The organism is Kribbella sp. NPDC050281 (assembly GCF_040655855.1).
In the GTDB taxonomy this organism is placed as follows: Bacteria; Actinomycetota; Actinomycetes; order Propionibacteriales; family Kribbellaceae; genus Kribbella.
The window spans coordinates 1-108,841 of sequence record NZ_JBFAKS010000034.1; the positions used below are offsets into that span (position 1 = coordinate 1).

At 68.7% G+C, this 108,841-nt stretch carries 112 protein-coding genes, 2 tRNA genes and 1 riboswitch; of the genes, 74 read left to right on the forward strand and 40 right to left on the reverse strand.

Annotated features, from left to right (window positions below; genetic code table 11):
- Positions 1–689: 689 nt before the first annotated feature.
- Genes cimA through AB0I34_RS30790 form a run of 5 tightly spaced genes read left to right on the forward strand, consistent with a single transcriptional unit; the run spans position 690 to position 5,000 of the window.
- Positions 690–2,279, forward strand: coding sequence for a citramalate synthase (gene cimA, locus AB0I34_RS30770; protein ID WP_360451869.1), 1,590 nt, complete (start codon positions 690–692; stop codon positions 2,277–2,279).
- Positions 2,276–2,512 (forward strand): hypothetical protein, encoded by a 237-nt coding sequence (locus AB0I34_RS30775; protein ID WP_360451871.1) that lies wholly within the window; start codon positions 2,276–2,278, stop codon positions 2,510–2,512. Before cimA ends, AB0I34_RS30775 begins: the two co-directional genes overlap by 4 nt.
- A 49-nt stretch (positions 2,513–2,561) precedes the next feature.
- Complete coding sequence (locus AB0I34_RS30780) at positions 2,562–3,032, forward strand: MarR family transcriptional regulator (RefSeq protein ID WP_360451873.1); 471 nt, start codon at positions 2,562–2,564, stop codon at positions 3,030–3,032.
- On the forward strand, positions 3,029–4,411 hold the full coding sequence (locus tag AB0I34_RS30785; RefSeq protein WP_360451875.1) for an MFS transporter: 1,383 nt from the start codon (positions 3,029–3,031) through the stop codon (positions 4,409–4,411). The genes AB0I34_RS30780 and AB0I34_RS30785 overlap by 4 nt, the downstream gene beginning before the upstream one ends.
- A 10-nt stretch (positions 4,412–4,421) precedes the next feature.
- Positions 4,422–5,000, forward strand: coding sequence for an isochorismatase family protein (locus AB0I34_RS30790; protein ID WP_360451877.1), 579 nt, complete (start codon positions 4,422–4,424; stop codon positions 4,998–5,000).
- 57 nt (positions 5,001–5,057) lie between these two features.
- Here AB0I34_RS30790 and AB0I34_RS30795 read toward each other — a convergent pair whose 3' ends face one another.
- The 4 genes from AB0I34_RS30795 to AB0I34_RS30810 form a co-directional block, all read right to left on the reverse strand.
- Positions 5,058–6,146: a ribonucleotide-diphosphate reductase subunit beta gene (locus AB0I34_RS30795; RefSeq protein ID WP_360451879.1), complete on the reverse strand. Its 1,089-nt coding sequence runs from the start codon at positions 6,144–6,146 to the stop codon at positions 5,058–5,060.
- Positions 6,107–8,920 (reverse strand): ribonucleoside-diphosphate reductase subunit alpha, encoded by a 2,814-nt coding sequence (locus AB0I34_RS30800; RefSeq protein WP_360451881.1) that lies wholly within the window; start codon positions 8,918–8,920, stop codon positions 6,107–6,109. The genes AB0I34_RS30795 and AB0I34_RS30800 overlap by 40 nt, the downstream gene beginning before the upstream one ends.
- Positions 8,921–9,053: 133 nt before the next feature.
- A riboswitch (cobalamin riboswitch) is annotated at positions 9,054–9,211 on the reverse strand.
- Between the two features lie 60 nt (positions 9,212–9,271).
- A complete protein-coding gene (locus tag AB0I34_RS30805) occupies positions 9,272–9,853 on the reverse strand; it encodes a DinB family protein (RefSeq protein WP_360451883.1) in 582 nt (193 codons plus the stop codon).
- A gap of 59 nt (positions 9,854–9,912) precedes the next feature.
- Positions 9,913–11,187, reverse strand: a complete 1,275-nt coding sequence (locus AB0I34_RS30810; RefSeq protein ID WP_360451885.1) for a Fic family protein — start codon at positions 11,185–11,187, stop codon at positions 9,913–9,915.
- Between the two features lie 142 nt (positions 11,188–11,329).
- Between AB0I34_RS30810 and AB0I34_RS30815 the strand changes: the two genes are divergently transcribed.
- Both AB0I34_RS30815 and AB0I34_RS30820 read left to right on the forward strand, forming a co-directional pair.
- Positions 11,330–11,566, forward strand: a complete 237-nt coding sequence (locus AB0I34_RS30815) for a hypothetical protein (RefSeq protein ID WP_360451887.1) — start codon at positions 11,330–11,332, stop codon at positions 11,564–11,566.
- Positions 11,567–11,574: 8 nt separating this feature from the next.
- Positions 11,575–12,402, forward strand: coding sequence for a class I SAM-dependent methyltransferase (locus AB0I34_RS30820; protein WP_360451889.1), 828 nt, complete (start codon positions 11,575–11,577; stop codon positions 12,400–12,402).
- Here the strand turns inward: AB0I34_RS30820 and AB0I34_RS30825 are convergent.
- Entirely contained in the window at positions 12,389–13,261 is an 873-nt protein-coding gene (locus tag AB0I34_RS30825; RefSeq protein WP_360452070.1) for an NAD(P)-dependent oxidoreductase, read from the reverse strand. The genes AB0I34_RS30820 and AB0I34_RS30825 overlap by 14 nt on opposite strands.
- Positions 13,262–13,359: 98 nt before the next feature.
- Between AB0I34_RS30825 and AB0I34_RS30830 the strand changes: the two genes are divergently transcribed.
- Positions 13,360–14,013, forward strand: a complete 654-nt coding sequence (locus AB0I34_RS30830) for a class I SAM-dependent methyltransferase (RefSeq protein WP_360451891.1) — start codon at positions 13,360–13,362, stop codon at positions 14,011–14,013.
- On the opposite strand, the gene AB0I34_RS30835 is transcribed toward AB0I34_RS30830, so the two are convergent.
- The 3 genes from AB0I34_RS30835 to AB0I34_RS30845 are packed head-to-tail and all read right to left on the reverse strand — an operon-like array spanning position 13,976 to position 15,511.
- Positions 13,976–14,170, reverse strand: a complete 195-nt coding sequence (locus tag AB0I34_RS30835; RefSeq protein WP_131355352.1) for a hypothetical protein — start codon at positions 14,168–14,170, stop codon at positions 13,976–13,978. The two genes, AB0I34_RS30830 and AB0I34_RS30835, sit on opposite strands and share 38 nt — an antisense overlap.
- Positions 14,171–14,180: 10 nt before the next feature.
- Positions 14,181–15,032, reverse strand: coding sequence for a 3-methyladenine DNA glycosylase (locus AB0I34_RS30840; protein ID WP_360451893.1), 852 nt, complete (start codon positions 15,030–15,032; stop codon positions 14,181–14,183).
- A complete protein-coding gene (locus tag AB0I34_RS30845; RefSeq protein ID WP_360451895.1) occupies positions 15,029–15,511 on the reverse strand; it encodes a GNAT family N-acetyltransferase in 483 nt (160 codons plus the stop codon). The genes AB0I34_RS30840 and AB0I34_RS30845 overlap by 4 nt, the downstream gene beginning before the upstream one ends.
- Positions 15,512–15,552: 41 nt before the next feature.
- Between AB0I34_RS30845 and AB0I34_RS30850 the strand changes: the two genes are divergently transcribed.
- The 5 genes from AB0I34_RS30850 (at position 15,553) to AB0I34_RS30870 (ending at position 19,155) form a co-directional block, all read left to right on the forward strand.
- Positions 15,553–16,341, forward strand: a complete 789-nt coding sequence (locus AB0I34_RS30850; protein ID WP_360451897.1) for a fumarylacetoacetate hydrolase family protein — start codon at positions 15,553–15,555, stop codon at positions 16,339–16,341.
- The gene (gene gltX, locus AB0I34_RS30855) at positions 16,334–17,869 is read left to right on the forward strand and encodes a glutamate--tRNA ligase (RefSeq protein WP_360451899.1); all 1,536 of its coding nucleotides are present in this window, start codon (positions 16,334–16,336) and stop codon (positions 17,867–17,869) included. The genes AB0I34_RS30850 and gltX overlap by 8 nt, the downstream gene beginning before the upstream one ends.
- The gene (locus tag AB0I34_RS30860) at positions 17,870–18,811 is read left to right on the forward strand and encodes a CPBP family intramembrane glutamic endopeptidase (protein WP_360451901.1); all 942 of its coding nucleotides are present in this window, start codon (positions 17,870–17,872) and stop codon (positions 18,809–18,811) included.
- Positions 18,812–18,929: 118 nt separating this feature from the next.
- Positions 18,930–19,001 (forward strand) — tRNA-Gln (locus AB0I34_RS30865).
- 78 nt (positions 19,002–19,079) lie between these two features.
- A tRNA-Glu gene (locus AB0I34_RS30870) sits at positions 19,080–19,155 on the forward strand.
- Positions 19,156–19,204: 49 nt separating this feature from the next.
- On the opposite strand, the gene AB0I34_RS30875 is transcribed toward AB0I34_RS30870, so the two are convergent.
- Complete coding sequence (locus AB0I34_RS30875; RefSeq protein ID WP_360451903.1) at positions 19,205–20,038, reverse strand: CPBP family glutamic-type intramembrane protease; 834 nt, start codon at positions 20,036–20,038, stop codon at positions 19,205–19,207.
- Positions 20,039–20,097: 59 nt separating this feature from the next.
- On the opposite strand from AB0I34_RS30875, the gene AB0I34_RS30880 reads away from it, so the two are divergent.
- Complete coding sequence (locus AB0I34_RS30880) at positions 20,098–20,691, forward strand: TetR/AcrR family transcriptional regulator (RefSeq protein ID WP_360451905.1); 594 nt, start codon at positions 20,098–20,100, stop codon at positions 20,689–20,691.
- 2 nt (positions 20,692–20,693) lie between these two features.
- On the opposite strand, the gene AB0I34_RS30885 is transcribed toward AB0I34_RS30880, so the two are convergent.
- The 4 genes from AB0I34_RS30885 to AB0I34_RS30900 form a co-directional block, all read right to left on the reverse strand.
- Positions 20,694–21,539 carry a helix-turn-helix domain-containing protein gene (locus AB0I34_RS30885; RefSeq protein WP_360451907.1) on the reverse strand — a complete coding sequence of 282 codons (846 nt, stop codon included), beginning with the start codon at positions 21,537–21,539 and terminating at the stop codon, positions 20,694–20,696.
- Between the two features lie 9 nt (positions 21,540–21,548).
- A complete protein-coding gene (locus AB0I34_RS30890; RefSeq protein WP_360451909.1) occupies positions 21,549–22,367 on the reverse strand; it encodes an alpha/beta hydrolase in 819 nt (272 codons plus the stop codon).
- Positions 22,368–22,421: 54 nt separating this feature from the next.
- Positions 22,422–22,988, reverse strand: a complete 567-nt coding sequence (locus AB0I34_RS30895) for an HdeD family acid-resistance protein (protein WP_360451911.1) — start codon at positions 22,986–22,988, stop codon at positions 22,422–22,424.
- 191 nt (positions 22,989–23,179) lie between these two features.
- Positions 23,180–23,899, reverse strand: a complete 720-nt coding sequence (locus AB0I34_RS30900; RefSeq protein WP_012922430.1) for an IclR family transcriptional regulator — start codon at positions 23,897–23,899, stop codon at positions 23,180–23,182.
- A gap of 142 nt (positions 23,900–24,041) precedes the next feature.
- Here AB0I34_RS30900 and leuC point away from each other — a divergent pair, with 142 nt between their 5' ends.
- The 4 genes from leuC (at position 24,042) to AB0I34_RS30920 (ending at position 28,280) form a co-directional block, all read left to right on the forward strand.
- Entirely contained in the window at positions 24,042–25,472 is a 1,431-nt protein-coding gene (gene leuC, locus AB0I34_RS30905) for a 3-isopropylmalate dehydratase large subunit (protein WP_360451914.1), read from the forward strand.
- A 13-nt stretch (positions 25,473–25,485) separates the two neighbouring features.
- Positions 25,486–26,085, forward strand: a complete 600-nt coding sequence (gene leuD / locus AB0I34_RS30910) for a 3-isopropylmalate dehydratase small subunit (protein WP_360451916.1) — start codon at positions 25,486–25,488, stop codon at positions 26,083–26,085.
- A gap of 255 nt (positions 26,086–26,340) precedes the next feature.
- Positions 26,341–27,495, forward strand: coding sequence for a magnesium/cobalt transporter CorA (gene corA, locus AB0I34_RS30915; RefSeq protein WP_360451918.1), 1,155 nt, complete (start codon positions 26,341–26,343; stop codon positions 27,493–27,495).
- 212 nt (positions 27,496–27,707) lie between these two features.
- Positions 27,708–28,280: an HU family DNA-binding protein gene (locus tag AB0I34_RS30920; RefSeq protein ID WP_360451920.1), complete on the forward strand. Its 573-nt coding sequence runs from the start codon at positions 27,708–27,710 to the stop codon at positions 28,278–28,280.
- 165 nt (positions 28,281–28,445) lie between these two features.
- Here AB0I34_RS30920 and AB0I34_RS30925 read toward each other — a convergent pair whose 3' ends face one another.
- Together AB0I34_RS30925 and cofC are read right to left on the reverse strand one after the other, a co-directional pair.
- Positions 28,446–28,652, reverse strand: a complete 207-nt coding sequence (locus AB0I34_RS30925; protein WP_131355325.1) for a hypothetical protein — start codon at positions 28,650–28,652, stop codon at positions 28,446–28,448.
- A gap of 1 nt (position 28,653) precedes the next feature.
- Complete coding sequence (gene cofC, locus AB0I34_RS30930) at positions 28,654–29,325, reverse strand: 2-phospho-L-lactate guanylyltransferase (RefSeq protein ID WP_360451922.1); 672 nt, start codon at positions 29,323–29,325, stop codon at positions 28,654–28,656.
- 16 nt (positions 29,326–29,341) lie between these two features.
- Between cofC and AB0I34_RS30935 the strand changes: the two genes are divergently transcribed.
- Genes AB0I34_RS30935 through AB0I34_RS30945 form a run of 3 tightly spaced genes read left to right on the forward strand, consistent with a single transcriptional unit; the run spans position 29,342 to position 32,051 of the window.
- Positions 29,342–30,139, forward strand: coding sequence for a lysophospholipid acyltransferase family protein (locus AB0I34_RS30935; protein WP_360451924.1), 798 nt, complete (start codon positions 29,342–29,344; stop codon positions 30,137–30,139).
- Entirely contained in the window at positions 30,136–31,140 is a 1,005-nt protein-coding gene (locus AB0I34_RS30940) for an NAD(P)H-dependent glycerol-3-phosphate dehydrogenase (protein WP_360451926.1), read from the forward strand. Before AB0I34_RS30935 ends, AB0I34_RS30940 begins: the two co-directional genes overlap by 4 nt.
- Complete coding sequence (locus AB0I34_RS30945) at positions 31,137–32,051, forward strand: aminoglycoside phosphotransferase family protein (protein ID WP_360451928.1); 915 nt, start codon at positions 31,137–31,139, stop codon at positions 32,049–32,051. Before AB0I34_RS30940 ends, AB0I34_RS30945 begins: the two co-directional genes overlap by 4 nt.
- Here the strand turns inward: AB0I34_RS30945 and AB0I34_RS30950 are convergent.
- Entirely contained in the window at positions 32,027–33,154 is a 1,128-nt protein-coding gene (locus AB0I34_RS30950) for an ROK family transcriptional regulator (RefSeq protein ID WP_360451930.1), read from the reverse strand. The genes AB0I34_RS30945 and AB0I34_RS30950 overlap by 25 nt on opposite strands.
- A gap of 74 nt (positions 33,155–33,228) precedes the next feature.
- On the opposite strand from AB0I34_RS30950, the gene AB0I34_RS30955 reads away from it, so the two are divergent.
- Together AB0I34_RS30955 and AB0I34_RS30960 are read left to right on the forward strand one after the other, a co-directional pair.
- On the forward strand, positions 33,229–34,323 hold the full coding sequence (locus AB0I34_RS30955; protein ID WP_360451932.1) for a Gfo/Idh/MocA family oxidoreductase: 1,095 nt from the start codon (positions 33,229–33,231) through the stop codon (positions 34,321–34,323).
- Positions 34,324–34,342: 19 nt separating this feature from the next.
- The gene (locus tag AB0I34_RS30960; protein ID WP_360451934.1) at positions 34,343–35,350 is read left to right on the forward strand and encodes a sugar phosphate isomerase/epimerase family protein; all 1,008 of its coding nucleotides are present in this window, start codon (positions 34,343–34,345) and stop codon (positions 35,348–35,350) included.
- Between the two features lie 74 nt (positions 35,351–35,424).
- Here AB0I34_RS30960 and AB0I34_RS30965 read toward each other — a convergent pair whose 3' ends face one another.
- Entirely contained in the window at positions 35,425–36,144 is a 720-nt protein-coding gene (locus AB0I34_RS30965; protein ID WP_360451936.1) for a MerR family transcriptional regulator, read from the reverse strand.
- 48 nt (positions 36,145–36,192) lie between these two features.
- On the opposite strand from AB0I34_RS30965, the gene AB0I34_RS30970 reads away from it, so the two are divergent.
- Positions 36,193–36,444 (forward strand): hypothetical protein, encoded by a 252-nt coding sequence (locus tag AB0I34_RS30970; RefSeq protein WP_360451938.1) that lies wholly within the window; start codon positions 36,193–36,195, stop codon positions 36,442–36,444.
- Here the strand turns inward: AB0I34_RS30970 and AB0I34_RS30975 are convergent.
- Positions 36,441–37,601, reverse strand: a complete 1,161-nt coding sequence (locus AB0I34_RS30975; protein ID WP_360451940.1) for an MFS transporter — start codon at positions 37,599–37,601, stop codon at positions 36,441–36,443. The genes AB0I34_RS30970 and AB0I34_RS30975 overlap by 4 nt on opposite strands.
- Before the next feature lie 76 nt (positions 37,602–37,677).
- On the opposite strand from AB0I34_RS30975, the gene AB0I34_RS30980 reads away from it, so the two are divergent.
- Complete coding sequence (locus AB0I34_RS30980) at positions 37,678–38,430, forward strand: DeoR/GlpR family DNA-binding transcription regulator (protein WP_360451942.1); 753 nt, start codon at positions 37,678–37,680, stop codon at positions 38,428–38,430.
- On the forward strand, positions 38,427–39,596 hold the full coding sequence (locus AB0I34_RS30985; RefSeq protein ID WP_360451944.1) for an MFS transporter: 1,170 nt from the start codon (positions 38,427–38,429) through the stop codon (positions 39,594–39,596). Before AB0I34_RS30980 ends, AB0I34_RS30985 begins: the two co-directional genes overlap by 4 nt.
- Here AB0I34_RS30985 and AB0I34_RS30990 read toward each other — a convergent pair.
- Together AB0I34_RS30990 and AB0I34_RS30995 are read right to left on the reverse strand one after the other, a co-directional pair.
- Positions 39,580–40,692 carry an aminotransferase class I/II-fold pyridoxal phosphate-dependent enzyme gene (locus AB0I34_RS30990; RefSeq protein WP_360451946.1) on the reverse strand — a complete coding sequence of 371 codons (1,113 nt, stop codon included), beginning with the start codon at positions 40,690–40,692 and terminating at the stop codon, positions 39,580–39,582. The two genes, AB0I34_RS30985 and AB0I34_RS30990, sit on opposite strands and share 17 nt — an antisense overlap.
- Positions 40,682–41,503, reverse strand: coding sequence for a TetR/AcrR family transcriptional regulator (locus AB0I34_RS30995; RefSeq protein ID WP_360451948.1), 822 nt, complete (start codon positions 41,501–41,503; stop codon positions 40,682–40,684). The genes AB0I34_RS30990 and AB0I34_RS30995 overlap by 11 nt, the downstream gene beginning before the upstream one ends.
- 37 nt (positions 41,504–41,540) lie before the next feature.
- On the opposite strand from AB0I34_RS30995, the gene AB0I34_RS31000 reads away from it, so the two are divergent.
- From AB0I34_RS31000 to AB0I34_RS31010, 3 genes are all read left to right on the forward strand, one after another.
- Positions 41,541–42,758: a cytochrome P450 gene (locus AB0I34_RS31000; RefSeq protein ID WP_360451950.1), complete on the forward strand. Its 1,218-nt coding sequence runs from the start codon at positions 41,541–41,543 to the stop codon at positions 42,756–42,758.
- 58 nt (positions 42,759–42,816) lie between these two features.
- A complete protein-coding gene (locus tag AB0I34_RS31005; RefSeq protein ID WP_360451952.1) occupies positions 42,817–43,947 on the forward strand; it encodes a D-alanine--D-alanine ligase family protein in 1,131 nt (376 codons plus the stop codon).
- Between the two features lie 108 nt (positions 43,948–44,055).
- Positions 44,056–44,643: a dihydrofolate reductase family protein gene (locus tag AB0I34_RS31010; RefSeq protein WP_360451954.1), complete on the forward strand. Its 588-nt coding sequence runs from the start codon at positions 44,056–44,058 to the stop codon at positions 44,641–44,643.
- A 24-nt stretch (positions 44,644–44,667) separates the two neighbouring features.
- Here the strand turns inward: AB0I34_RS31010 and AB0I34_RS31015 are convergent, their stop codons facing one another.
- The 4 genes from AB0I34_RS31015 to AB0I34_RS31030 all read right to left on the reverse strand — a co-directional run bounded on the left by AB0I34_RS31015 (position 44,668) and on the right by AB0I34_RS31030 (position 47,145).
- On the reverse strand, positions 44,668–45,870 hold the full coding sequence (locus tag AB0I34_RS31015) for a sigma-70 family RNA polymerase sigma factor (RefSeq protein WP_360451956.1): 1,203 nt from the start codon (positions 45,868–45,870) through the stop codon (positions 44,668–44,670).
- 5 nt (positions 45,871–45,875) lie between these two features.
- Complete coding sequence (locus AB0I34_RS31020; protein WP_360451958.1) at positions 45,876–46,292, reverse strand: YciI family protein; 417 nt, start codon at positions 46,290–46,292, stop codon at positions 45,876–45,878.
- 122 nt (positions 46,293–46,414) lie between these two features.
- A complete protein-coding gene (locus AB0I34_RS31025; protein ID WP_360451960.1) occupies positions 46,415–46,879 on the reverse strand; it encodes a DUF3515 domain-containing protein in 465 nt (154 codons plus the stop codon).
- 32 nt (positions 46,880–46,911) lie between these two features.
- On the reverse strand, positions 46,912–47,145 hold the full coding sequence (locus tag AB0I34_RS31030) for an Lrp/AsnC ligand binding domain-containing protein (RefSeq protein ID WP_198682133.1): 234 nt from the start codon (positions 47,143–47,145) through the stop codon (positions 46,912–46,914).
- A 130-nt stretch (positions 47,146–47,275) separates the two neighbouring features.
- Here AB0I34_RS31030 and AB0I34_RS31035 point away from each other — a divergent pair, with 130 nt between their 5' ends.
- The 3 genes from AB0I34_RS31035 to AB0I34_RS31045 are packed head-to-tail and all read left to right on the forward strand — an operon-like array spanning position 47,276 to position 49,654.
- Positions 47,276–48,238 carry a thiamine-phosphate kinase gene (locus AB0I34_RS31035; RefSeq protein WP_360451962.1) on the forward strand — a complete coding sequence of 321 codons (963 nt, stop codon included), beginning with the start codon at positions 47,276–47,278 and terminating at the stop codon, positions 48,236–48,238.
- A gap of 1 nt (position 48,239) precedes the next feature.
- Positions 48,240–49,049, forward strand: coding sequence for a bifunctional hydroxymethylpyrimidine kinase/phosphomethylpyrimidine kinase (gene thiD, locus AB0I34_RS31040; protein WP_360451964.1), 810 nt, complete (start codon positions 48,240–48,242; stop codon positions 49,047–49,049).
- Positions 49,046–49,654 carry a DinB family protein gene (locus AB0I34_RS31045; RefSeq protein WP_360451966.1) on the forward strand — a complete coding sequence of 203 codons (609 nt, stop codon included), beginning with the start codon at positions 49,046–49,048 and terminating at the stop codon, positions 49,652–49,654. The genes thiD and AB0I34_RS31045 overlap by 4 nt, the downstream gene beginning before the upstream one ends.
- On the opposite strand, the gene AB0I34_RS31050 is transcribed toward AB0I34_RS31045, so the two are convergent.
- A complete protein-coding gene (locus tag AB0I34_RS31050; protein ID WP_360451968.1) occupies positions 49,644–50,801 on the reverse strand; it encodes an ROK family transcriptional regulator in 1,158 nt (385 codons plus the stop codon). The two genes, AB0I34_RS31045 and AB0I34_RS31050, sit on opposite strands and share 11 nt — an antisense overlap.
- A gap of 48 nt (positions 50,802–50,849) precedes the next feature.
- On the opposite strand from AB0I34_RS31050, the gene AB0I34_RS31055 reads away from it, so the two are divergent.
- The 3 genes from AB0I34_RS31055 to AB0I34_RS31065 all read left to right on the forward strand — a co-directional run bounded on the left by AB0I34_RS31055 (position 50,850) and on the right by AB0I34_RS31065 (position 53,347).
- On the forward strand, positions 50,850–51,473 hold the full coding sequence (locus tag AB0I34_RS31055) for an HAD-IA family hydrolase (protein ID WP_360451970.1): 624 nt from the start codon (positions 50,850–50,852) through the stop codon (positions 51,471–51,473).
- Entirely contained in the window at positions 51,470–52,747 is a 1,278-nt protein-coding gene (locus tag AB0I34_RS31060) for an MFS transporter (RefSeq protein ID WP_360451972.1), read from the forward strand. Before AB0I34_RS31055 ends, AB0I34_RS31060 begins: the two co-directional genes overlap by 4 nt.
- A gap of 117 nt (positions 52,748–52,864) precedes the next feature.
- Positions 52,865–53,347, forward strand: coding sequence for a GNAT family N-acetyltransferase (locus AB0I34_RS31065; protein WP_360451974.1), 483 nt, complete (start codon positions 52,865–52,867; stop codon positions 53,345–53,347).
- A gap of 74 nt (positions 53,348–53,421) precedes the next feature.
- Here the strand turns inward: AB0I34_RS31065 and AB0I34_RS31070 are convergent, their stop codons facing one another.
- Together AB0I34_RS31070 and AB0I34_RS31075 are read right to left on the reverse strand one after the other, a co-directional pair.
- Positions 53,422–55,002 (reverse strand): GxGYxYP domain-containing protein, encoded by a 1,581-nt coding sequence (locus AB0I34_RS31070; protein WP_360451976.1) that lies wholly within the window; start codon positions 55,000–55,002, stop codon positions 53,422–53,424.
- Between the two features lie 89 nt (positions 55,003–55,091).
- Complete coding sequence (locus tag AB0I34_RS31075) at positions 55,092–55,712, reverse strand: HAD-IA family hydrolase (RefSeq protein WP_360451978.1); 621 nt, start codon at positions 55,710–55,712, stop codon at positions 55,092–55,094.
- A gap of 122 nt (positions 55,713–55,834) precedes the next feature.
- Here AB0I34_RS31075 and AB0I34_RS31080 point away from each other — a divergent pair, with 122 nt between their 5' ends.
- The 5 genes from AB0I34_RS31080 to rpmB all read left to right on the forward strand — a co-directional run bounded on the left by AB0I34_RS31080 (position 55,835) and on the right by rpmB (position 61,323).
- Entirely contained in the window at positions 55,835–57,118 is a 1,284-nt protein-coding gene (locus tag AB0I34_RS31080) for an ABC transporter substrate-binding protein (RefSeq protein WP_360451980.1), read from the forward strand.
- Between the two features lies 1 nt (position 57,119).
- Positions 57,120–58,187, forward strand: coding sequence for a sugar ABC transporter permease (locus AB0I34_RS31085; RefSeq protein ID WP_360451982.1), 1,068 nt, complete (start codon positions 57,120–57,122; stop codon positions 58,185–58,187).
- Positions 58,177–59,004 carry a carbohydrate ABC transporter permease gene (locus tag AB0I34_RS31090; protein WP_131517772.1) on the forward strand — a complete coding sequence of 276 codons (828 nt, stop codon included), beginning with the start codon at positions 58,177–58,179 and terminating at the stop codon, positions 59,002–59,004. The genes AB0I34_RS31085 and AB0I34_RS31090 overlap by 11 nt, the downstream gene beginning before the upstream one ends.
- Before the next feature lie 30 nt (positions 59,005–59,034).
- Positions 59,035–61,017, forward strand: a complete 1,983-nt coding sequence (locus AB0I34_RS31095) for an aldo/keto reductase (RefSeq protein ID WP_360451984.1) — start codon at positions 59,035–59,037, stop codon at positions 61,015–61,017.
- An 84-nt stretch (positions 61,018–61,101) separates the two neighbouring features.
- Entirely contained in the window at positions 61,102–61,323 is a 222-nt protein-coding gene (gene rpmB, locus AB0I34_RS31100; RefSeq protein ID WP_131355194.1) for a 50S ribosomal protein L28, read from the forward strand.
- 70 nt (positions 61,324–61,393) lie between these two features.
- Here the strand turns inward: rpmB and AB0I34_RS31105 are convergent, their stop codons facing one another.
- Positions 61,394–62,386, reverse strand: a complete 993-nt coding sequence (locus AB0I34_RS31105; protein ID WP_360451986.1) for an SAM-dependent methyltransferase — start codon at positions 62,384–62,386, stop codon at positions 61,394–61,396.
- Between the two features lie 158 nt (positions 62,387–62,544).
- On the opposite strand from AB0I34_RS31105, the gene AB0I34_RS31110 reads away from it, so the two are divergent.
- From AB0I34_RS31110 to mutM, 8 genes are all read left to right on the forward strand, one after another.
- Positions 62,545–64,164, forward strand: coding sequence for a DAK2 domain-containing protein (locus AB0I34_RS31110; RefSeq protein ID WP_360451988.1), 1,620 nt, complete (start codon positions 62,545–62,547; stop codon positions 64,162–64,164).
- 8 nt (positions 64,165–64,172) lie between these two features.
- The gene (gene recG, locus AB0I34_RS31115; protein WP_360451990.1) at positions 64,173–66,410 is read left to right on the forward strand and encodes an ATP-dependent DNA helicase RecG; all 2,238 of its coding nucleotides are present in this window, start codon (positions 64,173–64,175) and stop codon (positions 66,408–66,410) included.
- The gene (gene rsmD / locus AB0I34_RS31120; RefSeq protein WP_360451992.1) at positions 66,407–66,967 is read left to right on the forward strand and encodes a 16S rRNA (guanine(966)-N(2))-methyltransferase RsmD; all 561 of its coding nucleotides are present in this window, start codon (positions 66,407–66,409) and stop codon (positions 66,965–66,967) included. Before recG ends, rsmD begins: the two co-directional genes overlap by 4 nt.
- Positions 66,960–67,430, forward strand: coding sequence for a pantetheine-phosphate adenylyltransferase (gene coaD, locus AB0I34_RS31125; protein ID WP_360451994.1), 471 nt, complete (start codon positions 66,960–66,962; stop codon positions 67,428–67,430). Before rsmD ends, coaD begins: the two co-directional genes overlap by 8 nt.
- Positions 67,431–67,560: 130 nt before the next feature.
- Entirely contained in the window at positions 67,561–68,076 is a 516-nt protein-coding gene (locus AB0I34_RS31130; protein ID WP_360451996.1) for a DUF177 domain-containing protein, read from the forward strand.
- A 67-nt stretch (positions 68,077–68,143) separates the two neighbouring features.
- Entirely contained in the window at positions 68,144–68,335 is a 192-nt protein-coding gene (gene rpmF / locus AB0I34_RS31135; protein WP_131355175.1) for a 50S ribosomal protein L32, read from the forward strand.
- A gap of 15 nt (positions 68,336–68,350) precedes the next feature.
- Positions 68,351–69,082, forward strand: a complete 732-nt coding sequence (gene rnc / locus AB0I34_RS31140) for a ribonuclease III (protein ID WP_360451998.1) — start codon at positions 68,351–68,353, stop codon at positions 69,080–69,082.
- Positions 69,083–69,937, forward strand: a complete 855-nt coding sequence (gene mutM / locus AB0I34_RS31145) for a bifunctional DNA-formamidopyrimidine glycosylase/DNA-(apurinic or apyrimidinic site) lyase (protein ID WP_360452000.1) — start codon at positions 69,083–69,085, stop codon at positions 69,935–69,937. It begins immediately after the preceding gene.
- 155 nt (positions 69,938–70,092) lie between these two features.
- On the opposite strand, the gene AB0I34_RS31150 is transcribed toward mutM, so the two are convergent.
- Positions 70,093–70,308, reverse strand: a complete 216-nt coding sequence (locus AB0I34_RS31150; RefSeq protein WP_360452002.1) for a hypothetical protein — start codon at positions 70,306–70,308, stop codon at positions 70,093–70,095.
- Between the two features lie 245 nt (positions 70,309–70,553).
- On the opposite strand from AB0I34_RS31150, the gene smc reads away from it, so the two are divergent.
- Genes smc through AB0I34_RS31165 form a run of 3 tightly spaced genes read left to right on the forward strand, consistent with a single transcriptional unit; the run spans position 70,554 to position 74,835 of the window.
- Positions 70,554–74,114, forward strand: a complete 3,561-nt coding sequence (smc, locus tag AB0I34_RS31155) for a chromosome segregation protein SMC (protein ID WP_360452072.1) — start codon at positions 70,554–70,556, stop codon at positions 74,112–74,114.
- 45 nt (positions 74,115–74,159) lie between these two features.
- Positions 74,160–74,438: a type II toxin-antitoxin system Phd/YefM family antitoxin gene (locus AB0I34_RS31160; RefSeq protein WP_360452004.1), complete on the forward strand. Its 279-nt coding sequence runs from the start codon at positions 74,160–74,162 to the stop codon at positions 74,436–74,438.
- Positions 74,431–74,835: a type II toxin-antitoxin system VapC family toxin gene (locus AB0I34_RS31165; protein WP_360452006.1), complete on the forward strand. Its 405-nt coding sequence runs from the start codon at positions 74,431–74,433 to the stop codon at positions 74,833–74,835. The genes AB0I34_RS31160 and AB0I34_RS31165 overlap by 8 nt, the downstream gene beginning before the upstream one ends.
- An 11-nt stretch (positions 74,836–74,846) precedes the next feature.
- On the opposite strand, the gene AB0I34_RS31170 is transcribed toward AB0I34_RS31165, so the two are convergent.
- Both AB0I34_RS31170 and AB0I34_RS31175 read right to left on the reverse strand, forming a co-directional pair.
- Positions 74,847–74,984: a hypothetical protein gene (locus AB0I34_RS31170; protein WP_360452008.1), complete on the reverse strand. Its 138-nt coding sequence runs from the start codon at positions 74,982–74,984 to the stop codon at positions 74,847–74,849.
- A 78-nt stretch (positions 74,985–75,062) separates the two neighbouring features.
- Positions 75,063–75,383, reverse strand: a complete 321-nt coding sequence (locus AB0I34_RS31175; protein ID WP_360452010.1) for a nuclear transport factor 2 family protein — start codon at positions 75,381–75,383, stop codon at positions 75,063–75,065.
- 96 nt (positions 75,384–75,479) lie between these two features.
- Here AB0I34_RS31175 and AB0I34_RS31180 point away from each other — a divergent pair, with 96 nt between their 5' ends.
- The 5 genes from AB0I34_RS31180 (at position 75,480) to AB0I34_RS31200 (ending at position 79,118) form a co-directional block, all read left to right on the forward strand.
- Entirely contained in the window at positions 75,480–75,986 is a 507-nt protein-coding gene (locus tag AB0I34_RS31180; protein WP_360452012.1) for a hypothetical protein, read from the forward strand.
- A gap of 61 nt (positions 75,987–76,047) precedes the next feature.
- The gene (locus AB0I34_RS31185; protein WP_360452014.1) at positions 76,048–76,578 is read left to right on the forward strand and encodes a sigma-70 family RNA polymerase sigma factor; all 531 of its coding nucleotides are present in this window, start codon (positions 76,048–76,050) and stop codon (positions 76,576–76,578) included.
- Complete coding sequence (locus AB0I34_RS31190; protein WP_360452016.1) at positions 76,575–77,273, forward strand: zf-HC2 domain-containing protein; 699 nt, start codon at positions 76,575–76,577, stop codon at positions 77,271–77,273. The genes AB0I34_RS31185 and AB0I34_RS31190 overlap by 4 nt, the downstream gene beginning before the upstream one ends.
- A 36-nt stretch (positions 77,274–77,309) precedes the next feature.
- Positions 77,310–78,401, forward strand: a complete 1,092-nt coding sequence (locus AB0I34_RS31195; RefSeq protein ID WP_360452018.1) for a beta-eliminating lyase-related protein — start codon at positions 77,310–77,312, stop codon at positions 78,399–78,401.
- Between the two features lie 147 nt (positions 78,402–78,548).
- Complete coding sequence (locus AB0I34_RS31200; RefSeq protein WP_360452020.1) at positions 78,549–79,118, forward strand: dihydrofolate reductase family protein; 570 nt, start codon at positions 78,549–78,551, stop codon at positions 79,116–79,118.
- Here AB0I34_RS31200 and AB0I34_RS31205 read toward each other — a convergent pair.
- Entirely contained in the window at positions 79,102–80,007 is a 906-nt protein-coding gene (locus AB0I34_RS31205; protein WP_360452022.1) for a M56 family metallopeptidase, read from the reverse strand. The genes AB0I34_RS31200 and AB0I34_RS31205 overlap by 17 nt on opposite strands.
- The gene (locus AB0I34_RS31210) at positions 80,004–80,408 is read right to left on the reverse strand and encodes a BlaI/MecI/CopY family transcriptional regulator (protein WP_360452024.1); all 405 of its coding nucleotides are present in this window, start codon (positions 80,406–80,408) and stop codon (positions 80,004–80,006) included. The genes AB0I34_RS31205 and AB0I34_RS31210 overlap by 4 nt, the downstream gene beginning before the upstream one ends.
- 82 nt (positions 80,409–80,490) lie before the next feature.
- Here AB0I34_RS31210 and AB0I34_RS31215 point away from each other — a divergent pair, with 82 nt between their 5' ends.
- The 8 genes from AB0I34_RS31215 to AB0I34_RS31250 all read left to right on the forward strand — a co-directional run bounded on the left by AB0I34_RS31215 (position 80,491) and on the right by AB0I34_RS31250 (position 90,656).
- Complete coding sequence (locus AB0I34_RS31215) at positions 80,491–81,906, forward strand: cytochrome ubiquinol oxidase subunit I (RefSeq protein ID WP_360452026.1); 1,416 nt, start codon at positions 80,491–80,493, stop codon at positions 81,904–81,906.
- 10 nt (positions 81,907–81,916) lie between these two features.
- Positions 81,917–82,927, forward strand: coding sequence for a cytochrome d ubiquinol oxidase subunit II (gene cydB / locus AB0I34_RS31220; protein ID WP_360452027.1), 1,011 nt, complete (start codon positions 81,917–81,919; stop codon positions 82,925–82,927).
- Positions 82,924–84,669 carry a thiol reductant ABC exporter subunit CydD gene (gene cydD / locus AB0I34_RS31225; RefSeq protein ID WP_360452029.1) on the forward strand — a complete coding sequence of 582 codons (1,746 nt, stop codon included), beginning with the start codon at positions 82,924–82,926 and terminating at the stop codon, positions 84,667–84,669. The genes cydB and cydD overlap by 4 nt, the downstream gene beginning before the upstream one ends.
- A gap of 86 nt (positions 84,670–84,755) precedes the next feature.
- Entirely contained in the window at positions 84,756–86,420 is a 1,665-nt protein-coding gene (gene cydC / locus AB0I34_RS31230) for a thiol reductant ABC exporter subunit CydC (RefSeq protein ID WP_360452074.1), read from the forward strand.
- Between the two features lie 43 nt (positions 86,421–86,463).
- Positions 86,464–87,654 carry a signal recognition particle-docking protein FtsY gene (gene ftsY, locus AB0I34_RS31235; protein ID WP_360452031.1) on the forward strand — a complete coding sequence of 397 codons (1,191 nt, stop codon included), beginning with the start codon at positions 86,464–86,466 and terminating at the stop codon, positions 87,652–87,654.
- 89 nt (positions 87,655–87,743) lie between these two features.
- Positions 87,744–89,072 (forward strand): NAD(P)/FAD-dependent oxidoreductase, encoded by a 1,329-nt coding sequence (locus tag AB0I34_RS31240; protein ID WP_360452033.1) that lies wholly within the window; start codon positions 87,744–87,746, stop codon positions 89,070–89,072.
- Positions 89,069–89,473 (forward strand): YciI family protein, encoded by a 405-nt coding sequence (locus AB0I34_RS31245; RefSeq protein WP_360452035.1) that lies wholly within the window; start codon positions 89,069–89,071, stop codon positions 89,471–89,473. The genes AB0I34_RS31240 and AB0I34_RS31245 overlap by 4 nt, the downstream gene beginning before the upstream one ends.
- Positions 89,454–90,656: a sigma-70 family RNA polymerase sigma factor gene (locus AB0I34_RS31250; protein ID WP_360452037.1), complete on the forward strand. Its 1,203-nt coding sequence runs from the start codon at positions 89,454–89,456 to the stop codon at positions 90,654–90,656. Before AB0I34_RS31245 ends, AB0I34_RS31250 begins: the two co-directional genes overlap by 20 nt.
- On the opposite strand, the gene AB0I34_RS31255 is transcribed toward AB0I34_RS31250, so the two are convergent.
- The 5 genes from AB0I34_RS31255 to AB0I34_RS31275 form a co-directional block, all read right to left on the reverse strand.
- Positions 90,649–91,293 carry a DivIVA domain-containing protein gene (locus AB0I34_RS31255; RefSeq protein WP_360452039.1) on the reverse strand — a complete coding sequence of 215 codons (645 nt, stop codon included), beginning with the start codon at positions 91,291–91,293 and terminating at the stop codon, positions 90,649–90,651. The genes AB0I34_RS31250 and AB0I34_RS31255 overlap by 8 nt on opposite strands.
- The gene (locus AB0I34_RS31260) at positions 91,290–92,426 is read right to left on the reverse strand and encodes a globin domain-containing protein (RefSeq protein WP_360452041.1); all 1,137 of its coding nucleotides are present in this window, start codon (positions 92,424–92,426) and stop codon (positions 91,290–91,292) included. Before AB0I34_RS31260 ends, AB0I34_RS31255 begins: the two co-directional genes overlap by 4 nt.
- A 5-nt stretch (positions 92,427–92,431) precedes the next feature.
- Positions 92,432–92,821 (reverse strand): group 1 truncated hemoglobin, encoded by a 390-nt coding sequence (locus AB0I34_RS31265; RefSeq protein ID WP_360452043.1) that lies wholly within the window; start codon positions 92,819–92,821, stop codon positions 92,432–92,434.
- Positions 92,822–93,010: 189 nt separating this feature from the next.
- Complete coding sequence (locus tag AB0I34_RS31270) at positions 93,011–93,970, reverse strand: asparaginase (RefSeq protein ID WP_360452045.1); 960 nt, start codon at positions 93,968–93,970, stop codon at positions 93,011–93,013.
- A 55-nt stretch (positions 93,971–94,025) separates the two neighbouring features.
- The gene (locus tag AB0I34_RS31275; RefSeq protein ID WP_131355103.1) at positions 94,026–94,601 is read right to left on the reverse strand and encodes a helix-turn-helix transcriptional regulator; all 576 of its coding nucleotides are present in this window, start codon (positions 94,599–94,601) and stop codon (positions 94,026–94,028) included.
- Between the two features lie 76 nt (positions 94,602–94,677).
- On the opposite strand from AB0I34_RS31275, the gene AB0I34_RS31280 reads away from it, so the two are divergent.
- Genes AB0I34_RS31280 through AB0I34_RS31290 form a run of 3 tightly spaced genes read left to right on the forward strand, consistent with a single transcriptional unit; the run spans position 94,678 to position 97,378 of the window.
- Positions 94,678–95,622, forward strand: a complete 945-nt coding sequence (locus AB0I34_RS31280; protein WP_360452047.1) for an NAD(P)/FAD-dependent oxidoreductase — start codon at positions 94,678–94,680, stop codon at positions 95,620–95,622.
- A gap of 26 nt (positions 95,623–95,648) precedes the next feature.
- The gene (locus tag AB0I34_RS31285; protein ID WP_360452049.1) at positions 95,649–96,143 is read left to right on the forward strand and encodes a sigma factor-like helix-turn-helix DNA-binding protein; all 495 of its coding nucleotides are present in this window, start codon (positions 95,649–95,651) and stop codon (positions 96,141–96,143) included.
- Positions 96,140–97,378: a hypothetical protein gene (locus tag AB0I34_RS31290; RefSeq protein WP_360452051.1), complete on the forward strand. Its 1,239-nt coding sequence runs from the start codon at positions 96,140–96,142 to the stop codon at positions 97,376–97,378. The genes AB0I34_RS31285 and AB0I34_RS31290 overlap by 4 nt, the downstream gene beginning before the upstream one ends.
- Here the strand turns inward: AB0I34_RS31290 and AB0I34_RS31295 are convergent.
- Complete coding sequence (locus AB0I34_RS31295; RefSeq protein WP_360452053.1) at positions 97,307–97,978, reverse strand: TetR/AcrR family transcriptional regulator; 672 nt, start codon at positions 97,976–97,978, stop codon at positions 97,307–97,309. The two genes, AB0I34_RS31290 and AB0I34_RS31295, sit on opposite strands and share 72 nt — an antisense overlap.
- A gap of 254 nt (positions 97,979–98,232) precedes the next feature.
- On the opposite strand from AB0I34_RS31295, the gene AB0I34_RS31300 reads away from it, so the two are divergent.
- The 4 genes from AB0I34_RS31300 to AB0I34_RS31315 are packed head-to-tail and all read left to right on the forward strand — an operon-like array spanning position 98,233 to position 103,218.
- Positions 98,233–99,582: an ammonium transporter gene (locus AB0I34_RS31300; protein WP_360452055.1), complete on the forward strand. Its 1,350-nt coding sequence runs from the start codon at positions 98,233–98,235 to the stop codon at positions 99,580–99,582.
- Complete coding sequence (locus AB0I34_RS31305) at positions 99,579–99,917, forward strand: P-II family nitrogen regulator (RefSeq protein ID WP_329479584.1); 339 nt, start codon at positions 99,579–99,581, stop codon at positions 99,915–99,917. Before AB0I34_RS31300 ends, AB0I34_RS31305 begins: the two co-directional genes overlap by 4 nt.
- A complete protein-coding gene (locus tag AB0I34_RS31310; protein WP_360452058.1) occupies positions 99,918–102,182 on the forward strand; it encodes a [protein-PII] uridylyltransferase in 2,265 nt (754 codons plus the stop codon). It abuts the gene before it with no gap.
- 10 nt (positions 102,183–102,192) lie between these two features.
- Complete coding sequence (locus AB0I34_RS31315) at positions 102,193–103,218, forward strand: DUF2332 domain-containing protein (RefSeq protein ID WP_360452060.1); 1,026 nt, start codon at positions 102,193–102,195, stop codon at positions 103,216–103,218.
- Here the strand turns inward: AB0I34_RS31315 and AB0I34_RS31320 are convergent.
- A complete protein-coding gene (locus tag AB0I34_RS31320) occupies positions 103,207–104,091 on the reverse strand; it encodes an arginase family protein (RefSeq protein ID WP_360452062.1) in 885 nt (294 codons plus the stop codon). The two genes, AB0I34_RS31315 and AB0I34_RS31320, sit on opposite strands and share 12 nt — an antisense overlap.
- A 135-nt stretch (positions 104,092–104,226) precedes the next feature.
- Here AB0I34_RS31320 and ffh point away from each other — a divergent pair, with 135 nt between their 5' ends.
- The 3 genes from ffh (at position 104,227) to AB0I34_RS31335 (ending at position 108,665) form a co-directional block, all read left to right on the forward strand.
- Positions 104,227–105,798, forward strand: coding sequence for a signal recognition particle protein (ffh, locus tag AB0I34_RS31325; RefSeq protein WP_360452064.1), 1,572 nt, complete (start codon positions 104,227–104,229; stop codon positions 105,796–105,798).
- Positions 105,799–105,962: 164 nt separating this feature from the next.
- The gene (locus AB0I34_RS31330; RefSeq protein ID WP_360452066.1) at positions 105,963–107,300 is read left to right on the forward strand and encodes a lytic murein transglycosylase; all 1,338 of its coding nucleotides are present in this window, start codon (positions 105,963–105,965) and stop codon (positions 107,298–107,300) included.
- A gap of 222 nt (positions 107,301–107,522) precedes the next feature.
- Positions 107,523–108,665: a lytic transglycosylase domain-containing protein gene (locus AB0I34_RS31335; RefSeq protein ID WP_360452068.1), complete on the forward strand. Its 1,143-nt coding sequence runs from the start codon at positions 107,523–107,525 to the stop codon at positions 108,663–108,665.
- The last annotated feature ends 176 nt before the right edge of the window (positions 108,666–108,841 follow it).

Sequence of the window (108,841 nt, forward strand, 5' to 3'; positions counted from 1 at the left end):
GTGCAGTTCGACAGGACGTGTCGACGCGATCCGGCCGGTCTCAGGCGTAATTGCCCCAGCAGACGTGGTCCCTGGACCGACACCTCCTGTCGAGCTGTACGCCGAACCCCGCCCGGGGCTCGCTGCCTGTCGTGGCTTCTGCGCTGCCGTGGCGAGCGCGGTGTCGGGGATCGGTTCGTGGATCACGGTTCGCCACCGACGCTGAACCGCGCCCGCATCCACGACTCGACGACCACCTGCCGCTGAGTTGACCCCGACAAGACACAACCCACGCCAGCCCCGCGGCGCCGCACGCATCGCCCACACATCAGGCACGAGAGCCGGATATCCGGTCGTATGAGAACGGAGAACCCACACGGGGAGGGGATATCCGTTCGTTTGGGAGTGGTGGAGGAGCGGGCTCTGGCGGGTGGTGGTGGGCAGCGGGTTCCGGCGGGGTGGTGGAGAGCGGGCTTTGGCGGGGTGGACTGTGGCGCGCGCCGTAGTACTGGTCGGCGTACTGAATGTTCGTGATTCGAGACGGGCTCGCCACGGTGTGGACATTGTGTGGCAGACTGCGAAATGTCATGAAGAACTACCGGGTCATCATTATCTAGGCGCGCTCAGCCAGCAGTACCTGAGCGCGCAGACCTCTCGCACCTTGCGGGAGGTTTTTTGTTTGCCCGCCAGCCCCCACCGGAAGGCCGATCATGAGCATCTCGGACGAGTTCCACGTCTACGACACCACTCTGCGCGACGGTGCGCAGCAGGAGGGGCTGGCGCTGTCCGTGGCCGACAAGATCGCCATTGCGCGGCACCTGGACGACCTGGGCGTGGGATTCATCGAGGGCGGCTGGCCGGGCGCGGTGCCCAAGGACACCGAGTTCTTCGAGCAGGCCAGGACCGAGTTGCACCTGCGGAACGCGACGTTCGCGGCCTTCGGCGCGACCCGCAAGCCCGAGACGGCGGTGGCCGACGACCAGCAGGTGGCGGCCCTGCGCGACTCCGGCGCCGGCGTCGTCACACTCGTTGCCAAGAGCCACGATGCGCACGTCGAGCGGGCGCTGCGCACGACGCTGGACGAGAACCTCCGGATGGTCGCGGACACGGTCCGCCATCTGCGCGAGAACGGGCAGCGGGTCTTCCTCGACACCGAGCACTTCTTCGACGGCTACCGCGCGAACCGGGCCTACGCGCTGGAGGTCGTACGAGTAGCCGTCGAGGCCGGTGCCGACGTGGTGGCGCTGTGCGACACGAACGGCGGCACGCTGCCGCGGGAGTTGCAGGACATCGTCCGTGACGTCCTCGACTCCACCGGCGCGCGCCTCGGCATCCACTGTCACAACGACGCCGGCTGCGCGGTGGCGAACACGATCGCCGCCGTCGAGGCCGGCGTCACGCACGTCCAAGGCACCATCAACGGGTACGGCGAACGCACCGGCAACGCCGATCTGCTCGCGATCGTCGCCAACCTCGAGCTGAAGCGGGGCCTGGACCTCCTCCCGGCCGGCAAGCTGGCCGAGTCGTTCCGGATCGCCCACGCGATCGCCGAGGTGACGAACGTGCCGCCGTCGACCCGGCAGCCGTACGTCGGTGTGTCCGCCTTCGCCCACAAGGCGGGGCTGCACGCCAGTGCCATCAAGGTGGATCCCGATCTCTACCAGCACACGGATCCGGCCCGGGTGGGCAACGACATGCGGATGCTCGTGTCCGAGATGGCCGGGCGGGCGAGCGTCGAGCTGAAGGGCCGCGAGCTCGGGTTCGACCTCGGCAACGACCGCGAACTGGTCAGCCGCGTGACGGAGCGAGTGAAGGAGATGGAGGCCCGCGGGTACACGTTCGAGGCGGCGGACGCGTCGTTCGAACTGCTGCTGACCGAGGAGGTCACCGGGAAACGGGCGTCCTTCTTCGACGTCGAGTCCTGGCGGGTGATCACCGAGTCGCGCGCCGACGGCGAGGCGGTGTCGGAGTCGACCGTGAAGCTCGTCGCGGGCGGCGAGCGGGAGATCGTCACGGGGGAGGGGAACGGCCCGGTCAACGCCCTCGACCATGCGCTTCGTACTGCGATCGAACGCGCGTACCCGGTGGTGAACAAGTTCGAGCTGGTCGACTACAAGGTCCGCATCCTCGATCAGGGGCATGGGACGGACGCGGTCATCAGAGTCCTGATCGAGACCGCGGACGGCGAGGGCTCATGGGTGACGGTCGGGGTCGGCCACAACATCGTCGAGGCGTCCTGGGAGGCGCTCGTCGACGGTGTCACGTTCGGTCTGCTGCGCCACAAGGAGGTCGTGCGATGACCCTGCTCGCCGTCGAACGAACGGTCACCGTCTTCACCGCGCGCGTCGTCGAGACCGAAGGCATGCTGGCCCGGATCGCCGTCATGCTGAACCCGTACGACGTACGTGAACTCGCGCTGTCCCTCGACGAAGGCACGCTGAACATCACCGTCGAGGGCGACGGCTTCGACGCCGGCCGCGTCGCCGCCCGCCTGAACAAGGTGATCGGCGTCCTCGAGGTCACGTACTCCTGATTCGCCAGTCCCAACTGTTCAGTTTGGACTGATCAGTTATGCTGGCTTTGTGAGCCAGCGGATCTCCCCTTCGGCGGTGCAGGCGGCCAGTGACGTGCGCGTCATGTTCGGCCGGGTGAAGCGCAGGCTGAAGGAGCTGGCGGAGCAGGACGACCTGACGCCGTCGCAGAGCTCGGTGCTGAGCCGGCTCGACAAGGACGGGCCTGCGTCGGCCAGTGAGTTGGCGGCCGTGGAGCGGGTGCGCCCGCAGTCGATGGCTGCGATCCTGGCCGGATTGCGGGAGTCGGACCTGATCGAGCGTCACCCGGACCCTGAGGACGGTCGCCGGCAGGTCGTGTCGCTCACCACCGCCGGACGGCATCGGCTCCAGGGTGATCGCAAGGTCCGCCAGGAGTGGCTGGCCCGTGCCCTGCAGGACGGCTGCACCGAGACCGAGCGGCAGACCATCATCAAGGCACTCGCTCTGCTCGACCACGCCCTCGACACCACCGCGGCACCCCGGGCGGCGACCTCCCGGTGACCCCCGAGCCGGATCCGGCCGCCAGTCGCCCCCAGCGGTTCGATCGGCGGTTGATCGCGCCGATGGTGGTGGGGTCGATCCTCAACCCGATCAACTCGTCGATGCTCGCGGTGGCGCTGATCCCGATCGGGGCCGCCTTCGGAGTACCGCCCTCCGACACGGCCTGGCTGATCACCGGGCTGTACCTCGCGACGGCCGTCGGGCAGCCGGTCATCGGCCGGCTGGTCGACCTCTACGGCCCGCGTCCGCTCTATCTGATCGGTACGGCGGTCGTCGGCATCGCCGGTCTGCTCGGTGCGCTGGCGCCGACGCTCGGCGTACTGATCCTCTCCCGCGTCCTCCTCGGTTTCGGTACGTCGGCGGCGTACCCGGCCTCGATGTCGCTGATCCGGAGCGAAGCTGACCGTACCGGCATGGACACCCCGGCGGCCATCCTCAGCTCGCTGTCGATCGCCAACCAGGTGATCTCGGTGATCGGCCCGACGCTCGGCGGGCTGCTGATCGGGCTCGGTGGCTGGCACATGATCTTCACCATCAACGTGCCGTTGTCGATCCTCTGCCTGGTCCTCGGATCCCTCTGGCTGCCGCGGAGTCCGCGGTCCCGTGTCACGGTCAGGCTCGACTACGCGGGCATCGCGCTGTTCGCCGGCACGCTGGTGTCGTTGATGGTGTTCCTGATGGCGCCGAAGGCATCGAACTGGTATCTGCTGATGCTCGGTGCTCTGCTCGGCGTGGTGTTCGTCGTCGTGCAACTTCGCTCGGTGGAGCCGTTCATCGACCTGCGGGTCCTCGGCGGCAATCGTCCGCTGATCGCGACGTACCTGCGCCAGGTGCTCGCGTTCACGATCAGCTATTCGTTCCTCTACGGCTTCACCCAGTGGCTCGAGGAAGGTCGCGGGCTGGGTGCCTCGTCGGCCGGGCTGCTGTTGCTGCCGCTGTCCCTGTCGGCCGTGGCGATCACGGTGATCACCGGCCGGCGCGCCCAGGTCCGCGGCAAACTCGTTGCCGGGAGCATCCTCTTGGCCGTGGCCTGCGTCGTACCGCAGTTCGTCGGGGGAGAGACCGCGATCTGGCTGCTGGCCTTGGTCGGCGTCATCGCGGGGATCCCGCAGGGCCTGAACGGTCTGGCCAATCAGAACGCGCTCTACCACCAGGCGGATCGGGCCCGGATGGGTTCCTCTGCCGGTCTGCTGCGCACCTTCATGTACCTCGGTGCGCTGATCGCCGCCGCGGCCAATGCCCACTTCTTCCAGCACGGCGCGACCACCACAGGTCTGCACGAGCTGGCGTTGTTCCTGCTCGTCGTCGCCGGTCTGCTCGTGCTGGTGACCCTCCTCGACCGGTCCCTCGCCCGGATCGGCCGCCCACAACCCAACTGAGAGGTCCGTTGTGCCTGTCACCACTCTTGATCCGAACACAGCCCTCGTCGTCATCGACCTTCAGAACGGCATCACCGCCATCCCCGGTGCGCCGTACCCGACCGCCGACGTCATCACCCGGACCGCGGAGCTCGCCGACGCCTTCCGCAAGCGCGGCCTCCCGGTGTTCCTGGTCCGGGCCAGCTTCCGCGCGGACGGTGCGGACCGGATGCCAGGCCGGACCGAGCAACCGACCCGCGCGACCGGTACGCCGCCCGCCGACGCCGACCAGATCGTCCCGCAGCTTGCCGGTCACCCCGAGGACACCGTGGTGACCAAGCGGAACTGGGGTGCCTTCCACGGCACCGACCTCGACGTCCACCTCCGCCGCCGTGGCGTCACCCAGATCGTCCTCGCCGGTGTAGCCACAAGCTTCGGCGTCGAGTCGACCGCCCGCGCCGCCCACGAGCACGGCTACAACGTCACCCTCGCCACCGACGCCATGACGGACCTCAGCCCCGACTCCCACACCCACGCCACCACCTACATCTTCCCCCGCCTCGGCGAGACCGGCACCACCGCCGACATCCTGGCCAAGCTCCCTGCGTAGACCGCGGGCAGGACACGCGAGCCGGGCAGCCGCTGCGCTGCCCGGCTCGCGTCGCACTCAGTCCCAGCTCAGTCCGCTCGACGACTGGTACTCGATGACGCGGGTTTCGAAGAAGTTCTTTTCCTTCTTCAGGTCCATGACTTCTGACATCCAGCCGAACGGGTTGCGGGTCTCGCCGAAGATGGAGGCGAGGCCGATCTGCTCGGCGCGGCGGTCGGTGATGAAGTGCATGTACTGCTCGCAGAGCTCCGCGGTCAGGCCGAGCATGCCGTTCGGCATCGTCGCGCGGCCGTAGGCGACCTCCAGCTCACACGCTTCGGTGAGCATCTGCCGCACCTCGGCCTGGAAACGAGCCGTCCACAGGTGCGGGTTCTCCTGCTTGATCTGGTTGATGCAGTCGATGCCGAAGTTCAGGTGGATCGACTCGTCGCGCAGGATGTACTGGTACTGCTCGGCGATGCCGACCATCTTGTTCCGCCGGCCCAGCGACAGGATCTGCGCGAACCCCGTATAGAACCACATCCCCTCGAACACCACGTAGAACGCGATCAGATCGCGCAGGAACGCGGTGTCGCTCTCCGGCGTCCCGGTCCGGAAGTCCGGGTCCTCCAGGTGCTGGGTGTACTTCAGCGCCCAGGCGTCCTTGTCCGAGATCGACGGCACCTCGCGGTACATGTTGAACAGCTCGCCCTCGTCCAGGCCGAGCGACGTACAGATGTACTGGAAGGTGTGCGTGTGCACGGCCTCCTCGAACGCCTGGCGGAGCAGGTACTGCCGGCATTCGGGGTTGGTCAGCTGCCGGTAGACGGCCAGGACGATGTTGTTGGCGACCAGAGACTCCGCCGTGGCGAAGAAGCCGAGGTTGCGCTTCAGCATCATCCGCTCGTCCTCGGTCAGGCCGTCGCGCGACTTCCACAACGAGATGTCGGCCTGCATGGACACCTCGGTCGGCATCCAGTGGTTATTGCAGGCGGCAAGGTACTTCTCCCAGGCCCACCGGTACTTCAGCGGCAGCAGCTGGTTCACGTCCGCCCGTGCGTTGATCATCGCCTTGTCGGCGACCTCGACCCGGGACGCCCCGACGGCGATCTCTCCCAATCCGGTCGTCACTGGCAGGCCTCGCAGTCCGGGTCGTCGATGGCGCAAACGGCGCCGGTGGGCTCGGGAAGCGCAACTTGTACGGCGTTCAGCCGGCCGTCCGTCCCTTGGAGCGTGGACTTCTCCACATGGGTTGCTGACTGGGAACGCAGGTAATAGGTCGTCTTGAGTCCATACCGCCAAGTCGACCTGTAGAGCTCGTCCAGCGCCCGGCCGGACGGCGCGGCCATGTAGAGGTTCAGCGACTGCGCCTGGTCGATCCACTTCTGCCGCCGCGACGCCGCCTTGACCAGCCACATCGGGTCGATCTCGAAGGCCGTCGCGTACAGCTCGCGCAGGTCGGCCGGGATCCGCTCGATCCCCGCCAGGATGCCGTCGTGGTACTTGAGGTCGGACACCATCACCTGGTCCCACAGCCCGCGCGCCTTCAGGTCGGCCACGAGGTACGGGTTCGCCACGGTGAACTCACCCGACATGTTCGACTTCACGAACAGGTTGCTGTACGTCGGCTCGATCGACTGGCTCACCCCGCAGATGTTGGAGATCGTCGCGGTCGGCGCGATCGCCATCACGTTGGAGTTGCGCATGCCGTCGCGCAGGACCTTCTGCCGGAGCGCGTCCCAGTCGAGCTGCTTGCTCTGGTCAACGGTCAGGTCGCCGTCCCGTGCCGTCTTGAGCAGCTCGAGCGAGTCGATCGGCAGGATGCCCTGGCTCCACAGCGATCCGTCGTACGACGAGTAGCGGCCGCGCTCGGCGGCGAGATCACTGGAGGCCTCGATCGCGTGGTAGCTGATCTGCTCCATCGAGCTGTCGGCGAAGGCCACGGCGGCGTCGGAGGAGTAGGGGATCCGCAGCGCGAACAGTGCGTCGGCGAAGCCCATCAGACCGAGGCCGACCGGGCGGTGCCGCTGGTTGGCCCGCTCCGACTCCGTGGTGGTGTAGAAGTTCACGTCGATGACGTTGTCGAGCATCCGGACCGCGGTCTTCACCGTCTCGCGGAGCAGGTCGGCGTCCAGCCCGTCCTCGGTCAGGTGCGCGACCAGGTTGACCGAGCCGAGGTTGCAGACCGCGGTCTCGTCGACGGTCGTGTTCAGGGTGATCTCGGTGCACAGATTGGACGAGTGGACGACACCGTCGTGCTGCTGCGGCGAACGCAGGTTGCAGGCGTCCTTGAAGGTGATCCACGGATGCCCGGTCTCGAACAGCACGGTCAGCATGCGCCGCCACAGGTCGACCGCCTTGACCCGCTTGAAGACCTTGATCTCGCCTCGGTCGGCCGCCGCCTCGTACTGCGCGTACGCCGCGGCGAACTCGGGCCCGTACAGATCGTGCAGGTCGGGCACCTCGTTGGGAGAGAACAGCGTCCAGTCGCCGCCGGCCTCGACCCGCTGCAGGAACAGGTCCGGCACCCAGTTCGCCGTGTTCATGTCGTGCGTACGCCGGCGCTCGTCGCCGGTGTTCTTCCGCAGGTCGAGGAACTCCTCGATGTCGACGTGCCAGGTCTCGAGATACGCGCAGACCGCACCCTTTCTCTTTCCACCCTGATTCACAGCTACCGCGGTGTCGTTCGCGATCTTCAGGAACGGTACGACGCCCTGCGACTCACCGTTGGTCCCGCGGATCTTGGCACCGATACCGCGCACCGGGGTCCAGTCGTTGCCGAGGCCACCGGAGTACTTGGCCAGCATCGCGTTGTTGCGGATGCCGTGGAAGATGCCGGCCAGATCGTCCTCGACCGTGGTCAGGAAGCAGGACGACAGCTGCGGCCGGGTGGTGCCGGAGTTGAACAGCGTCGGTGTGGACGACATGAACCGGAACGAGCTGAGCAACTCGTAGAACTGCAGCGCCCGTGCCTCGCGGTCGTCCTCGCGCAGCGCCATCCCCATCGCGACCCGCAGGAAGAATGCCTGCGGCAGCTCGAACCGCACCTTGTCGATGTGCAGCAGGTAGCGGTCGTAGAGGGTCTGCAGGGCAAGGAAGGTGAAGTCCAGGTCGCGCTCGGGCCGGATCGCGGCGGCGAGCCGGTCCAGGTCGAAGGTGGCCAACTCCGGGTCGAGTTGCCCCGCCTCGATGCCGAGCCGGATGTAGCGCGGGAAGTAGTCCGCGTACGCGTCGGTCATGTCGGCCTGGCTGGCCTGCCGCGGCTCGCCGTGGACGCGGCCGAGCGCCTCGCGACGGATCTGGTCGAGCAGCAGCCGGGACGCGGCGAAGCTGTACTGCGGCTCGGTCTCGACGTACGACCGGGCCGCCATCACCAGCGCGAGCTCGACCTCGTGTTGTGCGATGCCGTCGTAGCAGGAGCCAAGGGTCTCGTCGAGGATCAGCTCGGGGTCGACCGCGTCCAGACCCGTGGCCGCCTCCGCGACGATCACGCGCAGCCGGTCGACATCGAGCGGCGCGGTGCTGCCGTCGGCCGCGCGGACGGTGAGCGTGGGCTTGTCGGTGATGCCGGAAGGGTCGGCCGGGGTGCGGGCCTTGGTGCGCTCCTCGCGGTAGAGGACGTACGCACGGGCGACCTGGTGCTCGCCGGCGCGCATCAGCGCCAGCTCGACCTGGTCCTGGATGTCCTCGACCTGCACACTGCGGCGGGCGTCACCGCGGCTCGTCAGGGCCTCGACGACCCGGCCGGTCAGGTCGGTCACCAGGTCACGGACCCGGTGGGTGGTGCCCGCCTCGGCACCCTCGACGGCGAGGAACGCCTTGGTCATGGCGACCGAGATCTTGGTCTGGTCGAAACCGGTGTGGCCACCGTCGCGGCGTACGACGGTCAGCTGGATCGACTGGTCGGCTGTCGCCGCCCGGGATGAGGAAGCAATCGTCACAGGTGTTGTCTCCAAGAGGGTTCGGAGGACCGGAGCCACGCGGAGGGGCGCACGACGGGGCCGGCAGCACCGGCCGGGAACACTGCCGCCACGCCCTGCGACCCACCCGCGAGGTCTCGGACCACGTGCACCGGGCGGTGCACGCGCCGGTGGCAGGTATCCGGACTCGCGGAAGGCTTCCGCTCACCGTTGCGGGGCAGCTCCGGACTCGCACCGGATTCCCCTGTTGCCTCGGCGTGGCCCCACATCTTGTGGTGCCGACCACTCCGAACCACCAGCAGTAGTGATGCTAAGCGGCTGCCCCTAGATCTTGTGGTAGCGCCACGCCGCGTGTCGCACATGTTGTGGTCCTCACGCCGCGACTGCGTAGAGGTCCTGCAGCGTCATGATCTCCGAGCCATGGTGGATCAGCTCACGATTCAGCCGCAGTACGACGTGACCGAACGGCTCGCCCGCATCCAGCTCGGTCGCCTGACTGAGGCCGATCGTCATGACCTGCTCCTCGTCGAGAGCGGCGATCGCGTCCTGCCAGGCCTCGACCCAGTGCGTCAGCCACGCCACCGCATCGCGCGCGTTGCCGTGCAGGGTGATGTCGGCACGTCCCTGTTGGCTGGCGCCGAAGGTCCACTCCCAGCGCTCGAAGAACGTCTCGGTCAGATGCGCGATCAGCCAGGCGATCGTGCGTGGTCCGCGATGGTCCGGCTCGTCGGGCCACTGCGCGACCCACTCGCCGGACCCGAGTGATCGGAACCGCCCGGTGTAGTGCCGGCGTACGACGGTCAGCGCCTCGCTGCTCGGTCGCCAGAAGTACTGGTCGTCGGTCAACTGCGCGAGCCGGCCGGACAGCACCATCCAGCTGAAGCCGAGCTGGCCCCGGACCATGGCCATCGCCGATGGCCGGTGCAGGATGTCCCAGTCGAACGGCTCTGGCATCATCTCTCCCTGTACGATCGAACATATGTTCGAATTCTTGCTCGCTCGGGAGAAGAAAGTCAATGTGCGTGGCGTGTTGGTGCTGGCCTCGATGGGACCGGTCTGCTAGGTGGCTCGATCCGGGTGTCCGCCGCCGGGCTGGCGAAGCGGCGTTCGAGCAGGGTGAACGCGTCGATCAGTTCGGGCGCCTCGTAGACGCGGTTGCGTCGGCCGTCGGTGATCTCACGCAGGATGCCGGCCTCGACGAGCCTCGCCAGACCCTGGTTGGTCGCCTGCTGGGAGCGGTCGACAAGTTGCGCGGCCGCCGCGAGCGTGAGCACCGGCGCGGCGGGCAGTGCGTCGATCAGCAGGTCGGCTGCCGAGCCGCCGCGGACAGGCGCGGCTCGCTCGCGCCATGTCGACTTCAGTTCGGCCGCCGTCTGCTCGAAGCGAGCGGCCTCCGCCGTCGCGTGGCTGCAGGCCATTGCGAACATCCGCAGCCATGGATTCGCCGCCGACCGAGCCTTCGCAGTGGTGGCGCGACCGACGTGCCGGAACGCCGTCAGTGCTTCGACGTACTGCATCGCGTGCGTGGCGAGCGACAGCGACACCGGCGGCACAGTCCGCGTGATCAGTCCATCGGCCCGCAGGATCAGGTGAATCAGCGCCCGGCCGGTCCGGCCGTTGCCATCGGCAAAGGGGTGGATGGTCTCGAACTGCGCGTGCGCGATCGCGGTCTTCGCCAGCACCGGCAGCCGGGACTCCCGGACGAAGGTCATCAGATCCGCCAGCAGGTCGGGCACGAGGTGCGCCGGCGGCGGGACGTAGTACGCCTCGGCGGGGGAGCGGCCGCCGATCCAGTTCTGCAGGAAGCGGACCTCACCGCCGAACTCGGGTGTCGGGGACTGGGCCATCAAGCGCCGGTGCGCCTCGAGCAGGTGGTCGACCTCGAGTTTGTCGCCGGCCTGGACGGATTCGGTCGCCCAGGTCATCGCGTCGACCGCGCCGAGCACCTCCTCGGCGGTGACGTCGTGCTGCCGGTCCCGCAGTACGTCGGCCTTGAGCAGGCGGCGTGCGCCGACCACCAGCCCTTCGATCTGCGACGACCCGACAGCCTCCGCCCTCAGCAGCAGACGGGCCAGGGCTTCGCTGTTCGTCAGGACGGCGGCCGTCGCGTCCAGGCGGGCCAGATCGCCGGCGGCGTCCTCCAATGCCGCGAGGACGTCGTCGCTCAGGTCGAACTCGCGCCCGACCAACGGGTCCGGGAAGTACAGCTCGTACGACCCGCCCAACCGCTCGGCCCGGGTGAACCCGTCCGGATGCCCAGGCCACAGATGCAACTCCACCCGTGCCATACCTCTTATTCAAGCTTATTTCACAACCTTGAACAAGGGGATGCTGCGATCAAGCAGGCGGTGTTCACCCGCTCGCCACCAGAACGCGTCACAATCAGTCCTCCGCCCGGCGTCGCAGGGCGACTACCGAAGGAGCCCGGCGATGACGGAGACCGAGCCGCAGGACGAGCATTCCGGTCTGCTGCACTCTCTCGGCAAACACCTGCCGCACCACCAGCACCATCCGAAGACCGACGACGTCATCGAGTCGGAGGAGGCGGTCGGCTTCGACCTTGACACCGACTCGGCGCTGCCGCACCCGCATCACCCGGACGGCAATACGTTCGACCGCGCCAAGGATCTGTCCTACGGTCGACTGCCAGACGACCCCGACGCCTGAGGACGCTTATGCGACTGGACGCGCAGACACTGCAGATGGTGGCCGCCAACGAGGCGGACTGGGATGCGCGGGCGCCGCTGCACGCGGCGAGCCGTTTCTACAGTCAGCCGGCGGAGTTCTGGTTCGCCGACTACGAGTGGGAGGACCTCGGTCCGCTCGAGGGTCGCGACGTACTGCATCTGCAGTGTCATCTGGGGACAGAGACGATTGCTTTCGCTCGGCGCGGGGCGAGGACGACCGGGTTGGACCTGTCGGCCAAGTCGCTCGAGGATGCGCGGCAACTCGCTGCCGACGCCGGGGTCGAGGTCGACTACGTCCACGCGAATGTGTACGACGCTGTGGAGGCGGTGCAAGGTCGCAGGTTCGATGTCGTCTACACGGGCAAGGGCGCGCTGTGCTACCTGCCCGATCTCGAGCACTGGGCGCGCGTGGTCCGTGACCTCCTCAAGCCTGGCGGCGCCTTGTACGTCGTGGAGTTCCACCCACTGCTGAACGCGATGCGGCCGGTGTCGCTGCCGGGCGACTCCGACGACCTGATCATCCGCGCCGACTACCTCGAAGGCCGCGGACCGATCGCCCACGACTCGACCGTGACCTACACCGGCGACGCGGTGCCCGGCCGTCAAACCAGCTACGAATGGATGCACGGCTTGGGTGAGGTCGTCACCACCCTCGCGTCCACCGGCTTCCACGTCACGAGCCTGCGTGAATCAGAGGTCCTGCAGTGGCCCCGCTGGCCGAGCATGAAACAGACCGCCGAGGGCTGGTGGCGCCTCCCCGACGACGCCCCACGCATCCCCCTCCTCTTCGCCGTGAAGGCAGTCACTCCACGCTGAAACCGGTGCGCCAACTGGGGTGAAGCGGCGTCCAACCGAGCGAGCGGGCCAGGGCGTTGTCGGCGCCGCGCTCCCACGGTCTTCGACCCGGCGCCAGAGCCGGAGCCGGGGCTCCCACGGACGCTGCGAAGACGGGGAGCCATTCGAGCGTCGGTGCCGGCTCGTCGTCGACCACGTTGACGGCGCCGCTCGGCCAGTTCAGGGCGTCGACGGCAGCCCGTGCCGCGTCGTCGACATGGAGGAGCGAGAAGACACCATCGCCCTCGGTGAGGCCGCCGAAGAACGGGGCACCGGGGTGATCGGCCGGCCGCTCGCTCCGCAGTACGTCGTCCGCCAACCCACCGCGGCGCAGCCACGTGCCCGGGCCGTAGAGCAGTCCGAACCGCAGGACGACGTACTCCGGGAGCTCGGCTGCGCCGTCCTCCAGCGAGCGGATCGCGGACACCGTCGTACCGCGCGGGTCCGGTGCCGACTCGTCCAGCGGGGTTGTCTCGACGGCCGGTCCGGCGCCGGCTTCGTAGGCCCAGGCGATCGACTGCGCGACCATCTTGGGTACGGCGGCCTGGCGGGCGGCGTCGACGAGGTTGCGGGTGCCGATGCGCCGGATCCGGCCGTTGCCACCCGGGGCGCCGCTGCTGAGGTCGGTCAGTTGGTGCATGATCACGTCGGGCGCAGCAGCCGCGACCGCAGCCTTCACCGCATCCGCGTCGTACACATCGAGTTGTACGCCGTGAGCCCCGGCCGCCCGCAGTTGTTCGAGGCCCGCATCGGACCGGGTCGTCCCGATCACCTGATGCCCGCCCTCGATCAGGCGCGGGACCAACCGTCGTCCGATCGCTCCGGTCGCGCCTGCAATCATCACCTTCACGACTGCCACGGTAGGGCCTGAAATGCCCAGCGGGTTGGGCCAATCATCGTTGGAGACCGTGGGCCAGTCGCTCGTTCTAGGATCGGAAGATGACGAACGACGGCCGCGCGCAGCGCGAGAGTGACTTGATTGCCTACTACACCAACGAGGTTGATGCTCGGGTCGGGCGTGAGCTGCCTGATGCCAGGGTTGATCGGCGCACGGCGTACCTCGAGCGGCTGGGCAGTGAGGGGCGGCGGTCCGTGCTCGAGATCGGCTGTGGTCCGGGGCGTGACGGGCAGGCGATTGCGGATGCCGGGTTCGACTATGTGGGCGTGGATCTCGCGCCCGCCAGCGTCGAGACCTGCCGCTCACTTGGTCTGGAAGCGCAGGTTGCCTCGGTGCTGGAGTTGCCGTTCGAGGACGGGACCTTCGATGCCGGCTGGACGATGAGCACGCTCCTGCACGTCGCCGACGAAGATGTCGACCAAGCGCTGAGCGAGATCGTGCGAGTGCTGCGTCCTGGCGCACCGCTGGCGATCGGGCTGTGGGGTAGTGCCACCGGCGGCGAGCAGATCTGGCAGGACGAGAGCGGCTTCGGTCCGGGGCGCTTCTTCAGCATCCGCACGGACGACGGCCTGCGGGAGACCTTGCAGCGCCACGGCACCGTCGACGAATGGGAGACCTGGGACGACGGCCAGTCGATGCACTACCAGTGGGCGGTGGTCACCGTTTTTGCGGACCGCGGAACGCAACGTAGATGAGCGAGACGCCGGCGGCCGCGACGATCGGACCGACGATCGCCCAGAAGGAGCTGCCGGTCATCGAGCTGCCCTTGAGGTAGCCGAGTCCCTGGAGCGTCCAGACCGCGCCGATGGCAAGCAGCAGTGCACCCAGCGCGATGGCGACGATCTTCCCCATGCCGCCGAGCCTAACCGAGCAACTCGTCGCAGAGGTCGACGAGTCGCTGGCGGAGTGGCCGGGCGCGTTCGGCGAAGGTGCGTTGGGCGGCGGCGTACTCGGCTTTGCCTGCTGTGGTTTCGATCGGCACAGGGGAGTAGCCGAGAGCCGAGAGGTCGTACGGCGAGGCGCGCATGTCGAGCGTGCGGATGTCGCGGGCGAGCTCGAAGCAGTCCAGCACCAAGGAACTCGGAGTGAACGGCATCAGCTTCGAAGCCCACTTGTAGAGGTCCATGTTGGCGTGCAGGCAGCCACCCTGCTCCAGCTGCGGTTGGGACTCCCGGGTCGGTTGGAGCACGTTGCGCGGCCGCGCGGAATCCGTGAAGAACCGGAAGGCGTCGAAGTGCGAGCACGCGATCTTGTGCGACTCGACCACCTGGTCCGTCCGCTCGGATCCGAGCCGCAACGGCCACGACTCATGCCGTACGTCGGACGTCCGGTAGACCATCGCCCACTCGTGCAGCCCGAAACAGCCGAACTGCGGTTGGCGATCCAGCGTCGCACCGAGCAGCCGACGGATCCATCGAATGCTGTCCGCCCGCCGCCCCACCTCCGCCGGATCCACACTCGCCGCGCCGTCGACGTACCTGTAGCCGCGGCGTCCGTCGTACTGCGTGGCTCCGAGCAACCGGACGCCCGGTCCTGGATGCCAGACGCGGAGCTGGTTCGGGCGAGTGGGGTAGTAGGTGAAGAGGAAGTCCTCGACCGGATGCGCCTCCCTGCGGCGTCGCCGCTCCAGATGCCCGGAGACCAGGGCGTCGACGCGGTTCCGATGGGCTGTCTCGTACGACGTCCATTCGGCGGGGCTGAGGGTGATGGTCACAGGTCCAAGGCGAAGGCCCACAGATCGACGCCGGCGATCGGGGACCAGTCACGGTCGGGAATGCGGACGAAGCCGAGGCGCTGGTAGATGCGGTGCGCGGTCGTCATGTACGTCGCACTGCACATTACGATCCGGCCGAGGCCGAGCTCTCGGGTGCGCTCGATGCAGCGCTCGGTCAGCGCGGTCCCAACGCCCAGTCCGCGCGCCCGGCCGACCACTCCGAGCATCCGGAACTCGCCTTCGTCGTCCAGCCCGATCTCTCGGTACACAGAACCTGCCGGACAGTAGGTGACGGAGCCGAGCAGTCCGCTCTCGTCCGCCGCGACCCACAGCTCCGCCTTGGCCGCCCGATCAGCCGCCGCCCGCAGCGTCCTCGCGTAGTCGCCCCGGACATAACCGTCGTGCGAGTACGCCGCCACGGTCAGCTCGCCGACAGCGTCGTACTCGGAAGGAAGGGCCGGCCGGATCTCGATCGTCACCACATAACTCTCTCATTCCGTCCCGACGGTAGGCTCGGGCCGTGCGTATCGCCAGATTCTCCGTGGACGACGAGCCGAGGTACGGCGTCGTCGAGACCGACGACCCCGAGGGGCTCACCGGCACCGTGTCCGTGCTCGACTCGGACCCGCTCTACCGGCCGGTCCAGTTCACCGGGGAGAAGCTGCAACTGGCCGACGTCCGGCTGCTCGCTCCGGTGATCCCGCGCAGCAAGGTGGTCTGCGTCGGCCGCAACTACGCGGCGCACGCCGAGGAGCTCGGCAACGACGTACCGGCCGAGCCGTTGATCTTCCTGAAGCCGAACACCTCGGTGATCGGGCCGCGGGACGGCATCGTCTACCCCGAGCAGACCAACAACCTGCACTTCGAGGGCGAACTGGCGATCGTGATCGGCCGGATCTGCCGCGACCTGCCCAAGGAGCGGGTGAACGAGGTGATCTTCGGGTACACGATCGCCAACGACGTCACCGCGCGCGACCTGCAGAAGAGCGACGGGCAGTGGGCCCGGGCCAAGGGCTACGACACGTTCTGCCCGCTCGGCCCGTGGATCAGCACCGAGCTCGACGCGTCCGACCTGCGGGTCAGCACGCAGGTGAACGGCGAGCCGAAGCAGGACGGGCGGACGTCGCAGTTCATCTTCGGCATCCCGGAGGTGCTGGCCTACATCACCTCCTTCACCACGCTGCTGCCCGGCGACGTGGTGCTGACCGGAACCCCCGCGGGTGTCGGCCCGATGCTGCCCGGCGACGAGGTCGCGATCAGCGTCGAAGGAATCGGAACTCTGACGAACAAGGTGATCGTGCGTGACTGACCGGCCTGCCCCCACCGACGACGACGTCCTGGGCGGCCTAGAACCGAACCAGGTGCGGCTGCGCTTCGCACCGTCCCCGACCGGCTACCTGCACGTCGGCAACATCCGGACGGCGCTGTTCGCCTGGGCCTTCGCCCGCCACTACGGCGGCAAGCTGGTCCTGCGGATCGAGGACACCGATATTGCCCGGAACACCCCGGACGGGTTGAGCTTCACCCTGGAGTCGCTGCGCTGGCTGGGCATCGACTGGGACGAGGGCCCGGAGAAGGGCGGCGACTTCGGTCCGTACCAGCAGACCGAGCGGATGGACATCTACTCCGATGTCGTCGCCAAGCTGCTGGCGGCCGGCCGGGCGTACCACTGCTACTGCTCGCAGGAGGAGCTCGAGCAGCGTCGTGAAGCCGCGCGCACCGCCGGCCAGCACAGCGGGTACGACGGCCACTGCCGCACGCTCACCGAGGAGCAGGTCAAGGCGTACGTCGACGAGGGCCGCCGACCGGTGGTCCGGCTGCGGATGCCGGACCGGCCGATCGTGTTCGACGACCTGGTCCGCGGCGAGATCACCTTCCTGCCCGAGAACCTGAGCGACTACGTCCTGGTCCGGGCGAACGGCTACCCGCTCTACCCGCTGGTGAACCCGGTCGACGACGCGCTGATGGAGATCACCCACGTGCTCCGCGGCGAGGACCTGCTGCCGTCCACACCGCGGCAGGTCGCGCTCTACGAGGCGCTCGCCGAGATCGGCGTCGGCAGCGGCCGGACGCCGCGGTTCGGGCACCTGCCGTTCGTGATGGGTGAGGGCAACAAGAAGCTGTCCAAGCGCGACCCGGGCTCCGGCCTCGGCGAGTACATGCAGCGCGGTTTCCTGCCCGAGGGCCTGCTGAACTACCTGGCCCTGCTCGGCTGGTCGATCGCCGACGACCGCGACGTGTTCACGACGGCGGAGATGATCGAGGCGTTCGACATCCGCAAGGTGAACTCGAACGCGGCCCGCTTCGACCCGAAGAAGTGCGAGGCGATCAACGCCGCGCACATGCGGATGCTGGCGCCGGAGGAGTTCGGGTCCCGGATGGTCCCGTTCCTGGCCAAGGCGGGCGTGCTGCCGGCCGAGCCGTCGGCGGACCAGCGTGCAGTCCTGCAGGCCGCCGTACCGCTGGTGCAGGAGCGCATGAACACGCTGTCGGAGTCGGTCGACATGCTCGGCTTCCTGTTCGTCGACGATGCGGCGTTCAGCGTCGACCCGGACGCCGCCGCGAAGGTGCTGACCGGTGACGCGGGCGCGGTCCTCGAGGCGGCGGTGAAGGCGCTGGCCGACGTGGACTGGACCACTGAGGCGATCGAGGCGTCGCTGCGGACCTCGCTGATCGAGGGGCTCGGGCTGAAGCCGAAGAACGCGTTCGGCCCGGTCCGGGTGGCGATCTCCGGACGCCGGATCTCGCCGCCGCTGTTCGAGTCGCTCGAGCTGCTCGGCCGGGAGAAGTCCCTGCACCGACTCGAGCAGGCGCGTGCTTCCCTCCTGGCGGGCTAGATGCCGCACGACGTGACGCCGGCGACGGACAGGTCCGATGCGGGGCCTCCGCCGTACCAGCGGCTGCTGGTGAACCCGGAGGCACCGCGCGGGTACGTCGTTCTCGGCGCCTTGGCGATCCTGGTCGGCTGGATGATCACGAGCGTGGTGGTGCTCGGGATCCAGCAGGGCATCCGCAAGGATCCCGAGGGCACGGTCTCGTGGCTCGGGCTGCTGGCGACGAACCTGTCGCTGATCGCGCTGATCCCGCTGAGCATGCTGGTCGCGCGGGCGCTCAACCGGCAGGCGCCGGGGCTGCTGTCCTCGGTCATCGGCCGGCTGCGGTGGCGGCCGCTGGCGTGGTTCGCGGTGGCTGCGGTTGTGACCGAGTTGGTCATGCTCGGAGTGATCCAGCTCGGCGGCGTCGAGCTCATCGGCGGTGAGGGCGGCAGCGGGATCGCGCCGGATGCGGCGGGCGTGATTGCGGTCACGCTGCTCACGTCGACGTTCCAGGCTGCGGGGGAGGAGTACTTCTTCCGCGGCTACCTGCTGCAGGCCGTCGGTGCCCTGGTGCGGAGTTCCGTGATCGCGGTCCTCGTCACGACCGTGCTGTTCACCATGGCGCACGGGGTGTGGCCGTGGGAGAGCCCGGCGCTGTTCCTGGATCGGTTCGCGTTCGGGTTGGTCGCGGGCTTCCTCGTCGTACGGACCGGTGGGCTGGAGGCGTCGATCGCGGCGCACGCGGCGAACAACGTGGTGACCTTCGTGTTCGCGGCGTTGACGAACAGCGTGGGTGCCAGCCTGGGCGCGAAGGACGCGCCCTGGTCGCTGGTGACGGTGGACGTGGTGAAGTTCGTGCTGTTCGGGGCGGTCGCGCTGTGGCTGGCCCGGAGGATGAAGCTGGCGACAGTGTGCGACCTGCCGCTGACGCCGGCTCCGCACCCGGGCACGAGGCTGGTGTGACGGGAGTGACAACCCGCGACCGGCACCCCCGTTTTGGTGTCCGAGCCCTTGCTCGGGTACTCTCTTCGAGCCAGGTTGTGAGGGCGGAGACGGTCTCACAACGGCAGTGAAATGCCTTTGGGGTATGGGGTAATTGGCAGCCCGTCTGATTCTGGTTCAGTTAGTCTAGGTTCGAGTCCTAGTACCCCAGCGGATTGGACCGCGCCGATGGAAATCGGTAAGGTTCAACCTCGTTGCCCGGCCCGTGAGGACCGGACGACAACCCTCTGGCCCCGTTGTGTAGCGGCCTAGCACGCCGCCCTCTCAAGGCGGTAGCGCGGGTTCGAATCCCGTCGGGGCTACCAGAGAAAGCCTCCCACCAACTGGTGGGAGGCTTTTCTGGTTCAGGACGGATCAGGTCACCGAACTGCGGGCCGGCCGTCGTGCGAAGTACACGACGATGGCGACAACGGTGTAGGCGGCGACGAGCAGGTACCCGAGCCTGGCCTTGTCCTCGCCGGTCACCATCAGGAAGAAGAAGCCGCTGCCGACGGCGTTGAGACTCGCGTGCCAGACCGCCGTCAGAGTCCAGCGTCCGCCGCTGGCGACGAAGACCCGCAGCATCACCATCGTGAAGGCCGCGTTGCCCACGATGCCGACCACCCACGGCAGCTCGCCGGTGATCATCAGCGGCAGATGCCAAAGGATCCGCATCCCAGCTGCGAGCGCCCAGGCGGCCAGGAAGCCGTGCCGGCGCAGCAGGATCGGCGCCGCGAACGCCATCCAGCCCGCTTCCTCGCCGATGCCGATCAGCACCACCAGCACCACCATCGACGCCAGTACCCCGGGCCAGGCCGCGAGCTGCTCCGAGGTGGGCAACGGCGCCCCGAGCAGATGGTTCACCAGCACGTTGATGGTGTGCAGCACCACTGGGGCCAGGATGGCGAGCAGGTACCACTTCGGGGCGGCTCTCCAGCTGCGCAGCCTCCGGCCCCAGGCGCGCAGCTCCTCACGGCCCTGGCAGGCGGTGACGACCAGTGCGGCCGCGAGTGGCCCGAGCGGAAGGTTCTCCGGATTCGATCCGAGCCCGAGGAAGGCCGTGATGTAGCGCAGCCAGCCGAAGAAGCAGGCCAGCACGACGAAGCTGATGATCGGGTAGCGCCGGATGACGCCGATCGGGCCGCGGGTCCTGTGCTGCTCGGCGATGCGTCGGGCTGCGGGCTCCACCTCGATGGTCTGTGCGTTCATGACATCCCCCTGTCCATACGCCTCCGTATGGAGGATTGACCATACGGTAGCGTATGGACATGGCCATTGGGAAGCGCGAATCATTGACGGCGAACGACTGGACGGCGGCAGCGCTAGACGCACTCGCCCGGGGCGGCCTCGGAGCGGTCGCGGTCGAGCCGCTGGCCAAGTCCCTCGGGACCACGAAGGGCAGCTTCTACTGGCACTTCACCGATCGGAACGCACTCATCGCGGCTGCGCTCGAGCGCTGGGAGCAGCGCGACACCGATCGGGTGATCGCGGCGGTCGATCAGACGCCGGACGTCGCGACGCGTCTTCGCAAACTCCTCCGCCTGGTGTTCACCGCGGTGGTGGGCGATCCCGGGGCGGGTGCCGGTTCCGTCGAGCTCGCCCTACAGGCCACCGCGACGCATCCGCTGGTCGCGCCCACGCTGGCGCGGGTGACCGAGCGCCGGCTGGCGTACCTCACTTCGCTGTTCACCGAACTCGGTCTCTCCCAGGCCCGGGCTCGCGACCGCGGCCTACTGGCGTACGCCGCCTTCCTCGGCCACGCACAACTGGCGCATTCGACTCCGCAGCTCGTGCCGGCCGGTCGAGCACTCTCCAGTCACATCGATCGGCTCATCGAAACGCTGACCGCTATCGAGGACTGAGGTCACCAGTGATGCGCGGGCCAGGCGACGTCGTCGATTGCGAGCCATGGCGCGGTGGCCACGGCGGACGGGGTGGTTCCGGTGATGGCTTTGACATCGCGGTGGAGGTGGGACTGGTCGACGTACCCGCTCTGGGCGGCAGCGATCGAGGGGGCATGGCCCGCCGCGAGAAGGTGAGCGGCGTGGTCGAAGCGCACCAGTTGTGCGGCGCGCTTGGGCGTAAGGCCGATCTGGGCGCGGAAGCGGGACCACAGGCGCTGCCGGCTCCAGCCGACCTCGTCTGCCAGCCCGTCGACCCGAATCCGCCCGCGGCCGGCGACCGTCCGCCGCCAGGTATGGACGACCTCCGGATCGATCGATGGCCGGCCGTCCAGGCGCCGGGTGAGGACGTCCGCCGCGATCGTGAACCGGTCGTCCCAGGAGCCCGTGGCGCGCAGTTTCTCCTCGAGCTGTCCGGCATCGCGACCCCACACATCTTCCAGGGATGCGACTGTCCCGGAGAGCTCGGTCGACGCGCCGAACATCGAGGCCGCGACAACCGGCGACAAGCGGATCTGGAGACACTCGCCGTTCCAGCCACCGGCCCGAAGCCGACCAGGGAGGAGCCCGGCGACGAAGCTGCCGCGCTGGTACTGGCCCCCATCGGCCCCGTAGACGATGCCTCCTGCCTGGCTCAGGTCGAACAGCAGGGTGACCGATGGGTGGGCAACCATGGCGATGTCCACGACCGCGGATGTACGGACGCCGAACCCGGCCATGCTGATCCCCGGCAGCCGAGCTGACGGACGCGGTACGGCGACGTCCACGTCCGACCATGTCCAGCTGGGTGATGTGCCAGTCGACAGCACGTGATCAGTCTACGGAGTGTTCGCGGCAGCAGCCGTGAAGCCCAGCAGGAGTTCGCTGGTCAGCTCGGGCGCCTCGAGCATGGGCACGTGCCCGACACCGGGCAGCATCTCGAGCCGCGTGTTCGGCACCGCGTCGTACTGGTGCGCTGTCGCCGGGTAGTACCGGGGGTCGGCGGCACCGAAGATCACGAGTACCGGTACGTCGAGGCCAGTGAGACGATCCGGGGTACTGCGCTCGGCGACGTACGCGCCGTTGCACCGCAGGACCTTCCGGAAGGTGCGGTACGTGATGTTCTTCAGGTCGGCGACCGCGTCGTCCGGAATGTCCACCGGGCGAGCCATCGTTGCCCCGATTCCCTTGCGGATCATCGCGTCCGACCGCCTGGGCCACAGCAACGGGCCGAACGGCGGGGCCAGCAGCGCACGCAGGATGAACGGTTGCGGCTGCAGCGCATCGAGGCTGGTAGCCGTGCTGATCAGCACGAGCGAACCCACCAGGTCGTGGCGCTGTTCGGCGAGCGAGATGGCGACCCAGCCACCGCTGGAGTGCCCGACCACGGGGACGTCCCGCAGTCCAAGGTCGTCGAGCAGCTCGGCAACGCGGCTCGCCTGACGAGGCACGTCGTACGTCGGAGCTGTCGGAGACTGGCCGCATCCGGGAAGGTCTACCCGGATGACGTGATGGCGCCCGGCGAGTGCCTCGACCACCGGGCCCCAGGATGCGCCCGAGGCGCCCGATCCATGAATGAGCACCAACGGCGACGCTGTCCGCGGGCCGTCGTGGACCACGTGCATCCCGTGCACGAGCTCAACGTCGCGATGAACCATGCACGGGACGGTACGTGGCTGCCGAGGCGTCGGTCTTGGACGAATGTCAGCCGATCACGCCGGGGACGGCGTGGTGGTCTGCGGTGGATGGCTCAGGTCGCGGCGGACGCTGAGGCCGACGGCGATCAGGACGACGCCCCAGACCAGGGCGGTCACCCCGAGGAGTACGGCGATGCCGACCGCGGACGCACCCGGGTTGGCGACGAACAGGACGCCGATCAGGATCGACAGGGCACCGCTCACGACGAGCAGCCAGCGCGGCATGAAGTGGTTGTTGGTGAAGGCACCGAACAGTTCGAAGAGACCGCGGACGATCAGCCAGATGCCGAGGATCCACGTCAGTGTCTTCGCGGCCATCCCCGGGTGGACGATCGCGAAGAACGCCGCGAGCAGCGCGATGACGCCGAGCACCACCAGCCAGATGCGGTTGCCCTTCGACTCCGGCTGGAAGGCCTGCACGATCGACCCGATGCCGTCCGCCAGGGCCCAGATACCCCACAGCACTGCGAGCGCGATGGCCGTTTCGATCGGCCAGACGATCGCGAGAATCCCGAAGACGATGCCGATCGCCCCGCGGACGAGCAGCATCTTCCAGCCGAGTGTGAGCCAGTCCCGATCCATGGCAGACCTCCTTGAGCTCCCAGGCCACTCAAGCTTCATGGTCACCCGACTCACCCGAATACACAACGGGTGCACGTCATCACTCGCAGCCGCGGGCAACCATCCGAGCGGAGTTCGGCCGGCTACGGGCCGTTCGCTGTGATGCAGCTCGGGAACGGCACGTCGCTGGACTTCGCGGACAGCCGCGGGCACTACTCCGAGGCGCGGCGGAGAGCCTCGGACAGACGCTCGGCGGCAGCCATCACGGCGGGGGCGTGCATCCGTCCGGGCTGGCGGGACAACCGCTCGATCGGGCCGGAGACGGACACCGCCGCGATCACCTTGCCGGACGGGGAACGCACCGGAGCGGAGACCGATGCGACACCCTGCTCGCGTTCGCCGACCGAGTGGGCCCAGCCGCGGCGCCGTACACCGGCCAGGGCGGCCGCGTTGAAGGTGGCGTTGTGCAGACCGCGGTGCATCCGCTCCGGGTCCTCCCAGGCGAGCAGGATCTGGGCCGCGGAGCCGGCCGCCATGGTCAGCTGGCTGCCGACCGGTACGGTGTCCCGCAGGCCGGACGGACGCTCGGCGGCCGCGACGCACACCCGGTACTCACCCTGGCGGCGGAACAACTGCGCCGACTCACCCGTGATGTCCCGCAGGCGCGCCAGCACCGGGCCGGCGGTCGCGAGCAGCCGGTCCTCACCGGCGGCCGAGGCCAACTCGCTGAGCCGCGGGCCGAGCACGAACCGGCCCTGCATGTCGCGCCCGACCAGCCGGTGGTGCTCCAGCGCCACCGCCAGCCGGTGTGCCGTCGGACGGGCCAGCCCCGTGGCCGCCACCAGGCCGGCCAGGGTCGCCGGCCCGGACTCGAGGGCGGACAGAACGAGGGCTGCTTTGTCGAGAACGCCGACTCCGCTAGAGTTGTCCATGAGACGATATTGCCGTCTCGAATCGTGGAACGCAAGTCGCTTCCGTGACCCAATCGAGAGCACTGTGAGCCAAGCAGCACCTCACCAGACACCTCGACCGGGGCGGTGGGGTTGGGAAAAGTATCCAAGGAGGAGAAGTCTGATGGGTAGGACGTTGTCGGAAAAGGTCTGGGATGCGCACGTCGTGCGCCATGCCGACGGGGAACCCGACCTCCTCTACATCGACCTCCACCTGGTGCACGAGGTGACCAGTCCGCAGGCGTTCGACGGCCTCCGGCTGGGTGGCCGTCAGGTCCGGCGCCCGGACCTGACCATCGCCACCGAGGACCACAACGTCCCGACGTTCGACGTGGACAAGCCGATCGCCGACCCGGTGTCGCGCACCCAGGTCGACACCCTGCGCAAGAACGCCGAGGAGTTCGGCATCCGGATCCACACCCTCGGCGACCCGGACCAGGGCGTCGTCCACGTGATCGGCCCGCAGCTCGGACTGACCCAGCCCGGCATGACCGTGGTCTGCGGTGACAGCCACACGAGCACGCACGGTGCGTTCGGGGCGATTGCCTTCGGCATCGGCACCAGCGAGGTCGAGCACGTGCTGGCCACCCAGACGCTGATGCAGGCGCGGCCGAAGACGATGGCCGTGACGGTCGACGGCGTACTGCCCGACGGCGTCTCGGCCAAGGACCTGGTGCTGGCGCTGATCGCGAAGGTCGGAACCGGCGGCGGCCAGGGCTACATCGTCGAGTACCGCGGCGAGGCGATCCGCGCGCTGAGCATGGAAGCCCGGATGACGATCTGCAACATGTCGATCGAGTGGGGCGCGAAGGCCGGCATGATCGCGCCGGACGAGACCACGTTCGCGTACCTGCAGGACAAGCCGCACGCGCCGCAGGGCGTCGACTGGGAAGCCGCGGTCGAGTACTGGAAGAGCCTGGCCACCGACGCGGACGCGACCTTCGACCGCGAGGTGGTCCTGCGCGCCGAGGACATCACGCCGTTCGTCACCTGGGGCACCAACCCCGGTCAGGGCATCCCGCTGTCGGAGTCCGTCCCGTCGCCGGACGACTTCGGCAACGAGAACGACAAGCGCGCCGCCGAGCGGGCGCTGGAGTACATGGGCCTGACCGCCGGTACGCCGATGCGCGAGATCCACGTGGACACAGTGTTCCTGGGCTCCTGCACCAACGGCCGGATCGAGGACCTGCGTGCCGCGGCCGGGGTGCTGGCCGGCCGGAAGGTTGCCGAGGGCACCCGGATGCTCGTGGTCCCGGGATCGGGCCGGGTCCGGCTGCAGGCCGAGGCCGAGGGCCTCGACGCGATCTTCACCGACGCCGGCGCCGAATGGCGTGGGGCCGGATGCTCGATGTGCCTGGGCATGAACCCGGACCAGTTGGCCCCGGGAGAGCGCAGCGCCTCCACCTCGAACCGGAACTTCGAAGGCCGTCAGGGCAAGGGCGGCCGGACGCACCTGGTGTCCCCGCTGGTTGCCGCCGCGACCGCTGTCACCGGGACCCTCGCGGCCCCGGTGGACCTGCCGCCGGTTGACGTCGCCGTACCCGAGAACGTCTGAGGAGCAGCAGAATATGGAAGCCTTCACCCAGCACATCGGTACGGCGGCCCCGCTGCGCCGCAGCAACGTCGACACCGATCAGATCATCCCGGCCGTCTACCTCAAGCGGGTCACCCGGACCGGCTTCGAGGACGGGCTGTTCGCGGCCTGGCGCAACGATCCCGAGTTCGTCCTGAACCAGCCCGAGTACGGCGGTGTCTCGGTGCTCGTGGCCGGACCGGACTTCGGCACCGGATCGTCGCGGGAGCACGCGGTCTGGGCCCTGCTCGACTACGGGTTCCGCGTCGTCGTGTCGTCGCGGTTCGGCGACATCTTCCGTGGCAACTCGGGCAAGGCCGGGCTGCTCGCGGCCCTGGTCGAGCAGGACGTCGTGGAGCGGCTGTGGACCACGATCGAATCCGACCCGGGCACCAAGGTGACCGTCGACCTGGAGCACAAGACGATCTCCGCCGGTGACGTCTCGGCGCCGTTCGAGATCGACGACTACACCCGCTACCGGTTGCTGAACGGTCTCGACGACGTCGGAATCACCTTGTCCCACGAGGCCGACATCGCCGCGTACGAGGCGACCCGGCCCGCCTTCAAGCCGGCCACGTTGCCGGCGAAGGCCTGACGTAGCGCAGAGTTCTCGCCGCCGTAACGTCCGGACGTCCGGCGGCGATAACTCTGGTGTTACCCTGGCGTGGTTGTCAGAACAAGGCTTGCGAGACCGAGGAGGTGAGGCGCTCATGAGTAGCGACCCCTCCAGACATACGGGTCTCGCTCGACCTTGAGAGGCGGAATCCTCTGGTAGTTGCGGCTTGAGTGCCGTGGGGGTCGGGCAGACGCGTGCCCATCACTCACTTGCCTCACCGCACCTGGAGGACTCATGTCCGACCTGCGCCTGCGCACGCTGCGCGCCTTCGGCCGCACCCCGTCACTTCGCACTACCGCCCGCAAGCATGCCGCTGCTCCTGTCGTCGAGCCGGCCGAGAGGCCGCGCGAGCTGCCGAAGCCCAAGGGACACAGCGTTGTCGACAGTGCGATCTACTGCGACGGCCGCCGGGTCGCGTCGCCGGGTTCGCTGGCTGAGACCTATCGCGTGCTGCACAAGGCGCCCAAGAGCCTGGCCTGGATCGGCCTGTACCGGCCGGACCGGCGCGAACTCGCGTCGCTGGCCCAGGAGTTCGACTTGCACGAGTTGGCCATCGAGGACGCCATCCAGGCCCATCAGCGGCCGAAGTTGGAGCGCTACGGCGACACGTTGTTCGTCGTCCTGAAGGCCGCCCGCTACCGGGACGCGACCGAGGAGGTCGAGTTCGGCGAGGTGCACGTGTTCGTCGGCCCGGACTTCGTGGTGACGGTCCGGCATGCCGAGGCGCCCAACCTGGCCGCGGTACGGCGCCGGGTCGAACGCGACCCCGAGTTGCTGGACCGCGGCACCGAAGCGGTGCTCTACGCGATCATGGACAAGGTCGTCGACGGGTACGCGCCGGTGGTCGCCGGCCTGGAGAACGACATCGACGAGATCGAGACCGAGGTGTTCCGCGGCGACCCGAAGGTGTCGCGGCGCATCTACGAACTGTCCCGTGAGGTGATCGAGTTCCAGCGCGCGACCCGGCCGTTGGTCGCGATTCTCGAGGCGTTGCGCGGCGGATTCGAGAAGTACGGCATCGACGAGGAACTGCAGCGTTCGCTGCGCGATGTGGCCGACCACGTGACCGAGGTGGTGGAGAAGGTCGACGGCTTCCGCGAACTGCTGCGCGACATCCTGACCGTGAACGCGACCCTGGTGGCCCAGCAGCAGAACGAGGAGATGAAGAGCCTCGCGATCGCCAGCAGCGAGCAGAACGAAGAGGTGAAGCGGATCTCCGCCTGGGCGGCGATCCTGTTCGCACCGACGCTGATCGGGACCGTCTACGGGATGAACTTCGACAGCATGCCCGAGCTGCACTGGCAGTTCGGATACCCGTTCGCGATCGGCCTGATGGCGTTGGTCTGTGGGGGTCTGCACCAGATCTTCAAGCGCCGCGGCTGGTTGTAGACCCGGCTTCCACCCGGTCACGCAGGGCATCGGATCGTTGCTCAGCAGGGATTCTGAGGGCCCTGAAGGGCCGGATCGGGCCAAATTGTGGCACGAATCGCCCAAAACAAGCCGAATTGCCGCGTTGGTGTTTGTGAACTGGCACTGGAGTCCATAACGTTCACGTGAGATCGAGCGCTGTGCTCGACGCCTAGTGTTCACGGAGGGAAGCAGTGAACAAGAGCCAGTTGGTCGAAGCGCTCGCAGTGCACTTCGACGGAAACCGCCGCCAAGCCCAGCACGCACTGGAATCGGTGATCGACACCGTGGAGCGCGAGCTGACCAAGAAGGGTGGCAAGGTCGCCATCACCGGGTTCGGTGCCTTCGAGGCCATCGAGCGTGGCGCGCGCATCGTGCGCAACCCGCGGACCGGCGAGACCAAGCGTGCCAAGAAGACCGTGGTTCCGAAGTTCCGCGCGGGTGCGGAGCTGAAGGCCGTTGTCTCCGGTGCGAAGAAGCTGCCGAAGCTCGTCGTGCCGAAGCCGGCCGCGACCGCCACCAAGGCGGCCGCCCCGGCGAAGAAGGCCGCTCCGGCCAAGGCCGCGGCGACCAAGACCGCCGCCAAGAGGGCGACGGCCACCAAGACGGTTGCCAAGAAGGCGCCGGCGAAGACCGTTGCCAAGAAGGCCCCGGCCAAGGCCGTCGCCAAGAAGGCTCCGGTGAAGAAGGCGACCGTTGCCAAGAAGGCGCCGGCCAAGAAGGCCCCCGCCAAGAAGGCTCCGGCGAAGCGCGCATCGTCTCGCTGACCTTCAGCACTGCAGCACCGCAGTACGCACTACAGCGAAGGCCGGTCACCCCACTCCAGGGGCGACCGGCCTTCGCCGTGTGCACAGTGCCGTGTGCCCTGTGCCCAGTGCCGTGGGCCCTGTGCCGTGTGCCCAGTGCCGTGGGCGGGTGCCTGCGGCAACCTTTTACAGCACGGTGCCGAAATCGACCCTGGTCACGCTGAGATCCGCCCCGGAGCCGGTGGTTTCGATCCGGACCCGCTGACCGACGCGGAGGTGGCGGACCGGAGTGTCCGCGACGGCGTGCACGGTGAAGGGCAGCTCGATCCCGGTGTCGGTCAGCACCGCGCCGGAGAACGTCTCGGTGTCATAGCGGCTCACTGTTGCTTGCATTTCAGCAGGCTAGACCCTCGGTCCCGGTGGCGGCGCCGAGCACGAGTGACATCACGTCCGCGGTCGCTTCACCGACGCCCAGTTGTACGGCGTGGGCCAGATCGGCTGCCGTGTCGACGTCGCGGCGTACCGACTCGATGCCGGTCAACTCGATCGGCATCGCCCCGGATGCTTGGTGGGCTAGTGCGGAACCCACGCCGAACCGCGGATCCAGCGCGACCCCGGGCTGTGCCGCGAGGAGCGTCGTACCGGTGCCGGGAAGGTCGATGACGAATGATCGCGGTGCCACACAGGCAGCCAGTACTGCGGTCAGCTCGGCGGGCCGCAACGCGGGCAGATCCGCGGAGAGGGCAACGACCCCGTGCCCTGGGAGCTCTGCGGCGGCGACAGTGGCGCCATGCAGCAACGCTTCGTTGAGGCCTGCGGCCGGGAGGTCCGGCACCACCCGCGCGCCCACGGCAGTGACGTCCCGGGACACCACCGGATCGTCGGTCACGACCAGGACGGCATGGACCAGGGGAGAGGCGAGGGCGGCCGCAGTAGTGTCGACGGCGAAGGCGCGCGCGAGCTCCGGACGGTGCTGCGGGTAGGCGGCAGCGAGCCGGCTCTTCGCGATCGCCGTACGCTTCACCGGGATCACCAGGGTCCAGGGAGCGACCTGTAGGTCTGCCATCAGGCAGGATTCTCCCATGACGGATGGCAGGCACGAGCACCAGGAGGCAGCAGTGGACGGGCAGCGGAAAGATCCCCGGCCACCCCGGGGCTTCTGGTTCGGCCTGATCGTCGTGATCGTGAAGCCGTTCATGCTGGTGTTCACCAAGTGCACGTTCACCGGGCGGGAGAACATGCCCCGCTCCGGCGGCGTGGTCTACGTGCCGAATCACATCTCGCATTTCGACCCGGTCGTGCTCGGGTACTTCATCTGGGAGTGCCGCCGGATCCCGCGGTTCCTGGGCAAGGCGTCGCTGTTCAAGCTGCCGGTTCTCGGCCGGATCATCACCAGTGCCGGGCAGATCCCGGTCTACCGGGACTCCACCCAGGCCGCGGACGCGTTCCGGGATGCGGTCGCCGCGGTCGAGCGGGGCGAGTGCGTCGGTGTCTACCCGGAGGGCACGATCACCCGCGACCCCGAGATGTGGCCGATGACCGGCAAGACCGGCGCCGCCCGGATCGCCTTGATGACCGGCTGTCCGGTGGTCCCGATCGCCAACTGGGGCGCCCAGGAGGTCATCAAGTCCTACACCGGCCGTACCGTGCGGATCCGGCTGCTGCCGCGCAAGAAGCTGCTGGTGCGGGCCGGCAAGCCGGTCGACCTGAGCGCGTTCCAGGGCAAGCCGATCACCAACTCGCTGTTGCACGAGGCAACCGAGGTGATCATGGCCGAGGTCGCTGCCACGCTGGGCGAGTTGCGCGGCGAGACCCCGCCGAAGGAGCTCTACGACCTGCGCAAGGCCCGTGCGGCCGACGATGGTGAGGAGACGGCATGACGAAGGTGGCGGTGTTCGGAGCCGGATCCTGGGGTACGGCGTTCGCCACGGTGCTGGCCAACGCGGGGAACCAGGTGTCCATCTGGGGCCGGCGTGAGTCCCTGTGCGACGTGATCAACACCCAGCACGAGAACACCGACTACCTGCCCGGGTTGCGACTCCCGGACACGATCACCGCGACCCACGATCCGGCCGCGGCTGCCGACGGTGCGGAGGCCGTCGTTCTGGCGGTCCCGAGTCAGTCGTTGCGTGAGAACCTGAAGGACTGGGCCGACGTCCTGCCGAACGCCGTACCCCTGGTCAGCCTGATGAAGGGCGTCGAGGTCGGCACGACCAAGCGGATGAGCGAGGTGATCGCGGAGGTCACCGGCGCCGGACCGGAGCGGATCGCTGTGGTGTCGGGGCCCAACCTGGCGCGGGAGATCGCCGAAGGACAACCGGCCGCGTCGGTGGTCGCGTGCGCTGACGAGGGAACTGCGACACGGCTGCAGAAGCTGTGCCATTCGCCGACGTTCCGCCCGTACACGAACAACGACGTGATCGGCTGCGAGCTCGGGGGCGCGACCAAGAACGTGATCGCCCTGGCCGTCGGGATGGCGGTCGGCCTCGGCTTCGGCGACAACGCCAGGGCCTCGGTCATCACCCGCGGTCTGGTCGAGACAGCCCGCCTGGGTACGGCGCTCGGCGCGCAGGAGCACACGTTCTCCGGACTGGCCGGCTTGGGTGACCTGGTCGCGACCTGCTCGTCACCGCTGTCGCGGAACCGGACCTTCGGAGAGAAGCTCGGCAAGGGCATGAGTGTGGCCGAGATCGCCGGCGCCACTCGCCAGGTCGCCGAGGGTGTGAAGTCCTGTTCGTCGATCAGCGACCTGGCTCACCACCACGATGTCGAGATGCCGATCGCCGAACACGTCACCAAGGTCGTCGCCGGCGAGATGACTCCCAAGGACATGCTGTTCAGCCTCGTGTCCCGCTCGGCCAAGTCGGAGCGGTGGGGATGATCCCTTCCGCCTTCGCCCAGGCCACGGTCGATCGCGAGGGTGAGGCGGGGGCAGCCTGGCTGGCCGAACTCCCCGCACTCGTCGACGACCTGATGGCGCGGTGGGACTGCGTTCGGGACGGCGAGGTGACGCACGGCCAGGTCGGGGTGATCGTTCCGGTCCTTCACGCGTCTGGACCGGCCGTGCTCAAAGTGTCGTTCCCGCACCCGGGCAACGTGCACGAACCGGACGCGTACGCGGCGTGGGGCGGCCGTGGCGCGGTCCTGTTGTACGAGCGCGACGACGCTTCCTTCGCGATGCTGCTCGAGCGTGCGAAGTCCTCGACCCTGGGCCAGCTCGCCGACGGCGACGAGATCGCGTCCGTGTCGGGACAGCTCAGTCGCCGCCTGTCCATCCCGGCGCCCTCCGGGCTACCGCGGCTTGCCGATCAGGCCGAGGGCTGGGCCGCCGAGCTGCGCCAGGATGCCGCGGATTGCCCTGGTGCGCTGCCCGTCGCGGTGGTGGACTCCGCGCTGGCGGTCATCGACGAACTGGGCCGGCACCAGCCGGAGCTCGTCGTGCACGGCGACTTCCACGGCCGCAACATCCTGCGTGGGAATCGCGAACCGTGGCTGGCCGTCGATCCCAAGGGGTACGTCGGGGATCCGGCGTACGACGGTGCGACCTTGCTCAAGCCTCGTGCCTTGGCCCTGATGGAGTCCGACGACCTGATGAAGGCGCTGTTGCACGAGCTCGACGTCTTCGCCGAAGCGGCAGAACTCGATCGCGAGCGCGTCCGGAGATGGGCGCACCTGCAGGTCGTGCAGGCCGCCTTCCACGGCAGGCGCCACGGGTTCGGGCGGGCGCGGGGCGGACCGCTCCTCGACCGGCTCCTCGCCGTGGTGGATCACTGGGCCGTCAGCTGGTGCTGAAGGACGAGGGTTGCGGCGCCGCGCAGCGCGGCATCCTGACCTGACTGGCTGGTGACCACGTGCAGGTCGGTGGTGGCCAGGGGCAACGATCTGGCGTAGATCGCTTCGCGGATGCCGGCCAGCAGGCTGTCGCCGGCCTGGGACAGTGAGCCGCCGATGACGATCACCGACGGGTTGAGCAGGCTGACGGCCGCGGCGAGGACGGAGCCGATCTCCCGTCCCGCCTGGCGGACCGCTGCGGTTGCGGCGGTGTTGCCGGCGCGGACGAGGTCGACGATGTCGTGACTGCCACCGACGTTCAGCTGGGCGGCGATGGCCGCGGCCGACGCGACCGCCTCCAGGCAGCCGGTATTGCCACAGCGGCACAGCTCGGAGCGACCTGGTGCCCGGATGTGGCCGATGTCGCCGGCCGCGCCCTGTGCGCCACGATGCAAGCGGCCGCCGCTGATCACGCCGGCGCCGATGCCGGTGGCGACCTTGACGAACAGGAGGTGCTCCACGTCGGCGTACTCGGTCGCGTGCTCGCCGAGGGCCATGATGTTCACGTCGTTGTCGACCAGAACCGGCGCTTTCAGCTCGTGTTCGAGTCGGCCGACCACGTCGTAGGAGTCCCAGCCCGGCATGATCGGCGGATGGTTCGGACGGCCGGTGCTGTGCTCGACCGGTCCGGGCAGTCCGACTCCCGTGCCGGCAAGGTCCTTGACCGAACGGCGCGCGGCCTTCAGCAGCGAACGTCCGGTCTGTCCGATCGCGGTCAGGACCACCTCGGGGCCTTCGGCGATGTTGAGCGGCGTGGTCGAGCGATCGAGGATCTCGCCGGTGAGGTCGGTCAGGGCGACGGACAGATGCGTGGCGCCGACGTCCGCGGCCAGGATCAGCCGCGCGGCCGGGTTGAACCGGAAGCGCGCCGGCGGCCGGCCACCGGTCGACGCTGCCTCACCGGACGGTACGACGAGTCCGGCCGCGAGCAACTCCTCGATCCGGCCGGTCACCGTGGACCGGGCCAGGCCGCTGAGGTCGATGAGTTCGGCGCGGGTCCGGGGCTGCCCGTCCAGGAGCAACCGCAGCACGGCACCGGTGCCCGCCGTACCCAGATCGCTCATCGCAGCACTTCCGTCGTTGGACCGATGGACTTTTGCTTGACAGGGTTCAAAAGTGTCACATAGCGTCCTTCGACGTGTCCACCAGTGCGCGCAAGCTCCGGGTCGGGATCGTCGGCGGCGGCTTCATGGGCCGCGTTCACGGCAGGTCGGCCCTGGTGGCCGGAGCCCAGGTGGTCGGTGCGATCGGTTCCAGCCCCGCTCGGGCGGAGGCGGCGGCCGAGGCGACCGGTGCCGAGCGCGGCTTCGCGACCCTGGACGAACTGCTTGCCGCCGACATCGATGTCGTCCACGTCTGTACGCCGAACAACACCCACCTCCCGGTGACGCTGCAGGCGCTCGAGGCCGGTAAGCACGTGATCTGCGAGAAGCCGCTGGCGACCTCGGCGCAGGACGCGGCCGGTCTGCATGCCGCCGCGATCGACGCCGAGCGCGTCGGGGCCGTGCCGTTCGTCTACCGGTACCACCCGATGGTCCGCGAGCTCCGGACCCGGATCGCTGCCGGCGAGGCCGGACTGATCACCAGCCTGCACGGGTCGTACCTGCAGGACTGGCTGGCCGGTGTGGACGACCAGAACTGGCGAGTGGACGACCAGACCGGCGGACCGTCGCGGACGTTCGCCGACATCGGGTCGCACTGGTGCGACCTGACCGAGTTCGTCACCGGTGACCGGATCGCGGCCATCAGCGCGCAGCTACGGACCGTCCGCGGCGAGCGTGGCGGCGTACAGGTGCGCACGGAGGATCTGGCGACCGCGCAGTTCCGCACCGAGGCCGGAGTGGTCGGCACCATCGTCGTCAGCCAGGTCGCCGCCGGCCGGAAGAACCGCCTGTACCTGGAGGTCTCGGGGACGGAGTCGAGCTTCGGCTTCGACCAGGAGGACCCGGATCGCCTCTGGGTCGGCCGTCGTGCCGCCTCGCAGCTGCTGACGCGGGACCCGGAGACGCTCAGCCCGCCCGCGGCGCGCGTGAACCGGCTGCCGGCCGGGCATGCGCAGGGGTACCAGGACGCGTTCGACTCGTTCGTTGCCGACAGCTATGCCGCCGTACTGGGTGATCGCCCGGACGGTCTGCCCGATTTCGCCGCCGGAGCGCGGTCCGCCCGGCTGGTCGACGCCGTACTGCGGTCGGCCGCGGACGACAGCGCCTGGACCACCGTCGAGAACTCTTAATCGCTGAGGAGTCAGTCAGATGCCACGTCCGATCACCTTGTTCACCGGTCAGTGGGCCGACCTGCCGTTCGAGGAGGTCTGTCAGTTCGCCTCCGAGGCCGGGTACGACGGCGTCGAGATCGCCTGCTCGGGTGATCACTTCGACGTCCAGCAGGCCGTCGACGACGACTCGTACGTCCAGGGCCGCAAGGACATCCTGGCCAAGTACAACCTGCAGGTGTTCGCGATCTCGAACCACCTGGTCGGCCAGGCCGTTTGCGACAACCCGATCGACTTCCGGCACCAGGCGATCGTGCCGTCGCGGATCTGGGGCGACGGCGATGCCGAAGGCGTCCGGCAGCGCGCCGCCGAGGACCTGAAGAACACCGCGCGGGCGGCGGCCAAGCTCGGCGTGAAGACGGTGATCGGCTTCACCGGGTCGTCGATCTGGCAGTACGTCGCGATGTTCCCGCCGGTGCCGGCCGAGCGGATCGAGGCCGGCTACAAGGACTTCGCCGACCGGTGGAACCCGATCCTCGACGTCTTCGACGAGGAGGGTGTGCGGTTCGCGCACGAGGTGCACCCGTCGGAGATCGCGTACGACTACTGGACCACCACGCTGACGCTCGAGGCGATCGGGCACCGTGAGGCGTTCGGCCTGAACTGGGATCCGTCACACATGGTGTGGCAGGACATCGACCCGGTCGCGTTCCTGTGGGACTTCAAGGACCGGATCTACCACGTCGACTGCAAGGACACCCGGATGCGGGTCGGCGGCGGCCGCAACGGCCGGCTCGGTTCGCACCTGCCGTGGGGCGACCCGCGCCGCGGCTGGGACTTCTACTCCACCGGCCACGGCGACGTGCAGTGGGAGGACTGCTTCCGGGTCCTGAACTCGATCGGCTACGACGGTCCGATCTCGGTCGAGTGGGAGGACGCCGGCATGGAGCGCAAGGTCGGCGCCGCCGAGGCGGTCAACGTCATCCGCAACCTCGCCTTCGACAAGCCCGAGGCGGCCTTCGACGCCGCTTTCGCCACCGACAAGTAGCCGCTCGGACAGATAGGGGTCAGGAGCTTGGTGACAGCCGGCTGATCGGCTGTACCAAGCTTCTGGCCGGCGCCTCAAGCCAGGCGGCGACGGATCAGCTGGTCGAGGCGTTGCCAGGCGGGCGACGAGGCGTTGACCGTGTTCTGGAGGAGCTGGGGCAGGTTGGGGTCGATCGCCTGGCCGGGCAGGTCCGTGCCGTAGCGCTCGATGCTGGCCGCCACGATCCGGTCGGCGAGCTCGACCAGGACCGGGTCGTCGGGTTGCAGCTCGCGAGCGCGGTCGTAGTCGAGGTAGAGCTCTCGCAGCGCCGGCTCGGCCAGAGCGCCGGCCTGGTCCCTGAAGAGCTCGTCCCCGGTGTCCGGGTAGGTGGCGAACACGATGATCCACAGATCGCGCTCCATCGCCACCCACTGCTCACTGAAGCCCAGCTCGGCCAGACCCCGCAGATGGACGTCGACCTCGGCCGGGAGCAGCTGTACGTCGCCCGAGGCAAGCTCGCGCAAGCGCTGCTGAGTGGCTTGCAGGCCACGAATCCGATCGGTCAGATCGTCGTCGATCTGCTGCAGGGCCGCGGCGAACTCCTGCCCCGAACCGAGGTTCCGGATTCTCGCCAGCGGAACACCAGCCTCGGCGAGGGTCCGGATCCGGATCAGGTCGACCACCGCCTCCGCGCCGTACCGCCGGTAGCCGGAGGCGTCGCGTTCGGGCTCGGGCAGCAGGCCCTTGGCGTGGTAGACGCGGACGGTCTTGGTCGACACCCCGACGTACTTGGCCAGCTGTCCGATCGTGAGCACAGGGCCATTGTTGACCTTGCCCCTGGGGCAAGGTCGCATCATCGATGCATGACTGACTGGGACACCCTGCGCGCGCTCGCCGACGAGGGGAACGAGAAGGCGATGGACCGGCTCGCCGATCTGGCCGACGAGCGGTCCGATCTGGACGCTCTGAACGGGTTGCTGGACGAGGGGAACGAGCGGGCGGGGGAGCACCTCACCCGGCGTGCGGCTGCCGCCAAGGATCTGCTGGAGCTGCAGCGGATCAGCGACGCCGGCTATGCGGAAGCGGGCGAGGTCCTCGACCGGTTGCTCAGCTAGGCGCGGACGCGGGGTTTGGTGCGGAGGACCGGGGCGAAGACGGCCAGGGCGACGGTCAGGACGGTGACGACCATGAAGGAGACGGTCAGGTTGCTGGCCTGGGCGATGCCGCCGATGATCGACGGCGCGACGAGCCCGGACGCGTACGTGATGGTGGCGACCCCGGCGATCGCCTGACTCGCGTTGGCGTCGGTCCTGCCGGCCGCGGCGAATGCGAGCGGTACGACGACCGCGATCCCGATCCCGATCAGCCCGAACCCCAGCATCGCGACGGCCGCGTGAGGTGCGACCACGACCAGTACGCCGCCCGCCGTCGCGATCACGCCACTCCAGCGAACGGTCCGTACGGCGCCGAAACGGTCGACCACCGCGTCACCGGTCAGCCGGGCGATCGCCATCGTCAAGGCGAAGCCCGTCGTCGCACCCGCGGCGACTCCGGCCGTGCTGTCGAGGATGTCGCGCAGGTAGACCGCCGACCAGTCCAGGCTCGCGCCCTCCGCGAACACCGCGCAGAACCCGACCGCACCGATCAGCAACGCCGAGCGCGGCGGCAGCGCGAACCGCGCCGGCGGCTCCTCGTCCTCGTCCGGATGAATGTTCAGCACGAACTGACACGCCACAGCCCCGACCACGGTCAGGAAGATGGCCGCAGCCACATGATGGACCTGGGCACTGAGCTCCGCATGCGCCGCGACGGTGCCGACCGCGGCCCCGAACAGCGCGCCGAGACTCCACATCCCGTGCAGGCCGGACATGATCGATTTGTTCAGCCGATGCTCCACCTCGACTCCGAGAGCGTTCATCGCCACATCGGCCATGCCCGACGTCCCGCCGTACACGAACAGGGCGGCGCACAGCATCAGCAGGTTCGGTGCGAACGACGGCAGCATCAGCGAGAGCGTCCACAACGCCAGCAGACCGCGCAGGGCGCTCCGTGTCCCGAAGCGGTGGGTGACCCGGGCGGCGAGCGGCATCATCAATGCCGCACCCAGTGCGGGAAACGCGAGCGCGATGCCGAGCTGTCCGGCAGACAAGCCGGAGTGTTCCTGGATCCAGGGCACGCGGGTCGCGAACGAGCCCGTCACCGAGCCGTGCACGCAGAAGACCGCGGCCACGGCATACCGCGACCGCCTGACCAGCGTGGTGTCGTCAGTCACAAGCGAACAGACAATCTGTTTGAACGATCAGGCGGATGGTAGATTTCCGCGCGTGAGGAGCGCAGAACGGCATCAAGTGATCGTAGAACGACTTCGGGGCGTTGACCGAGTGTCCGTCCAGGAACTGGTCGAGGCCACCGAGTCGTCGGACATGACGATCCGCCGCGACCTCGACTTCCTGGCCGCCCAGGGCGTTCTCAAGCGCGTCCACGGTGGTGCGGTCCCGGCCATGGGCTCGGGTGTCGAGCCGCCGTACTCGCTGCGGGCGCAGGCTGCCGTCGCCGCGAAGCGTGCGATCGCGCGCTTCGCGGTCGAGCACATCCACGACGGCGAGACGATCGTCCTCGACAGCGGTACGACGGCGCTCGAGGTGGCCAAGCTTCTGCACGATCGCGCGGTGACCGTCATGCCGCTCTCGCTCCACGTCGCGCACGAGCTGGCGGATGCGCCACGGATCAGGCTGCTGATGCCAGGGGGAGAGGCGCGTCGAGGCGAGCTTGCTCTGGTTGGTCCGCTGACGCTCGCGTCGCTGCGGGCGTTGCGTTTCGACCTGGCCGTGTTGAGCCCCTGCGCGTTCAGCCTCGACGCCGGACTGACTGCGTTCGACCTGGGCGACGCCGAGGTCAAGCAGGAGGCGATGGCCGTCGCCGCTCGGTCGATGGTGCTGGCCGACGGTGCGAAGTGGGATCGCGCCGCCTTGGCCTACGTCTGTCCGGCCGACTACCCAGACCTGATCATCACCGACCCGACCGCGCCCGAGGACCAGCGCACGCTGCTGGCCCAACGCGGCGTACTGGTCGAGGTTGCCGCTTTGGAGGACGCTTCTTGACCGCCACCGATCTGCGTTCGCAGACCGCACCGCCAAGAGCCGCCCGCGTCGCCACCTGGCTGTACTTCGGCCTGAACGGGTTCGCCGTCGGTATGTGGGTCGTGCACATCCCCAACATCGAGCACGCCACCGGCATCTCGCACAGCACGCTCGGGCTTCTGCTGCTGGTCCTCGGCGGCGCCGCCTTCACCGGCATGCAGGTGGCCGGCCCGCTGGTGGACCGCCTCGGCCAGCGACGGCTGGTGCCCGCGGCCGGCGTACTGCTCGGCATCGCCCTCGCCGGTCCTGGCCTCGCGACGAATTGGTGGACGCTGGGCCTGACGCTGATTCTCATCGGCTTCGGCAACGGCTCGATCGACGTCGGGATGAACGCCCAGGCGGTCGTGGTGGAACGTGGCTACCCGCGCCCGATCATGGCCGCCTTCCACGCGATGTGGTCGATCGGCGGCGCCATCGCAGCGCTGATCGGTGCCGCCACGCTGCGAGCCGGCGTACCGACCGAGGTCACCCTCGGCCTGGCCGGCGCGCTGTGCATCGTCATCGCCCTCGCCGCCAGCCGGTACTTGATCGAGGCAACCACTGACGAGGCCGACGAGCCGGCGCAGGAGCGGGCGAAACCGCCCGGCAAGCTGGTCTGGGCGCTCGGCGGGCTCGCGTTCGGCCTCATGCTCGCGGAGGGTGTGGCCAACGACTGGGCCGCGCTGCACTTCCGCGACATCCTCGGTACGTCGGTCAGTACGGCGGCCTACGCGTACGGCGCCTTCGCGGTGGCGATGACCGTCGGCCGGTTCCTCACCGACCGGGTCGCCGCGGTGGTCGGACCGGCGGCGATCGTGAGGTGGGGTGCCGCGATGGCCGCGGTCGGTCTGACGATCGTGATCGTCGTACCGTGGGTGCCCGTCGCGCTCGTCGGCTGGGCGTTGTTCGGCCTCGGCCTGGCCGGCGGCGTACCACAACTCTTCACCGCCGCCGGCAACCTCGACCCCCGCGCCGCCGGCGCCCTGATGGCACGCGTCGTCGGACTCGGGTACGTCGGTCTGCTCGCGGGCCCGGCGCTGATCGGTGGGCTCGCGCACTGGATGCCGCTGAACCTCGCGTTCATCCTCCCGCTGGTGCTCTGCGTGCTGACGTTCCTCGGCGGGCCGGTGCTCAAATCGCGGTCTTGAGCGCGTGTTCCAGGTCGGCCCAGAGGTCGGCGGGATGCTCGATCCCGACGGCCAGCCGGATCAGGTCCACCGGGATCGTCTCGACCTCCATCGCCCAGCGGCGACGGCGTTCCAGCATCGACTCGACACCGCCGAGACTGGTCGCGTGAACCCATAGTTCGGTGCTCTCACAGACCCGCTGGGCGTACTCACCATCGCCGCCGAGTTCGATGGAAAGGATCGCGCCGAAGCCGGACATCTGCGCGGCGGCACGGGCGTGGCCCGGGTCATCCGGTAGGCCCGGGTACCGCACGCGGCTCACGCGTGGGTGCTGCAGGAGACGCTCGGCCACGAACGCGGCATTGGACTGGGCACGCTCGAGCCGCAGTGCAAGGGTCCGCAGGCCGCGGAGGCCCAGCCAGGCCTCCATTGGCCCGGGGATCGCGCCGCTGCCGCGACGGCGGAGCTCGATCGCGTCCCACAGCTCCTCGTCGGCGGTGATGACGGCGCCGAGGATGACGTCGGAGTGGCCGGCGATGAACTTGGTTGCCGAGTGCATCACGACGTCAGCGCCGAGTTTGAGCGGCTGCTGCAGCAGCGGGGTCGCAAACGTGTTGTCGACGACAACGGTTGCGCCGGCGTCGCGACCAGCGGCTGAGAGCGCAGGAATGTCCGCGACCTCCATGGCGGGGTTGGTCGGTGACTCGATCCACAACATGTCGGCGCCTGCGACCGCTTCGATCACGGCGTCGGTGTCCGCGATGTTCACCTTGTCCACGCGCAGGCGGCCGGATGCCGCGTGCTGGTCGAGGAGAGCGAGGACACCGGAGTACGCGTGCTGTGGTGCGACGATCCGGCCACCGACGGGGACGAGATCACAGACCGCGGCGACCGCTGCCATCCCGGAGGCGAAGGTCAGTCCACGACCGCCTTCGAGCGCGCCGAGGGTCTCCTCGAGTGCGGTCCACGCGTCGTTGCCGAACCGTCCGTAGCCGCGGTCGCCGCCCGCGACGTACGTCGAGCTGAACACCGGCGAGTCGCCGACCGGCGCGTTCGGTACCCGCTCGGGGCGGCCCGCGTGGACGACGACGGTGGAGGGATCGAGATCAGAGGCCATACGGGGAATTGTTCCGCCCACCGTCCGCCTCGCTCCGGGCGGGGGAGGACGGGAGAGGGCCGGGCAGTCGCGGACCGGCCGCCGGCAGGGGGATGCCGCCGCCGCGGAGCAGGCTCATCGCGCGGCGGGCCAGCACCTTGACCTCGGTGTCGTCCGGGTTCTCGACCCAGATCCGTACCACCGTCTCGATGATGTTCATCGCGATCCCGGCCGACAGCGCGGCCGTGAACTCGACCTGCCGCTGGTTCGGAGCCTGCTGGCCGGACTCGACCCGTTGGCGGGCTGGACCGGGCTCGGCAGGTTTGCGGGCTGGACCGGAGAGCCGGCGGACCAGTTCGTCGGTGAGGTCGTTGCGGAACCGCCAGATCAACTCGTTCAGGTGGGCGCTCACCGACGCGGTCTGACCGGCCAGGTCGAAGACCGCACGCACCCGGTCCGGGTTGCTCTCCAGCCGCTCCAGCACCCGCTCGATCACCGACTGCAGGCCGTCGGGCACGGCGATGACCACCGGCTGCCCGCGGAACCAGCCGACGGCGTCCATCAGGCAGTCCTCGACGAACTCGAGGACGAGCGTCTCCTTGGTCGGGAAGTACCGGTACAGCGTGCTCGGACCAACCTCCGCGGCGGCGGCGATCTGTTCCACCGTGGTCCGGCCGAAGCCGTGGTCGGTGAACAGCTCGAACGCCTTGTCCGCGATCAGCCGGCGGGTCCGCTCCCGCTTGAGTTCGCGCAGTCCCATCTCCACCTCCGCGGGCAGAGTACCGGTTGGCCGACTCGCCAGTAATGGTTCGCGGTCGGCAGTCTCGGTCATATGGTAGTCACTACCAGAATCCGCCGAAAGGGTGCCGATGACCGACACGTTCCCCGTCAACCGCCCGTCCGGGTGCCCGTTCGACCCCGCGAGCGAGTACGCCGCGCTGCGCCGTACCGAGGGTCCGTCGAAGGTCTCCACCCCGGCCGGTGTCGACGCCTGGGTCTTCAGCCGGTACGACGATGTACGCACGGTGCTGCGGGACGACCGGCTGAGTTCTCGGTCCGCGCCGTCGGACCACGTCCGGGTGGACGCCGACCTGGAGCGGGAGGTCGACTCCGGCTCGGTCCTGCACAACGACGGCACGGCGCACCGGCGGCTGCGCCGGCTGCTGGCGACCGAGTTCGCGGTCAAGCGGATGGAGGCGCTGCGGCCGCGGATCGTGCAGATGATCGAGGACCGCGTGGACGCGATGCTCGCGGCCGGCGGGCCGATCGATCTGGTGCAGGCGTTCGCGCTGCCGATCCCGTCGCTGGTGATCTGCGAGCTGCTGGGCGTGCCGTACGCGGACCGGGACGAGTTCCAGCAGCGCAGCGCGGTCCTGGTGGCGATCGACCGGGATCCGGACGAGATGATGCGTGTCAGCGGCGAGCTGAACCAGTACATCGTCGGTCTCGTCCTCGCCAAGCAGGCCAAGCGGGACGACGACCTGCTGTCCCGGCTGATCACCCGCGCCGAGGAACAGGGCCAGCCGCTGACTGTGCCTGAGCTGGTGTCGATCGGCATCACGCTGCTGATCGCCGGTCATGAGACGACGGCGAACATGATTGCCCTCAGCACTCTCGCGTTGTTACGCAACCCGCTGCAACTCAAGGCTCTGCGGGAGGATCCGTCGCTGGCACCCGCCGCTGTCGAGGAGCTGCTGCGGTACCTGTCAGTGGTTCAGTTCGGCGTGTTCCGGCACGTGACGGACGACCTTCCGGCCGGCCCGCAGACGATCGAGGCGGGTGGGTTCCTGATCGCGGCGTTGTCGTCGGCCAACCGCGACGAGCGCGCCTTCCCGGACCCCGATCGGCTCGATCTGACCCGCAAGGCATCCGGTCACGTGGCGTTCGGTTTCGGTCCACACCAGTGCCTCGGACAACAGTTGGCCAGGGTGGAACTGCAGGAGGTCTTCACCCGTCTGTACCGGCGGATCCCGACGCTGCGACTCGCCGTACCGTTCGAGGAACTCGAGTTCAAGGACAACACCTTGGTGTACGGCGTGACCGCGCTCCCGGTCACCTGGGACACGCCGCTACCGTCCGAAATCTGAACAGCTCTTAACCGAACCCGGATCGGAACCTGATCGCCGGGCCGCTACAGTCGAGCCGGTGAGTGAGTACTCGAGGGAACAACGCAAGCCCCGCGTCGCCGTGGTCTTCGGCGGACGGTCGAGCGAGCACGCCATCTCCTGTGTGACCGCGGCCAACGTGCTGCAGGCGATCGACCGCGACGTCTACGACGTGGTCCCGGTCGGCATCAGTACCAGCGGTCACTGGGTGCTGGAAAGCGGTGATCCGGAGCGGCTGTCGATCACCGACGGCAAGCTCCCGGAGGTCGACGTCACCGCGATGCCGGTGCTGTTCGGCGCGAACCGCGAGCTCGTGGTGAGCGAACCGGGGACGGTACCGAGCACGCTCGGCGAGGTCGACGTGGTGTTCCCACTCCTGCACGGCCCGTGGGGCGAGGACGGCACCATCCAGGGCCTCCTCGAGATGTCCGACATCCGGTACGTCGGCTCCGGCGTCCTGTCCAGCGCGGTCGGCATGGACAAGCACTACATGAAGGTCGTCTTCCAGGCGGCCGGCCTCGAGGTCGGGCCGTACGTCGTGATTCGCGACCGTGACTGGATGCGCGACGCGGAGGCCTGCCGCAAGGCGGTGGACACGCTCGGCTACCCGGTGTTCGTGAAGCCGGCCCGCGGCGGGTCGAGCCTGGGCATCAGCAAGGTGAACAGCCGCGATGAGCTCGACGACGCGATCGTCGAGGCGCGGGCCCACGACCCGAAGGTGATCGTCGAGGCGTCGGCGAACGACCCGCGCGAGATCGAGGTCGGCGTCCTGGGCGGCCTGGACGGTGCGGCCGCCGAGGTCAGCGTGTGCGGCGAGGTCGCGGTCTCCGGCGGCGGCCACGACTTCTACGACTTCGAGACGAAGTACCTGCCGGAGGGGGAGGAGTACCTCGCGCTCTCGGTGCCGGCCGACCTCCCGGCCGACGTCGCCGCGGACATCCGCGCGAAGGCTCTGACGGCGTTCGACGCGATCGAGGCCGAGGGCCTGGCCCGTGTCGACTTCTTCCTCGATGCTGACGGCCGGGTGGTTATCAACGAGATCAACACGATGCCCGGCTTCACCCCCACGAGCATGTTCCCCCGCTTGTGGGCCGAATCCGGCATCGACTACCCGACCCTGGTCAACCGCCTCCTCACCCTGGCCCTGACCCGCCCCACCGGCCTCCGCTGACGGCCTTTCCCGCCTTTCAGACTCTGAAAGTGGTCTGAAAGGCGGCCGGCCTACGGTCGCGGAAATGGGTGGGTTGACCCCACGCCGGGCCAGGAGGGGAGCAGGTTCATGTCCAAGTCGGTGCTCGACATGTCGGTGTCCGTTGACGGCTACATCGCGGATCTCGACGACTACCTCGGTGGGGCCGACGGGCATCGGCTGCACAACTGGTTCGCCGAGGACGCCGAAGCGAAGCCGCCGGCTGGGCCTGAGTCGGAGTTCTTCGACGAGTGGAGCGGCTGTGGGGCGGTCCTCGCGGGGCGTCGTACGGCCGAGCTGATGGATCATTGGGGTGGCGATCACAACGGAAGGCCGATCTTCGTGCCCAGTCACCGGCCGCCCGGCCCCGCCGCGCGGTGGGGGTATCCGCTGGTGACGTACGTGCCGGACGGCATCGTGAGCGCGATGAAGCAGGCCAAGGCAGCCGCCGGCGACCGCGACGTCCAGGTCCGTGGTGGGTACGTAGGTCAGAGCGCGTTGGAAGCCGGCGTCCTGGACGAGGTCCAGCTCCACCAGGTCCCGGTCCTGCTCGGCCGGGGTCACCGCCTGTTCGACATCCTCCCAACCGAGATCGAGCTGCAGATCATCCGCGTAGTAGACACCCCACTAGCCACCCACATCCGCTATCAGGTGATCACTCCCACACCGCAGCCATAGGCGTTGGCGGTCAGGTCGTCGCAGTTAGAGGCGGTTGGCGCGGGTGTGGAGGTAGCGCTGTTGGGGGACGCTGGTGGTTTTGGTCGCTGCTTCCTCGTAGGCCGCTCGGGCTGCTGTGGTGTCGCCGGACATTTCCAGTAGGTGCGCGCGGACGGCTGCCAGGCGGTGGTCGTTGGCGATGCGGTCGTCATCTTCGATGGTGCTCAGTTGCTTGAGACCCTCGTCCGGTCCCCGCGCCATCGCGACCGCGACGACGTGGTTGAGCGCGACCATCGGGTTGTCGGTCAGCTGGAGCAAGACCTCGTACAGCGCAAGGATCTGCTGCCAGTCGGTCTCCTCCGCCGACGCGGCCTCGTCATGGACGGCGGCGATCGCCGCCTGCAGCTGATACGGACCCACAGGACCTTGCGGCAGCGCGGCAGTGATCAGCCCGACTCCTTCCTCGATCAACTCAGAGATCCACAGCAACCGATCCTGCTCGTCCATCGGGACCAACTCACCCAGCGGCCCGGTCCGCGCCGGCCGACGCGCATCCGTCAGCAGCATCAGCGCGAGCAGCCCCGTCACCTCGCTGTCGTCCGGCAGCAACCGGTGCAGCGTCCGTCCCAGCCGGATCCCCTCCGCCGACAACTCGACCCGCTGCAGACTCGGCCCCGTCGTACTGGCGTAGCCCTCGTTGAAGACCAGGTAGACGACCTTCAGCACCGCACCGAGCCGCTCGTCCCGATCCGCCGGCAGGGCGAACCGCGCACCGCTGTCGCTCACACTCGCCTTCGCCCGGCTGATCCGCCGCGTCATCGTTGCCTCCGGCACCAGGAACGCCCGGGCGATCTCCGCGGTGGTCAGACCGCCGACCGCCCGCAACGTCAACGCGATCTGCGACGCCGGCGACAGCGACGGGTGGCAGCACATGAACAACAGGATCAGCGTGTCGTCGGTGTCCGCGATCGGTTCGCTCGGACTGGCCGCCCACTGCGCCATCCGGTCCTCGCGCCGCTGCCGAGCCTGCTCCCGGCGGAGCAGATCCGTCAGCCGGCGCGAGGCCACCGTGATCAGCCAGCCGCGCGGACTGTCCGGTACGCCGTCCTCCGGCCACTGCTGCGCCGCCGCGAGCAGTGCCTCCTGCACCGCGTCCTCAGCGGTGTCGAAGTGCCCGTACCGCCGGACCAGCGCCCCGAGCACCTGCGGCGCCAGCTCGCGCAGCAGGTCCTCGAGAGCTGCGGACATGACGATCAGTCCAGCATTTCGTCTCGGCCCTCGACCACGGGCCGGATGTCGGCGTACGCGGTCGCGCGGACGAACTCGGGCGCCGGTGTGTCGGCGAGCCTGGAGGCGATCTCGGTCGCCCGGTCGAAGGACTCGCACTCGACGATCCAGTACCCGGCGAGGACCTCCTGGGTCTCGGCGTACGGACCGTCCGTCACCACCGAGGCTCCGTCCTTCGAGCCGAGCCGCCGGGTGAGCACCGGCGCGGCCAGCGCGCGGGTCTCGACCAGCTCACCGGACTCGGCCAGGTCCGCGTTGAACTTCTCCATGAACGCCCCCATCGCGGCGAAGTCCTCGCCCGTCCAGGCCGGCTTGCCCGTGTCCTTGCCGGACATCCCGTCGTAGTCCTCCTGCGACGCGTAGGTCAGGATCATGTACTTCATCGGAGTCTCCCGTCGTCCGGGCACCCACCGCGGGTGCCTCTCAGCCGATACGTCGCCCCCGCCGGACCGAACCGGACACCGAGTGCGGACGAATTTCCTTCTCGACAGGGAGTATGCCGTCGTCAGGTACAGGGAGTGATGACTTTGTCGAACCTGTGGACAGCGTCGGCGACGTCGGTCAGCGCGTTCGCCTCGGGGTCGTACTTCGCCGGGACCGCGACCTCGACATAGACCTCGCGGCCGATGGTCGTGAAGATGACCCCGTTGCCGGCCTCCTTGGCGAACCAGCCGACGCCGTTCACCTCGAAGCACTGCGACTGCGCCTCGGCCATCCCCGCCGGCGGTGCGACTCCGCAGGTGATCTCGATCGGCGGATCGCCGTACGCCGTGGTCAGCGGGCTGGGCGGCTCGGTCTTACGGCGGTCGGCGTCCAGCACCTGGTCGGGCAGCGCCGCCATCAGCGGCTCGCAGACCGCAGCGACTTCGGGCGCGGGAGACGGTACGGCGACAGGCACGGCCCCCGGACTGCACGCGGCCAGAACGACCAGACCGGCCAGACAGAGTGCGGCGAACAGGACTTTGGGCATGCTGAAGGACGGCGGGACCTCGGGCAACCAGCTCAGATGTGAACGACGGGACAGGTCAGGGTGCGGGTGATGCCAGGCACGTTCTGGACCCGGGCGACGACCAGCTTGCCCAGCTCGTCGACGTTGCGGGCTTCCGCGCGGACGATCACGTCGTACGGACCGGTGACGTCCTCGGCCAGGGTGACACCCTGGACCTCGGCGATCTGTGCGGCGACGTCGGCCGCCCGGCCGACCTCGGTCTGGATCAGGATGTAGGCCTGGACCACCACGTCGTTCTCCACTCAGTCGTCCTCAGCGGGCTCCGGCCGCGGTACTGGGCGGCGGCCGGGCGTACTCTTCGTTGCCCGGTCACGGTACCGCCTAGACTCCGGTTGGCGATATGGGAGGTCTGTTGACGTGACAGAGACGTTGGGGAGCACGGGTGAGTTCGGCCTGATCGAGGCCCTCACCAAGGGGCTGTCCACAAGTGAGGACGTCCTGGTCGGGCCTGGTGACGACGCGGCCGTGGTGGCGGTGCCGGACGGGCGGATGGTGATCACGACGGACCTGCTGGTGGAGGGCCGCCACTTCCGCCGGGACTGGTCGTCGGCGTACGACGTGGGCCGCAAGGCCGCCGCGCAGAACCTGGCCGATGTGGTGGCGATGGGCGCGCGGCCGACGTCCATGGTGGTCGGCTTCGGCGCACCGGCCGACCTGGCGACCGCTTGGGCGCTGGAGCTCAACCAGGGCCTGGCGGACGAGTGCGAACTGGTCGATGTGCACATCGTCGGCGGCGACACCGTGCAGTCGGACAAGATCGTCGTTTCGGTGACGGCCTTCGGGTCGCTCGACGGCCGCGCACCGGTGCTGCGCTCCGGTGCGCGCCCAGGTGACGAAGTCGCGTACATCGGCCGGCTGGGCTGGGCCGAGGCCGGCTACACGGTCCTGACCCGCGGCTTCCGTTCGCCCCGGTCCGTTGTGGAAGCGCACCGCCGCCCGCAGCCGCCGTACGTCGAAGGTCCGCGGGCCGCGCTGGCCGGTGCGTCGTCGCTGTGTGACGTGAGCGATGGACTGCTCGCAGATCTCGGCCACATCGCGACCCGGAGTCAGGTGGTCATCGACGTACACTCGCACGCGCTGGCTGTGCCGGAGCCGCTGCAGGCGGTGGCGGCCGCGACAGGTGTCGACGCGCTGAAGTTCGTGCTGACCGGTGGTGAGGACCACGCACTGGTCGGCACCTTCGAGCCCGCGGACGTGCCCGAGGGCTGGACCGTCATCGGTTCGGTTGCTGAGGGCAACGAGGAACGGCCGGCCGGAACGGTCACCGTGGACGGCGCGGCGTACGCCGAGGAGTCCGGTCACGCCCACTTCAGGAGCTGAGATGACTCGATTGCCCAGGGTGCTCACGATCGCCGGTTCGGACTCCGGCGGCGGAGCGGGAATCCAGGCCGACCTCAAGTCCATGCTGGCCAACGGTGTCCATGGCATGAGCGTGCTGACCGCGATCACGGCGCAGAACAGTCTCGGCGTGCAGGGTGCGTGGGAGCTGCCGGAGGAGCAGGTCCGCGCCCAGTTCCACAGTGTTGTGGACGACATCGGTGTGGATGCGGTGAAGACCGGCATGCTGGCCTCTGCCCGGATGGTCGGAGTGGTGGCGTCCCTGCTACGGACGCTGCCGCCGTCCGTGCCGGTGGTGGTCGATCCGGTGTCGGTGTCCAAGCACGGTGATGCGCTGCTGGCCGCCGACGCGATGGACGCCATACGGACCGAGATCGTGCCGCTGGCAACCGTCCTGACGCCGAACCTGACCGAGCTCGGACCAGTCGCCGGAATCGAGTTGGAGACCATCGAGGACCGTGAGCTCGCCGCGAAGCTGCTCATGGACGCCGGGGCCACGTGGGTCCTGGTGAAGGGCGGCCACGACGTCGGTACGGCGGCAGTGGACGTGCTGCACGGTCCAGGGGTACGACGGTCCTACAGCGCTGTCCGGGCGGACAACCGGCACACCCACGGCACCGGATGCACCTTGGCCAGCGCCATCGCGTCGTACCTGGCGCGTGGGTACGACGTACCGAGTGCGGTCGGCGCTGCGAAGGAGTACGTGACCGGGGCGATCGCGGCCGGGTTCGCACTCGGTGGTGGAATCGGTCCGGTCGATCACGCGTGGAGATTTCGAGGGAGTGGCAGTTGACGAAGCAGCAGCCCCCGGTGGACGGGTACTGCGAGCAGTGCGGCTTCAACTACGACACGGGTGACCTGCAGGGCACGGTGACCCTGCTCATCCGGCAGGCGGCGGACTGCAGCATGGCTCTGACCAAGGCTGCGGCCGGTCCGGATCCGAACGTCGTACGGCTGCGGCCGGAGCCTGACGTGTGGTCGGCGATCGAGTACGCGTGCCACGTGCGGGACGTACTCGAGACGCAGCGGCACCGGATCGCGCAGTGCCTGGCGGAGGACCGGCCGGTGTACGCGCCGATGGACCGGACCGGTCGGGTGAAGCAGCTCAAGTACGAGCACCAGGACCCGATGGAAGTGGCGGCCGCGCTGGTGCGGTTCGCCCGCGAGTTCGGTGCCGCCGCACGGGTGCTGACCCCGCCGCAGCTCGGCAAGCTCGGCCTCTACAACTACCCGGTCCGTGCGCCGCGCACGCTGGGCTGGATCATCCGCCACACCGCACACGAGATTCAGCACCACCGGCTCGACCTCATCACCATCCTCGCGGAGGTGGAGCCCCCGATCGTCTCCAAGGCAAAGCCCGAGCCGCCTCCGGCAGTGGAGGAGACCACTATTGACTAGCGGCCCAGGTCGCTATGGAGGGCTCGCTGGTGAGGTGATCGAGTGCCATTGCTGCCGCACCGCGGAGCGGGCCGTCTGGTTGGTGCGTGGCCGACAGGACCGGCGGGGGAGAATTGCGGTGGAAGGTCATCAGACCGGCTAGGTAGGCCTGCTCGAACGACGTCTCGGCGGCAGCGCGAAGTGGGATGGCCAGACCGCCCAGCGTGACCACGTCGGGGTCGTGTGCGTTGACCAGACCGGCGATGCCGGTGCCCAACGCTGTGACCACCTTGGCGACTGCCCGGGCCGCTGCACGGTCCGTGCGGTGGAGCACAGCCTCGGCATAGGCGTACGGATCGTCCGGTGCGGTCTCCTTGAGATGCCTGGCCAGTGCGCGCCCGTCGATGTCCAGGTCCCAGCAGCCGCGCGCACCGCATGGGCACGACCGAGTGCGATCCCCGAACGGGACATGTCCGTACTCACCGCCGGCGCCCGACGCTCCCTGCGCTGGTACGCCGTCGATGATCAGCGTGCCGCCGAGACCCACCTCGACGATGAGGTGCAACGCCGTACCGGCTCCCGCGGCAGCACCCGTGCGTGCTTCGGCCACACCGCTCAGCGTCGCGTCGTTGCCGGCGAGTAGAGGTATGCCGGTCCGAGCTGTGACGGTCTCGAGGTCGAGCTCGGCCCAGTCCAGCGTCGGCGCCTGCATCAAACGGTTGTCCCGGATGGTGCCCGGCGCCGCCAGGCTGACGACCCGCAACCGAGCGCCGTACTGCCGGTGTGCCCGCTCTACCTCTTTCTGCAGGTTGCTGAGCACGACCTGGGAACGTCGGCTTCGATGCCGCTTGGACTGCTGCTCCAGGAAGGACGCGTCGACCGAGACCACAGCACTGCGCCAACTGCCCTGCCTCAGGTCCAGCGCGAGCGCCACAGGCCCTTGCGGGTGCGCCCGCAGTACTGTCGTCGGCCGTCCGCGCCCCTGACTGGGCGCCGGCGCCTCGGTCAGCAGCCGTACGTCGCGTAGCCGAGCGGTCACCTCAGTCGCCGAACTCGTGCTCAGCCGCAGCTCCCGCGCCACGGCGGCACGCGTGATCCCCGGCTGACGGCTCACCCGCACCAGTACGTCGGAAGCCGTCTGCCACTGTCCCCGGCGCACTGGAGTCATAGCATCCTTCTACCTTATGCTCGTGGGACGAGTTTAATTGGAGGGGTGATGGGGCTTCCCGACATCCGCGCGGTGCTGTTCGACATGGACGGCACCCTGGTCGACTCCGACGGTGCCGTCGACCGGACCTGGACGCTCTGGGCGGAGGAGTACGGCGTACGGCCGGCCGACGCACTGGCGATCGCTCACGGCAGTCCGTCCGAGGCGACGATCGCGAGGCTGCGGCCCGATCTCGCGGCGGCGGAGGTGTCCGCGGCCGCGGGGCGGCTGCTGGATCTCGAGTGCGAGGACCTGGCCGACGTCGTGGCTGCACCTGGTGCCCATGAGTTGATCGAGGTGCTGGAACGGCTCGGTCTGCCGTGGGCCGTCTTCACGAGTGCGTCCACCCGGCTGGCGAAGGTCCGCCTCGGAGCTACCGGGATCTCTCCGTCGATCCTGGTCACCGTCGATGACGTCAGCCGCGGCAAGCCGGACCCGGAGGGGTATCTGCGGGCCGCCGAGCTGGTCGGCGTACCTGCTGAGGAGTGTCTGGTGGTCGAGGACACCGAGGTCGGGCTGGCCGCCGGCCGCGCGGCCGGTGCGGTCACGGCCGGCCTGAAGGGGACGACCGCCGACATCGAACTGCCCGACCTGCACCGCCTCGTCGCCTTGTTCTCCGCACACGTCGAATGAGCGCCGAGATCACCGAGATGTCCGGAGTGCGGATCCGCCGTGATGAGGTCCAGATCGGAATCGGGCTCTCGTCGATGGGGTTCGTGCTGGCCGGACTGGGAGCCTGCATCGCGATCCTGGCGCGCGATCTGGACGAACCGACCAGTCGGTTGGCTCTGCTGTCGTCGGGTTTCGCGATCGGCCTCCTGATCGTCGCGCTGGTCGGTCCACGACTGCTCCGCACCTGGCCGATCACCACCGTCCTCGCCCTCGGGTCGGTTGTCTGCTCCGCCGGGATAGTGCTCCTCGCACTGGCCCCGGTGTACGCCGTGGCGGTCGCCGGTGGACTGTGTATCGGGCTGGGCGGCGCACTGCTCGTCCTGGTCGCCCCACTGATGCTGAACGGTCCCACAGCGGCTGCCCGTCTCAGCCGGGTCAATGCGGTCGCCAGCGGCACCGGCATCCTCGCCCCGCTCGCCATCGGCGCCCTCGACTCGCTGGGCCCCACTGGCCGCCTCGCCATCCTGGCCGCTGTCCCACCCCTACTCCTCCTGGCCGTCCTCACCTGGCGCACCGCCTCACCGTCGCCTCCAGTCAGGGAGGCGCCTGTACCCGTACTCATCGACTCGGCTCCGGCAGTGGGTCTCGGCAAGCGGTGGTTCGGACGGCGGACCGGACGTGGTCTCAAGGGCTTCGTGCCTCGCAGGCTGGGGAGGGCGGTGGTTCTGGAGGTCGGTCGCGGCTGGCTGCGGATCGTGCTGGCCGTCGCGGTCGAGTTCTGCTTCGTGGTCTGGGCGGTGGCCCGCCTGGTCTCCACCGGGTTGCCGACGGCAACAGCTGCCCTGCTGGGGAGTGCCTTCCCCATCGGCATGGCAGTCGGTCGGACCATCGGTCCAATCCACTGGCGGGCATGGTCCCCCGTCGTACCCAGTGGACTTCTGGCGATCGCCGGCACGTTGCTCGTCAGTCTGTTCGACTCGCCCGCGGCAGTGGCGCTCGGACTGGGAGTGGCCGGCTTCGGCATAGCGCCGCTGTACCCGGTCACCCTCGCCGCGCTGGTCGCGACACCTGGCCTCAGCCCCGCCCGCCTCGCAGCCGTCGGAGCCCTCGCCTCCGGCGTCGCCATCCTGATCGCCCCGGCTCTCCTCGCCGTACTGGCTCGCGTCCTCGACCTTCGTACGGCGTACCTCGTCACCCTCCCGCTCCTCGCAACCCTCTTCGTTCTGAGCCGCGGGCCGAGACGCTCTCGGCACCAGCGTGCAGCGACGACGCTGCGATCGGGCCACGTAGCATGACGTGCATGGAGTGTTTCGCCGCGGGACGTACTCGCCGCTGAAGGTCGACCCGTCGCAGCGCGCGCTGCGAGGTGGGTCACACGCGCCCGATTCCCTTCAGTGCGAGAGGCACACTCCATGTTCATTCGTTCGTACGTTCACTCTGACCTGCCCCGGCTGATCGAGTTCACCATCGAGACGTTCGGCCCGTTCTACGAGGACTCGTTCCGTCCGCTGGTCGGCGAGACGATCTTCGGCATCCAGCACGGCAACTGGCGCGACGACTACCACAAGCAGGTCGCCGGGCTGCATGATCCGGACCAGCACAAGTACGTCGCGATCGCCGAGGAGAGCGGCGTACTCGCCGGCTACGTGGCCTGGGGCGTCGAGCCCGACCGGCGGCATGGCGAGGTGATCATCCTCGCCGTCGCAACTCAGCACCGCCGGGAGAACCTCGCCACCGCCCTGTGTGAGCACGCGTTCGACGGGATGCGAAGCCTGGGCGCGGACGTCGTCGAGATCGGCACCGGCGGAGACGACTTCCACGCCCCCGCCCGTGCCCTCTACGAAAGCCTCGGCTGCATCAAACTCCCCGTCGCGGTCTACTACCGCACCCTCTAGGGGCACCCGGGGCCGCGGACAGGACGTGGTGACCGCGGACATGGCATGACCTGTCCGCGGTCACCACAAGGTGTTCACGGTCGCGCGTACTGCCCGACCATCTTTACCAAGGTGTCCGGCGGGACGACCTTCACGTGGGGGTCGAGTCCGTCGACAACAGCCAGCACGTTGTCGACGGACTTGCTCCACGCGTGCCAGACGACCACCGAGTAGCCGGCCGTGGAGTGCGGGTTGCGCGTGGCTGCGTTGAGTTCGGCTGTCACTGAAGCCTCGTCGGCGCCGTCGAGTCCGTCCCAGAGCATCGTGCGGGCGGAGATGACCGGCTTGCCCTCGGACCAGACGACCTTGCCCTTCAGGCCGTCGTAGCGGGAGTACTCGAGGTAGATGAGTCCGTCGATCTCACGGCGCTTGAGGTACGACGACCACAGGCCGGTGTTCTCGAACGCGTCGAAGTCGATGATCTGTGCGACGGAGAGGTCTGCGCGGCCCATCGCCTTCGCCAGGGAAGCAGTGTGCTTGTCCAGTGCGGCGGCGGGGTAGCGGCTCGGGTACATGTAGCCGCCGCCAGACGGTCCGACGACCCAGCGGTCCTTGCGCGACTGGTCGTAGTACCAGCGCATCACCGAGGGAGCGAGATCGATCAGCGACGGCGAGATGCCCCAACCCAGGTCGACCTCCCCGCGCCGAGGACTCCCGAACCACCGCGGGTCGGTCGGGAAGTCCCCGAGCATCCACTGAATGTTGTCCCCGTCAGTAATCAGGAAGGTGACGTAGTGGGCATTCGGGTCCGGTTCGAGGGCCCTCCCCCCACCCCCTCCGCTCTGCGTCAAGCGGTCTTCCCGGATGCCCGACAGCACCGACAGGTTGCGGGCGTGGTCGGCGGGCAACGCCTTGACGCCGGCGGTGGAGTTCACGCCGATGAAGGCGTCCTCGCCGTTCGATGCGTCGCCCCAGCCGATCACGGTCGCGTCGTCGTCGAGCGCGTCGACCACCTCGGCGCGGAAGTCCGAGTTGCCGTCGAAGAAGGCGAGCGTCCCCGCCATCGTCACGTAGTCCCGCAGTCGCTCCGGCCAGTCTCCCTTCTGCTCGATCGCGACGTCGTGCCGCAACCGTGGCCAGTAGTTGTCCAGCACCCAGCGGTCGTCCTTGTCCCGCACGTCCAGCACCTTGTGCAGTCCGTGCTGGACGGCGAGCGCCTCCAGGCTCTCCTCGACGGCCACCGCACCGGTCAGTCCGGAGAGCGTGGTCGCGACGTTGACCGACGGGGTGCCCGTTCGGAAGAGAACATATCCGTCGATGCCGGACCGGGTGACGGTTGTCCACAGGTCGCCGGGACGCGTGCGAACGCCGTACCGGGAGACGAGGTCGTCCAGCCAGATCTGGTATCCGAGCGACGGGATGTTCAGGTAGAGCGACTCGCCACCGCGGCGGGCCAGCAGCCCTTGCAGCGTGGTCGCGAGCGTCCGCTCGGCGGGACTCAGCGAGTCCTCGGTCAGAACGTTCAGCAGCCGCGGTCGCTGGCCTTTGGGGTAGGCCGCAGCAGTGGAGGCGGAAGCGAAGGAAGGCACAGCGACTGACGGAGCAAGGGACGCCAGGCCCAGCCCCGCGGTCAGGCCGAGGGCGTGCCGGCGGGTGAGACGTCGTCGATCGGACATGCGGTGCCTCCAGGGAGCGGCTGGTGGACTGTCCTACGTTGTCATCTGCCCCGAGACCATGCCACAAGCCGTCACCGCCTCACAAGAGGTCAGCCCGGAATCGGCAACCCGTAACGGCGCAGCAGCCCCACCAACGTGTCCACCCCGGTCGACAGGTCGTACACCTCAGCGTGCAGCCCGACGCTCGCAGCGCCCGCCACATTGGCTTCGTTGTCGTCGATGAACAGCACCGACGACGCCGGTACGTCGATCGCGGCCAGGATCGCCCGGAAGTACGCCGGATCAGGCTTGGCCAGCCCCAGATCGCACGAGTAGAAGCTCTGGTCGAACCACTCGCCGTACCCGCGCTCGTCGTGCATGAGCGACCGCCGGTACGCCTGCTGGTTGGTCGCGAGGTGGCACCCGATCCCGGCGGCGCGCAGCTCCTGGATCAACGACACCACGGCCGGCTCCGCCTCGAACCAGTGCCACGGCTCGAGCGCCTCCTCCACCGTCGCGGTGGAGTTCCAGCGCTGCAGGACCTCGGCGAGTGCGTCCCGGAAGTCGACCTTGCCGACCAGGCTGGGCTTCTCCGCGGCCATCAGCTCGGCCAGAAAGGTCTCGCTGTCGGCGGGGACGAGGGAGTTCAGGCGGGCGAACCAATCCTGGCTGGGGCGCTGGAGCACGCCGTCGGCGTCGAACAGGACGGCGGTGACAGAGGTCGTCGGCATGAATCCATCCTGTCAGCCCGGGGCCTTGACCGGTTCAGTCGGTATGCGCTTACCTTGGTGGCTACGTAAACATATCTGGACACCTTCCGGCGAAAAACAACAGAAAGCGCCAGGTGAGGCGTATGAGTCTGAGCAGAAGGAAGTTCCTCGCGTTCGGTGCCGGCGCCGCGGCCGCGAGCACCGGTCTGAGCGGATGTGGCTCCCGAAGTTCGCTCGGCGGATCCGACGAGCTGAGCATGTGGACCTGGGTCGGATCGGTGAACGACGACCTGATCGGCCAGGCGGAGAAGGCGATCCCGGGGCACGACGGGCTGCGGCTGTCGATGACCCGGATCGGCAGCAACTACAAGACCAAGGTGCTGACCTCGCTGGCCGGCAAGTCGCTGGTCCCCGACATCGTCGCGATCAACGACGACGTGGCGACGTACTTCCCGAACGCCGACCAGTTCCACGACCTGTTCGAGCTCGGAGCCAAGGAGCGCGAGAGTGAGTTCCTGCCCTGGAAATGGAAGCTCGGGGTCACGCCGGACAACAAGATGATGGCCTACCCGATGGACACCGGTCCGACGGCGCTGTTCTACCGCACCGACGTCTTCAGCAAGGCCGGCATCGACATCGACCCCGCCGCGGTCGCCGAGCTCGCGCCGGACTGGGACACCTACATCGCGCTCGGCAAGAAGGTGAAGCAGGCCGTCCCCGGCGCGTCGATCACCGACAACATCAACAGCATCTTCGCCTACCGGATGGCGCAGCAGCCGAAGCGGTACATGACCGTGGACGGGCAGTACATCGGCGACCAGGACCACGTCCGGGAGGCGTTCGACCTGGCCATCCGCGTGGTCAAGGAAGGGTTGTCCGCCAACGCGCAGGACGGTTCGACCGACGCGGACGCGGTCGTGACGAACGGCAAGCTGGTCGCCTTCAACGCAGCGGTCTGGTGGGCCCAGCTCGGTCCGAAGAACGCAGCGCCCAAGACGAAGGGACTCTGGCGGGTGACGGCGGCTCCTGGTGGCGCCGGCAACCGCGGCGGGTCCTTCCTGGGCATCACGAAGTACTGCAAGAACCCCGAGGCGGCCTTCGCGTTCATCAGCTGGCTGGAGTCGGCGAAGAACCAGGCACAGGCGTTCCTCGACCCGGTGCTGTTCCCGTCAACGCCGGCCAGTTACACCGATTCCCGGCTGGCCGCGCCGGATCCGTTCTTCGGCGGTCAGAAGATCGTCGAGGTGTTCGCGGAGTCGGCGACGAAGTACCCGGGCGCCTACTTCTCGCCGTTCGACTCGATCATCGGTGCGCCGATCAGCGCCGAACTCGTGAACGTCGAAGTGGCCGGCAAGTCACCGGACCAGGCCTGGAGCGACGCACAGCACCAGGTCGAACGTGAACTCACCCGGGCGGGGGCGATCTGAGATGACTGCGACCAAAACACTTCCCGCGGCCGTCCGCAGCACCGACACCACGACCGCCAAGCCGCCGGGCAAGTACCGCCAGGCATTCCCGCAGTACGCCGCCGTCGCGCCGTTCTTCATCCTGTTCGCGATCTTCGGCGCCTTCCCGGTGCTGTTCTCGATCTGGATCTCGTTCCACGACTGGGACGGCATCGGGTCGATGACCTGGGTCGGCCTGCAGCAGTACAGCTACCTGCTCGGCGATCCGAAGTTCTGGCAGGCGATCGGCAACACGCTGATCATCTGGGTGCTGTCGACCGTGCCGATGTTGCTGCTCGCGCTCGTGATCGCCAACGCGTTGCACAACGCCACCCGGTTCCGCAGCTTCTACCGGATCGCCTACTTCATCCCCAACGTCACCTCGGTGGTCGCGGTCACCCTGGTGTTCGGATCGATCTTCAGCAACAACTTCGGCCTCCTGAACGCGTTCCTGCAGTCGGTCGGCCTGGGCAAGGTCGAATGGCTGACCCAGCCGTGGGGGATCAAGATCGCGATCGCCACCATCGTCACCTGGCGCTGGGTCGGCTACAACGCGATCATCTTCCTGGCCGGCCTGCAGGCGATCTCGGCCGACGTGTACGAGGCGGCCAAGGTCGACGGCGCCAGTTCGCGGCAGGTGTTCTGGCGGATCACGGTGCCGATGCTGCGGCCGGTGATCCTGTTCACCGCGGTCACCTCGACCATCGGCGGACTGCAGATCTTCACCGAATCCCGGGTTCTGTTTGGTGACACCAACAACATCGGCGGCCCCGGCAACGCCGGTATGACGATCGTGTCGTACCTGTACCAGAGCGCGTTCATCAACAACCAGTTCGGGTACGGCGCCGCGATCGGCTGGGCGCTGTTCATCCTCATCGTGCTGTTCTCGATCATCAACTGGCGGTTGATCGGCGGCCGGGACAACGAGCGGATCGCCCGTCGCGCCGCCCGCCGGGCCGAGCGCAACATCGCCGCCCAGAAGGTCGCCGGGCGGGCCGCACAGCAGGAGGAAGCGCAGCAGACCACGAAGGAGGCCGCCGATGTCCATTGAGCGCATCCGCACCACGGTCGGGCACATCGTCTTGATGCTCGGCGTCGTGGTCTCGATCTTCCCGTTCTACTGGATGCTGGTGATGGCCTCGAACACCACACCGGACATCTTCAGCTACCCGCCGAAGCTGGTGATCGGCTCCCACCTGTTCGAGAACATGGGCAAGGTGCTCGACAACATCGACTTCTTCGGAGCGATGCTGCTCACCCTGATCGCCTCCCTCGGCGTCACCGTCCTGATCCTGTTCTTCGACTCGCTGGCCGCGTTCGCGTTCGCGAAGTACGAGTTCCCCGGCCGCAACTTTCTCTTCGGGTTGCTGCTGGCAACCTTCATGATCCCGACCCAGCTGTCGCTGGTGCCGCAGTTCGTCACGCTCGCGGAGTTCGGCTGGATCGGGTCGCTGAAGGCACTCATCATCCCGGGCGCGGCGAACGCGTTCGGAATCTTCTGGATGCGCCAGTACGCCGCCGGCGCGATCCCGGACGAACTCATCTCGGCCGCCAAGGTCGACGGGGCCGGTTTCTTCCGGCAGTACCTGACCGTCGGGCTGCCGGTACTGCGGCCCGGCCTCGCGTTCCTCGGCATCTTCACCTTCATCAACGTCTGGAACGACTACCTCTGGCCGCTGATCGTGATGACCGACCCGAACCGGCTCACCCTGCAGGTCGCCCTGGACCAGCTCAACGGCATCTACGGCACCGACTACTCCATGGTCATGGCCGGCGCCCTGATGAGCGTCATACCGTTGATCGGGGTCTTCCTGATCGGCGGCCGGCACTTCATCTCCGATCTGGCCGCCGGCGCCATGAAATTCTGATCCACACCGACAACGAAAACGGGACACCTCTTGACTGACACCAAGCTCCGCTGGGGCATCCTCGGCACCGGGAACATCGCGTCCCGGTTCGCCAGCCAGGTGCCGACCTCGCCGACGAACTCGGTCGTCGCCGTCGGCAGCCGGTCGATCGACTCCGCCAACGCCTTCGCCGACAAGTGGGACATCGCCAACCGGCACGCGTCGTACGACGACCTGCTCGCCGACGAGACCGTGGACGCGGTCTACATCGCGACGCCGCACCCGATGCACGTCGAGTGGGCGATCAAGGCCGCCGAGGCCGGCAAGCACGTGCTGTGCGAGAAGCCGCTGGCGATCAACAAGGCCTGGGCCGAGGCGATGATCGAGGCCGCGGTCCGCAACGACGTCTTCCTGATGGAGGCGTACATGTACCGCTGCCTGCCGCAGACCAAGCTGATCGCCCAGCTGGTCCGCGACGGCGAGCTCGGCACCGTCCACCAGATCCAGGCGACGTTCGCGTTCGCGTCGTCGTTCCGGCCGGAGTCGCGGATCTTCGCCGACGAGCTGGCCGGTGGCGGCATCCTCGACGTCGGCGGCTACCCGGTCTCGATGGCCCGGCTGATTGCCGGCGCGGCGACGGGACAGCCGTTCGCCGACCCGGCCGCGGTGACCGCGGTCGGCACGGTCGGCGAAACCGGCGCCGACGAATGGACCGTGGCGACGCTGTTCTTCGAGGGCGGCGTGACCGCACAGGTGAGCACCGGCGTGCGACTCGGGGACCAGAACCAGGTCCGCATCTTCGGCAGCAAGGGCTACCTGGTGGTCGAGGACCCGTGGTTCGGTGGCGACGGCAAGCCGACCCACGTCACCCTGCACAAGGTGGGGGAGGAGCCGCGGGACATCTCCGCGGACCCGGCGCTCATCTACGCGGCCGAGGCCGAGGCGGTCGCGCGGGCGATCGAGCAACGGCAGGCACCGGAGATGAGCTGGGCCGACACTCTCGGCAACCTGACCGTCCAGGACGCGTGGCGGGCGGCGATCGGGCAGCAGTACGCGAGCGAGCGGGACGACGCCAAGATCCCGACCGCCACCGGCCGCCCGCTGGCCAAGCGCGCCGATGCCCCGATGATCTACGGCAAGGTGCCCGGGCTCGACAAGCCCGTCTCCCGGCTCGTGATGGGCGTCGACAACCAGCAGACGCTCACCCACGCCGCGGTGGTCTTCGACGACTTCGTCGAGCGCGGCGGAACGACGTTCGACACCGCCTACATCTACGGCGGCGGCCGGGGCGAGAAGCTGCTCGGTCAGTGGATCACGTCCCGCGGTAACCGCGACGAGATCGTTGTCATCGGCAAGGGTGCGCACACGCCGCACTGCGATCCGGAGTCGATCACGCAGCAGCTGCACGAGAGCCTCGAGCGGCTGCAGACCGACCACGTCGACCTCTACATGATGCACCGCGACAACGAGGACATCGGTGTCTCGGAGTTCGTCGATGTCCTCGACGAGCACTTCAAGGCCGGCCGGATCAAGGCGTACGGGGGCTCCAACTGGTCGCTGTCGCGGTTCGACGAGGCCAACGCGTACGCCGAGGCCAACGGCAAGCAGCCGTTCACACTACTCAGCAACCACCTCAGCCTCGCGCGGGCGTACGACGTACCGTGGAAGGGCTGCCGGCACGTCTCCGACGACGAGTCGCAGGCGTGGCTGCGGGAGAGGCAGGTCGCGCTGTTCCCCTGGTCGAGCCAGGCGCGCGGGTTCTTCACCGGGCGGGCGAAACCGGAGGACCGGTCGGACGAGGAACTGGTGCGCTGTTTCTACTCTGACGAGAACTTCCGTAGGCTCGACCGGGCGCGGGAGCTGGCGGCCGCCAAGGGAGTCGAGCCGACGGCGATCGCGCTGGCCTGGCTGCTGCACCAGCCGTACCCGGTGTTCCCGCTGATCGGGCCGCGGCACGTCAGCGAGACCCGGACCTCGACACCGGGGCTGTCGGTCACCCTCACGGACGAGGAAGTGGCCTACCTCACTGCCTGATCGGCGAGTGTGGACCGAATTGGTCGTGCGTCAGGCCGCATGTAACATGGTCTGTCGGTGTCACGACCCTGAACACGGAGAATCATGTCTAAGAAGTGCGATGTCTGCGGCAAGCAGCCGACGTTCGGCAACAACGTTGCCCGCCTGGGTAAGGGCGCGATGATCCGTCGGGTCAAGGCTCGTACGCCGCGGCGGTTCAACCCCAACATCCAGCCGGTCCGGGCGCTCATCAAGGGCACCCCGACCCGCCTGAAGGTCTGCACGTCCTGCATCAAGGCCGGCAAGGTCCAGCGCGTCGTCGGCTGACCCCAGCTTTCTCCGTTGTAGGGCCTGAAACAGGCGCCCGGGATCACCCGGGCGCCTCTTTCGCGTCTTCTCAGACCTTGTGGGCCACGACGGTGATCTCGTTCCGGTTGTGGTGCAGTTGCCGGGCGTGCAGTACGTCGTACTGCCGGCGCAGCACGTCAATACCGCGCCGGGCGCCGTCGAGCGGGTTCTTCCCGCCGCCCTTCAGCGTGACGATCGCGAGTCCGCCACGGCGCAGGTGCGCCGCCGCGTCGACCATCATCCGGGCGCTCATCACCTGATCCATCCGCATGTCGTTGACCACCACGTCGAACCGCACCCGGTTCTCCGCGAAGAACCGCCCGGCCGTCGTCGCCGCGTGATGGATTCCACGGTCACGCTGCAGCCGCTGGTCCAGCGAACCGGGGTCCACCGACCACACCTCCTGCCCGTGCTGGCGCAGGATCCGCGTCCACCCGCCCGGCGACGCACCCAGGTCGACCGCCTTCCCACCCGGCGCAAGCTCCAGCCCGAAGGTCGCGATCGCCTCCTCCAACTTGAACTCCGACCGCGACACCCGCTCCTCACCCCGAGCCAACCGCATCCGCCCACCCGGCCAGTCCGACAAGCTGTCAGCGCGGCGGTTGAGGCCGAGCAGGACCGCTCGCCGGCCCACGAAGCAGGAGACGACGAACTCCTGCCCGGAGCGGGTAACACTCACCCCACGCTCGGTGAGGGCGCCCTCGAGCCGGTGGTAGTACGACCCGCCGGTGCCTGCGCCGTCGGTCCAGGCCTGCACCGCGAGCGCTTTCGGGTAGTCGGGCAGGGCGCTGAGCACCAGCTCGGCCAGCTCGTAGTCCGGGGGCAGCTCGTCGAAGCTGGCGATCTCGGTAGTCAGATGCCGGACCAACACGATCCGCCCCGCGTCGCACGCCGCCGCGAGCTCACCCACGGCCGGGCCGTCGACGATGCGCCCCAGGTCACCGCTGACCCGCTCGATCCGCAGCTCGCGGCCGAACTCGCCCCGGATCTCCCGCACCGCCCACTCGTAACTGTCGGCAGCAACCGAGAACAACACGCTCACCCCCGAACCCTAGCGACCCGGCTCTGCGTACCGAACGACAGGACGTAGTCGTGTACGTAGATGCCCGCGCACGCCTGACGAGGTGCGCCGGAAGCCTTGGTTGGGGGACTACCTCCTGTCGTTCGGTACGCCGAGAGCCGGGTCGCTAGGGTTTGGGCGTGGAGGAACTGACGGTCGAGGTGTTGCGGGCCTGGGCTCGGACGGCGCTGGTCGAGTTGGGGCGGGCGCGGACCGAGATCGACGAGCTGAACGTGTACCCGGTGCCGGACGGTGATACGGGCACCAACCTCTACCTGACCTGGGAAGCCGCCTGCGACGCGCTGCCCGCGGGCGAGCTGACCTTCAGCGAGGCCATCCAGGCGTTCGGCCGCGGCGCGTTGCTCGGCGCCCGCGGCAACTCCGGTGTCATCACCTCCCAGCTGATCCGTGCCTGCGGCCTGCGCCTCGCCGAGAACCTCCCGCGTGACCAGGCTGCCGATGACAACGCCGTACTGGCCGACCCCCGGATGAGCGAGCCGGCCGCGTTCGCGGATGCCCTGAAGTACGCCGCCGATGCCGCCTACGGTGCGGTCGCGCAACCGGTCGAGGGGACCATGCTCACCGTGGCCCGGGCTGCGGCGACCGGCGCGATCACGGCCGCGAACGACGGGAAGAGCCTGGCGGACGTGTGCCTGGCCGCCGTCGCATCCGCCCGGCAGGCGCTCACCAGGACGACCGAGCAGCTCGACGTACTGCGGCGCGCGGGCGTCGTGGATGCCGGGGGAGCGGGTCTCGTGGTGATCCTCGGCGCGATGGAGTCCGTGCTCACCGGGCGGATCGTGCGGGTCGAGGTACCGGCCCGGGTCGAGCCTCAAGGTGAGAACGCCGAGAGCCAGGACGGGCCGGCGTACGAGGTGATGTACCTGCTGGACGCACCGGACGACAAGGTCGCCGACTTCCGGCAGATCCTGGCCGGTCTCGGCGACTCGGTCGTCGTCGTCGGCGGAGACGGGTTGTGGAACGTCCACGTCCACACCGACGACGTGGGTGCCGCGATCGAGCACGGCATCGACATCGGTCGGCCGCACCGGATCCGGGTCACCCACTTCGCCGACCAGGCCCAGCACGAGCCGCCGCCGGGCCGCGCGGTGATCGCGGTCGTCGCCGGTGACGGATTGGCGGACCTGTTCACCGAGGCCGGGGCGCAGGTCATCATCGGCGGACCGGGGCGGCGGTGCTCGACCGGGGAACTGCTGCGCGCGATGGAGAAGTCGAAGGCGCCCGAGATCGTGCTGCTGCCCAACGACAGCGACTCGCTCGCGGTCGCCGAGGCCGCCGCGACCGCGGCCCGCCAGGACGGGATCCGGGTGGCCGTGATCCCGACCCGGGCCCAGGTCCAGGGGCTGGCGGCGATCGCCGTCCACGACCCGGAGCGCAACTTCGACGACGACGTCGTACACCTCTCGGCGGCGGCCGGGCAGACCCGCCACGGCGCCGTCACGATCGCGGTGAAGGACGCGTGGACGATGGCCGGCATGTGCCGGGTCGGCGACGCACTGGGCGTGGTCGACGGCGATTTCGCGCTGATCACGGAGGATCTGGAGGAGGCGGCGTTCGGCGTGGTCGACCGGCTGCTCGGCGGCGGAGGCGAGTTGCTCACCATCGTCACCGGCCGGGACGCGGACCCCGCCCTGGCGGCGGCTCTGGAGCGGCACGTGCGGCGGAACCGCAAAGATGTCGACGTCGTGGTGTACGACGGAGGGCAGGACAGGTACCCGCTGCTGATCGGGGTGGAATGACAACGGATATGGACAGGAAGGTCCGCGACTTCCTCGGTGCCAGGACGGCGAAGATCTTCGCGGACGTGCTCGCCATCGAGACCGTCGGCGACCTGCTGCGGCACTACCCGCGCCGGTACCTGAAGAAGGGTGAGCTGACCCCCTTCGACGAGCTCGAGGTGGGCGACCAGGCGACTGTCAACGGCCGGGTCAAGAAGGTCACCGTGCGGTCGCTGGACACCAAGGCCGAGATCCCGCTCACCGACGTCCAGAAGTGGGCCCGGCGCAAGACCCTGACCAAGGTCGTCGTCACCGACGGCCGGCGCGACCTGGAGCTGGCCTTCTTCAACCAGCCCTGGCTGGCGACCAAGCTGACGCCGGGGACGGCCGCCCTGTTCTGGGGCGAGGTGACGATGTTCCGCGACATCATGCAACTGAAGAGCCCGGGCACCGAGATCCTCGACGAGGAGGACTTGTCCGAGGCCGAGATCGAACGCCGGGCCCGGCCGTTCCGGCCGCTCTACCCGGCCACCGCGAAGTTGCCGACCGCAACGATCGAGCGGAGCGTCAAGATCGTCCTGGACAGCCTGGACGAGGGTCTCGACGACCCGATCCCGGAGCTGATCCTGCGCAAGGAGAAGCTGCTCAGCCTGCGCGAGGCCCTGCAGAAGGTGCACCTGCCGGACACCGAGAAGGACATCCGCGACGCGCAGCACCGGTTCCGGTTCGAGGAAGCCCTGGTGATGCAGACGATCCTGGCCCAGCGCCGGGCCGTCACCGACGCGCTGAACGCGATCCCGCGGCCGCGGACCGAGGGCGGGATGCTGGACGAGTTCGACCAGCGGCTGCCGTTCGAGCTCACTGCCGGCCAGGCTGAGGTGGGCGAGGAGATCTTCGCCGACCTGGCCCGGCCGCATCCGATGCACCGCCTGTTGCAGGGCGAGGTCGGCTCCGGCAAGACCGTGGTCGCGCTGCGGGCGATGCTGTCCGTGGTCGACTCCGGCGGTCAGGCGGTGCTGCTGGCCCCGACCGAGGTGCTCGCCACCCAGCACCACAAGACGCTGACGAAGATGCTCGGCGATCTGGCCGAGGAGGGCATGCTCGGCGGCGCGGAGCGGGCCACCCGGGTGGGGCTGCTCACCGGTTCCCTGGGTGCGGCGGCCCGTCGTGCGGCGATGCTCGACGCGGCCAGTGGCGCCGCGGGGATCGTGGTCGGGACGCACGCGCTGCTCGAGGACAAGGTGCAGTTCGCGGATCTCGGGCTCGTGGTGGTCGACGAGCAGCACCGGTTCGGGGTCGAGCAACGGGCGGCGCTGAGTCAGAAGTCCGGCGAGAACACTCCGCACGTGCTGGTGATGACGGCGACACCCATCCCGCGGACCGTGGCGATGACGGTGTTCGGCGACCTGTCCGTCTCGACGCTGACCGAGCTCCCGGCCGGACGCTCGCCGATCCAGTCGTCCGTGGTCCCCGCGAAGGAGAAGCCGGACTGGCTGCAGCGGGCCTGGGCCCGGGTCCGCGAGGAGGTCGGCAAGGGCCATCAGGCGTACGTCGTGTGCCCGCGGATCGGTGACGACGTGAAGAACGCGGCCGACGAGGAAGGTGAGTTCGTCGCCGGCGAGGACGAGAAGGGCAGCGGGAAGAAGCAGCAGGCGCGGCCGCCGATCTCGGTCCTTCAGGTGGCCGAGGCGCTGGGCGAGATCCTGCACGACCTGCGGGTCGAGATCCTGCACGGCCGGCTGCCGGCCGAGGAGAAGGACGCGGTGATGTCGCGGTTCGCGGCCGGTGAGGTCGATGTGCTGATCGCGACCACGGTGATCGAGGTCGGCGTCGACGTACCGAACGCGTCGACGATGGTGATCATGGACGCCGACCGGTTCGGCATCTCCCAGCTGCACCAGCTCCGCGGCCGGGTAGGTCGGGGCAAGGTGCCAGGGCTGTGCCTGCTGGTGACGGACCTGTGGGCGGGCTCGAAGTCGTACGGGCGCCTGGACGCGGTCGCATCGACGACGGACGGGTTCGAGCTGTCGCGGATCGACCTCGAGACCCGGCGTGAGGGTGACGTGCTGGGCGTTGCGCAGTCGGGTCGGCGGAGCAGTCTGAAGCTGCTGAGCGTGCTGCGGGACGAGGACATCATCTTCGCCGCCCGGCACGTGGCGAACTCGATCGTCTCGGTCGACGCCGAACTGGCCGAGTACCCGGCGCTCCGGTCGTTCGTTCGGAGCGCTCTGGAGTCGGAGACGACCGAGTACCTGGAGAAGACGTGAGCCGGATCGTCGGGGGAGCGGCCGGCGGGCGGCGGATCGCCGTACCTCCGGGGAGCGGGACGCGGCCGACCGCGGATCGGGTCCGGGAGGCGCTGTTCTCGTCGCTGGAGTCCGAGTTCGGCAGCCTCCACGGGCTCGCCGTGCTCGACCTGTACGCCGGCTCGGGCGCGATCGGACTCGAGGCGCTGTCCCGGGGAGCGGTGCGCGCGGTCCTGGTGGAGTCAGACCGGAGGGCGGCCGAGGTGATCGCGGCCAACATCAAGGCCGTGGGCTTGCCCGGCGCGACCGTGCTGACCCGTCCGGTGGAGAAGGTCACGGCGGGGGAGAGCCCCGCGGTCTTCGACCTGGTGTTCGCGGATCCGCCGTACAAGCTGGAGACGGAGGAGTTGCAGGACGTGCTGATCGGCCTGGCCGCGAACGGGTGGCTGGCCGACGACGCGGTCGTCGTGGTCGAGCGCGGCAAGCGGGAGCCGTGGGAGTGGCCGGAAGGTTTCGCCGCGCTGCGGGACCGCAAGTACGGCGAGGCCCGGCTTTGGTACGGTCACCGCCATGAGTAGGGCGGTCTTCCCCGGCACCTTCGACCCGCCGACGGTCGGGCATCTGGACATCGTCACCCGGGCGGCCGCCGCCTTCGACGAGGTGATCGTCGCGGCCGGCGTGAACCAGTCCAAGAACCGGCTGTTCAGCCCCGACGAGCGGGTGGAGATGCTGACCGAGCTCGCCGCGCCGTTCGGCAACGTGCGGATCGGGACCTTCGAGGGGCTGCTGGTCGACTACTGCCGGGCCGAGGGCGCCGGAGTGATCGTGAAGGGCCTGCGGTCGGCGGCCGACTATGATTACGAACTGCAGATGGCCCAGCTCAACCGCGCGATGACCGGGGTCGACACGCTGTTCATGCCGACCCGGGCGGAGAACGCTTTCATCTCCTCCAGCTGGGTCAAGGAGATCGCCCGCCTCGGCGGGGACGTGAGCTCATTCGTGACCCCGGCTGTTCACTCCCGGTTACTGGCGAAGTTCTAGATGTACCCCGAATTGGGCGACTGGGCGCGGAGTTGGTAATCTAGACAACCGGTCTCGACGAGACCGAGATTTTGCCTTGCCCACGCCTGAGAGGAACGTCCTGAGCGTCTTGGACCCGCGGTCCCCACTCGTGATCGACACGCACGAGCTGACGCGCCGCGCCGGGTCCCAGCGCGAGGTCACCTTCACGGCACCGGCTCCGGCGGATCTCGGAATCGACGTGATCGGCGTCCCCGAGGGCGACCCGATCCAGTTCGATCTACGGCTGGAATCGGTCGTCGAAGGGGTTCTCGTCACCGGGACGGCCCGCGGCCGACTCGTCGGGGAGTGCGCGCGGTGCCTGGTCGATATCGAGGACGAGTTCCTCGCTGACGTCCAGGAGCTGTACGTCTACCCGGAAAGCGAAGCCGAACCGGACGAGGCCAGCCGGATGGAGGGCGATCTGATCGACCTCGAGCCGGTGCTGAGGGACCAGGTGGTGCTCGCGCTGCCGTTCCAGCCCTTGTGTACGGACGACTGTCCGGGCCTGTGCCCCGAGTGTGGGGTACGCCTGGCGGACGAGCCCGGCCACAAGCACGAGGACGGGACCGACCCACGCTGGGCAGCCCTCGGCGGATTGCTCCAGAACGACCAGCACGACAACTAGATACCGAATACACGTCAGCCAGCCGGCCGGGTCCACAAGCCCCCGGCCGAACCGAGGAGTCATAACCGTGGCCGTTCCGAAGCGGAAGATGTCGCGCAGCAACACCCGCAACCGCCGGGCCCAGTGGAAGACCACTGCCCCGTCGCTGGTCACCTGCGTGAACCCCGCCTGCCGCGCGAAGCACCTGCAGCACACCGTTTGCCCCACCTGCGGCCAGTACGGCGCCAAGGGCGAGCGCCGCCAGGTCGTCGAGAGCTAAGCGACACCTCACCCAGTGAATTCGGTCAACGAGACGGGGCTCTACGCCGAGCTGAACCAGCGGCTCGGCGTATCGCTGGCTGACGAACTACTGGAGCACGCCTTCACCCACCGCTCGTACGCGTACGAGAACGGCGGGCTGCCGACGAACGAGCGGCTCGAGTTCCTCGGGGACTCCGTGCTCGGCGTCATCGTCACGGAGTCGCTGTTCCGCAATCACCCGGACCTGTCCGAGGGCAGGCTGGCCAAGCTGCGCGCCGCGGTGGTGAACATGCGCGCGCTCGCGGGTGTCGCCCGCGACCTCAAGCTGGGCAAGTACCTGCGGCTCGGCCGCGGCGAGGAAGCGACCGGAGGCCGGGACAAGTCGTCGATCCTGGCCGACTGTGTCGAGGCGCTGATCGGTGCCGTCTACCTGGACCGAGGCTTCGAGACCGCCGGCCAGGTCGTGCACAGGCTGTTCGACGACCTGATGGAGTCCTCGGCCCGGCTCGGTGCCGGCCTGGACTGGAAGACCTCGCTGCAGGAACTGGTCGCGCAACTGGGCGTCGGCGTGCCGGAGTACGTGATCGCCGAGTCCGGCCCGGACCACGCCAAGACGTTCGAGGCTCGGGTCCGGATCGGTTCCGACACGTACGGTCACGGCATCGGCCGGAGCAAGAAGGAAGCCGAGCAGCAGGCCGCGGAGACCGCCTGGAAGGCCCTGCGCGCCGCCCACCCGGACAGCACAGATCCATCCCAGCAGCCCTGAGTGCCTGAGCTTCCTGAGGTAGAGGTCGTACGCCGGGGTCTGGCGGAGTTCACCACCGGCCGGACCATCGACGCGGTCGAGGTCCTGCATCCCCGTCCGGTACGGCGTCACGCCGCCGGGCCGGACGATTTCGTCGCCCGGCTGAAGGGGCAGGTGTTCGCCGAGCCGGCCCGGCGCGGGAAGTACCTGTGGCTGCCGCTGGAGTCCGGGGACGCGGTGCTGACCCATCTCGGGATGAGCGGGCAGTTCCGGGTGCAGCCGGTCGGCGCGCCGGACGAGGCCCATCTGCGGGTCCGGTTCCGGTTCGCCGACGACGGCGGAGAGGTCCGATTTGTGGACCAGCGGATGTTCGGTGGTCTGTCCTATTCCGAGGGCGGTGCGGAACTGCCGCCGGAAATCGCGCACATCGCCCGCGACCCGTTCGATCCTCTGTTCGATCCGGACGTCTTCGTGGCCGCGGTCCGGCGCCGCAAGACCGGCCTCAAACGGGCCTTGCTGGACCAGACCGTCATCAGCGGAGTGGGCAATATCTACGCAGATGAAGCGTTGTGGCGGTCAAAAATGCACTACGCCCGGGCGACGGAAGCGCTGAAACCCTTACAAATAAGGGAGATCCTGCGTCACGCCCATGAGGTGATGGCGGAGGCACTGACCGTCGGCGGGACCAGCTTCGATGCCCTGTATGTCAACGTGAACGGGGAGTCCGGCTACTTCGAGCGTGGCCTGAACGTCTACGGACAAGAGGGTTCGCCGTGTCCGCGCGACGGGCGGCCGATCCGTCGGGAGCCGTTCATGAACCGTTCGTCGTACCGCTGCCCGAAATGTCAGCCGATCCCTCGCCATGTCCGCTGGTGAGCGAGGTATCGTTAATAAACGTGGCCCAGGTTGACCGTCGGCCCCGCCGGTGTCACCCTGAAAGACGGCACACATTTTCAGCGCTCCACGTCGTGATCCCAGGAGCGCACCCGGCGAGAACCCTTCCGGAGGACAGCACAATGGCCAAGGCTCTTCTAGGGCACCTTGGAGGCACTGACCCGCGCATGCTTGAGCAGGTTCGTCTGCTCAACCGGCGTGTCGCCGATCTGGAGGCGCACGTGATGCGCCTGCAGGCAGAGAACGACCACCTCGTCGCACAGGTCCACGAGGGCCGACTGCTTACCGTCGACGAGGCTCTGCGCGCCCCCGCTTCGGTCTGAGGACCCGAGCCGCGACAACGAGAATTCCATCTCTACCGTCCGCACTACCCACGGCGGTGGCCCCCGTCCGGGCCCCCGCCGGTTGTCTGTTCATCGAATGTTGTGCTCCCAGATCCTTTGCCCGCCATTCTGATCGGCTGGCCTCCGCAGGTTCGTACGCAGGTGTTTGTAGACTGCGAAGCGGAACTACTTCCCCCGGGTAGCGGCAGCGTTACGTGCAGTTATGACGGTTCCTTCGGTATCGTCTGTCCTTTCACGGGTTGGAGAGCATCGCTTTGTACCTGAAGAGCATGACGCTCCGAGGCTTCAAGTCGTTCGCGTCGGCCACGACGATGAACTTCGAACCGGGCATCACCTGCATCGTCGGCCCGAACGGCTCCGGCAAGTCCAATGTGGTCGACGCTCTCGCCTGGGTGATGGGTGAGCAGGGCGCCAAGTCGCTGCGTGGCGGCAAGATGGAGGACGTCATCTTCGCCGGCACCTCCGGCCGCGCCCCGCTGGGCCGCGCCGAAGTGGTGCTCACCATCGACAACACCGACGGCGCGTTGCCGATCGAGTACGCCGAGGTGACGATCTCCCGGACGATGTTCCGCAACGGCGGGTCGGACTACCAGATCAACGGCCAGAACTGCCGGCTGCTGGACGTCCAGGAACTGCTCAGCGACTCCGGCATCGGCCGCGAGATGCACGTCATCGTCGGCCAGGGCCAGCTCGACTCGATCCTGCGCGCCACACCGGAAGGCCGGCGCGGATTCGTCGAGGAGGCGGCCGGCGTCCTGAAGCACCGCAAGCGCAAGGAAAAGGCGATCCGGAAGCTGGAGGCCACCGAGGGCAACCTGCACCGGCTCGGGGACCTGATCACCGAGATCCGCCGCCAGCTGAAGCCGCTCGGGCGCCAGGCGGAGGTGGCGCGCCGGGCGGTGACGATCCAGGCGGAGGTCCGGGACGGTCGCGCCCGGCTGCTCGCCGACGACATCGTTCAGGCCCAGTCCGCGCTCGAGGCGGAGCTGCGCGACGAGGCCGCGCTGACCCAGCGGCGGACCGAGACCGAGGCCAAGCTGCGCGAGGCCCGTGAGCTGGAGGCCGAGCTCGAGGACGCGCTGCGCGAGGACGCACCGGCTCTGCAGGCGGCCCAGGACACGTGGTACCAGCTGTCCGGCTTCGGCGAGAGGATCAAGGGCACGGCACGCATCGCGGCGGACCGGATCCGGTCGCTGAACGACGAGGCCGAGGAGCCGCGCGCCGGGCGGGACCCGGACGAGCTGGAGCTGGAGGCCGCGCGGGTCCGCGAGACCGAGGCGCAGATCGAGGCCGAGGTCGAGGCGCACTCGGAGCTGCTCGCCGAAGCCGTCGAACGCCGCCAGCAGCTCGAGTCCCAGGAGGCCGAGGAGGAGCGCCGGATCTCAGCATTGATCCGCGCCGCCGCCGACCGCCGCGAGGGCCTGGCCCGGCTGACCGGTCAGGTGAACGCGCTGAAGAGCCGCGCCTCCGCCGCCGAGTCCGAGATCGGCCGTCTCGCCAGCAACATGCGTGAGGCCGAGGCACGTGCGGCCAAGGCGCAGCACGACTTCACCGCGCTGGAGACCCAGGTCGCCGGGCTGGACGCCGGTGAGAAGGGTCTCGACGACCAGTACGAGGCGGCTCAGGCAGTCCTCGACGAGATGGACGAGCGCCTGGCGAAGGTCCGGGCCGAGGAGCGCGACGCCGAGCGCGAGCGCACCGGCCTGTCGGCTCGCAAGGAGGCGCTGGAGCTCGGCCTGAACCGCAAGGACGGTGCCGGGGCCCTGCTGGCCGCCTCCGAGCAGGTGAACGGCCTGATGGGTTCCGTGGCTGCCCTGCTGAGCGTGCGGACCGGGTACGAAACTGCGATCGCAGCGGCCCTCGGCGAGGCTGCCGACGCCGTCGCGGTCACCCACACCGACGCTGCTCTGCACGCCGTCGGCCACCTCAAGCAGCACGATCTGGGTCGGGCCGGCCTGCTGCTGGGCGATGCACCGTCGGATGACTACGCCACGTGGCCGTCGCTGCCGTACGGAGCGTCGTACGCCGTTGATGTCGTGGACTGCCCGGACACCCTGCGGCCCGCTCTGCGGCGGCTGCTGCGCAAGGTCGTCGTGGTGGACGACGTGGCGGCTGCCCGGGTGCTGGTGCGGAATCTGCCCGACGTCACATGCACCACGCGCGGAGGCGACGTACTCGGAGCGCACTTCGCGTACGGCGGTTCGGACGCGGCGCCCAGCCTGATCGAGGTGCAGTCCGCGGTCGACGAGGCGGCGGAGAAGCTGACCGAGGCCACGGCGCGGAGCGAGCGGCTGCGGTTCGAGTTGGCGGCGCTGGAGGACGAGCGGTCGCGGCAGAAGGAGTCCGTCGAGATCACGCTGGCCCGGCTGCACGAGTCGGACGCGGCGATGGCGGCCGTGGCCGAGCAGTTGGCGCACTTCGGGTCGCTGGCGAAGGCGTCCCGCGGCGAGGCGCAGCGGATGGCCGAGGCGATCGCCGCGGCCGAGGAAGAGCGCGACAAGAACCTGTCCGGCCTGGCCGAGCTGGAGGAGCGCCTCACCGACGCCGAGCAGTTCGACGACGACGGTGACGAGCCGGATACCGCCGAGCGCGACCGGCTCGCCGAGGCGGCCAAGAGCGGTCGGGCGGCCGAGATGGAGGCGCGGCTGGCGCTGCGCACCACCGAGGAGCGGGCCAGGGCGCTGTCCGGCCGGGCGGACTCGCTGGAGCGCGCGGCGCGGCAGGAGCGCGAGGCGCGGGCGCGGGCGATCGCTCGGGCGGCACGCCGAGCCCGGCAGGCAGAGGCCGCGCAGGCGGTGCACCTGGCTGCTGGTCACGTATTGGCCCGGCTGGAGACCTCGTTGCAGCTGGCGGCGTCCGAGCGAGCGGCGATCCAGGCGCAGCGGGCAGATCGCGAGCAAGCGCTGGCCCAGTCCCGGTCCGCGACGCGGGGCCTGAGCTCCGAGCTGGAGCAGCTGACCAACACCGTGCACCGCGATGCGCTGGCCCGGGCCGAGCAGAAGATGCGGCTGGAGCAGCTGTACGAGAAGTCGCTCGGCGAGCTGGGCGTCGAGGTCGAGGCGCTCGTCGCGGAGTACGGTCCGGACCAGCTGGTGCCGCCGCTGCCGAAGGACGGCGACGACAACACCCTCGAGCTCGAGGGTGAGCCGTTCGACCGGACGAAGGTCGAGAAGCGGCTCAAGCAGGCCGAGCGCGCGCTCAACCAGCTGGGGCGGATCAACCCGCTCGCGCTGGAGGAGTTCGACGCGATGGAGGAGCGGCACCGGTTCCTGTCCGAGCAGCTCGACGACCTGAAGAAGTCCCGCCGGGACCTGATGGACATCGTCAAGGAGGTCGACGAGCGGGTCGAGCAGGTCTTCACCCAGGCCTATCGCGACGTCGAGGTCGCCTTCGAGCACGTGTTCGCCCGGCTGTTCCCGGGAGGTGAGGGCCGGCTGGTGCTGACCGACCCGGACGACATGCTGTCCACCGGGATCGACGTCGAGGCGCGCCCGCCGGGCAAGAAGGTGAAGCGGCTGTCGCTGCTGTCCGGTGGCGAGCGGTCGCTCGTCGCGGTCGCGTTCCTGGTCGCGCTGTTCAAGGCCCGGCCGTCGCCGTTCTACATCCTCGACGAGGTCGAGGCGGCGCTGGACGACACGAACCTCGGCCGCCTGCTGGAGCTCTACGAAGAGCTGCGCGAGAACAGCCAACTCCTCGTCATCACCCACCAGAAGCGCACTATGGAGGTCGCCGACGCCCTGTACGGCGTCACCATGCGCGGCGACGGCGTCTCCTCGGTCATCTCCCAACGAATCCGCGAGCCCGAAGCCGTGTAATTCGCAGGTGTAGCGAGCTGTGTCTCATGGAGCTACGCTGGGGGTATGAAGATCATCACCCAGCGGGAGTTCCGCAATCACTCCGCGGCTGTGATGGATGCCGTTGAGGCTGGGGAGACCTACCACATCACCCGGAACGGCACCGAGGTCGCCGAGTTGCGCCCGCTGAACAAGCGGCGACGCCTGAGCGCGCAGGAACTGGTCCGACGGCACCGCCGGCTGCCCCGCGTGGATGCCGCGCTGATGCGACAGGAGGCGGACGAAATCTTCGGCGCCGAGGACAGGGTCGGCGAGGACGACCCCTGGGAGCGCGGCGGTGAGTGATCCGTCGGCTTCCGGCGTTCTGGACACCTGTACGTACATCGATCTCGGTCTGATCGAGGCAGATGCGCTGCCGGAGTATCCCGAACTCACGGCCGTCACCGTCGCCGAACTGCATCAGGGTGTTGCGATGGCGAAGGATGCGGCGACGAGAGCCGCGCGGACTGAGGTGCTCGGAGCTGCCGTGTCCGACTTCGATCCGCTGCCGTTCGACGGCGATGCCGCGGCGCGCTACGGCACGCTGGTGGCGCTGGTCATTTCGGCCGGCCGAGAGCCCCGGCCCCGGCGGATGGACCTGATGATCGCCGCGATCGCGTCGAGTCGGGGTCTGCCGCTGTACACACGGAACGCAGCGGACTTCAAGGGACTCGACAACGTCCTGACGGTCCGCGCGGTCTGAGGTCGGTCGGGTCACCAGTTGTTGTCGGGGGCGGCGGAATCTCCGAGGTCGGAGTCGCTGCCGGTGGAGGGGCCGGAGTCGAAGGCGAAGTCGTCCGGTTTGTCCCGCACCGAGCTGCGCCAGGTCGAGGGACGGACTGACATTCTCATGACCGGACTGTAGGAGGCCGATGGGGCGGTCGAGCGCTTGAACGCTGCGGCGTGCTTGCCCTCGGCAACTAAGCGGGGTCAGGCGGTGATGGTCATGGAGGCGAGCTGATCGCCTTGGACGTCGAAGGTGAAGTGGGACGGTCCGTTGAAGCCGTCGCCGCCGACCTGGGTGACGATCGTCAGCGGGTTGCCCGGGGTGGACACCGTGGTGCCGGTGAAGGTGGCCCGCTTGCCGATCAGCTCGTTGTCGCTCCAGGACCGGATCCGGTCGTGTCCGCGGAACTGGCGGCCCCAGTCGTCGACGAAGCCGTCGGCGGCGAAGGCCGCCACGAACGCGTCGTTGTCCTGCTCGTCGATCGCGGTGAGTGCACGCTGGATCGCGGCGGGGATCTGTTCCATGCCTGAAACCATGCCGAAACGATATCTCTCCGGTTTGAACCGGTCACGGATTCCGGACGTATGGCAGGTGTTCGACGGGGACCCGAGGAGGACCTGATGAAGCGTATGGGAATCGTGATCGGTGTGTTCGCGCTCGGCCTCGCCGGCTTGACCGCCTGCGGTGACGACGGCGACTCCGCCGGCGGTGGGACATCCAGCTCGAGCGCACCGGCCGCCGCCGGCGCGAAGCTCGCCACTGCCGACGTAGGCAGCTTCGGCAAGGTCATTGTCGACGGCAACGGGCGGACGGTGTACGTGTGGGACAAGGACGTGTCCGGCAAGTCGAACTGTGAGGGCGACTGCCTGGCCAAGTGGCCGGTCGTGGCCGCCGGTGACGGTACGCCGCAGCTGGACGGCATCGACGCCTCGCTGGTCAGCACGGTGACCCGGTCCGACGGCAGCAAGCAGCTGGCGGTCGGCGGCTTGCCGATCTACCTGTTCGCGAGTGACACGAAGGCGGGCGACGCCAAAGGCCAGGCGGTCGGTGGAGTCTGGTGGGTCGTCGGCGCGGACGGCAAGAAGATCACAACTCAGCCGTCAAGTAATGGCAACTCAGGTTATTGAGTTCCGGCCGCGGTTGAGCCCAGCCATTGCGGTGGACGGTGAATCCCCTATCGTACGGACGGTGGGTGACTACCCGGGGCCGGAGGCTGCCGAGACGCTGATCCGATCGCTGTACGCCGAACACGGCCGCAGCCTGCTGGCTTATGCGACCCGGCTGACCGGCGATCGTGGGGCCGCGGAGGACGTCGTACAGGAGACTCTGGTGCGGGCGTGGAAACACGCCGGCGACCTGACCGCAGGCAAGGGTTCCGTCCGCGGATGGTTGCTGACGGTGGCACGCAACATCGTCACCGACCGGGCCAGGGCGCGAGCGGCGCGACCGGCCGAGGTCGCCGACGTGGAGATCCGGCCCCCGGTCGAGGGTGACCATTCCGAGTCCGTGGTGAACACCATGATCGTGATGGACGCACTCGACCAGGTGTCGCCGGAACATCGCGAGGTGCTGGTGCAGTTGTACTACCGGGGCCGGTCGGTCGCCGAGGCCGCCAAGGAACTCGGTGTCCCGCCCGGTACCGTGAAATCGAGATCGTACTACGCCCTCCGAGCTCTGCGCGCGGTGATGGCCGGAACAGAAGCGGAGGTGGCCCGATGACTGAGCACGATCGCTCGCAGCTGGGTGCCTACGCCCTCGGCGCGCTCGAGCCCGACGAGGTCCGCGAGGTCGACGAGCACCTGGCCACCTGTGCCGAGTGCCGCACCGAGGTGGCCGAGTTGGAGGAGATGAAGTACTTCCTGGGCGAGGTGCCGCCGGAGGCGTTCCTGGACGGTCCGCCCGAAGGTGGCGAGCTCTTGCTGCAGCGCACGCTGCGGGAGGTGCGGCAGACGGCCGTCGAGCCGGCGCCGGTGCAGGCCCCGCCCGCCAGGAAGCGGTCCCGCACGTGGTTGCTGGCAGCCGCGGCAGTGCTGGTGGTGGCTGGTGCACTCGGTGGCGGCGTGGCCATCGGACGGCAGACCGCCGAGCCGGCCGAGGTTCCTGTCGCCGGGTCCAAGCACGTCAACTCTTCGGACGTCGCGACTGGCACCACGATGGCCACGACGGTGGAGCCACGGGCCGGCTGGAGCTGGGTCATGGTGCAGATCAATGGCCTGAAGGCCGGTGCCGAGTGCCAGATGGTCGTGACCGACACGTCGGGCAAGACCTGGATCGCGGGGAGCTGGGTGGTGTCGGCGAAGGCCGCTCAGGAGGGCAGCAAGTTCGGCGGCGGTGTGCTGGTGCCGCTGAATGAGGTGCGGTCGGTGGAGATCAGGACGCTCGAGGGCGAGCACGTGGTCACTGCCAAGATCTGAGCCCAAACCGATTGCGGGGTACGAGAGGATAGGGGCGTGGCTACTACCTCTGACGACCTCAAGGCCCGCCGGAAGACCGCGGCCGAGAACTGTGAACGCTGGCTGTCACACCCACGGGTGCCTGTGCCGGACAGGTTGCGGCAGCTCACCGAGGTCGCGTGCGAGGACTCGGCCGACGTCTACGGCAACGATGGAGACGTCGCTGCGCTCGAGCAGGAGGTAGCCGACCTCCTGGGGAAGCCGGCGGCGGTCTTCATGCCGACCGGGATCATGGCGCAGCAGAGCGTCCTGCGCGTGTACGCCGACCGTGCCGGGACCGATCGGGTCGCGGTGCACGGGCTGTCCCATCTGCTCGTGCACGAGCTGAACGCACTGGAAGAGGTGCACCGGCTCCGGATCGAGCGGATGACGTCGGAGCCGCGGCAGCCCCGGCCGGACGAGCTGGCCGCGATCCCGGGGAAGCTGGCGGCGGTGACGGTGGAGCTGCCCCTGCGCGATGGCGGGTTCGTCCTGCCGACGTGGGACGAGCTGGTCGTGTTCGCCGAGTCCTGTCGGGAGCGCGGCGTACCGCTGCATCTGGATGGCGCTCGCTTGTGGGAGAGCACGCCGTACCTGGGCCACAGCCTGGCGGAGATCGCGGCACTCGCCTCGACGGTGTACGTGTCGTTCTACAAGGTGCTTGGTGGCTTGAGCGGTGCGGCGCTGGCCGGGCCGGAGGACGTGATCGCCGAGGTACGGCGCTGGCAGCGGCGGCTGGGCGGCAACCTCTACACGCTGTTCCCGTACGCCGTGTCCGCGCGGGAGGGACTGCGGACCGTCCTGCCGCTCATGGGAGACCTGTACCAGCGGGCGGTCGAGCTCTCGATGGCCTTGCAGAGCGAGGGTTTCCGGGTGTTCCCGGAGCCGCCGCACACCAACTCGTTCCGGGTCTACGCGCCGCAGGCGGCCGACACGATCGAGACCGCTGCGGTCAAGCGGATGGAGACGACGCGCGAGGCGATCTGCGGCCGGTGGCAGCCCGCCGACGTACCGGGATGGTCGTGGATCGAGTTGGTGGTTGGTCCGCACACGCTGGAGTGGCAGGTCGACGAAGTCGCCAAGGCGTTCGGGGAACTTTTACGGCACTGAGGTCGTCAGTGTGATTGTTGGGTTGGGGATACGGGGAGAGAAGTGCTGACATTCGTCGTCACCATGGTCGTTCTGCTGGTTCTGTCGGGGCTCGTGCTGCTGGCCGTGGCCCGGGGTGAGGGGAAACATTTCGGGTAGCCTCGCTGGATGAGGCGACTGATCTTTCAGGAGTACGTCACCCTCGACGGGTACGCCGCCGGACCGGACGGTGGGCTGGAGTTCTTCGACACGATCGCCGGGCAGTCGGACACCGACAATCTCGCCTTGCTCGAGAACGTCGACACGATGGTGCTCGGCGCCGAGACGTACCGGTTGTTCGCCGCGTTCTGGCCGACAGCCGCCTCTGCCGGTGAGGTGATCGCGGAGAAGCTCAACGCGTTGCGCCTCGTGGTCGTGTCGACGACGCTCGAGAGCGCACCGTGGGGGCAGTACGAGCCCGGCATCGTAGTCCGCGACCTCGACGCGGTGCGGGCGATCAAGGCCGAGCAGGACGGCAAGGACCTGATCCTGTGGGGCAGCATCACGCTGTTCCACTCGCTGCTGCACGCCGGTCTGGTCGACGAGGTGCAGTTGCGGATCTGCCCGATCCTGCTGGGCGCGGGCAAGAGCGCGTTCCCGGTCGGCGGCCAGCCGGTCGACCTCGACCTGATCGAGGCCAGGCCGTGGGCCAAGGGCGGCGTACTGGTCCGCTACCAGCCGGCTAACTCACCGCGCTGACGATCGCTTTGACGAGTGGGGCGGCGACGGTGATCGTCGGGAGGATCAGGAGGGCGGCCGCCACGGCGTAGGTGCCGGCGGCGAGCCAGGTGTTGCTCGGCTCGGGGTCGGCGAGGCGCTGGACCCGCAGTACGGTCGCCGACTTGGCAGCGGCCAGTCCTGCTTCGGGTGCTGGTGCGCCCGCGAGCGCTACCAGGGCTCGGGCGAGTGGGCGTGGACCGTTGCGGCGGCGGGCGTCGTCGTCCGCCAGCAGTTCGACCAGCGTGCGTGCCTGCTCCAGTGCTACGTCGCTGCGGACCCAGCGCGGGAATGCCATGTGCAGTGCTGTGAACGCCTCGAGGACAAGATCGTGCCGGGCGCGCAGGTGTGCTTGCTCGTGGGCGAGCACGGCGCGCAGCTCGTTGTCGTCGAGCCTGTCCAGAGCTCCGACCGACACGACCACGCGGGCGCCGCGGAGAGCTGGGAGGCAGTAGGCCAGCGGTGTTTCCTCGGCGAGCACACGCAGTCCCGGGATCAGGCCGTCCGGTGTGGCCAGTACGTCGACCAGGTCGCGGTGCCGCTTGCGGCGGGCCCTGGTGCCTACCGCGACTCGGCTAGCTGCCCAGAGAAGTCTCACCAGAACCAGTGCGGTCATGGCGAGGATGACTGCGGCCAGCAGGTCCCGGGCGGACGATGGGTCGAAGCGTGGCCGGCCGGGTTCGCCCGCTGTGGAGTAGGAGAGCGCGATGCCGGCGCCCAGCGCGGCCAGTACGGCGGCGAGCGATATCGCCTGCCAGAGTGCGACGGCAGCGCGGGGGATCCGGTAGGGCCAGCTGGAACGTGCCAGCAGCGCCGGTGCCGGCCCCGTCAGCACCAAGGCGAGTGCGGCGAGCAGGACGGGGGTGATCACCCCGCTCGCTCCTCGCTCTCCGCGTTGTCCTCCAGCCGGCCGAGGGCTTCGCGGAGCAGTGCGGCTTCCTCGTCGCTGACCTGTCCGACGAAGCGGACCAAAGCCTCGCGGCGATCGCCGGCACGGTCGAGGGCGTCCCGCATCAGGTCGGCCGCGAGCTCCTCGCGTGGCGAGGCGGCCCGGTAGCGCCAGGCCTTGCCGTCGCGCTCCCGCTCGGTCAGCTTCTTCTTGGCCAGCCGGTCCAGCACGGTCATCACGGTCGTGTAGGCGAGCTCGCGGGTGTCCGCCAGTTGCTCGTGCACCTCGCGAACCGTCAGCGCCGTCGGCGCTGCCCACAGCCGCTCCATGACCAGCCGCTCCAGGTCGCCCAGGGGGCGCGGTGCCTTCTCCTCACTCGCCACGTGACCAGTATAACTACACGTTGTAGTAGATCCGCGCTAGCATCTACTACGTAACGTCGTAGATGGCTGGGGAGGCCGGCGCGTGGACACCCTGGATCTGGCTCGATGGCAGTTCGCCATCACCACCGTGTACCACTTCTTTTTCGTCCCGGTGACGATCTCGCTGGTCGCGATCACCGCCGGGCTGCAGACCGCGTGGTACCGGACCGGCAAGGAGAAGTACCTGCGGCTGACCAAGTTCTACGGGAAGCTGTTCCTGATCAACATCGCGATGGGCGTGGTCACCGGGCTGGTGCAGGAGTTCCAGTTCGGGATGAACTGGAGCGACTACTCGCGGTTCGTCGGCGATGTGTTCGGCGCACCGCTGGCGTTGGAGGGGCTGCTCGCGTTCTTCCTGGAGTCGACGTTCATCGGGCTGTGGATCTTCGGCTGGGAGCGGTTGCCCCGGCTGGTCCACCTCGGGTGCATCTGGATGGTGGTGCTGGGGACGCAGTTGTCGGCGTACTTCATCCTGGCGGCCAACTCGTGGATGCAGAACCCGGTCGGCTTCCGCTACAACGCTTCCCGTGGCCGCGCGGAGCTGACCGATATCTGGGCGGTGCTGACGAACAAGGTCGTTCTGGTCACCTACCCGCACACGATCTTCGCCGCGTTCATGGTCGGCGGTGCGTTCGTCGCCGGGGTGGCGCTCTGGCACCTGATCCGGCGGCCGTCGGTGGACCGCGACGTGTTCCGTACGGCGCTCAAGCTCGGGGCCGTGATCGTGATCGCGGCCGGTGCCGGGGTCGCGATCAGCGGTGACCAGCAGGGCAAGGTGATGACCGAGGTACAGCCGATGAAGATGGCCGCGGCCGAGGCGCTGTACGAGACGGAGAAGCCGGCATCGTTCTCGGTCTTCACCGTGGGGACGCTGGATGGGTCGCGGGAGATCTTCTCGGTCAAGCTGCCGCACCTGCTGTCGTTCCTGGCCACTGGGAATTTCAACGGCGAGGTGAAGGGGATCAACTCGCTGCAGGCCGCGTACGAGCAGCTGTACGGGCCGGGGTCGTACAAGCCGAACATACCGCTGACCTATTGGACCTTCCGGTTGATGATCGGAGTCGGGATGGCGTCCGCCGTGCTGGCGGTGTGGCTGCTGTGGACGACCCGGCGGGGCAGGGCGCCTGCCCGGTGGCTGATCTGGCTGGCGGCCCCGCTGCCGTTGCTGCCACTGCTGGCGAACACCTTCGGCTGGATCTTCACGGAAACCGGACGGCAGCCCTGGCTGGTGTTCGGATTGTTGCCGACGGCATCTGGTGTGTCGCCGGGCACTACCAGCGGCGAGGTGATCACGTCGCTCGCCGGCTTCACCGTGCTGTACGGCGTACTCGCGGTTGTCGAGGTCAAGCTGATGGTGCGCACCATCCGCGGTGGGCTGGCCGGGACGGACGGGCCGGCGCCCGATTCGCCGGACGACGCACCGGACGACGCCGCCAAACCGTTGTCGTTCGCCTACTGAGGGGCTGGCCATGGAACTCACCACCGTTTGGTTCCTCGCCATCGCGGGGTTGTGGATCGGGTACTTCGTACTGGAAGGCTTCGACTTCGGCGTCGGCACGCTGCTGCGGGTGCTCGGGCGGAACGAGCCGGAGCGACGGGCGGTGATCACCACGATCGGGCCGGTCTGGGACGGCAACGAGGTGTGGCTGATCGTGGCCGGCGGGGCGACGTTCGCCGCATTTCCGGAGTGGTACGCGACGTTGTTCAGTGGTTTCTACCTCCCGCTGTTCGCGATCCTGGTGTCGCTGATCGTGCGCGGGGTGGCGTTGGAGTACCGCGGCAAGCGCGACGACCTGGTCTGGCGCGGCCGGATGGACACGATGATCACGATCGGGTCGGTGCTGCCTGCCCTGCTGTGGGGTCTCACGTTCGCCAACCTGGTGCGTGGGGTGCCGCTTGATGCTTCGTTCGAGTACGTCGGCGGTCTCGGTGACCTGTTGAGTCCGTTCGCTCTGATCGGCGCGGTTGCGTTCACCGCGGTGTTCGTTGCCCATGGCGCGATCTTCCTTGCTTTGCGGACGACCGATGAGCTGCGGGTGCGGGCCAATCGGTTGGCCTCGCGGGCCGGGTTGGTTGCGGCTGTGCTGGTGATCGCCTTTCTCGCGTGGGCTCAGGCGATCCGTGGTGACACCGGCTCGGTGATTGTCGCGGCGCTGGCGGTGGTCGCGTTCGCCGGTGGTCTGGTTGCGAACCGGGTCCGGCGTGAGGGCTGGGCCTTCCTCGGTACGGCGCTCGCCGTCGGGCTGGCCGTGGCGTCGCTGTTCGCCGCGATGTTCCCGGCCGTGATGCCGTCAACACTTGATCCGCAATCAACATTGACAACAGTTGATGCCGCGTCAACGCCGTACACGTTGAAGATCTTGACGATCATTGCCGGGATCTTCCTGCCGTTGGTGTTGCTGTACCAGGGGTGGACGTACTGGGTGTTCCGCAAGCGCATCACTGTCGAGCCGGTCGCTGTCTCGGGCTCCGCATCATGAAGCCCGTCGACCCGCGGCTGCTGCGCAGAGCGCGGGGTGCGCGGGTCTTTCTCGCCGCGTCGGTGCTGATCGGGATCGCCAGCGGATTGCTGATCGTGATCCAGGCCGTGCTGCTGGCGCGCGGCATCGCCGGCATGGTGCCGACCGCCGACGGTGGCACCGGGGTACTCCGGGGAGACGCGGGCGGCGGCGGGACCAGTGGCGGCGTGCTGGGCGGGGGGCCGGGCGGCGGGTTGGTCGGCGGCTTGCTCGGCGATGGCTTGCGGGGCGGCGGGGTGGCGGCTGTGGCACTCGGGCTGGCGGTTGTTGTGGTGGGGCGGGGGCTGTTGGTGTGGACGCAGGAGGTGGTGGCGCAGCGGGCGGCGGCTGCGGTGAAGTCGACGCTGCGTCGGCAGGTGCTGGAGCACTCACTGAAGCTCGGGCCGGTGTGGCTGAGTGGTGAACGCAGCAGCGCACTGACGACCCTGCTGACCAAGGGGCTAGACGACCTGGATCCGTACTTCGCTCGGTACCTGCCCCAGCTCGTACTGGCCGCGACTGTCCCGGCCGGCGTGATCGGATGGATGGCGACGGGTGACCTGATCGCGGCGGGGACCGTGCTGGTCACGCTCCCGCTGATTCCGATCTTCATGGCGCTGATCGGCTGGGCGACCCAAGCCCACAGCCGGCGCCGCCAGCACGCACTGTCCGTCCTCGCGCATCACTTCGCCGATGTCGTCTCCGGTCTGCCCACCCTGAAGCTGTTCGGCCGCGCCAAGGCCCAGGAGTCCGCCGTACGACGGGTGACCGACAAGCATCGGGTGGCGTCGATGAGCAGTCTGCGGTTGGCGTTCCTGTCGTCGTTCGCGCTGGAACTGCTGGCGAGCATCTCGGTGGCGCTGGTCGCCGTCGGTGTCGGTCTGCGGCTGGTCGACGGCAAGCTGGGGCTCGAGACGGCGTTGATGGTGTTGATCCTGGCGCCCGAGGCGTACCTGCCGTTGCGTCAGGTCGGCATGCAGTTCCACGCCAGTGCGGACGGGGTCGCCGCGAGCGAAGAGGTGTTCCGGATCCTCGAGACGCCACTGCCTGAGCGCGGCGATCGGACCGACGTACCGGACCTGCGCGTGAGCCCGCTGCAGCTGTATGACGTGACGGTGCGGTACCCGGGGCGCGACGACGCGGCGCTGGATGGGTTCGACCTGGACGTGCGTCCGGGGGAGGTGGTTGCGCTGACCGGGCCGAGTGGGGCTGGGAAGTCGACCGTGCTGGCTGTGTTGCTCGGGTTCGTGGAGCTGGAGCGGGGCGTGGTCGTTGCCGGCGGGAGTGCGGCGGACGAGTTCGAGCCGACGGTGTGGAGGCGGCAGTTCGCCTGGGTGCCACAGCGGCCCGGGCTGCGGATGGGAACGGTCGCGGACAACGTGCGGCTGGGCCGGCCGGATGCCTCCGACGACGAGGTCCGGCTGGCGCTGATCGCAGCCGGCGCTGGTGAACTGGAGCTCGACAAGGCAGTCGGCGAGCAAGGGCAGCTGCTGTCCGGTGGTCAGCAACGCCGAGTCGCACTGGCCCGAGCGCTGATCACCGACGCCCCGGTGCTCCTCTTGGACGAGCCGACAGCAGGCCTGGACCCCGACGCGGAGGCGACAGTCATCGCCGGCCTCCGTGCCAGCGGCCGCACGGTCCTGATGGTCGCTCACAGGCCCGCCCTGATCGCTGCCGCAGACCGAACAGTCACCGTCGGCGCGAGAGAGCTGGTGAACGCATGAGCACCACGAGCAGTCCTCGGCGACGTCTGACGGAGCCGGGCGGAGCGCACCTCACCCAAGCGAGCAAGCCGGCCCACAGGGTCCAGATGGAAGCGGGACCCGGGGGAGAGACGGGGCTGGGGCGGGGGTGGTTTCCGGTTGGGCTGGTGGTGCCTGAGCGGGGGGTTTGGTGGCGGTTGGGGGTCGCGTTCGCGGCTGGGGTGGCGGCTGCGGGGTCTGCGGTGGGGCTGCTGGCTACTTCGGCTTGGTTGATTACCACTGCTGCGGCTCAGCCGCCGGTGTTGATCTTGATGGTGGCGATCGTGGCGGTGCGGGCGTTCGGGGTGGGACGTGGGGTGTTCCGGTACGTCGAGCGGTTGGTCGGGCATGACGCGGCGTACCGGGTGCTGGGGGAGACTCGGGCGCGGATCACTGGGCGGCTGGAGAAGCTGGCGCCGGGTGGGCTGAGCTCGCAGCGGAAGGGTGACCTGCTGGCGAGGCTGGTGCTGGATGTGGACGCGGTGCTGGACCTGTGGCTGCGCGTGCTGCTGCCGGTAGCGGTCGCGGCGGTGACAGCCACCGCCACGGTGGTCCTCACAGCTCTGCTGCTGCCGGCTGCGGGTGTAGCCGTCGCTTTGGCGGTCCTGATCGCGTGCACCGTCGTACCGTGGCTGACCGCGAAGACCGCGGCACGGGCCGAGCGGAAGCTCTCAGGTGCACGCGGCGAGGTAGCAGCCGCCGCCACCGAGACGCTGCTCACCGCAGGCGACATCGTCGCGTTCAACGCGATCGACAACGTGCTGGACGCCTTCAGCGCCAGCGACTCCCGCCTGGCCGCGACAGAGCGACGCTCAGCCTGGAGCGCCGGACTCGGGGCAGCGCTCCTCGTGCTGTGCGTCGGCGGCGCGAGCGTGGCCGGTCTGGTCCTCGGTAGTACGGCGAACATCACCGGCGCAGTATTCGCCGTACTGGTCCTGACCCCACTCGCGCTGGCCGACGTCCTCGGTGGGATCCCAGCCGCCGCGCAACTAGCGATCCGCGTCCGGGCATCACTGGACCGAGTCCAAGAGCTCCTGGACACCGAAGAGCCAGTCACCGAGCCCGAGACCCCGCTACCCCTGCCGCATGGACGCGACCTCGAGGTGAAGCTCGTTCGAGTCGGGTACGCCGACGGCACCGACGTACTCAACGGGTTGAGCCTGGACATGCCGGCCGGCAGCCGAGTGGTGATCACCGGCCCGAGCGGCTCAGGAAAGAGCACCCTCGCAGCGGTCCTGCTGCGGTTCCTGGAGCCGCGCGCCGGTGAGGTGCTGCTGGGCGGTGTCGACCTGGCCAAGCTCGAGGGCGACCAGGTCCGGTCCGTGGTCGGCCTGCTGACTCAAGAGAGCCACGTGTTCGACACGAGCATCCGGGAGAACCTCTTGCTCGCCAAGCCCGGCGCCAGTGACCTGGAGCTCTGGAAGGCGCTCTACCGCGCCCGCCTCGGGGTCTTCGTCGAGACGCTGCCGGACGGGCTCGACACGATGGTGGGCGAGCACGGCGCCCGGCTGTCGGGTGGGGAGCGGCAGCGGCTCGCGTTCGCCCGGCTGCTGCTGGCCGATCGCGACGTACTAGTGCTGGACGAGCCGACCGAGCACCTGGACGAGGAGACTGGACGGGCGCTGCTGGAGGACCTGTTCGCCGCGGCCGGGCACCGGACCGTGGTGTTGCTCACGCACCGGCCCGAGCTGGTACCGCCTCACGTACCGCGACAGCTGGTGCGCCTGACGTGATGGATGCAGAGGGCGGGCCGGGTGTCTGTCAAGATGGGGAACCGTGTTGACTCCACAGCTTGTCACTCTGCTCTCGGACCAGGCCCTGATCGCGATCATCGTCGTGGTCGCGGCCGTCCTGGTCGCCGGTACCGCCGGACTCGTCGTGTCCCGGCGGCGGTCGTCCCAGCTGCCACAGGCCACTCAGCCGGCGCCGCTCGAAACCGCTGAGCCGACGGTCGGTGAGGACGCCGAGGAGCCGCGGGACACACCGACCCGGACGCTGGAGGACACCGAGCTGCCGGTGGAGACCCCGGCCGCGACGATCGAGAAGCCGGAGTCCGCGCAGGGACGGCTGGTCCGGCTGCGCGCGCGGCTGGCGCGGTCGCAGGGGTCGCTGGGCAAGGGCCTGCTCGCACTGCTGTCGCGGGACAAGCTGGACGAGGAGGCGTGGGAGGACATCGAGACCACGCTGATCACGGCGGACGTCGGTGTGGCGCCGACACAGGAGCTGGTCGAGAAGCTGCGGACCCGGATGCGAGTCGAGGGCGTCGGTGGCGCGCAGGCCCGCGACATCCTCCGCGAGGAGCTGATCGCGCTGGTCGACCCGTCGCTGGACCGGACGCTGAAAGTGAGTCGCAAGGAGACGCAGCCGGCGGTCGTGATGGTCGTCGGCGTGAACGGCACCGGCAAGACCACCACCGTCGGCAAGCTGGCACGGGTCCTGGTCGCCGAGGACAAGCACGTCGTGCTCGGCGCGGCCGACACGTTCCGGGCCGCGGCCGCGGACCAGCTGCAGACCTGGGGTGACCGGGTCGGGGTCCGGACCGTGCGCGGCCCTGAGGGCGGCGACCCGGCCAGCGTCGCGTTCGACTCGGTCAAGCAGGGCATCGAGGAGGAGGCGGACGCCGTCCTGGTCGACACGGCCGGACGGCTGCACACCAAGACCGGCCTGATGGACGAGCTGGGCAAGGTGAAGCGGGTGATCGAGAAGACCGCCGAGGTCGACGAGGTGCTGCTCGTCATCGACGCCACCACCGGCCAGAACGGCCTCACCCAGGCCCGCGTCTTCGCCGAGGTCATCGACGTCACCGGACTGGTCCTGACCAAGCTCGACGGTACGGCGAAGGGCGGCATCGTGATCGCGGTCCAGCGTGAGCTCGGCGTACCGGTCAAACTGGTCGGCCTGGGCGAGGGTGCCGACGACATGGCGCCGTTCGACGCCGAGCAGTTCGTGGACGCCCTGCTGGACTGACACGCCCTGCGGGACGGGCACGCCGGTGGGCGGACACGCCGCTGGACCGAGGCTGTCTACTGGGCGGGTGGATCTGGTACTCAGGTGGCATGACGCTGCCAAGAGTCGTGATCATCGGTGCCGGGTTCGCCGGGTTCCACGCGGCCAGGACGCTGTGCCGGCTGGCCAAGGGCCGGGCCGACATCGTCATGGTCAATCCGACCGACTACTTCCTGTACGTCCCGCTGCTGCCCGAGGTCGCGACCGGCATCCTCGAGCCCCGGCGGCTGACAGTGTCCATCGCGGACACGCTGCCCGACGTCCGCCTGGTGCTCGGAGAAGCCGAGGGACTCGACCTGGACCGGCGGACGGTGCAGTACGCCGATCCGCTCGACCGGCGCGACGAGATCGAGTACGACCGGCTCATCATCGCCGCCGGCAGTGTGAACAAGCTGCTGCCCATCCCCGGCGTGACGGAGTACGCGCACGGCTTCCGTGGCATTCCCGAAGCAGTCTTCCTCCGTGACCACCTGACCCAGCAGATCGAGCTCGCCGACGCCACCGACGATGCGGCCGCGCGGGACGCACTCTGCACGTTCGTTGTCGTCGGAGCGGGCTACACGGGCACAGAGGTGGCAGCACACGGCGTCCTGTACACCGAGCTGCTCAAGAAACGCAGACCGCGCCTGCGCCACCAGCGGATGCGCTGGATGCTGCTGGACATCGCCGACCGCGTCCTGCCAGAGCTGGACGAGCGGCTGTCGCGTACGGCGGACAGAGTGCTGCGCGAGCGTGGTGTCGAGGTCCTGATGGGTACGTCGGTCGAAGAGGCCATGACCGACGGTGTCCGACTCACCGACCAGTCCGACGTACCGACCCACTCGCTGATCTGGTGCGTCGGCGTCCGTCCGGACCCTGTGGTCGAGGCACTCGGTCTGAAGACGGAGAAGGGGCGTTTGCTGGTCGACGCGTACCTGAACGTGCCCGACCACCCAGAGGTGTTCGCCTGCGGTGACGCGGCCGCCGTACCGGACCTGACGCGGCCTGGCGAGGTCACACCGATGACTGCGCAACACGCCGAGCGGCAGGGCCGGCGGGCTGCCAAGAACGTTGCCGCCAGCTTCGGCACCGGTGAGCGGAAGCCGTACATCCACAAGGACCTCGGCTTCGTGGTGGACCTGGGCGGCAAGCAGGCGGCGGCCAACCCGCTGCAGATCCCGCTGGCCGGTCTGCCCGCGAAGGCGGTGACCCGTGGCTACCATCTGATGTCCATGCCCGGGAACCGCGTCCGTACGGCGACCGAATGGCTGTTCGATGCGACACTGCACCGGCAGACCACGCAGCTCGGTGTCATCCCCGCGGCCGACGTACCGCTGGAGACCGCGAGTCCTGAGCGGGTCCGCCCACACCGAAGTGGGCCGAAAGAGGAGACGAGATGACCAAGTTCCTGCTGCTGATGCACTACGACGGCGGCAACGTCGACACCCCGATGCTGGAGTGGGACGAGCCCGACATGAAGGCGCACCTGCAGTACCTGACCGACCACCTGGAGCGGCTGAGGGAGAGCGGTGAGCTGGTGGAGGCGCAGGCCCTGACCTGGCCCCAGCACGCCAAGGTCGTCCGGGCTGCCAGCGTGAGTGCGCCGGTGCTGACGGACGGTCCGTACGCCGAGGCCAAGGAGGTGCTGGCCGGTTACACGATGGTCGACGTGGAGTCGGAGGAACGCGCACTGGAGATCGCGGCCGAGCAGTCCGCCGCGCCCGGCCCGGGCGGTGTCCCGGTCGAGCAGCCGATCGAGGTCCGCCGTCTGATGGAGTCGGATGCCGACCTCTACGAATGACCACCACCTCGAGGACCTGCTGCGTGAGCTGACGCCGCAGGTCGTCGGTGTGGTTGTCCGGCGGTCCGGCGACTTCGCGGCGGCGGAGGACGCCGTCCAAGAGGCACTGCTGGCCGCTGCGACGACCTGGCCGCGCGACGGTACGCCGGACAACCCGAAGGCGTGGCTGATCCAGGCGGCGTCGCGGCGGCTGATCGACGAGGTCCGGCAGGAGCAGGCCCGGCGACGCCGGGAGGAGCGTGCCGCGCTGCGCGACGTACCGCCGGAGGACGTCGAGGAGCAGGACGACACGCTGCGGCTGCTGTTCCTGTGCTGCCACCCGAAGCTGACGCCGGCGTCAGCCATCGCGCTGACGCTGCGGGCGGTCGGCGGCCTCACCACCGCCGAGATCGCGCACGCCTATCTGGTGCCTGAGGCAACGATGGCGCAGCGGATCAGCCGGGCGAAGCAGCGGCTCAAGGGCGTCGCCTTCGAGTTGGACACCGGCGAGGAGCGACTCCGCAATGTGCTGCACGTGCTGTACCTGATGTTCAACGAGGGCTACACCAGCACCAGCGGTCCGGAGTTGCAGCGCAGCGATCTGTCGGCGGAAGCGATCCGTCTGACGCGGAGCGTGCACGCGCTACTGCCGGAGAACGGTCAGGTCACCGGACTGCTCGCGCTGATGCTCCTCAGCGATGCCCGCCGCCCCGCCCGCACCGGCAGCGCCGGAGAGCTCATCCCGCTCGCGGACCAGGACCGCACGCTCTGGAACAAGGACCACATCACCGAAGGCGTCGCACTGGCCGTACAAGCCTTCGACACGCCGCCACTCGGGGAGTACCAGCTACAAGCCGCGATCGCAGCACTGCACGACGAAGTGGACCGGGCGGAGGACACCGACTGGCCGCAGATCCTCGCGCTGTACGGACTGCTGGAGGACCTGTCCGGCAATCCGATGGTGAAACTCAACCGGGCCATCGCCGCCGCGATGGTGGATGGCCCCGACGCGGGTCTGAAGCTCCTCGAGCCACTCGACGAGGAACTACCTGGCCACTACCGGCTGGACGCCGTACGCGGGCATCTGTACGAGATGAAGGGCGACCATGAGACCGCCGCGCACCACTTCCGCGCGGCGGCCCTCGGTACGACCAGCCTTCCCGAACGCGACTACCTGACGACCAAGGCGGCCGCGCTCAGATAGGCCGACGGTGGCCGGCCACTGACGGAGTTTCCGGAACACCGCCTCCGTCCGGACCGGCGGACAGGTCGTTCCACCACAACACCTCGGCGTCCGGGGGAGTCGCCTCGTTCGGCACCTGCGGTAGGTGACCCAGCCGCTCCACCTGCTCCGCCAACGCGTCCAGGACAGACCGCAGTTGCACATGGGCGACCCGGGTGAACGTCCGCACGTACTCCAGATCGGCGACCGGAGCATCGCTCGCCGGGAAGTGCTTCACAGCGGACTCCACCGAGTCGCGAGCCTGCGCCAGTGCGTCCCGCTGCTGGGTGCGAGCCGTCTCCACCAGATCCTTCGCGTACTGCTCGGCCTCGGCCACCAGGTTGTCCGCGATCTGCTGCGCCTGGCTGAGCAGCCCGACCGCGTGGGCGGTGATGTGGGCGCGCTGGTCCGAATCCGGCGTACTGCTGCGGAGTCGCTCGACCTCCGCCCGCAGCTCCGCCCGGTCCGCGTCGGCGTACTCGATCTGTTCCGCCAGGTCGCTCAGGTACGCCGTGACTTCGTTCTGGTCCAGGCCCCTGCGGCGGGTGCCGAAGGTCTTGTGCCGGATCGTGTACGGCGATTGAGCCGGTCGGCCGGCGAACGGATCTTGGCGCGTCACTGCTGACTCCCTGCCGAGGTCGTGATCCCCAAGGATTCGGTGTGGATGGCGGTGGTCGGCACACCGGCTTCGGTGAGATCGGCGACCGTGTGCCGGACCATGGCGGGCGATCCGCACACCAGGGCGGTGCGGTCCGTCCACGGCCCCCGGGCAGCGGCGACCGCGCCGACCTGCCCACGCTCCCCGGGGTACGACGAATCGTCGGAAACCACCGGGGTATAGCTGAACCAGGGGCGCCGGGTGAGGCTGGTCAGCTGCTTGTGCTCGTACAGGTTCCACGGCATCCGGGCTCCGTGGAACAGATGCACGCGCGGGACCTGGCTCGACTGGGCCCGCCGGTCGAGCTGCTCGAGCATCGCCCGGAACGGCGCCAGTCCGGTGCCGCCGGCGATCATCACGAGGTCCCGGCCGTCTTCCGGGAGCTTGAGGGTGTCGCCGACCGGAGCGCCGATGCGGACCGGGTCACCGCGCTTGAGCGACCGGACGGCAGGCCCGCTCACCTGGCCGCCGGGGACCAGGCCGATGTGCAGCTCGAACGAACCGTCGCTGCGCGGTGCGTTGGCAGGGCTGTAGTAGCGCCACCGCCGCGGCCGGTAGGGGATCTCGACCGCCACGGACTGGCCAGGCCGGTACTCCAGCGGTCGCTCCGGGTGGATCTGCACGATCGTCACGTCCATCGTGCGTCGGTCCACACCGAGGACCTCACCGGACCACCAGGCGGGGTACTCCTCGGCCGACTCCTCGGCGGACTGGACCATCACGGTCGCGACCAGGCCGTACGCCTCGGCCCAGTCGGCGGCCAGCTCGGACGTCCAGGCAGCACCCAGGAAGTGCTGCAGCGTCGCGAGCAGGGACGCGCCGACCGCGGAGTAGTGCTCGGCGACGACCGAGAAGCGCCGGTGATCGCGGCCGAGTTGTTGCAGGAACGGCACCACCTCGTCGATTTGTGCGGCGTTGCTGACCACGGCGCCGAGAGCGCCGACGAGCTTGTCGCGTTGGGCGGCCATCGAGACCGGGAACATCTCCCGGACCTCAGGATGGGAAAGGAACAGATGGGAGTAGAAGAACAGCGGCACCTCGTCACCTGACTTGGCGACCAGTGCCCAGCTGTTCTTCAGCGCAGCCGGGTCCATCCGCGTCAGTGCGCCCCGACGATGTCGTCCTGGGTGGCACCCAGCGCTGTCACCACCCGGCCGATGATGTCGGCGGGCACGTCGTGCGCCTCCAGCGCGGCGACCAGGTGCACCACCACCTTGCCGAAGTCCTCACCGGTGATGCCGCGGCCCTTGTGCGCCTCGGCGAGCGCGAGACCGTCGTACGACACCGGGCCGCCCATGACCTGCGAGACCAGTTGCACCTGGTGCCGTTTCAGCTTGGCCAGGTCGCTGTCGGCGAAATAGCCCGCCAGCTGCGGATCCGCAAGCACGTTGCGGTAGAAGACATCCACCACCGACGCGATCGCCGGACCACCGCCGACCGCTTGGTAATCGCTGTCCCCCGCTGTGCTGCCCTGTGTCTCCTCGACCACGGCGCAACCATCTCCCAACCCTCGAAATCGGTCCCCGAGCGGTGACGATCCGAGCACTGTCCGGCTGAGAGGTCAAGTTCAGGAGACGGATTTGCCACGATTTGTCCGATCTTTGCCGCGATTGGTTAGCAGCGCCGATTCGTGGGTAGGAGCTTTATCCGCACTTCGAAAAGTTGCCTAAGGCAATGATCAAACGTATTGCCCGAACGCCGCCGCGATGTCGTCATCTGTTGCCAAGAGCAACCGAAGCAGGACCCGGGCCTTGTACGGGTCCAGGAAGCCGCCGTCGATCAGGCCACGCTGTAGCAGATCCCACTCCGAGCCGACCGACCGGTAGGTGTTCCGGACGATCGAACCGGCGCCCGTCCGCGACGTCAGGACCACTGGTATCCTCGCGGCTAGCTCTCCGAGCACAGGAGCCAGTGCGGCCGGCACGTGTCCGACGCCGAAGCCGGCCACCACCAGACCCTGGTGAGTGTCCGCCAGCCCCTGCAACAGCAGGCCGTCGTCGTCCATCGTGACGGTGTAGAGCGCCACCCGCGTCGCGTCGAGCTCTGCCGGCTCCGCACTTCCCTGTACGCCGTCAAGGCGCAGGGGGCGGGTGAGGACCCGGACGCGGTCCTCGACCACATGTCCGATCGGACCGGTGTTGGGTGACACGAAGGTCGCCGTACTCGTGCTGTGCGTCTTGCGGACCCAGCGGGCCGCATGGATCTCTTCCTTGAACACGACCAGTGCGCCGAGGTCGCGGGCCGCGGGGGAGCAGGCGACGCGGAGAGCAGCCAGGAGGTTCGCCGGGCCGTCGGGGCCGGCCAGAGTGGGATTGCGCATCGCACCGGTGAGTACGAACGGCTGCGGATGTGGCCAGACCTGGTCGACCAGGAAGGCGGTCTCCTCCAGCGTGTCTGTGCCTTGCGTGACCACGACCCCGGTGGCGCCGGCGGACACGGCCTTCGAGGCGGCGTCGACGACCTCGAGCATCTTCGCGGCGGTCAGGTTGGCGCTGGGCACTGCCTCGATGTCCTGGATCTCGACCGGCCGGCCGAGATCCTGCAACCCGGGCACCGCGGCGGCCAGGTCCTCGCCGGTCAGTCGGTGTTTGCCGGCCATCCCGATGGTGCCGCCCAGGGTGAACAACGCGATGGTCACTACCAGTTCCTCCTCAGTCACACGGATCGCCCGACAGACCGCCGCAGCCTACTGGCTACTTGGTGCGCGCCCGGACGTGCATGCGTTCCCCCTGCGGCCCGTACAGGCACAGGACCTCCGTCGGACCCGGACCGGGGTTGCCGAACCAGTGCGGCACCCGGGTGTCGAACTCCGCCACCTCACCCTCCTTCAGGATGAAGTCCTGGTCGCCGAGCTTGAGCCGGACCCGTCCGGAGAGCACGTAGATCCAGTCGTAGCCCTCGTGCGTCTTCTGTTGTACGTCGTTGCCGGGGTAGCCCTCCGGCAGGATCTGCTTGAACGCCTGCAGCCCGCCCGGTCGCCTGCTCAGCGGGATGTGCACCGTCCCGTGGCGTTTGATCGGCTTCGCGTAGATCCGCGGGTCACCGGTGGGTGGCGCGTCCACCAGCTCGTCGAGCTGGACCTGATGTGCGCGTGCCAGCGGCAGTAGGAGTTCGAGGGTCGGCCGGCGCTGGCCGGACTCCAGCCGGGATAGCGTGCTCACCGAGATCCCGGTCTCCTCGGACAGCTGGGACAGCGTCGTACCGCGCTCCGATCGCAGGCTGCGCAGCCGGGATCCGACCGCTTCGAGTACGTCGTCGTAGGACTCCATGTTGCCATTCTGGCAAACAAAGTTGTCGAAAACGAGAATCGTCACGCAGGCTCGAGACAACCGAGAGGAGCCGGAGATGAAGAAGTACGACGTGATTGTGATCGGCGGAGGCGCCGCCGGGCTGAGTGGAGCGCTGGCGCTGGTCCGATCGCGCCGGTCGGTCCTGGTGATCGACGACGGTACGCCGCGCAACGCGCCGGCGGAGCATGTGCACAACTACCTGACCCGGGACGGTGTTCCACCGGCCGAGCTGTACGCCATCGGCCGCCAGGAGGTCATCGGGTACGGCGGTGAGATCGTCACCGGCACCGTGACCACGGCCCGCCGGGACGGCGACTTCACGGTCGAGCTTGCGGACGGTACGACGTACCAGGGCCGGCGGCTGCTGGTGACGACCGGACTGACGGACGTGCTGCCCGACGTACCCGGGCTGGCTGACCGGTGGGGCAAGGACGTATTGCACTGCCCGTACTGCCATGGCTGGGAGGTGCGCGACCAGGCGATCGGCGTACTGGCGACCAGTGTGATGGCGCTGCACCAGGTGCAGCTGTTCCGGCAGCTGAGTGACGACGTGACGCTGTTCCTGCACACCGCGCCGGAGCCGACCGACGACCAGTGGGAGGAGCTCGCGGCCCGCGGCATCTCGGTAGTGGAGGGGAAGGTCGAGCAGCTCGAGGTGGAGGACGGCAAGCTCACCGGTGTCCGGCTGGAGGGCGGCAAGGTCATCCCACGGCAGGCGCTGGCAGTGCAGACCAGCATGCGGGCGCGTGCGGGCTTCCTGGCCGACCTGGGGCTGGAGACGACCGAGCTGGAGGCCAACGGGATCGTCCTGGGCACCGCCGTCCAGGTCGACGCGATGGGAGCCACCCAGGTGCCCGGCGTCTTCGCGGCCGGCAACGTGACCGACCCGAAGGCGCAGGTCATGCCCGCCGCGGCCGCCGGGCTGATGGCTGCCGGTGGTATCAACTTCGACCTGATCGGCGAAGAGATGCGGCTGGCAGTGGCCGCCCGCAGTAGTTGAGGAGTTGAATAGAGGCGGGAGGGTGGATGCACGAAACGGTCGACCCGGATTTCGCCTCGTATGTCGATGCGCGGCAGGGCAGATGGCTCCGGACGGCGTACCTGGTGTACGGCGATCCTGAGCGTGCCGAGGATGCGCTGATGCACGCCTTCACCCGGCTGGCGCTGCGCTGGACCAGGGTCGACGATCCGGACGCCTTCGTTCAGCGGCTGCTCTACCAGCCTGCTCTGAACCGGTGGAGCCGGGTGACGGCGTTCCCGGACGAGGACGACCCGGTGAAGCTCGCGCTGGCCGAGCTGACGCCCGCACAGCGCACTGTGTTCGTGCTGCTCCACCTGGAGGAGCTCACCGAGTTCGAGGTGGCCGACATGCTCAACATGTCCCACCAGACCGTGCACGGGCACGGCATGTCGGCCTTCAGCCGGTTCCGGACGGCGCTCGGCGGGGGCGACTGGCGTGACGGCCCCAGCGACAGCGCCCACGACAGGGCACGCGACATCGGCGGGGGCGACCAGCGATGAGGCGCGAGGACGTCCAGCCGATGCTCGCCAAGGCGTCGGACCGGCTGCCCGAACCGGATCTGGCCGATGCGGCCTGGGCCGCCGGAGTGGAGACCCGGCGCCGCCGGCGGCGCAGCATCCTCATCGGTCTGATCTCCGCTGTGCTGATTGCGGTGATCGCTGCGATCGGAGTGGGCCTCAGCGGTGACGACAACCTCCAGTTCACCCCACCGATCACACCGCCCAGCGACCCGGCCGTCCGCGCCCCGGACGGACAGATCAACGGGATCGACTTCTGGGTCGCTCCGCCGTCCGGAAGCGAACGGTTCCTCGACCGGCTCGAGACGCCGCTCGGCGACCGCCTGCAACTACCGGACAACGTCGAGCCGCTGGCGGACCAGCCGCTGGACCGCATTGCCGCGGTGGTGCTCGAGGACCGCGGCGATCGCTACGTACCGCTCCTGCTGGGCTCCGACTCCTCCTGGGCGCGAGCCGACGTGGAGTTGCTCCCGATCCGCACCGGTACGCCGCTGAGCTCCGGGGCGGTGTCGCCTGACGGACGGATCGCCGCCTTCCCGCAGCCGGGCGAGCTGGTCACAGTCAACGTCGCGACGGCAGAGGTGTTCCGCATCAAGATGCCGGCCCAGGACATCCGCAGCGTCTCTTGGCTACCGGATGCCCAGCGCGTTCTCGTCAGTGGTCCGGGCGTCGCGTACCGGGTGCTGGTGGGGGAGAGCGGCACCGGCGAGCAACCGCTGGTGGCGATCGCGGGCGCCGCGGATCCGTCGGCGGTCACAGCGCCGTTCCGGCTGGACAAGGGTGCCGTGCTCCGGTACATGGTCGGTGGCCAGTGGATCGTCGACAGCGCTCTGCAGTTGCCGGTGCGTGCATGGGTCGGGCAGACCTTCTCCACGGACAGCGCCGCCGCCCGGCTCTTCATCGCGGACGATCTGACCCCAGTGACCACCGAAGCCTCACAACCGCAGGTGGTGGCGGCCATCTCGACCCTGAGGGCAGAGCCCAGCCGCCTGCTGGTGCTGGGTGACCCCACGGTGATGTCCTCGGTCCAGCCAATGGACGAGCCTTTCGTGCGTGAGCCTGGCTGCTGCGCCGTACTGGGCTGGTACGACCACGACACCCCGCTGTTCGAGGTCCGAGGCTGGGTGCTCGCCTGGGACCTGAACTCAGGCGAGGTCCGCCGGGTCACCGAACTGGCCGTGGCCGGCCTGGCCGTTGGACCCGGGATTCGCCCCTGAACCGTTGTCCATGATGCAGCGCAGCGTGAACTCCACCAGCCGGTCGGCGTCCTCCGGTGGCGGCATCGGCTCCCCGGTCAGCGCGCGGACGACGAACACGCCGGCCAGCCACTGCACCATCAGCACCGGGTCCACCGTGCTCCGGATCGGCTCCCCGCGCTTGCGGGCCCGTTCCAGCGCGTTCCGGGTCAGCCCGATCCGGTGGTCCAGGAACTCACGGTAGATCCGTGCGGACCGCTCGTCGCGGTTCGCCTCCGTGACCGCCAGGCGGATCAGTGCCAGGCCGTTCTCGCTGTTCACGAACGCCAGTGCGTCGGCGTAGACCTGGCGCAGGTCGCCGGCGATCGAGCCGGTGTCCGCGTCCGGTATCTGGATGTCGAAGAGCTCCGCCATCGCGTCGTTGGCCAGCGATTCCTTGCTGGCCCAGCGCCGGTAGATGGTGGCTTTGCCGACGCCCGCCGCCTCGGCGACGTCGTCGACCGTCATTCCGTCGAATCCGCGCTCCAGCAGCAGCTGCACGGCGTACCTGCGGATCCTCGGCTCTGCGTCCGGGTCCCGCGGCCTGCCGCGGCGCGGCCTCACCCCGTGGTTGGTCCCCATCTCAAATCCCCAGGTCGGACGGGCGCAGTGGCGCGGCTGCGTACCCGTGTGGTCCAGGCCAGAGTGCCACACCTTGGCCGATGTCACCTCGATGTCACCTGATCGCCCTCTTTGTCACATGCCTGAAACAAATCGACCGATCGGCTGAAACCGCGTCCCGACACCGTGTCCGGTGTGGCTGTTGCGCGTGGGCTCCCCGGCGTTGTGGAGTTCCCCCGGCTGAGGGCGCCGGTCACCCCGCAACGATGGAAGGGATGACGTTGATGGAGATCAACGCCGGCGATACCGCCTGGGTCTTGGCAAGCGCCGCCCTGGTGATGCTGATGACACCGGGCCTGGCTTTCTTCTACGGCGGCATGGTGCGCATGAAGAGCGTGCTGAACATGATGATGATGAGCTTCATCACCATCGCCGTCGTCACCATCATGTGGGTGGTGGTCGGCTACTCGCTCACGTTCGCCGGCGACACCGGGCACGTGGTCGGTGACCTCTCCGAGGTCGGCCTCAAGGGCCTGATGTCCCCGGACGCGGTGAGCGGCTCGACGCCGACACTCGCGTTCGTCGCGTTCCAGCTGATGTTCGCGATCATCACTCCGGCGCTGATCTCGGGTGCCATCGCCGACCGGGCCACGTTCCGTGGCTGGATCGCGTTCGTCGTCGGCTGGACGCTGCTGGTGTACTTCCCGGTCGCGCACTCGGTCTGGTTCCTGGACGACGGCAACGGCGGCTGGATCGGCGACAAGCTGAAGGCGGTCGACTTCGCCGGCGGTACGGCGGTGCACGTGAACGCCGGTGCCGCCGCGCTCGCGCTGGCGATCGTGCTCGGCAAGCGGATCGGCTGGAAGAAGGACCCGATGCGGCCGCACAGCCTGCCGCTGGTCATCCTCGGCGGCGGTCTGCTGTGGTTCGGATGGTTCGGCTTCAACGCCGGCTCGGCGCTGAGCGCCGGCACCACCGCCGCGGTCACCTTCGTGAACACCCAGGCCGCCACCGCAGCCGCCGTGATCGGCTGGCTGATCATCGAGCGGATCCGGCACGGCAAGGCCACCACGCTGGGCATGGCGTCCGGTGCGGTCGCCGGCCTGGTCGCGATCACCCCGTCCTGTGGCGCGGTCACCCCGGTCGGTGCGATCATCCTCGGCCTGCTGGCCGGCGCGGTCTGCTGCTTCGCGGTCTCGCTGAAGTACAAGTTCGGCTTCGACGACTCGCTCGACGTGGTCGGTGTCCACCTGGTCGGCGGTCTGTTCGGCTCGCTGGCGATCGGCTTCCTCGGTACGGCGGCCGCCCCGTCGGCCGTGAACGGCCTGTTCTACGGCGGCGGCGCCTCTCAGTTGGGTAAGCAGGCGCTGGCCAACCTGGTCGTCGGTGTGTACTCGTTCGCGGTCGCCTTCATCCTCGGCAAGGTGATCGACAAGACGATCGGCTTCCGGGTCACCGAGGACGACGAGGTCACCGGTGTCGACCAGGTGGAGCACGCCGAGACGGCGTACGACTTCCTGGGCGCGTCGGGTCTGCGGGGGCACACCCCGCTGGCCAGGCCGAGCACCGCTGAGACCGAGAATGGCAGCACCGAGACGTCCGAGAAGGAAGGTGCGAACGCATGAAGCTGATCACCGCGGTGGTCAAGCCGCACAAGCTGGAGGACGTCCGGGCCGCGCTGGAGACGTTCGGGGTCACCGGCATGACGGTGACCGAGGCGAGCGGCTACGGAAGGCAGAAGGGGCACACCGAGGTGTACCGCGGTGCCGAGTACGAGGTGGACCTGGTCCCCAAGGTGCGGCTCGAGGTCGTCGTCGAGGACGGCGACAGCGGCGACGTGGTGGACGTGATCGTGAAGGCCGCACAGACCGGCAAGATCGGTGACGGCAAGGTCTGGGTCACCCCGGTCGAGACCATCGTCCGGGTCCGCACCGGCGAGTTGGATGGAGACGCCCTCTAGATGGTGAACCGAGCAGAACAGCGGCGCGCTCGTGCCGAGGAGGCCGACGCGCTGCTGTACCTGCTCCTCTCCAAGGCCTGTGACGCCCTCGGTGTTCCTACCGAGGGCGTCGCCCTGGTCGCGGTCGGGGGCTACGGCCGGGAGGAGCTGTCGCCGTACAGCGATCTCGACGTGATGCTCGTGCACGCCGAGGGGTATCCGCGCGTGGACGAGTTGGCGGCACAGATCTGGTATCCGCTGTGGGACTCGAGGACCAAGCTGGACCACAGTGTCCGGACCCTGGCGGAGGCCCGGCAGGCGGCAGCCGACGATGTCCGCGTCGCCCTGGGTCTGCTGGACGCACGACACGTCGCCGGGGACTCACACCTCACACTGCAGCTGCGCTCGGTGCTGATGGCGGACTGGCGTCGTACGGCGCGCACTCGGCTGCCCGCGCTCGCGCAGGCGTGTCGGGACCGCGCCACGAGCGTCGGTGAGCTCGCGCATCTCGCCGAGCCGGATCTGAAGGAGGCGTACGGCGGTCTGCGGGATGCCGTCGTACTGCGCTCATTGGTCGCTTCTTGGTTGGTCGACGTACCGCACCCGGTCGTGGAGCGGGCGCGGCTGGACCTGCTCGACATCCGGGACGAACTGCACAAGGTTGCTGGTCGTTCCACCGACCGGCTGGTGGCCGACCTGGCCGGTGAGGTCGCGGCCGGGCTGGGCCTGGACGGGCGGGACGAGCTGCTGCGGCACGTGTACGCGACCGGCCGGACGCTGGCGCATGTGTGCGATGTGTCGTGGCGGCGGGTGGAGAGCCTGATGACCCGGCCGCCGCGGTCCAGGCGTCGGCAGCGGACTGGTGGACCCCTGCTGCTGGCGCTGGATGATGGAGTCGGTCAGCACGAGGGTGAAGTCGTACTGATGCCGGATGCGCGGCCGGAGCGGGACGCAGTACTTGGGCTGCGCGCTGCTGCTGTTGCCGCGGATCGTGAGCTCGTCCTGTCGCCGGCTGTGTGTGGTCGGCTGGCCAGGAGCGCCATGGCGTTGCCCGAGCCGTGGCCGGGTGAGGCGCGGCGGTTGCTGTGCGCTCTGCTGGGTGCCGGCAGTGGACTGCTCGAGGTGTGGGAGGCGCTGGACCAGGCCGGTTACATCTCGCGGATCCTGCCGGAGTGGGACACGGTCCGGTTCCGGCCACCGCAGTCCGCGGTTCACCGCTTCACCGTCGACCGGCATCTGCTGGAGACGTGTGTCGAGGCATCCAAGATGGTGCGGGACGTCCGGCGTCCTGACCTCCTGCTGGTCTCCGCATTGCTGCACGACTTGGGCAAAGCAGTCGGCGGCGACCACAGTGTCACCGGAGCTGTGATCGCCGGGACCGTTGCTCGCCGCATCGGATTCACCGAGGCAGACGCCGACACCATTGCGCTGCTGGTCCGGCAGCACCTCATGCTTGCGCAGGTCGCAACTCGCCGAGACCTGGACGACCCGATGACTGTCGACCTGGTCGTGGGCATCGTCCGCACCACCGAGACACTGGACCTGCTGGAGGCCCTCACGTACGCCGACGCACGGGCCGCCGGTCCGGCGGCAGCGTCACCGTGGCGGATGCGGCTGGTCGGTGAACTGTGTCGTCGGGTGCGTGGCGAGCTGTCCGGGGGAGGCGAGGGCATGTGGACCGATGCTCCTCCGGTTCCCGTGCCCACACTGCATCAGGTGGTCGGCGTAGGACGGCTGGGCGTGTCAGTGGCTGACCATCACGGCGACTTGCGCATCAACGTCGCCGTACCCGATCAAGTGGGCACGCTGTCGACCGTTGCCGCCGTGTTGGCGGTTGAGCGGCTCGCAGTGCGGTCCGCTGTGATCACATCCGTTGAAGGCTTGGGTATCTCGCAGTGGACCGTGGCCGGCGGGCTGCCCGATCCGATCCGGCTGCGTGACCGGCTCGCCGTGGCACTGCGCGACAGCACTGACCTGGTACGACGTTTGGCCGCGCGAGACTCGTCCGCGGTGAAGCACCGGCTCGACAGCCGGGTCGACCTCCTGCCCGGAGCCTCAGAGACCGCCACAGTGCTGCAGGTGCGAGCACATGACCGCCCGGGACTCCTGTACGACGTCACCGCGGCCATCGCATTCACCGGAGCGGACATCCGGTCAGCCCACGTCAGCACACTGGGTGCGGAGTGCGTGGACGTCTTCTACCTCACCGATCCGCAGGGTTCTCCACTCGACGAGGAGGACGCGCGCACGACGGCAAAGACGGTCCTGGATCGCCTGACCTCTTAATCTCAGTGGTGTGCATGTTGTAGCGGCGTTCCAGCATCAAGCGATTGCCTGTGAGGACCTCGGGTCCCCGATGTACGCCGAACTGCTTCGGCTGATCGTGGACGACTACGAGGTCGGAGGCGTGTCGACCGGAGTACTGGCCGGCTATGAGGATCGTCCGTTCGGTGACGCGATCGCTCTGCGCTTGCTGGCCGCGGTGCACGGCCAGGTACTGGCCGGGGAGGTGCCCGAGCTGGCGGCGTTCTATCCGAGCGTCGGTGGGTCGTGGGACCCGGTGCTGGGCTGGGAGGCGTTCGAGCAGGTCCTGCAGTCGCGGTCCGCTGAGCTGCGGGCGTTGCTGACCCAGCCACCGCAGACGAACGAGGTAGGCCGGGCCGCCGCGCTCTACGGCGGTCTACTGCAGCTGGTTGAGGCCGTGCCGTTGCCGGTCCGGTTGTTCGAGATCGGTGCGAGTGCCGGGCTCAACCTCCGTGCGGACCACTTCCGCTACACCGCGGACGGGACGTCGTACGGTCCGGCCGACAGTCCTGTGGTGTTCGAGGACGCCTGGTCCGGGCAATCGCTGAAGGCGGCGGAGTTGCGGATCGCCGAGCGGGTCGGGAGTGACATCGCTCCGGTGAATCCACTGACCTCGGAGGGCGCACGCACGCTGACGTCGTACGTGTGGCCGGACATGTCGCAGCGGCTGGAGCGGTTGCGTGGTGCGGTGGAGATCGCGCGGCAGGTGCCGGCCGACGTACGCCGGGAGGACGCCGTCTCGTTCGTGCGCGGCCTCGAGCTATCGCAGGGGCATGCGACCGTGGTGTGGCACTCGATCATGTGGCAGTACCTGAGCCGCGACGACCGCGCCGCAGTAGACGACCACCTCGCCGATCTCGGTGCCCAGGCCACCGAGTCGGCTCCGCTGGCACGCCTACGCCTCGAGCCACTGCCACGAGCAGTCCTGGTGGAGCTGCAGACCTGGCCCGGCGGCGAACGGCGGACCCTCGGCCGAGCCGAACCACACGGTCAAGGTCTCGTCTGGTCAGCTGAGTGACGCGACCAGTGTGTCGGTGAGCTCGGCTGCGTAGACCCCGTCGGGATCCAGATCAGGGTCGAAGATGCCGATGTCGATCCCCATGCAGGCAGGCGAGGCCAACAACGGGCGCAGGAGTTCTCTGAGCTGGGAGTGGTCGATGCCGCCCGGGTCGGGGCTGTCCACCGCGGGCATCACCTCGGCGTCGAGGATGTCCACATCCAGATGCACCCAGAAACCGTCGAGCTCCTCCCGCTCGAGATGCTCCAGTACGCCGTCCGCAGCCGACTCCGCCATCATCGTGAGTGCAGACCACACCGGTATCCCGGCCGCCTCGACGTCACCGACGTACTCGTCGTCCTCCCGAATGCCCAAGAGGGCAGCATCCGTGTCCTGGACGTACGGCGACAACCCTTCGAGATCAGTGAGGTCCGCCTGGCCGCGTCCCGTGACCAGTGCGAGCGCCTCACCACCCGCCGCCCCGACGTACGGCGAGTTGTCGACCGTGCGGAAGTCGGAGTGGCCGTCGATATAGACGACGCCGTACCGCCCGCGCCGCTTCAACGCCAAGGCCGGCCCGAGCAGGTTGCTGCACTCACCACCGAGCAGCACCACGAACCGCTGGTCGTCGAACAACTTCGTCAGCCGATCAGCCAGCCGCACCGTGTACGACGCCATCGCCTCGGCGTTGAACACGCCGTCGCCCGGCTTCCAGCCCTCCCGGTCGTACCTCGGTGGGGTGACACAGCCGGCGTCGGAAGCGTTGATCCGCTGCAGCAATCCCTGGTCGCGCAACGCCCCGGCCAGCTTGTAGCAGCCCGGTACCGCGCCCTTGACCGGTGGCCGCAACCCCAGGTTCGATGGTCCGTCCAGCACTACCCGCTGCCTGCCCACGCGAGCCCCCTAACCGACATACATGGATTGACCGGTTAGAGCCTTGCGGCCTGACCCTCCGGTTGTCAACCGCGCCCGGTAGACTCGGGGAGTTGTCTGGGTGAGCTGGGTTTTCTGAAGAACGGACTGTTCCTGGTGTTCGACACGCTTTCCGATCGTCTGTCCACGGCGTTCAAGAATCTGCGCGGCAAGGGCAAGCTGACCGACGCCGACATCGACGCGACGACGCGGGAGATCCGGATCGCGCTGCTCGAGGCCGATGTCGCGCTGCCGGTGGTGAAGGAGTTCATCGCCGCGGTCCGGGAACGGGCCAGCGGCGCCGACGTGCGCGGCGGGCTGAACCCGGCGCAGCAGGTGATCAAGATCGTCAACGAGGAACTGGTCAACATCCTCGGTGGCGAGACCCGCGAGCTGCGGATGGCCAAGCGGCCGCCGACCGTCATCATGCTCGCCGGTCTGCAAGGTGCTGGTAAGACCACGCTGGCCGGCAAGTTGGCCAAGTGGCTGAAGGAGAGCAAGCACCAGACGCCGATGCTGGTCGCGGCCGACCTCCAGCGCCCGAACGCGGTGACCCAGCTGCAGGTGGTCGGCGACCGCGCCGGCGTGCCGGTGTTCGCTCCCGAGCCCGGCAACGGCGTCGGCGACCCGGTCGACGTGGCCCGCAAGGCGATGGACGAGGCGCGGACCAAGCAGCACAGCGTGGTCATCGTCGACACGGCCGGCCGGCTGGGTGTCGACGAGGTGCTGATGAAGCAGGCCGCCGACATCCGCGACGCGGTCACGCCGGACGAGATCCTGTTCGTGGTCGACGCGATGATCGGTCAGGACGCGGTCACCACCGCCCAGGCCTTCCTCGACGGAGTCGGCTTCGACGGTGTCGTGCTGTCCAAGCTCGACGGTGACGCCCGCGGTGGTGCCGCGCTGTCGATCGCGCAGGTCACCGGCCGCCAGGTGATGTTCGCCTCCAACGGCGAGAAGCTCGAGGACTTCGACGTCTTCCACCCCGACCGGATGGCGTCGCGCATCCTCGGCATGGGCGACGTGATGAGCCTGATCGAGCAGGCGGAGAAGTCGTTCGACGCCGAGGAGGCCGCCAAGACGGCCGCCAAGCTGCAGAAGCGCGGCGGCAAGGACTTCACCCTGGACGACTTCCTCGCCCAGATGCAGTCGGTCCGCAAGATGGGCCCGCTGACCAAGATCTTCGGCATGCTGCCCGGGGCGAACCAGTTCAAGGACCAGCTGGAGAACTTCGACGAGCGCGAGATCGACCGGATCGAGGCGGTCATCCACTCGATGACGCCGGCCGAGCGGACCGATCCCAACATCATCAACGGCTCCCGCCGGGCCCGGATCGCGAAGGGCTCCGGGACCGAGGTCGCCACCGTCAGCGGCCTGGTCGAGCGGTTCTTCGAGGCCCGCAAGATGATGGCCGCGATGGCGTCGGGCAAGGGAATGCCGGGGATGCCCGGTATGCCGGGGATGCCCGGTATGGGCGGCGGTGGCGCGCGGAAGGCCAAGCAGCAACAGAAGAAGGGCAAGAAGCGCGGCTCCGGCAACCCGGCCAAGCGGGCGAACCAGGGCAACTCCCAGCCGGCTGCGCCGCAGCCGGGGCAGCTGCCCGCCGCGTTCGGCGGTGGCGGCCAGGACGCCGGCGACTTCGAACTCCCGGACGAACTGCGCAAGATCCTCGGCGACGACAAGAAGTGACACCGGGCCGGTGAACGCTCGGTGACGGGGGAGTGGACGCCGCTTCGGCATTTGGTCACTGCACGAAGTGGCGCACCGTTACCGGTTGTCCACGACCCTGCGACGGCTAAGATCGTGCCTACGCCCGGCAAGACTCAGCACTGCGGAAACGTCGAGGGACGCGGATGAGGCAGCAGTTCAAGAACCTGGATACGTGGCGGGGGAAGCTGACCGCCACCTGGGTCTGCTTGGCTCCTCCCACCGCGATGGTCGCCGTGTTCGTCGCCGGCGGCCTCACCTCGAACACGTTCATCGTGGACGCGCACGCGCTGGCCCAACCGCGCCAGGACGCGCAGTTCGACGACCTGGCCGACAACGTCCCGAACCAGCCAGGAGCCGACGGCAGCCTCCCGACCCAGCAGAAGTCCCAGATCGCGGTGCCGGTGACCGGCGCCGTCGACGGCACGGTGCAGCCGATCCCGGGCATCTCCGGTGACGCCTCGGGCATTCCTGGCACCGTGCTGGCGGCGTACCAGAAGGCGGCCAACGACCTCGCGGTGGCGATGCCGGGCTGTCACATCACCTGGCCGTTGCTGGCCGGGATCGGCAAGGTCGAGTCCGCGCATGCCAGCGGTGGCAAGGTCGAGGCCAACGGGAACACCCGCGGCAAGATCCTCGGACCGGTGCTCGACGGTGGCCCGGGGATGGCTGCGATCGCCGACACCGACCAGGGCGTGTACGACGGGAACGCTCAGTGGGATCGTGCGGTCGGGCCGATGCAGTTCATCCCGGGGACGTGGAAGGTCTTCGGTGCGGACGGCAACGGTGACGGGGTCAAGGATCCGCACAATGTCTTCGACGCGGCCCGTGCGGCCGGTGGCTACCTTTGCTCCGGTGGAGCGGATCTGAGTAATCCGCAGGGGCTCGTGCAGGCGGTGCTGCGTTACAACCATTCGATGGACTACGTGTCGACGGTGCTGCGGTGGATGCAGTCGTACAGCAAGGAGACTGTGACGATCCCGGACACGTCGGGCGTCATCGCTCCACCGCTGGACGACAACGGGAACGTCGACGAGAGCAACGACCCGACCCGCGCGGGCGGCACCACGAGTCCCACGCCGACACCGACAGCGCAGCCGTCCACGCCGACGCCGACCGCGAGCCGGACGACGAGCAAGCCGCCGTCGAGCAAGCCGCCCACCCAGGTGCCGAACACGCCGCCGTCGTCGACCAAGCCGCCGACCACAACCCCGCCGCCGACGACAACCCCGCCGCCGACGACAACCCCGCCGCCGACCACGACCCCGCCGACGACCCCGCCGACGACCACTCCGCCGACGACGCCGCCGACCTCGGATCCGCCGCCGGCGACGTGTACGCCGACGCCCACCCCGACGGACCCGTCGACGACGACACCGACGGAGACCCCGAGCCCGACGCCCACGCCGTGCGACACCAACGCACCCGGGTCGGACGAGAGCACGGCCGCGACTCCGGCCGAGGCGCCCAAGCCGGCTAACTGAGCAATCCGGGCCCACGGATGCCTGGAGCGACGTAGTCCTACGCATGACCCGGGTGCCTGTTTTCGGCCGTGTTGGCGGGTCAGGTAACTTTGCGTCGTCTTGATGTAACTTTCTGGCGTATCGATCGTTGAGGGGATCATGCGCCTAACCCGTAGTGGTAACCGTCGGGTCAAAATCATCATCGCTTCACTGTGCACAGCCCCGCTCCTGGTCGGGGCCATCGTGACAGTCGCCTCGGGCGGAGCCGGTGCCTCCGGTCAGCTCGCGGCGGACAGCCCGGTCGCCCCATCGCCTGGGGCCGGGCTCAACAGCGGTGAGTTCGACGAACTGACGATGGTCGTGCCGCAACGTCCCGGAGTGGACGGCAGGCTCGGATCCGACAAACCCGCCCGCGCCGACGTCCCCGTGCAGGGGGCGACCGACGGCCATTCGGTGGTCCGCCCGGGCCGACCGGACGCGGTCAACGGCATCCCCCGCGGGGTGTTCCCCGCCTACCGCCGCGCCACCGCGAATCTCGCCGTGGTCCGGCCGAACTGTGGGCTCACCTGGCCGTTGCTGGCCGGGATCGGCAAGGTCGAGTCCGACCATGCCAGCGGCGGCCGGGTCGACGTGGCCGGCACCACCCGGGGCAAGATCCTCGGCCCGGTGCTGAACGGCCATGGCGGCAACGGCCGGGTCACCGACTCCGACAACGGCCGGTTCGACAGCGATCTGACCTGGGACCGTGCGGTCGGGCCGATGCAAATCATTCCCCAGGTGTGGGACGAGTTCGGCGCCGACGGCAACGGTGACGGGTTCCGCAACCCGAACAACGTGTACGACGCGGTCACCACGGTCGCGGTCTACCTGTGCTCCGAGGGCGACGACCTGAAGGCACCCCGCGACCTGGTCGCCTCCCTGCTGCGGTACCAGCACTCCAAGGACTTCGTCTCCACGGTGCTGCGGTGGATGCGGGTGTACAGCAAGAACGCCGTACTGATTCCGAATGAGAAGGGCAGCCTGTCGACGGCGAAGTCCGCCGGGAACGCGGAGCGCAAGGTCGACCCGCGCCAGGTCCCGGACGTGCCGGACGACAAGACGACCTCGCCGACGCAGCACCCGTCGACACCGGTCGGCGAGCCGACGGTGCCGGATCCGACCGAGACGCCGACGCACAAGCCGACCCGGCCGACGCAGACGCCGACGAAGACTCCGACCAAGACACCGACGAAGACGCCGACCAAGACACCGACGCCGACGGACACCCCGACCCAGACGCCGACCGAGACCCCGTCGCAGACGCCGACGGACACGCCGAGCGGGACGCCCTGCACGGCTGAGCCGACCACGCCGAGCTGCACCCCGGGCGGCGGCTCGCACGGCTGAGGCTTGCCCGGATACGGTCGGCGTATGACCGACTCCGGCGTCCTCAGAATCGTCGGCACGGTGCTGCCGGCCGGCGAGCAGCAAGAGCTCCATCTCAGCGGTGGGATCCGAACCGCTCACCATTCCCCAGCTCTCCCCTGTTTGCACCAACCGCCGCAAGGGTAACCCGTAGTACC

What these genes read in the sequence shown, in the direction of transcription:
- AB0I34_RS30880 (WP_360451905.1), top strand. Translation starts at nt 20,098, where the DNA reads ATGGCCATTGGGAAGCGCGAATCATTGACGGCGAACGACTGGACGGCG.
- AB0I34_RS31060 (WP_360451972.1), top strand. Translation starts at nt 51,470, where the DNA reads ATGAGCGCCGAGATCACCGAGATGTCCGGAGTGCGGATCCGCCGTGAT.
- AB0I34_RS31055 (WP_360451970.1), top strand. Translation starts at nt 50,850, where the DNA reads ATGGGGCTTCCCGACATCCGCGCGGTGCTGTTCGACATGGACGGCACC.
- AB0I34_RS30895 (WP_360451911.1), bottom strand. Translation starts at nt 22,988, where the DNA reads ATGGATCGGGACTGGCTCACACTCGGCTGGAAGATGCTGCTCGTCCGC.
- AB0I34_RS30820 (WP_360451889.1), top strand. Translation starts at nt 11,575, where the DNA reads ATGCGACTGGACGCGCAGACACTGCAGATGGTGGCCGCCAACGAGGCG.
- AB0I34_RS31020 (WP_360451958.1), bottom strand. Translation starts at nt 46,292, where the DNA reads ATGAAGTACATGATCCTGACCTACGCGTCGCAGGAGGACTACGACGGG.
- AB0I34_RS31150 (WP_360452002.1), bottom strand. Translation starts at nt 70,308, where the DNA reads ATGGAATTCTCGTTGTCGCGGCTCGGGTCCTCAGACCGAAGCGGGGGC.
- AB0I34_RS31000 (WP_360451950.1), top strand. Translation starts at nt 41,541, where the DNA reads ATGACCGACACGTTCCCCGTCAACCGCCCGTCCGGGTGCCCGTTCGAC.
- AB0I34_RS30835 (WP_131355352.1), bottom strand. Translation starts at nt 14,170, where the DNA reads ATGGGGAAGATCGTCGCCATCGCGCTGGGTGCACTGCTGCTTGCCATC.
- AB0I34_RS31010 (WP_360451954.1), top strand. Translation starts at nt 44,056, where the DNA reads ATGTCCAAGTCGGTGCTCGACATGTCGGTGTCCGTTGACGGCTACATC.
- recG (WP_360451990.1), top strand. Translation starts at nt 64,173, where the DNA reads ATGGACAGGAAGGTCCGCGACTTCCTCGGTGCCAGGACGGCGAAGATC.
- AB0I34_RS31175 (WP_360452010.1), bottom strand. Translation starts at nt 75,383, where the DNA reads ATGGAACAGATCCCCGCCGCGATCCAGCGTGCACTCACCGCGATCGAC.
- AB0I34_RS30775 (WP_360451871.1), top strand. Translation starts at nt 2,276, where the DNA reads ATGACCCTGCTCGCCGTCGAACGAACGGTCACCGTCTTCACCGCGCGC.
- cydD (WP_360452029.1), top strand. Translation starts at nt 82,924, where the DNA reads ATGAAGCCCGTCGACCCGCGGCTGCTGCGCAGAGCGCGGGGTGCGCGG.
- AB0I34_RS30815 (WP_360451887.1), top strand. Translation starts at nt 11,330, where the DNA reads ATGACGGAGACCGAGCCGCAGGACGAGCATTCCGGTCTGCTGCACTCT.
- AB0I34_RS31085 (WP_360451982.1), top strand. Translation starts at nt 57,120, where the DNA reads ATGACTGCGACCAAAACACTTCCCGCGGCCGTCCGCAGCACCGACACC.
- AB0I34_RS30995 (WP_360451948.1), bottom strand. Translation starts at nt 41,503, where the DNA reads ATGACCGAGACTGCCGACCGCGAACCATTACTGGCGAGTCGGCCAACC.
- AB0I34_RS30960 (WP_360451934.1), top strand. Translation starts at nt 34,343, where the DNA reads ATGCCACGTCCGATCACCTTGTTCACCGGTCAGTGGGCCGACCTGCCG.
- rpmB (WP_131355194.1), top strand. Translation starts at nt 61,102, where the DNA reads ATGTCTAAGAAGTGCGATGTCTGCGGCAAGCAGCCGACGTTCGGCAAC.
- AB0I34_RS31305 (WP_329479584.1), top strand. Translation starts at nt 99,579, where the DNA reads ATGAAGCTGATCACCGCGGTGGTCAAGCCGCACAAGCTGGAGGACGTC.
- AB0I34_RS31295 (WP_360452053.1), bottom strand. Translation starts at nt 97,978, where the DNA reads ATGGGGACCAACCACGGGGTGAGGCCGCGCCGCGGCAGGCCGCGGGAC.
- AB0I34_RS30950 (WP_360451930.1), bottom strand. Translation starts at nt 33,154, where the DNA reads ATGAGCGATCTGGGTACGGCGGGCACCGGTGCCGTGCTGCGGTTGCTC.
- cydB (WP_360452027.1), top strand. Translation starts at nt 81,917, where the DNA reads ATGGAACTCACCACCGTTTGGTTCCTCGCCATCGCGGGGTTGTGGATC.
- AB0I34_RS31180 (WP_360452012.1), top strand. Translation starts at nt 75,480, where the DNA reads ATGAAGCGTATGGGAATCGTGATCGGTGTGTTCGCGCTCGGCCTCGCC.
- AB0I34_RS30825 (WP_360452070.1), bottom strand. Translation starts at nt 13,261, where the DNA reads ATGATTGCAGGCGCGACCGGAGCGATCGGACGACGGTTGGTCCCGCGC.
- AB0I34_RS30900 (WP_012922430.1), bottom strand. Translation starts at nt 23,899, where the DNA reads ATGGACAACTCTAGCGGAGTCGGCGTTCTCGACAAAGCAGCCCTCGTT.
- corA (WP_360451918.1), top strand. Translation starts at nt 26,341, where the DNA reads ATGTCCGACCTGCGCCTGCGCACGCTGCGCGCCTTCGGCCGCACCCCG.
- AB0I34_RS31170 (WP_360452008.1), bottom strand. Translation starts at nt 74,984, where the DNA reads ATGAGAATGTCAGTCCGTCCCTCGACCTGGCGCAGCTCGGTGCGGGAC.
- AB0I34_RS30875 (WP_360451903.1), bottom strand. Translation starts at nt 20,038, where the DNA reads ATGAACGCACAGACCATCGAGGTGGAGCCCGCAGCCCGACGCATCGCC.
- AB0I34_RS31050 (WP_360451968.1), bottom strand. Translation starts at nt 50,801, where the DNA reads ATGACTCCAGTGCGCCGGGGACAGTGGCAGACGGCTTCCGACGTACTG.
- AB0I34_RS30990 (WP_360451946.1), bottom strand. Translation starts at nt 40,692, where the DNA reads ATGGCCTCTGATCTCGATCCCTCCACCGTCGTCGTCCACGCGGGCCGC.
- AB0I34_RS31245 (WP_360452035.1), top strand. Translation starts at nt 89,069, where the DNA reads ATGACCAAGTTCCTGCTGCTGATGCACTACGACGGCGGCAACGTCGAC.
- AB0I34_RS31280 (WP_360452047.1), top strand. Translation starts at nt 94,678, where the DNA reads ATGAAGAAGTACGACGTGATTGTGATCGGCGGAGGCGCCGCCGGGCTG.
- AB0I34_RS31300 (WP_360452055.1), top strand. Translation starts at nt 98,233, where the DNA reads ATGACGTTGATGGAGATCAACGCCGGCGATACCGCCTGGGTCTTGGCA.
- AB0I34_RS30935 (WP_360451924.1), top strand. Translation starts at nt 29,342, where the DNA reads ATGACGGATGGCAGGCACGAGCACCAGGAGGCAGCAGTGGACGGGCAG.
- AB0I34_RS31080 (WP_360451980.1), top strand. Translation starts at nt 55,835, where the DNA reads ATGAGTCTGAGCAGAAGGAAGTTCCTCGCGTTCGGTGCCGGCGCCGCG.
- AB0I34_RS31310 (WP_360452058.1), top strand. Translation starts at nt 99,918, where the DNA reads ATGGTGAACCGAGCAGAACAGCGGCGCGCTCGTGCCGAGGAGGCCGAC.
- cofC (WP_360451922.1), bottom strand. Translation starts at nt 29,325, where the DNA reads ATGGCAGACCTACAGGTCGCTCCCTGGACCCTGGTGATCCCGGTGAAG.
- AB0I34_RS31200 (WP_360452020.1), top strand. Translation starts at nt 78,549, where the DNA reads ATGAGGCGACTGATCTTTCAGGAGTACGTCACCCTCGACGGGTACGCC.
- AB0I34_RS31330 (WP_360452066.1), top strand. Translation starts at nt 105,963, where the DNA reads ATGAGGCAGCAGTTCAAGAACCTGGATACGTGGCGGGGGAAGCTGACC.
- AB0I34_RS31015 (WP_360451956.1), bottom strand. Translation starts at nt 45,870, where the DNA reads ATGTCCGCAGCTCTCGAGGACCTGCTGCGCGAGCTGGCGCCGCAGGTG.
- AB0I34_RS30890 (WP_360451909.1), bottom strand. Translation starts at nt 22,367, where the DNA reads ATGGTTCATCGCGACGTTGAGCTCGTGCACGGGATGCACGTGGTCCAC.
- AB0I34_RS30830 (WP_360451891.1), top strand. Translation starts at nt 13,360, where the DNA reads ATGACGAACGACGGCCGCGCGCAGCGCGAGAGTGACTTGATTGCCTAC.
- AB0I34_RS30925 (WP_131355325.1), bottom strand. Translation starts at nt 28,652, where the DNA reads ATGCAAGCAACAGTGAGCCGCTATGACACCGAGACGTTCTCCGGCGCG.
- cimA (WP_360451869.1), top strand. Translation starts at nt 690, where the DNA reads ATGAGCATCTCGGACGAGTTCCACGTCTACGACACCACTCTGCGCGAC.
- AB0I34_RS31070 (WP_360451976.1), bottom strand. Translation starts at nt 55,002, where the DNA reads ATGTCCGATCGACGACGTCTCACCCGCCGGCACGCCCTCGGCCTGACC.
- AB0I34_RS30970 (WP_360451938.1), top strand. Translation starts at nt 36,193, where the DNA reads ATGACTGACTGGGACACCCTGCGCGCGCTCGCCGACGAGGGGAACGAG.
- AB0I34_RS31285 (WP_360452049.1), top strand. Translation starts at nt 95,649, where the DNA reads ATGCACGAAACGGTCGACCCGGATTTCGCCTCGTATGTCGATGCGCGG.
- AB0I34_RS30810 (WP_360451885.1), bottom strand. Translation starts at nt 11,187, where the DNA reads ATGGCACGGGTGGAGTTGCATCTGTGGCCTGGGCATCCGGACGGGTTC.
- AB0I34_RS31190 (WP_360452016.1), top strand. Translation starts at nt 76,575, where the DNA reads ATGACTGAGCACGATCGCTCGCAGCTGGGTGCCTACGCCCTCGGCGCG.
- AB0I34_RS31250 (WP_360452037.1), top strand. Translation starts at nt 89,454, where the DNA reads ATGCCGACCTCTACGAATGACCACCACCTCGAGGACCTGCTGCGTGAG.
- AB0I34_RS31290 (WP_360452051.1), top strand. Translation starts at nt 96,140, where the DNA reads ATGAGGCGCGAGGACGTCCAGCCGATGCTCGCCAAGGCGTCGGACCGG.
- AB0I34_RS30805 (WP_360451883.1), bottom strand. Translation starts at nt 9,853, where the DNA reads ATGCCAGAGCCGTTCGACTGGGACATCCTGCACCGGCCATCGGCGATG.
- AB0I34_RS31160 (WP_360452004.1), top strand. Translation starts at nt 74,160, where the DNA reads ATGAAGATCATCACCCAGCGGGAGTTCCGCAATCACTCCGCGGCTGTG.
- AB0I34_RS31260 (WP_360452041.1), bottom strand. Translation starts at nt 92,426, where the DNA reads ATGGACCCGGCTGCGCTGAAGAACAGCTGGGCACTGGTCGCCAAGTCA.
- AB0I34_RS30945 (WP_360451928.1), top strand. Translation starts at nt 31,137, where the DNA reads ATGATCCCTTCCGCCTTCGCCCAGGCCACGGTCGATCGCGAGGGTGAG.
- leuC (WP_360451914.1), top strand. Translation starts at nt 24,042, where the DNA reads ATGGGTAGGACGTTGTCGGAAAAGGTCTGGGATGCGCACGTCGTGCGC.
- AB0I34_RS31065 (WP_360451974.1), top strand. Translation starts at nt 52,865, where the DNA reads ATGTTCATTCGTTCGTACGTTCACTCTGACCTGCCCCGGCTGATCGAG.
- coaD (WP_360451994.1), top strand. Translation starts at nt 66,960, where the DNA reads ATGAGTAGGGCGGTCTTCCCCGGCACCTTCGACCCGCCGACGGTCGGG.
- cydC (WP_360452074.1), top strand. Translation starts at nt 84,756, where the DNA reads ATGGAAGCGGGACCCGGGGGAGAGACGGGGCTGGGGCGGGGGTGGTTT.
- AB0I34_RS31240 (WP_360452033.1), top strand. Translation starts at nt 87,744, where the DNA reads ATGACGCTGCCAAGAGTCGTGATCATCGGTGCCGGGTTCGCCGGGTTC.
- AB0I34_RS30940 (WP_360451926.1), top strand. Translation starts at nt 30,136, where the DNA reads ATGACGAAGGTGGCGGTGTTCGGAGCCGGATCCTGGGGTACGGCGTTC.
- AB0I34_RS31025 (WP_360451960.1), bottom strand. Translation starts at nt 46,879, where the DNA reads ATGCCCAAAGTCCTGTTCGCCGCACTCTGTCTGGCCGGTCTGGTCGTT.
- AB0I34_RS30860 (WP_360451901.1), top strand. Translation starts at nt 17,870, where the DNA reads ATGCCGCACGACGTGACGCCGGCGACGGACAGGTCCGATGCGGGGCCT.
- AB0I34_RS31075 (WP_360451978.1), bottom strand. Translation starts at nt 55,712, where the DNA reads ATGCCGACGACCTCTGTCACCGCCGTCCTGTTCGACGCCGACGGCGTG.
- AB0I34_RS31275 (WP_131355103.1), bottom strand. Translation starts at nt 94,601, where the DNA reads ATGGAGTCCTACGACGACGTACTCGAAGCGGTCGGATCCCGGCTGCGC.
- AB0I34_RS31090 (WP_131517772.1), top strand. Translation starts at nt 58,177, where the DNA reads ATGTCCATTGAGCGCATCCGCACCACGGTCGGGCACATCGTCTTGATG.
- thiD (WP_360451964.1), top strand. Translation starts at nt 48,240, where the DNA reads ATGACTCGATTGCCCAGGGTGCTCACGATCGCCGGTTCGGACTCCGGC.
- leuD (WP_360451916.1), top strand. Translation starts at nt 25,486, where the DNA reads ATGGAAGCCTTCACCCAGCACATCGGTACGGCGGCCCCGCTGCGCCGC.